Origin of the sequence: Shinella zoogloeoides, from assembly GCF_033705735.1 — a bacterium.
In the GTDB taxonomy this organism is placed as follows: Bacteria; Pseudomonadota; Alphaproteobacteria; order Rhizobiales; family Rhizobiaceae; genus Shinella; species Shinella zoogloeoides_A.
The window spans coordinates 607,072-718,124 of sequence record NZ_CP131131.1 but is presented as its reverse complement, the minus strand read 5'-3'; the positions used below and the strand labels follow the sequence as shown (position 1 = coordinate 718,124).

Sequence of the window (111,053 nt, the reverse complement as noted above, 5' to 3'; positions counted from 1 at the left end):
CTCCACCGCGCAGTAAATCCGTCTTCCAGGCGTATCGAAACGCCGGCCCGCGAGGCCGGCGTCCCCCTCTTATTTTCGAGCAGTTTCCCATGGGTTTCGACTGGCACTATACCGTTGGCCTTCTGGCCGATACCGATTTCTGGCTGGCGTCCTGGACGGTCGTGCAACTGAGTCTGGCGAGCTGGCTCGTCGCCGCCGTCGTCGGCTTCGCTCTCGCTCTTGCCAAGAGATCCCGGTGGAAGGTGCTGGCCCGCGCGACGCAAACCTATATCTGGTTCTTCAGAAGCCTGCCTCTGCTGGTCCTGCTCATCTTCATCTACAGCATGCCGCAGGTCTTCCCCGCGCTCCGGTCGGTCCTGTCGAATGCCTTCACGGCCGGTTTCATCGCCCTCGTCGTCAGCGAGGCGGCCTATATGGCCGAGATCCATCGAGGCGGGCTCATCGCCATACCGAAAGGCCAGGTCGAGGCCGGCCGCGCGCTCGGGCTCTCCTTTTTCGGGATACAGCGCCTGATCGTCATTCCGCAGGCGATCCGCGTCGCTCTTCCCGCCCTTGCGAACGAGCTCGTGACGATCGTGAAGCTGACCTCGCTCGTTTCCGTCATCTCGCTTGCGGAAATCCTGCTTGTCGGCCAGCGGCTCTACACCCAGAACTTCCTGATCCTCGAGACGCTCACGGCCGTCGCCTTCTATTACATCCTTATCGTCACGATCTTCGATCGCAGCATCACCTTTCTCGAGCGATCGGCTGACGTGAACCGGCTGGGACAGAAGGCCCAGCCGCTCTCGGAAGGGGAAGTCGCGGCGAAGATCGCGCGCTTCACCGCCCGGCCGGCCTCCAGGCGCCAGCCGGCGGACGTTCCGGCGCTGGAGGCGAAGGGCGTCCACAAGGCCTTCGGCGACCTGCAGGTTCTCAAGGGCGTCGACCTGACGGTCCAGCCGGGCGAGGTGATCTCTATCATCGGGCGCTCCGGTTCCGGCAAGACCACCTTCATCCGGACCTTGAACGGACTGGAGCACATGGATAGCGGCTCGGTGCGCCTGCATGGCGAACCCTTCATCTCCGCCGGGGCGTCCGCGTCGGGTGCCCACCTGTTCAAGGAGGATTTCCGGCTGATCCGCGATGTCGGCATGGTCTTCCAGAGCTTCAACCTGTTCAACCACCGCACCATCCTCGACAATGTCCTGCTCGCCCCGCTCTACCATGGTCTCGGCACGCGCGCGGACCTTGAGGCAGAAGCCTTCCACTATCTGGCGAAAGTCGGCATGGCCGCGCATGCCCGCAAATATCCTCACCAGCTTTCGGGCGGCCAGCAGCAGCGCGTCGCCATCGCGCGCGCCCTAATGATGTCGCCGAGCATCATCCTGTTCGACGAGCCTACCTCCGCGCTCGACCCGGAGACCGTGGACGAGGTCCTGGGCGTCATCCGTTCCCTGGCAGGCGACGGCGTCACGATGGTGATCGTCACGCACGAGATGAATTTCGCCTTCGATGTGTCCGATCGCATTTTGTTTATGGAGCAGGGCAAGGTGATCTGCGACGATACGCCCGCGAACATCAAGGCGGGCCTGTATCCTCAGCTCAGGACCTTCTTGAAGAACCTGACAAACTGAGATCCGACATGACCGAAACCGCTCCAAACGAACCAGCTTTCATCCGGGTTGCGAATGAAATCCGCAACAGCATTCTTTGCGGACGGATCCTGAGCGGCGCCGCCCTGATCGAGGCCGAGCTGATCGACGTCTATAACGTATCCCGCAACACGCTGCGGGAATCCCTGCAATTGCTCCGCCAGCAGGGGCTGCTGTCGCAGGAGCGCAACAAGAGCGTTCGGGTCAAGCGCCTTTCCGCGGCCGAGCTGAAGGACATCTTCATCGTGCGCCGCGTCGTCGAACTGAGCGCGCTGCGCGGCCGGCAGTCCGTGCCGGCCGACTGGCTGCAACGGCTCGGGGACCTGACGCGTGAAGGCACGGGGGCCATCGAGCGGGCCGACTGGCAGGTCGGGGCAACGACAAGCCTGCGCTTCCATCAGGAGATCGTCGCCCTTCATGGCAGCCCGATCTTCGACCAGATGTTTTCACTCCTCGTCACCCAGTTGCGCCTCGTCTTCGTGACCGGGGCGCAGGAGCGCGCATTCCAGGAACCGTGGCTGATGAGGGAAACCGAAATCCACGGACTTCTGGCCGAGGGCCGATACGAGACCGCCGCCGACCGCCTCGAGATCTATCTCGCCGATGCCGAGGCGATGCTGATGACGCTGATGTAGAATGAGAAACGTGACCGACATGCCGAACGCGCCGACCGACCCTCGTTCCCCGCACGCCAAATTTGCGGCTGCCATCGCGGACTATCAGGCCCGCTCCTGGCAGGGCCAGGCGATTTTTCTTGCGGAACGCTTCGCCGACGCGGGCGACGAGCTGGCCGATTGGGAACGCCTTCGGCGGGAAGGGGCCTCGCTGCCGCCGCTTGCGGGCCTGACGATGACGGCGAAGGCCTGTTTCGACGTCGAGGGGTGGCCCACCAGCTGCGCGTCGAGAGCATTGGCGAGCTCACCGGCGGCAACGCAAACGGCGCCCATGGTCGCCCGACTGCGCACTTGCGGCGCGACCCTTGTCGCGCAGACCAACATGACGGAATTCGCCTATGGCGCCCTTGGCCTGAACTTGGCCTTCGGCACGCCCCGCACGCCGCTCGATGCGACGGGAGAGCGGGTGGCGGGAGGGTCCAGTTCCGGAGGGGCGGTCGCCGTTGCGCGGGGATATTGCGATATCGCGGTATGCTCGGACACCAGCGGCTCTGCCCGTATCCCCGCGGCGTTCTGCGGCGTCGTGGGCTTCAAGCCCAGCCGTGGCCGCTATTCGAGCGACGGCATGAAATGGCTGTCGACGTCCTTCGATGTGCCCGGCCTCATAACCCGCTCGGCGGACCTGTGCCGGATCGTCGATGCGCTCCTCGCGCATGGGGAAATCTCCGAGCCGGAGCCCACGCCGTTTCGCCTGGCCATCCCGGCCTTCTACAGGGAAGCCGCCATCGACGCGGACGTCCGCGACACGTTCACGCGCTGCATGAACGCCCTGGCGGATGAAGGCGTGGAGATCACGGAAATCCCGCTCCCGAGCCTGCAGTCGGCGACGCGGATCACCGTCGAGGGGCGGATCATCGGCTATGAGGCCTACAGGTACCACGAGGCGCTCCTGAAGGCTGCGGAACATCTCTACGACCCGTTGATCGCGACGCGCCTCAGGCAGGGGGCGGAAGCGCCCGAAGGCGAATATCGCCGGGCGCTCGTCGAGCTGGACACATGCCGGAAACAGTTCGACCGGGAAATCGAGGGCTTCGACGCGTTCGTGCTGCCGACGGTGCCGATGATGCCGCCACGCGCCGGCGACCTTGACGAGCAGTCTCGCTATCTCGCGATGAACAGCCGTTCCTTTTCCCTCACCGAATTCGCAAACCGGCTCGACCTGCCGAGCGTCACGCTGCCCGCCGGCGGCCTGCCCATCGGCATGATGCTGACGGGCGCCCGCGGCGCCGACGACAAGCTCCTGGCCATCGCCGGGATGCTTGAACCGGTCCTTGCGAAAACCATCCGAAACCCCCTTTGAAAAAACCAGGAGTTTGAAATGATCGTCGTCACCTCACAGGAAATGGCAGGATCCGCACGGGATGTCTCCGGGCCGGGCTGGCAGAGCAAGCGTATGATCGTGCGCGAGCACGGCATGGGCCACTCGGTGCATGAAACCCGTGTCCTCGAAGGCGCCGAACTGCATCTTCATTACAAGAATCATCTCGAAAGCAACTACTGCATTTCGGGTGAGGGCGAAGTCGAGCATAAGGTGACCGGGGAAGTGTTCCCGATCAAGCCGGGCACGATCTATTCGCTCAACGAAAACGATCCGCACATCCTGCGCGCCACGAAAGGCGACCTGCTGCTCGTCTGCGTCTTCACGCCGCCTCTTTCCGGCAACGAAACGCACAAGGCGGATGGAAGCTACGCAAGCGAATAGAGGAATCCGTCGCTCTAAAGGTCAGATCCTCAAATCACCTTCGAGACACAGCGACGAACCTCGATAAATCCTGCACCACGCTCGCAGGCCCGGCATAGAAAAGGCTATGCCGGGCCTGCGCCGGGAACGAAGGACCGCGATAGTCCAAAGGCGCGCATTTCGGGAAGAGGTAGAAGCCCCCCTCCGACGCACGAACCTCAAGGCCAGGGATCGCGCCAAACCCCTTCGACGCGTTCACCGCGTGCCCGATATTCGACGACGGCCGACGTCACGAAGTCCGGCGGGCCGTTCAGCGCCGCCGCCGCGGCCCGCGATGATCTCCTTGCCCTTGCGTGCGGCCATCCTTGCGGAGGGCAAATATTCAATCAAGGAAGCTCGATTTCAGAGTTCGACAATTGCTCAAACACCCTCGACATACGCGCGGCAATTTGCTCCGCGCGAGCCCTGCTCAAGCGATCGGCTTCTTCGACATTCCTCTCGACGATTGCCGTAATGATAGCGGAGTGGTCATCAAGGACGATGGGCAATTCAGCAGTCCTCGAATTGGGGCGGTGCCAGTGCCATAACCGTTGCTGCTTGGTGAGAAGGCGAGAGAGAAGCCATGAAAAGTGAGGATTTCGGCCAACAGCCGCGATCTTTTCGTGAAACGCGGCATTCGCACCAATCACCTGGGTAGTAGGCGATAGTTCGTCAGCCGAGGCCCGGACCGCCTCTCGACCGAGTCGCGCCTACTGGCAGGAAAGGCTCTTCGGTCGAGAGATCAAAAGGTCCGTGTTCTTGAATGGATACGAGCCGGCGCGCGCTCAAACGGCAAGCACTTGAGATATAATCTTCAAGGCATATCGCTGAATTCCGAACATGCCGGCCGACGTAATGTATTCGATGCCCGCTGCCGGATAATCGCGAGATCGGCCACCCCGACGAGGCCGGCATCGTCGCCAAGGCTTGCAGGTACGACCGGCACCTCCCGAAAGGGGGCCATGGCATCGCGGCGGATGCGCGCACGAATGCCTGGTTCGAGCAGATCGAAAGCGGCCGACACGCCGCCGCCCATGACGATCATCTGCGGGCTGTAGAGATGCAGCAGGCTGGCAAAGCCTGAGCCGAGCCAATCGGCCTCCTCGGCGACGAGGGCGAGGCAGGCGGCATCGCCTGCCCGCGCACCCTCCACCGCGTGGCGGCCCTCAAGCGTCTCGTGCTCGGCCATCCTGCCAAGGTAGGAGGCGGGGTTTCCGCTTGCCGCCGCGCGGACCCGCTTGCCGAAGGCCGTACCGGCGGCAACCGCTTCGAAGCAACCGACACGCCCGCACGAGCAGACGGGCCCTTCCGCAACCAGCGTGAAATGCCCGACATGGCCGCCCATGCCCCGCGCCCCGTGCATCAGCCGGCCGTCGACAACGACACCGCCGCCGATGCCTGTACTGACCGTGACATAGACCATGTGGTCCAGCCCGCGCGCAGCCCCGTATTGCCATTCGCCGAAGGCGGCCGCGATGCCATCGTTCTCGACGATGGCCGGAAGGCCGAAAAGCTCCGACAGGCGGTCGCACAGAGGGAATTGCTCCCAACCGGGAAGGGTCGGAATATGGTCGATAACGCCGCTCACGGTATCGAGCGGCCCCGGGGCGCACATGCCGATCGCACGGACCGGAGCGCTGCCTGCCGCCCGCGACACCTCCGCGACAAGCGCCTTGAATTGCCGCATCACCTCTTCCGGGCCGCTGACATCCGTGCGTGCCGCCGTGCGTGCCAGAACCTTTCCGGCGCGCACCAGCGCGGCGCGAACCTGTGTGCCGCCGAGATCGAGGCCGATGGTGAAATCGTCGTTCATACAAGGCCTCTTGTCGTTCCACCGGTTGCGGACGAGGCCAGCCCCTCCGCCTCGAAGGCGGGCGACCTCGTGACGACGGTCTCGGCCATCAGCCGGTCCTCGGGCAAGGTTTCAATCCAGTCGGAAGACGGCCGCATCTCAGAGCTCCTTGAGGAAAGCCGACAGGGCAGCGCGGAAATCGGCGCGATAGGCGTCGGCATCGTCCGCCTTCGGCGTGATCTCCACCAGCCGCGCGCCCGGGATCATCCCGGCAAGCGACCGGGCATGACCAAGCGGATGAACGAGGTCGCGCCCGTGGCCGATCACGAGCGTCGGCACGGCAATAGCAGAGACCTCCGCCTCGGTGACGTCGGGGCCGTCCATCGAGATTGCCCTGAGCAGCGCTGCGGTGACGTCGATCGGCTCGCGCGTGAAGAAGCCGCGGATCGAGGCAAGATTATCCGGTGCGTCCCGTTCCAGCTCTTTCGCCAGGGGCAAGGCCTCATACTGCCGGCGCGCCTCCTGCGGCGGATAGCGATCGAGAAGTTCACCGGCAATACGGTTCGGCGCCATGTTTTCCGGATTGGCGGCACAAATCCAGGCGGGCCGCGCGATCACGAGCGCCCGAACCCGTTCAGGCCGGTGGACGGCAAGCCGCAGCGCGATCGCCGCTCCCATCGAGATTCCCCCCACCACGGCTCGTCCGGCACCCTGTGCTGCAAGATAGCCGGCAATGTCGTCGGCGAAGGTGGCGATCGAAAAGGCCGCCTTGGGGCCTGCGTCCGAGGCACCGTGGCCGCGGCATTCGACGGTGATGCGCCGGAAGCCGGAAGCCGCGGGAAAGACCTGCCCCGGCTGGGCCTGATCCCCGCACAGGCCATGCTGGAAGACGAAGGGCATGCCCGCGCCCTCCTCGTAGACCGCGAGGTTCGCGCCTTCGACGGGATGGCGGATCGGATTCATGCGTTGCCGCCCTCCGGGGCGATGAGGGGCGCAAGGAAAGCGGCGACACCCGGCGCTTCTGCCGCCGAAAGCCCGTGGGTGATCATGTCGCCGTCGAAGCCTGCCCGCTTCAGCGAGGCCACGTAGCGCGGATAGTCGATGACGCCCCTGCCCGCGGTGGCGAAGGAGCTGTCGGCGTTGCGATCCTTGGCATGCGCGATGGCGATCCGGTCTTTCAGCAGGTCGATGGCCGCGTCGATGATACGGCCGCGCGTTTCGGCGTCCTCGTTCTCGAAGAGATTGGCCGGATCCAGCACGATGCGGATGCGCTCGCTCGCCATCGTTTCGATCAGCCGCCGCGCCTTCGCGGCAGAGTTGATGACATTGGCGAGCTCCGGCTCGACGCCGATGAAGATGTCGTGCCGTTCCGCGATGGCGAGCAGATGGCCGAACTCGGCGATCATGTCCTGCCAGGCCTCGGTCCCCTGATTGTCTGGATGGTCGCGCCACTGATCGGCGGCATCCCGGCTTCCCGTGCAGACGGTCAGAAGGGTCGAACCTGCGGCATGCGCCGCTGCGGCAATCGCCGCAAAGCTGCGCCGGCCGGCCTCTCGCATCGCAATATCCGGGTGGATCATGTTGTAGGTGGCGGAGATCGCCGCGATGGCGACGCCGGTCTGTTCCGATGCTTCACGGATCGCCGCGACGGCAGCGCCCGGGATCACCTCCGGCAAGGCCCCAAGGCCTGAGCAGGCGAAATTGTATTGCACCGACGCGTAGCCGGCCCCGCGCGCGGCGGCGAGCACGACATCCGGCGTCGTGCCTGCGAAGGTCTTGGCGAAGATACCGGCGCGCATCACACGCTCCCATGCGCATCGACGAGCTTGACCGGCGCCTTTGCGCGAACCGACTGCATCACCGCCGCCATGCCGCGCACCGAGGCGATGCCGTCCTCGATGCCCGCGCCGGTCAGCGGCCCGCCATCGAGAATCGTATCCGCAAACCCCTCCAGCTGGCGCCGGTAGAAGTGGCCGTCCGCACCCAGAACGCGGCTGGTCGCCCCGGTCTTTTCGCTGAAGATGTCCACCTCGCTGCTCTTGAACAGCCAGGGATTGTAGGTCTTGCCGAGAATGCTGCCGTACTCGCCGTAGATCTGGAAGCCTTCGTGCCAGTCCATGCGCACGGCAACCGTCAGATCCAGATGGCCCATGGTGCCGTTTTCGAACTCGACGTCGATGAACCAGGAATATGCGCCGAACCGCTGGCGCAGCCGCGCATCGACGGCGAGGATGGGACCGGCAAAATAGCGGGCGGTATCCAGCAAGTGGCTGCCATGGGCGAGCATGAAATACTGCTCGAGATCGGCCTTCGGATTTCGCGACGGCTTCTTCGCGTTGGCGCTACGGATCATGTAGGGCTGCACCGCGTCGGTGACGGCATAGCGATGGGTGGAATCGCAATACCAGGCCTTCAGCGCGAGCATCTCGCCCATTTCCGTATCGATGAAGCTCTTGGCGCTCTGGAGGCCGGCGTCGTAGCGCTTCATATGGCCGACCTGGAAGACCTTGCCGCTCTTCTCGACGACGGGCCGCAGGCCGTCGGCCTCCTCGACGGTCATGCCGAGCGGCTTTTCGCAGAGCACATGCTTGCCGGCCTCGAGCGCACGGGCTGCGGCGGCGACGTGGAAGGCATCCGCCGTCGCGATGATGACCGCATCGACATCCGGGTCGGCCAGCATCGCATCGTAGTCCGAGAAAGCCTTTTTCGGCGCATGGGTCGCGGCCATTCGGGCGCGCAGGTCCTCCGCGACGTCGCAGATGGCGTAAAGCTCGGCATTGCGCGCTTTCACGGCGCTTTCGAAATGGCCGGCCTGCGAGATCGGCCCGCAACCGAGAATTCCGACCTTCAGCAGCGGCTTGCCCTCATTCATTTCATTGTCCTTTCCATGGTGGACGGTGCTTTCAGGACCGGTCCTTATTCTTCAGCTCTTCGATACAGGCATGCTGCGGAAGCGCATGGCGGTCTCCGGCTGCGCCACCTTGCAGACGGCGGGCGGAAGACCGCGGGCGATCAGTTCGATATCGGCGGTGATCGACGCGCCCATGGCGTTCAGCGTCGATTCCATGGCGCCGGCCTGATGAGGCGAAAGGATGATGTTCGGCGTCCCGCGCACCGGATCGTCGGCCGCGACCGGTTCGACGGGAAAGACATCGGTCGCAACCCGGATCCGGCCGGAAGCGGCCGCTGCCAGCATGTCCGGAAAATTGACGACCGCTGCGCGGCTCAGAAGGAGCAGGCACGCCCCCTGTTTCATCGTTTCGAACGCACGCTTGTCGAGGAAACCGGCATTGTCGGACGTCACGCCGGCGAGCACGAAGACGAAATCGCTCTCGGCAAGCGCGGTCTCCAGCGCCACCGGCCGGCAGCCGGCCTGCTCGATCAGGAGGGCCGGCACCCACGGATCGTAGACGTCGATGGTCGAGGTGAACGGTTTCAGCAAGGGCAGCAGCGCGCGGGCAAGATCGCCAAAGCCGATCAGCCCGACCCGGGCACGCATCAAAGGCCGTGCCGTGCGGTTGGCCGCAAATCCGTACTCTTCCTTGCCCTCTCGCATCAGCCGGTCGGCCTCGGTAATGCCGCGGCCGAGGTCGATCGCCATGGCCAGCCCGATTTCAGCGACCGGTTCGGCAAAGACATGGCTCGCCGACAGCACGCGGATGCCATGCTCGAAGCAATGGCGGTAGTCGATATTGGGCAGGAAATTTCCCTCGCTGTTGACGAAGGCCTTGAGGTTTCGGCACCGCGCCAGCCGCTCGGCCGGCATGTCAAAAATGCCCATCGCGATATCGGCGGGCGCAACGTGGCGTTCGAAGTCCTCGTCCGTCAGCGCATCGCCCTCATGGATGACGACGTCGCCAAGCGCACGGAGCCGCGCAAGATGGTCGTCCGTGAAGACATCTTCCACGAGGCGCGGATGTGCCATGATGAAGATACGGAAAGGTGTGGTCATGAACGGTTCCCTTCAGATGTCTGTCCAGCGGCCGTCTTCAGCGCCCGAGCGAAGGGCGGCATCGACGAAACGCAAGCCGCGCACGCCATCGCGAATGCCGGGCAGCAGCAGGGCGTCCGCCGCCGGAGCGCGGCCGTCGCGACGCGCGTCGATCTGGTCGGCCATGTCGAGATAGAGCCGCGCCAGCGCCTCGATGAACCCCTGGGGATGGCCGGGCGGCATCGTTCCCTTGAAAGCCGTTCCGTGCGAGGCCCGGTCGATCACCATGCGCCGGCCGCCGAGCGGCGCGAAGGCCAGTTGGTTCGCCGCCTCGACCGTCCAGCCGAGCGAGCCCTTGTCGCCATGCACATCGATCCTGAGCCCGTTGGTCTCGCCGATCGCCACCTGGCTTGCCCAGAGCAGCCCCTTGGCGCCGCCGTCAAAGCGCAGCTTGGCCGTGACATTGTCATCGACGCGGCGGCCGGTAACGAAGGTATCGACTTCGGCCGAAAGGGCGGTCGCCGAAAGGCCCGTGATGAATTCCGCAAGATGGAAGGCGTGGGTGCCAATGTCGCCGAGACTGCCGGCGCCGCTTCTTGCCGGATCGGTGCGCCATTCGGCCTGCTTGTTGCCGGTCGCCTCGGCGGCGGTGGCCAGCCATTCCTGCGGAAAGACGACGCGGACCACGCGCACCGTGCCGATTTCCCCGGCCGCCACCATGGCGCGCGCCTCGCGCACCATGTCGAAGCCGGCATTGGTGTAGGCGACACCGAAAAGAGAGGCGCTGTCCGCCGCCGCCGTCCGGAGTGCGAGCGCCTCATCCAGCGTGGCGGTCAGCGGCTTGTCGCAGAGAATGTTGACGCCGGCATCGAGGAAGGCGTGGCAGGCGGGCGCATGCAGGTGGTTCGGCGTCACCACGGCGACGAGGTCGATGCCGCCGTCGGTTGCCTCGCGCTTCGCCATCGTCTCGAAATCGTCATAGCAGCGCTCGGGGGCGAGACCGAGATCGTGCCCGCTTTCCCGCGCGCGAACCGGATCGCTCGAAAGGGCGCCCGCGACCATCGAAAAGCGTCCCGTCATCGCGGCGGCGGCACGGTGTGCGGCGCCAAAGAACGCACCATTCCCACCGCCGACCATACCGAGTTTCAGCGTTCTCATGTCCCTGTCCTGTCTGGAATGGGGTGGGCCGACGTTTTCCGCCGGCCCACCCCTCTGGCGACGTGTTACTTGGCGGCCACCTTGCCGCAGGTGGTCAGCGCATCGGCCGGGGTGCAGGTCTCGGTGCCGGTCTGGATGAACGGCTCGAGCTTTTCGCCCTTGGTCAGCTTGTCGAGGGCCATGATCGTCTCGTAGCCCATGTCATAGGGGCGCTGGCCGATATTGTAGTGGCTGAGGCCCTCGGCGAGCAGCGGAAGCTGCGGGCCGAAGTTGTCGCCGAAGACCACGACGAGATCCTTCTTGTCGAGGCGTTCCTTCAGCGGCTCCATCGCCTGCTTGTAGGCCTGCGGCGCATACTGCGCCCAGCCGCCGACGGCGACGAAGGCGGAGAGGTCCGGATGATTGGTCATGACGTCGCGAACCTGCTGGGCGGCGAGCGCGATATCGTCATTGTTGTAGACCGGGCAACCGGCCGGCTCGGTCCAGCCGTTCTGGCCGGTGAGCGCTTCGACCGGCTGGTCCTTCGAGGCACCGGCGAGCGTGTCGCGGATGCCCTGGACACGGGCCTTCAGGTTTTCAGAAGCCGGCGCGCCGGACTGGATGCAGACCGTGCCGCCTTCCTTCTTGTTCTCCAGCACCTTCTTGGCGAGCTCCACGCCGAAGGAATAGTTGTCCGTGCCGATATAGGTGGCGCGCAGCCCTGCGTCTTCGGGCAGCACGTCGGTGTCGAAGGTGACGACCGGGATCCCCTTGTCGTTCGCCATCTTGAGGATGCGCGCCATCGCCTTCGGGTTGCCGGCGGAAATGCCGAGCCCGTCGACGCCGCGGGTGATCATGTCCTGCGCAAGCTGCACCTGCTTGGCTTCGTCATATTCCGTCGGGCCGATATAGGTGCAGGTGACGTCGCCGAGCTTTTTGGCGGCGTCCTTGCAGCCGGCGTCGATCGGCGGGCTGAAGGCGTTGTTGAGCACCTTGAAGACCAGCGCGAATTCCCGGTCCGCGGCATTGGCCGTCGAGGCAAAGGCGCAAAGCGCGATCGCCGCGGACGACAGGGTAAATTTCAGGCTTCCTGACAGCGACATGGTATCTCCTCCTTGGTTCGCTGTTAAAGACGTTTCATTTCACGGCGCGGCGGCACTCCTCCCCCGCGCCCTGACCTTATGCGGGCGCGGCCGTCAGCGGCGCAGCGACCGGATGCGTTCGAGGAGCACCGCGGCGAGGATGAAGCCGCCGACGAACGTGCCCTGCCAGAACGGATTGACGCCGGCGATCAGCAGCGCGTTGCGGATCACCTCGATCAGGATCGAGCCGATCGCGGCACCGAGCGCCGTGCCGAAACCACCGGTCAGGGACGCGCCGCCTATGACCGTCGAGGCGATGGTCTGCAATTCGTAGCCCGTGCCGATGGCGTTCGTGACGGCGCCGAGCCAGCCGACGAGGAAGATCGCGCTGACCGCGGCCATCAGGCCACTGAAGGCATAGGCCGAGACCTTGATGGCATCGACCGAGATGCCCGCGAGACGCGCAGCGCTCTCGTTGCCGCCGATGGCGAAGATGTAGCGGCCCCAGCGCGTCATGGTCAGAAGGCAATGCAGCACGATGACGAAGACCACGAGCGCATAGACGACATTGGGAACGCCGAGCGTGTAGCCGCCGCCGAGCGCCAGGATCGATTCCGTCGCCGTGCCAAACTCGTAAAACACCTGATTGTCGCTGATGACGAGCGCAAGGCTGCGCCCGATCGACAGGGTCGCCAGTGTCACGATAAACGGTGGCAACTTGGCGAACGTGATGACGGCGCCGTTGAGTCCGCCGAAAACGAGGCCGACGGCAAGCGTCCCGGCGATGCCGACCGGCAAGGGCGCGCCGGCATTCAGCAGGACGCCGAGGGTCACGCCGCTGAGCCCGAGGATCGAACCGACGGAAATGTCGATCCCGCCGCTGATCAGCACCGGTGTCATGCCGAGCGCCATCAGGCCGATGAAGCAGGCATTCTGCAGCACGTTCAAGAGGTTGCCGGACGTGGCGAACTTGCCGGAGATCATCGAGACGGCAAGGCCAAGCACGACAATGGCAATCGCGATCCACATTTCCTGCGTGAGCATCAGACGGCGCAGAAGCGATCGGTCATGGCGCTTCAGGAGGTCGATGTTCATGTCGGGGACGTCTTGCTGGGACATGGTTTCCTCCCTTCTCAGGCGGCGTGGATGGCGCCGGTGATGAGGCCGGTGACCTCCTCCGGGCTGGACTGGTTTATCGGCTTGTCGGCGACCTTGCGGCCGCGCCGCATGACCACGACACGATCGCAGACATCGAAGACATCGGGCATGCGGTGACTGATGAGAATGACCGAGAGGCCCTGTTCCTTCATCCGCCGGATCAGCGCCAGCACCTCGGCCACCTGCCGTACGCTGATGGCGGCGGTCGGCTCGTCCATCAGCACCAGCTTGGAGTTGGAAAGGCGCGTGCGAGCGATCGCCACGGCCTGCCGCTGGCCGCCGGACATGCGATCGACAAGATCGGCCGGCCGCGTCTCGGATTTCAGCTCGCGGAAGATTTCGGCGGACCGCGTGTTCATCAGCTTCTTGTCGAGCACCCGGAACGGCCCGACCTGCCGCATCGGCTCGCGGCCGAGGAAGACATTGGCCGCGGCCGTCAGATTGTTGCAGAGCGCGAGATCCTGGTAGACGACCTCGATGCCGTGCCGGCGGGCATCGGCCGGGCCGGAGAAACTGACATCCTGGTCCTCGAAGACGTAGCGGCCGGAGGTCGGCTGGAAGTTTCCGGCGATGGTTTTCACCAGCGTCGACTTGCCCGCGCCGTTGTCGCCCATCAGGCCGAGCACTTCGCCACGGTTGATATCGATCGACACGCCGTCGAGCGCGCGGATGGCGCCAAATTCCATGACAATGTTTTCGAGACTGGCAAGCTTGCTCATCCAACCTCCTCCCTGAGCCTGGATAAATATCTTTCTTAAAGTAAGAAATAGAACGCATTTACCTTTGTCAACGAGGAATGTTTTTGCGCTCCCGCAGGCAATTTGCGTCAGCAAAGCTGACATAATGGACTCAAGGCCCGATTTTCGTGAATTTTTCTCGTGGACGGCAAATCGTGAGCCGCGAATTTGCCCGAAACAAAATGACATTTTTTTATAAAAGTAATAAACGCAATGACTCCAGACATCGCATGCGGAAAGGCGGGGGATTTCGACATGGCAGACCAGACCCTTGCCAAGGAAATCAACGAGCGGCAGATCCTTCGTTTTCTGCGGCTGGGCGGGTCGGCGAGCCGGGCCGATATCGCCCGTCATCTCGAGGTGACACCGGCCTCGGTGACGCGCCTCGTCAACGGTCTCGCTCTGCGCGGACTGGTGCGCGAAGTGCAGCCTGAAGAAAAGACGCCGGGGGCAGCGCGCGATGCCGGGCGGCCGGGCGTGGCACTCGCGCTCAACCCGAGTGCGATCTATTTCCTCGGGGTCGAGATCGGTGTCGGCATTCTGCGCTATGCCCTTATCGACCTGACGGCAAACAGCGTCGCCACTTCCGATGTGCATGTCAGCCGCACGATCACGCCGGAAGAGGTCGTCGACGCGATCGCCGCGCATGTGGCCATGCTGGAGCGCGATCTTCGTTATGCCGGCCGCGTTCAGAGCGTCGGCGTCACGGTACCCGGCGTGGTCAATCTGGAAGGTTTTGTCATCAACCTGCCGATCCTTGGCTGGAAGGAGGTCGATCTCCTGACACCCCTGCAAGCCGCCGTCGGCCGGCCCTGTTTCGTGGAAAACGACGCCGGCGCCGCGGCGTTCGGATCCGTCTACACCATGCCGGAACTCCAGACCGGCTGCTCCGTCTTTCTCGTGATCGGCCGGGGATGCGGCGGGGCGGCGGTGATGAACGGCCGGCTCCTGCGCGGCGCGAGCGGCGCCACCGGCGAGCTCGGCCACATGCGCATCGCCCGCGATGGCGCCGTTTGCAGTTGCGGACACCGCGGTTGCCTTGAAAGCCATGTCGGGCTCGACGCGCTCGCGCGGTCCTATCTGGGGACAGACAGTCTCGAAGAGGCGCAATTCGAGGCGCTTTCGGCGGAAGTGGCCGACCGTTTCAATTCCGGCGATCCCACGGCGATTGCGTCCGTGGCCGATCTTGCGGGATGGCTTTCACTGGCTATCGTCAGCCTTGCCAATATCTTCAATCCCTCGACGGTCTTCCTCGGCGGCGCGCTGGGCCCGGTACTCTCCCTCATCATCGAGGGCCTCCGCCGGGATGTCGCCGCCGGCATCGTTCCGGGTCTGCCGGCGCCGGAGGTTCGCCTGTTCAGTCTCGAACCCTACGAATGCGCCATCGGCGTTGCTGCCATCGCCCATCAGCGCTGCTTTGACAGCTCCCGCGTCGACAAGGATATGGCCGGCTGATCATCCGTCGCTCCCGTCAGGCCATTCCGTCGTTCGGTTTCAACAACGGACGCTCGAGACACGTCAGAAGAACGCAAAAGACGGTTTCACGAGCATGAGCCAGAGAATGCCGATAACCGCGAAGAACGCCGGAAAACCGCACAGAAACCAGATGCGATAGAGACGGAAGTAGGCTGGCGGAAGTACCTCGTTGTTGATCGCGGCAACGTGGGCGAGATTTCTCAGCCTGATTTGAATGGCCACAACCGGCAGCCAGAACAGGCCGGTCAGAACATAGAGAAGAAGCGACAGGGCGATCCAGGCTTCGGTGAGCGACCATCCGATCTCTCGGGCGAGCAAGTATCCCGTGACCGGCTGGAGGACGACGGCTGTGGCGGTGAAAAGCGTATCGGCGACGACGACCGTTCCCGCGACATGGGCGATGAGGGAGGAATTACGGGTCCGATGAGCCATGACCATGAAGAAGGCGATGCCCGCGCCCGTGCCGAACAGAACGGTCGCGCCGACGACATGCAGCAGCCGCAGGATATCCACCCATTCCGGCATCAGCGCTCCTCCAATATCGCGATGGCGACACCCGCAAGGACCATGGAGGGAAGAACCTTCACGAACGGGCCGAGCGGGTCGAGCCAGAGGCCCGGCGTGAGGATCGTTCCACCGGCAAGATAGGCCGCAGAGACGATGAGCATGCCGAGCAGGGCGCGGCGCGTCCACGGTCGATAGAGAACGGTGAGCCCCAGCGCGATATCGACGGCGCACGTGGCGAAGGTCATGAACCAGACGGCAGCGACGGGCATGAACGGCCGCAAGAAAGAGGCCGCGCCTGCGGGGTCGACAAGCGGGATCAGCCCGGACAGCATCCAGAAGATCGACAATACCACCACGATCAGCGGCTTGAGCAGGTAGAGCCGCGCGAACCAAAGGTCCTGCACACCCGCAGGATGGCGCGCGAGGGCCTGCGATGCCTTCATGAAGGTCATGCCGGCCGGCACGGCACCCTGACGCCCCGACGATACGCCGCCAGCCATCACGGCTATCGCGGTCGACCGCATCGCAGACCGCCAGCCGAGCTTGCCCGCCAGATCGGCAAGCGCGCTGACCGGTCCGGCAAGAAAGCCGGGAAGCGCCAGGATGCGGGCCGGCGGAAGCCCCAGCCACGCACGATGCAGCGTCACCAGATCGCGGAAGCTCATGTCTTCCGCTGCCGCGAGATCGTAATCGCCATCGGCGGGGATCATGCCGGTAACGGCTCTGGCGACACAGGTTGCGACGTCCTCCACCGAAACGGTGGCTACGGGACTGTCGGCATAGGCAAGGGGGATCGGTCCCGGCAGCGCGGAGAGCGAACGCAACAGCGCTGTGCCGCCGAATGCATTGCGGCCGATGACGACGGCTGGGCGCAGGATGATATGTGGCACGCCGCTGGAAGCGAGCGCACGGTCGGCCGCGCGCTTGGTGCTGAGGAAGGCCGTCTCGGCGCCGGCATCCATCGTGTTGGCGGAAATCTGAATGACGAGGCGGAGGCCCGCCTGCTTGGCGGCCTCGTATAGCGCCAGCATGGCTCGCTCCTGCGCGGCGGCGAGATCGTCATGGAGGCCGTCCTGCAGGGCCCCGGCGCAATTGACAACGATATCCTGACCCCGGAGGAGCGGCGCCCAATCCGCGGCCCGGCCGAGATCGTTGAGGTCAGCCTTCAACCACCGGATATCGGGATGCTGGTTTCTCGCACGGTCGGGATGCCGGCCAAGCCCTGTGACGGCATGCCCTTCTTCGCGAAGCCTGCCAGCGATGACGGAACCGATAAAGCCCGTGGCTCCCAGTACCAGGACGCTGAAGCGTTGGGACATATACGACTCGTCTTCTTCCGGATGTTCAGTTCAAGGGCCGGTCTCGGCGTGCCACCTTTTCCGAGATTTGACAATTCCCTTGGCAATGACCACGCAGCGGATGGTCGATCCGAGCGGGCGACGACGCCGCAGGCTCTGCCGAATTCAGGGTGCGGTGTCTTGGCGGACGATCCGGCCGGGCTGCTCGCAAAGGATCAGAAGCCGACGGATGGCTTCCAGATGGAGCTTCATGCTCGCATGAGCCTGAACGCTGTCCCCCGCTTCGATCGCCGTGACGACAGCCATGTGCATCGCGCTCTGAGCGGCCGCATATTCGCGTTTGCGGGCCTCCCGGAAAATCGCATCGTGGCGCCGTTGCCATGCGGCGCGACCGCGAACGGAAGCCAGAGACGTCAGCATCGCCGCAAGAAGCGCGTTGCCGCTGGCGCGCGCCACGGCCTTGTGAAAGGCATCGTCGAGCGTCTCGTATTCCCGCCAGTCGCGAGCCGCGCCCGTCGCGGCCGCCAGACGCCGCAGCACGACAAGGTCTTCGGGCGTCGCCGACCGTGCCGCTGCCGCCGCCAGTGCCGGCTCGTAAACAAGCCGCGCCTCCATCAGATCCATACTCGATACGGTATCGATCACCCGATCCAGGGAGCGTTCGACGGTCGCGGGCGCGCCGCCGACAAACGTCCCCTGTCCCTGATGGCGCCAGAGAACGCCATCGCGCTCGAACCGGCGCAGGGCCTTTCGAACCGTCTCCCGGCTACAGCCGAACAGATCCGCAAGGGCGCGCTCCGATGGAAGCCGGTCCTGCGGGCCGAGATTGTGACGTTCCAGCAAGGCGCGCAGCTCCTGCTCAACCTCATGGACGGACTTGCGCTCTGCCATCGTGCCGATCCTTTCCAGACCAATTTGTAGACCATTTCCCAAGATCAATACACGAAATCCAGGACAACAAGTCGAATGAGACACGTCTCGGAAAATTATGGATCGCAAATGCGCATGGACCCCTTCCTCATCCTGATGATCGCTGCGGTGATCGTCGCGACAATTTTCCCGGCAACGGGTCGCTGGGCTGACAATGTCGATCTGCTCGGAACGATCGGCGTCGCCCTGCTTTTCTTCGGCCATGGCGCCGCATTGTCGCACAGGGCGATCCTGACGGGCCTCAAGCAATGGCAGCTCCACGCCTTCATCTTCGCCACGACGTTCCTGGTCTTTCCCCTTATCGTCCAGCCGCTGCGTCTCCTCCCGCAAGGCATATTCCCGCCGGACCTTCTCCTCGGGTTCATCTATGTCGGCGTGCTCCCTTCCGCGATTTCCTCTTCGATTGCCTACACGGCCATGGCGAAGGGCAATGTGCCGGCCGCCGTGTGCAACTCCGCCGGCTCCAACGTATTCGGATTGCTGCTCACGCCGCTCCTCATGACCATCTTCATGCGCTCTTCCGGCGCGATTGACCTGGGCCAGGCGCTGCATGACGTCGTTCTCGAATTGCTCCTGCCCTTTGGTCTCGGACAGCTTTCGCATCGCTGGCTCGGCCCTCTGCTCGCCAGCCGCAAACACTGGCTGGAGAACTACGATCAGTCGGTCATCGTGCTCATCATCTATTCGGCGTTCTCCAAATCCGTGACCGCAGGGCTTTGGCAGGTTCTGCCGGCCGCCGGTTTGTGCCTGGCCGTGGTCCTGTGCACCATCCTGCTCGCCGCGGTGGTCGCCTTCACGACCTGTGGCTCCCGCCTGTTCGGCTTCTCCCGTGAGGACGAGATCGCGGCCGTTTTCTGCGGCTCCAAGAAAAGTCTGGCCTCGGGCCTGCCGCTGGCCCAGGTGCTCTTCGCGGGCACGTCCGGCTTCGGCATGATCGTGCTCCCGATCATGCTTTACAACCAGATCCAGATACTTGTCGGCGCGGTCCTGGCGCGCCGATATGCCGTCCGGCTCACGCAGGCCGATCCTGTCGGGCAGAACGGCGCGGCATGAAACGCAACCCCTCGGACCTCGCCGCATCGGCCGATCGGCTCGCCCCCCTGGAACGCCAGCCCCTGAATATCCAGGTCGCGGCACGGTTGCGCGCCGAAATCCTCGCCGGTCACCGGCTGCCCGGCGAGAAGCTGCCCAACGAACTCGATCTCAGCGACCGCTACGCAGTCTCCCGCGCAACGATACGCGAGGCCATCGGCATGCTGGTCTTTGCCGGACTGGTCGAAAGACGTCACGGCTCGGGGACGTATGTTACGCTGGGACACCTCCCGGCCTGAATTTATCCAAGGCGCGCGTGAAGGTACCTTTGTCGGGGTGCCAGCACCCTTGCCGCGGATGACTGTCCGGCTTTTGAAGTTTAGGTGAAGCGTGCTTATCCTTCCCCAAGCAAGGGGACCAGCCTCACTCAATTTTGGTCAGTGAGAAAATCACGCCTGCATGGCGTGAAGGTGTCGATCAACAGGCCATCTGTCAGCGCCACAACCCCATGCACGAGGTTCGGGGCGACGATGAAGCTGCTTGCGGGGCCGAGCCGCGTGGTGACGCCGTCGACAGTCACGTCGAAATGGCCTTCGGCGACATAGCTCACCTGGGTATGCGGATGCGAATGCAGGGCGCCGATGGCCCCCTCCTCGAAGCGGAATGCGACGAGCATCAGTTCCGGGCGGTGGCTCAGCACGGCGCGGCGGTTGCCGGGAGCGACTTCGGTCCAGACGGTATCTTCGGGTAGCGTATAGGGCTGCATGGGTCCTCTCATCGGGCAAGCCAGCCGCCATCGACGGGCAGGATGGCGCCGTGAACGTAATCGGAGGCCGGGCTTGCGAGGAAAACCGCCGCGCCGGCCATGTCTTCGGGCCGCGCCCAGCGGCCGGCGGGAATTCTCTTCAGGATATCGGCGTTGCGCTCGGCATCGGCACGCAGGGCCGTCGTGTTGTTCGTCTCGACATAGCCGGGGGCGATGGCATTCACATTGATGCCGCGCGCCGCCCATTCGTTTGCCAGAAGCCGGGTGATGCCGGCAAGGCCGCTCTTGGCCGCCGTGTAGGACGGCACCCGGATGCCGCCCTGGAAGGACAGCAGCGAGGCGATATTGACGATCTTCGCCGGCCGCCCCGCCGCTATCGCGGCTCTGGCGAAGGCCTGGCAGAGGAAGAAGACCGATTTCAGGTTGGTATCGAGCACGGCATCCCAATCCTCCTCCGTGAAATCGAGCGAATCCGCGCGGCGGATGATGCCGGCATTGTTGACGAGGATGTCCGGCGTTGCGCCTGCAGCCAGCGCCTCGGAAATGACGGCGGCGGCGCTGCCCGGTCTGGAAAGGTCCACCGTCACGCTCTTGAACTGCCGGCCGGCCGCCTTCACCTCCGCCTCGGTGTCCGTCATGGCGGAGCGCCCGACGCCGACGATATCCGCACCGGCCGCCGCGAGCCCGACGGCGATGGCGCGGCCGATGCCGGTATTGGCCCCGGTGACGATAGCCCAGCGGCCGGAAAGGTCGAAAAGGCTCATCGCAGCGCGTCCATCGGAACCTTGTCCATGTCGGTGAAGCTCATATTGTCGCCAGCCATGGCCCAGATGAAGGCGTAGCGCCCGGTGCCAGCGCCGGAATGGATCGACCAGCCCGGCGACAGCACCGCCTCGTGGTTCTTCAAGACGACATGCCGCGTCTCGCCCGGTTCGCCCATGAAGTGGAAGATGCGCGTCGCCGCCGCCATGCCGAAATAGAGATAGACCTCCATGCGCCGGTCATGCACATGCGCCGGCATGGTATTCCAGACGGAGCCCGGCTCGAACATGGTGAGACCGACGAGAAGCTGGCAGCTCTCGCAGACGTCGGGATGGACATACTGGTTGATGGTGCGATGGTTGGATTCCTCCGCCGAGCCGAGATGCACCTTCCTTGCCATCTCGCGGGTGATGTGCACCGTCGGGCAGGTCCGGTGGGCCGGCGCGCTGAGGATGTAGAACAGCGCGGGCGTCGCCGGATCGTCGCTGGCAAAGCCGAGCGCGCCCTCGCCCATGCCGATATAGATCGCCTCCTGGAAACCGAGCGAATGGTCCCTGCCGCCGACGCTCACCGTGCCGGCGCCGCCGATATTGATGACGGCGGCCTCGCGACGCTCGAGGAAGCTGTCCGTGCCGGTTTCGGCGACATGGCCGATTTCGAGATTCTTGTCGGTCGGGGCCACGCCGCCGACGATCATGCGGTCGAGATGGCTGTAGGTGAGGTTGACCTCGCCGGGCCGGAACAGGCCCTCGATGACGAAGCCGTCACGCAGCCCCTGTGTATTGCGCCTTGCGGCGTCCTCGGGTCCTACGGCCTGGCGTACGGATACGGAAAGTGTCACGGCATCTGCCTTTCAAGATTGGGGATCAGGTGAGCACGACGTAGTCGGTGAGCTGGCTGATCGTCGTGTCGGCCTTGGCGACGTCGAAGACCTTGGTGCCGTGGCTCATGATCACGAAACGGTCGCAGACCTGGTAGGCGTGGTAGATATTGTGCGTCACCAGCACGCTGGAGACGTTCTCCGCCTTCAGCTTCAGCACCTGGTTCAGCAGTGCCTCCGTCTCGCGCACGGAGAGCGCCGAGGTCGGCTCGTCGAGCAGCAGCACGCGCTTCTTGAAATAGACCGCGCGGGCGATGGCGACGGCCTGCTTCTGGCCGCCGGACAGGTTGCCGACCAGCGTATCGGGGGAGTCGATACCGGATATATGCACGGCGTTCTGCAGCACCTCCATGGCGATGGCGCGCATCTCGGCCTGCCGGAGGAAGCCGAAGCGGTCCGTCAGTTCGCGACCCATGAAGATGTTGCGGGTGATGGAGAGGCTGTCGACCAGCGCGGTGTGCTGGTAGATCGTCTCGATGCCGGCATCGGCCGAATCCGACCGGCAGGTGAAGAGCGTCTTCCTGCCGTCCACGCTGAGATAGCCATCCGTCGGCTTGTGAATGCCGGAGATGAGGTTGACCGTTGTCGACTTGCCGGCGCCGTTGTCGCCGAGGAGGCCCACCACCTCCCCCTCGCCTATATGGAAGCTGAGATCGCGCAGCGCCGTCAGCGCGCCGAAGCTTTTCGAAATGTTGTGCAGTTCGAGAAGATGGGACATCACGCAACGCCTCGCCGCTCGATGAGATGGTTGAAGATGGCGGCCAGCACGATCAGCGTCGCGATGAACATGTCGAGATAGAAACCGGGTGCGCGCAGCAGCAGAAGCACGTCGGTGATGGTGTGGATCAGCAGCACGCCGAGGAAGATGCCGACGATCGAGCCACGCCCGCCGCGCAGGGACAGGCCGCCGATGACGCAGGCGGCAATCGCCTGGAGTTCGAGGCCGGCGCCCTGCCCCGGCTGCACGCTCCCGACGCGGGCCGTCGCCAGGATGCCCGCCATCGCCGCCATGCCGCCGGCAATGGCGAAGGCGATCAGCTTGACGCGGCTGGTATTGATGCCGATGGCCTCGGCCGCGCCGCGATTGCCCCCCGTCGCGAAGACATGGTTGCCGAAGCGGTGGCGGTGGAGCAGGAAATGGAAGCCGACGACGAAGAGCACGATCCAGATGAAGGCCGCGTTGATGCCGAGGAGCGTGCCGGAAAACAGGCTGGTGAAGATCGGCTCGGGATCGAAGCGCACCTGCACCGCGCCGTTGTAGAGCAGCACCGCGCCGCGCCAGAACAGGAGGCCGCCGAGCGTCACGATGAAGGACGGCAGACCGAAGCGCAGCGTGATATGGCCGTTCAGAAGCCCGATCATGAGGCCGACGACGATGCCGAGAGGGGCAGCGACGAAGGCGCTGACCCCGGCCCCGACGAGGCTTGCCATCAGGACGGCGGTGAAGGTGTAGACGGAGCCGATGGAAAGGTCGAATTCGCCCGCGATCATCAGCACGCCGGCGCCGAGCGCCAGGCACCCGAGTACGGGGATCGCCTTCATCAGGATCGTCAGGTTCTGCGGCGAGAGATAGCGGAACTCGTTCGGATAGATCAGCGCGCCGGCGATGCAGACGATCTGCAACGCCATGAAGACGAGGAAGATCGCCCCGGCGGGCATCGCCATGATCTGCTTCAGAAGGGATTGTCTTTGCGTGCGCGAACGGGGCGCGGCACTGTCGGCTAGGATGGGTGTCACGGTCTGGCACTCGATCGTTGGGGAACGGGGAACCCGCCGGTTCATGCCGGCAGGTTCCCGCGATATCCGGTTAGCGGTAGCTGCCGATCAGCGGCTTGACCGAGCTGATGCGCGACTTGTCGAGGAAGGCGCCCTGCCCCGTATCGACATCCGTCGGGGTCAGCCCGTACTTCTTGGCAAGCGCGATCTGCGCGATCGGGTAGTAGCCCTGAAGGTAGGGCTGCTGGTCCATGGTCGCGAACATCGCGCCGGACTCCACCGCGTTGACGATCTCGACCGCAAGGTCGAAGCCGCCGAATGGGATATCGACGCCGGCATCCTTGATGGCGCCCGCGCCGACCGTCGAGGTGACCGACCCCGTGCCGAACAGCGCCTTGACGTTCGGATTGGCGATGAGGAACTGGGCGATGATATTCTGTGCTTCGGCTGGATCGAGACCGGCGCGCACCGTCTCGACCTTGATGCCGGCTTCCGTCATCGCCTTCTCGATGCCGCCGCCGCGCGCGACGGCGAAGCTCGCCTCGGGAATTTCGCGCGGGTTGAAGACGACATCGCCGGACTTCAGGCCGAATTCCTTGATCATCCGGTTGCCGAGCTCGTAGCCCGAGGCGAACTCATCCATGCCGACATAGGCCTGGCGGCAATTGCCCTTGGCGCCGTCGAGGTCGTCGTTGTTGAAGCCGATGACGATAATGCCGGCCTTGACGGCCGCGCAGATGCTCTCGTCGAAGGCGTCCGACGAGGAGATCGCGACCGCGATGCCGTCGACGCCGCTCGCCGTCGCGCTCTCGATCAGGTCGTTCTGGCGCACCGGATCGTTGTTGGCATATTGCACGTCGAGATCGACGCCGAACTGGGCGGCTGCGTCTTGCGCACCCTTCACCACGGGATTAAAGAACTGGACACTCGGATCGAGGTAGATGATCATCGTGGCCTTGACGTCCGCGGCAAGCGCCGTGGTCGCCATCATGGTGGCGGCAGCCGCGGCCAGGCCTGCGGCTTTCAACCTGGTCAATCTCATTTGCGTATCCTCCCTTTGGATGTGCAATGCGGGTCCAAAAGACCCAAGTCTCGGCTGGCGGGCTCCGACCAAAGATTTCGCCAGCCGAGATTTTCCTCCGGAACCTTTCCGCGCCTCTACGAAACGCGAAAACGCCCTATCTCTTTGTTTTTTCGCAATTCCGGACGCAAAACCGTTTCACACTTTTGCTGGAATTGCCCCTGCCGAAGCAGCCGGTCATGCGAACCAGGGCGCCGGGCGCCCGAGCGTGACGTGCACGCCCTTGAACTGGGAATATTCGTCGAAGCCGTAGCGGCCGAGCTCGCGGCCGAGGCCGCTCTTCTTGTAGCCGCCGATCGGCAGTTCCGGCGTGCCGTCGATGACGCTGTTGATCCAGCAGCGGCCGGCGCGGATGCGGCGGATGCTCTGCAGGGCGTTTTCGAGATTGGTCGACCAAACGGAGGCCGACAGGCCGAATTCCGTGGCATTCGCCATCGCGACCGCCTCCTCCGCCGTCCTGAAGGTCAGCGTCGAGAGCACCGGCCCGAAGATTTCCTCGCGGGCAATAGACATGTCGGGCGTGACGCCGGCAAAGACCGTCGGCGCATAGTAGAGCCCGGCCTCCCTGCCGACCCTCTCGCCGCCGAGCAGCAGTTCCGCGCCGGCGGCAACGCCCGCCTCGACATAGGAATGCACCTTCTGCGCATGCGCCTCCGAGATCATCGCGCCGATCCTGGTGCGCTCGTTGAGCGGATCGCCGAACGTCACCTTGCGGGAAATGTCGAGCAGGCGCTCCATCAGCGCGTCGCGGATGCTTTCCTCGACCAGCAGGCGGCTGCCGGAAATGCAGCACTGGCCGGCATTGTGATAGACGCCATAGGCGATGCCGTCGGCCGCAGCGTCCAGATCCGCATCGGCAAAGACGATCTGCGGGCCCTTGCCGCCGAGCTCCAGCCCGACGCGCTTGACGCTGCGCGCCGCGATCTCGCCGAGCCTGGTGCCGACGCGCACGGAGCCGGTGAAGGCGACCATGTCGACGCCGGGGTCTTCCGCCAGCACCTGTCCCGCCGGATCGCCATAGCCGGTGACGACGTTGAAGACGCCATCCGGGATGCCGGCTTCCCGGGCCAGCTCCGCCATGCGGATCGAGGTGCCGGAGGTGAATTCCGACGGCTTCAGCACGACCGTGCAGCCGGCGCCGATGGCCCACGGCACGCGCTCGGAGGCGATGATGAAGGGAAAGTTCCAGGGCGTGATGATGCCGACGACGCCGACCGGCTCGCGCAGCACGAGGCCGAGGCGGTCATCGCCGATATTGTTGTGGCTCTGCCCTTCGAGCGCCCGCGCCTGACCGGCCGCATAGGACCAGAGGTCCGCGCAGAAGCCGATCTCGCCGCGCGCCTGGGCGATCGGCTTGCCGACCTCCAGGCTTTCGGCAAGCGCCAGTTCCTCCTGATGCGCAAGGATAAGGTCCGCCACCTTGAACATCAGGCGCGAGCGCTCGGCGCCCGACATGCGCGGCCACGGGCCGGTATCGAAGGCCCGGCGGGCCGCCGCGATCGCGAGGCGCACGTCATCCGCCGAAGCCTCCGGCCAGGTGCCGACGACCACGCCCGCATGGCCGGGGCTCACGCGGTCGATCGTCCTGCCGGATGCCGCATCGACGGACTTGCCATCGACAAGCATCCGGTAGCGGGATTTAATATTCAGCCGCGGGTCACGAGAATCGGGTGCAATGAAATTGGACAGCAATATCGTCTTCCGGCCGGCCAATGGATGCCGGCCCCTCCCTGTTGATCCGGCTGTCAGGCCGCCGGATTTCTGTTGCGCATGAATTGTATGGTACTGTATGGTGGCTTCAAATGGATGTCAACGCATGACGGCGGCAAAAGAGATGAACCTTGAATCCCTCAAGATCGACACCGGCGAAACCGCGGCGGCGCAGGTCGAGCGCGACCTGCGGGAATTGATCATCCGCCTGGAGCTCGCCCCCGGCATGCGGCTTTCCGAACAGGAAATCGCAACCCGCATGGGCGTCTCGCGCCAGCCGGTGCGCGAGGCGCTGATCGCGCTCGGGAAATCGAAGCTGGTGGATATCCGCCCCAACCGGGGCACGGTCGTCGTGCGCATCTCGGCGCGGCAGATGATGGAGGCGCGCTTCGTGCGGGAAGCGCTGGAGACCGCCGTCGCCCGCCGCGCCAGCGAGGCTTTCGACAGCTGGACGCGGCGCAGGATCGACACGATCCTTTCCCGCCAGAAGGCGGCGATGGAGGCGCACGACCACAATGCCTTCCGCCGCGAGGACGAGCAGTTCCACATCGCGATTGCCGAGGGGGCGGGCTGCGGCCTCGCCTGGAGCGCCATATCGGACATCAAGGCGCATATGGACCGGGTCTGCAATCTCCAGCTCCGCCATCCCGATTCCATGACCCGGCTGATCGCCGAGCACGAGGCGATCATCGACGCCATCGACACGCGCAACGCCGACGCGGCGGAGGCCGCCATGCGCAGCCACCTCAACGGCATCCTGGCCGACCTGCCGCAGATCGAGGCCGACAATCCGGACCTGTTCGAATAGGGCGGCTAGCTTTTGCGGGTGGCGCCTGTGGTTTCGCGCACCACCAGCGGCCCATCGACCTTGATGGTCATGGGACGCATCTGCTTGCCGTGGATCGCCATGTCGATGAGGATTTCGGCCGCCTTCTGGCCCATCTCGTAGTTCGGCAGCACCAGCGTCGAGAGCGGCGGGTGGGTGTAGCGGGCAAGTTCCTGGTCGTCGTAGCCCATGACGGAGACGTCGTGCGGCACGCGCAGCCCCTTTTCCTGCGCCGCCTCCATGACGCCGATGGCCATCAGGTCGTTGCCGCAGAAGATCGCCGTCGGGGGATTGTCCAGCGAAAGAAGCTCGAGGCCCGCCTCGTAGCCGCGCAGCGGCAGCCAGTCGCCGTCGCGCACGAGGCTCTCGTCGAAGGCGATGTCGGCGGTGGCGAGCGCCTGCTTGTAGCCCTTGAGGCGATCCATCGCCGCGTCCATCCAGGGTTCGCCGTTGATGAAGCCGATGCGCTTGTGGCCAAGCGACGTCAGATGCGCCGTCGCGGCAAAACCGCCCGCCACCTCGCCCGGCACGATCGCCACATGCTGGCGCGGCTCGCAGTAGCAGTTGAGGAGGACGGTCGGGATGGATTTCAGCGCCTTGGGCACCGAGACCTTGCGCGTGAAGATCGTCGCATAGATGACGCCGGCGATCGACGGGTCGCGCAGAACCGAGCGCAGCACGGCCGCCTCCAGATCCGGATTGGAGCGCGTGGCATGGGCGGAAACGAGCAGCCCTTGCTCGAAGGCATGGTCACGGATGCCGTCGAGGCTGACGACGGGATGGGGGCTGGTGGAGATTTCGTCGACGATGAAGGCTATGGTATCCTTCTCGACGGCGGGCGCGGCGGCGACAGGGCCGCGCGTCGCGGGTAATTTATAACCTATTTTATGAGCAGCCTCGCGCACCTTCTGCTGCGTTTCGGGCGAGATGCGCGAACCCGACATCTCATTGAGCACGAGCGAAACGCTGGACTGCGAAACGCCGGCAATGCGCGCGATATCCGTCATGGTCGGGCGTCCGCTGCCCTGCCTGTCCGAATTGCGCCCGTTTCCTCTTGCCATGCGTCGCTCCCTGCCCTCGACGTGCTTTGCACTGCACGCGGACTTTTTGCAAGTGCTCATAATTTTGGCTCTTGACTGCTCATATTATTAGCGCAAGATTTGCACATGTGAAGCAGGAATCTGCTCACGTCCGGTAGAGGAGTACCGGCCAGAACCTGGGAGGAGAAACCGCTCATGACATTCATGTCCCGTCGCACCTTCATGCTTGCGGCAACAGCCATCGGCGCGCTTGCCGTCGCCGGCGTCGCAATCGCCGAAGTGCCGAAGCTCGCACAGAAGGACACCTACAAGGTGGGCTTCGCGCAGACCGAATCCAACAATCCCTGGCGCATCGCCCAGACGAACAGCATGAAGGCCGAGGCCGAGAAGCTCGGCTACCAGCTCGTCTATACCGACGCCGCCGGCTCGGCCGCCAAGCAGGTCGCCGACGTCAACTCGATGATCGCCCAGGGCGTTGACGTCATCTTCCTCGCCCCGCGCGAGGAAAAGCCGCTGATCCCGGCCGTCATGGCCGCCAAGAAGGCCGGCATCCCGGTCATCCTGCTCGACCGCTCGGTCGATCCCTCGCTCGCCAAGGCCGGCGAGGACTACCTGACCTTCATCGGCTCGAACTTCGTCGAGGAAGGCAAGCGCATCGCCGAATGGCTCGCCAAGAACGCCAATGGCAAGTCGAAGATCATCGAGCTGGAAGGCACGACCGGTTCCTCGCCGGCAAACGACCGAAAGAAGGGCTTCGACGAGGCGATCAAGGCGGTCGGCGGCTTCGAGATCGTCGCCTCGCAGACCGGCGACTTCGCCCGCGACAAGGGCCGCCAGGTGGCCGAGGCGCTGCTTCAGGCGCATCCGGATGCCGACATCATCTACGCTCACAACGACGAGATGGCGATGGGCGCCATCGCGGCGCTGGAAGCGGCCGGCAAGGTGCCGGGCAAGGATGTGCTGGTGCTCTCCATCGACGGCGGCAAGGAAGCCGTGCAGGCGGTGGTCGACGGCAAGATCGCAGCCGTCGTCGAGTGCAACCCACGCTTCGGGCCGAAGGCCTTCGAGACGATGCAGCGCTACGCCAAGGGCGAGGCCATCGACCCGATCCTCGTCAACGATGACAAGTTCTACGACGCGTCCAACGCGGCCGCGGAACTCGACGGCGCCTACTGATCGAAACTCCCAAGCCATATGCGGCCGGGGCGGCACCACCGTCTCGGCCGTTTTCGAGCGATCTTCCGCCGGTTCGGGTGTAGGTTCGTCATGGGTGGGATAGAGGAGGAACCGATGCTTCTGTCCATGCAGGGCATTTCCAAGGCGTTCGCCGGCGTCGCCGCGCTGAAATCCGCCTCGCTCGACGTCGAGCCGGCGGAGGTCATGGCGCTGGTCGGGCAGAACGGCGCGGGAAAATCCACGCTGATCAAGATCCTCACCGGCGTCTATCGCCGCGACGAAGGCAGCGTCACCTTCGATGGCAGGGAGGTCGATTTCTCCATGCCCGCGCAGGCCCAGTCCGCCGGCATCGCGACGATCTACCAGGAAATCAACCTCGCCCCGCAGCGCTCGGTGGCGGAGAATATCTACCTCTCCCGCGAACCCAGGCGCTTCGGCCTGATCGACCACGCCGCCATGCGGCGCGGCGCGGAGGCGGTGCTGAAGACCTTCAATCTTTCCATCGACGTCGACCGTCCCGTCGCGCATTTCGATGCCGCGACCCGGCAGATGGTGGCGATCGCCCGCGCGGTCACGCAGAACGCCCGCCTCGTCATCATGGACGAGCCGACCTCCTCGCTCGACGAGCGGGAGGTCGCGGTGCTCTTCGAGACGATCCGCACGCTGAAGCGCTCCGGCGTCGCTGTCATCTTCATCGGCCACCGGCTGGACGAGCTCTACGCGATCTGCGACCGCGTGACGATCATGCGGGACGGCCAGACGGTGGCGAAAAGCCCGATGGCCGACATGCCCAAGATGGCGCTGGTGCGCCACATGCTCGGCAAGGAGCTCGCCGCCTTCCAGGCTATGGCGCCGGACGGGGACGTGCCCGACCGGCCCGTCCGCCTTTCCGTCGAGCATGCCGGCGCGGGCGTGCGCGTGCGCGACGTGAGCCTCGACGTGCGCGAGGGCGAGATCTCGGGCCTTGCGGGCCTGCTCGGCTCCGGCCGCACGGAGACCGCCCGCCTCGTCTTCGGCGCGGACAGGATGCAGCGTGGCACCATCCGCATGGACGGACGGGAGCGCGCCTATCGCGAGCCGGCGGATGCGATCGCCGATGGCATCGGCCTCGTTTCCGAGGACCGCAAGATCGACGGCATCGTGCCCGACATGAGCATCCGCGAGAACATGACGCTGGCGCTGCTGCCGAAGTTGAGGAAGGCCGGCATCGTCGACCGCGCGCGGCAGAACGAGATCGTCACCCGCTACATCCGGGCGCTCGGCGTCAAATGCGCGTCGCCCGACCAGCCGATCAAGGAACTCTCCGGCGGCAACCAGCAGAAGGTGCTGCTTGCCCGATGGCTGGCCACCGATCCGCGCGTCCTCATCATCGACGAGCCGACCCGCGGCATCGACATCGGCGCGAAGTCGGAAATCCTCAAGCTCCTGCGCAGCCTCGCCGACGAGGGCCTCAGCGTGCTGATGATCTCCTCCGAGCTGGAAGAGCTTCTCGCCGCCGCCGACCGCGTCACCGTGCTCAGCGACGGCACATCGGTCGCGACCCTGCCGCGCAGGGAACTGAGCGAGGCGGCGCTGCTTTCGGCCATGGCCCATCAGGTGGACCCATCAGGTGAAATGACATGACGACGATCGAGACCCCCGCCCCGCAGCCGTCGGGCACGCTCTCTTCGGGCGGCCGGCTGTTTTCGCTGGCGAGCCGCTACGGCACCTTCGTCGCCTTCCTGGCGCTCATCGTCTTCAACATCGCGGTGACGCCGAACTTCCTATCCTGGCAGACGCTGAACGTGAACCTCACGCAGGTCGCCACCATCGTCATCGTCGCCACCGGCATGACGCTGGTCATCGCCACCGGCGGCATCGACCTTTCGGTCGGCTCGCTGATGGCGATATCGGGAGCGCTGGCGCCGATGATCTTCATGGGCCAGTTCTGGCAGGTGGAGAACATGGCCTTCGCCGTGGCGCTCGCCTTCGTCATCCCGGTCGCGGTCGCGGGTCTTTTCGGCCTGTTCAACGGGCTGCTCGTGACGCGTTTCTCGATCCAGCCGATCATCGCGACGCTGGTGCTGTTCATCGCCGGCCGCGGCATCGCGCAGGTCATGACCAACGGCAATCTGCAGGTCTTCAGAAACGAAGGATTCCAATTCATCGCCATGGGCCGCGTCGCCGGCATTCCGGCGCAGGTCGTGCTGATGATCGTCATCGTCGCGCTCGCCTCCGCCATGATCCGCTACACCGTCATCGGCCGCCAGGTCATCGCCGTCGGCGGCAACGAGAAGGCGGCGCGGCTGACGGGCATTCCGGTCAAGCGCGTCAAGCTGCTGGTCTATATGATCAGCGGGGCGCTGGCCGGGCTTGCCGGCCTCGTCGTTGTCGCGCGCAATTCGGCGAGCGACGCCAATCTCGTCGGCCTCGGCATGGAGCTCGACGCCATCGCGGCCGTGGCCGTCGGCGGCACGCTCCTGACGGGCGGGCGGGCCAACATCGTCGGCACCGTCATCGGCGCCTTCGTCATCCAGCTCGTGCGCTACACGCTGCTCGCCAATGGCGTGCCGGATGCCGCCGCCCTCATCGTCAAGGCCGGGCTCATCGTGCTCGCCGTCTTCATCCAGCAGCGCGCCGACAGGCATTGAGGAGACCCATCATGCACGCCCTCCTCCGCCCCTTCGCCATCAAGTCCTCGGGCGATCTCGCCCGAGCCGGCGTCATCCTCGCGCTCGCGGGCCTCATCCTGTTCGGCGCGCTGCGCTACGACAACTTCCTGTCATCGTTCAATATCCTCAGCTTCCTGCGCTACAATTCCATGTTCGCGCTGATCGCGCTCGGCATGGCCTTCGTCATCATCACCGGCGGCATCGATCTTTCGGTCGGCGGCACGGCGGCGATGGCAAGCGTGGTGGCGGCCCTCCTGTCGCCCTATCACTGGGCGGCCGGCCTCCTCGGCGGCATGGCGGCGGGCTTCGCCGTCGGCGCGCTGAACGGCTTCATCATCACGAAGATGCGCATCCAGCCCTTCATCGCCACGCTCGCGACCATGCTGGCGGCCTATGGCACAGGGCTGCTGCTTGCCGACAACCAGTCGGTCTCCGTCTCCTACGACAGCGGCTTCACCACCATCGGCCAGGACGACTTCCTGGGCTTTCCCATCCCCGCCTGGATCGGCATCGCCGCCTATGTCCTCGGCTGGCTGGTGCTGGAGAAGCTGCCGGTCGGCCGCCATATCCTCGCCATCGGCGACGGCGAGGCGACGGCCGGCCTGATGGGCCTCAAGGTCGAGCGCACGCTGGCCGCCGTCTATCTCGCCTCCGGCACGCTCGCCGGCCTTGCAGGCGTCATCCTCGCCGCGCAGTTCGGCGCGGGCCAGCCGACGGAGGGCGTGGGCTGGGAGCTCTTCGCCATCGCCTCCGTCGTTGTGGGCGGCACGCTGCTTACCGGCGGCTCTGGCTCCGTCGGCGCGACGCTCGCCGGCGCCCTGCTCCTCGCCATGGTCTTCAACATCCTCAACTTCGAAAACGGCCTCGGCTGGATCTCGCTTTCCGCCTACTGGCAATCCGTCATCCGCGGCGCCTTCCTCCTCGTCGTCGTCGTGCTGCAGGCAAAGCTGATGGCGCGGCACCGCAGCGCTTGAAGGGTTCTAGCCGAGCGCACCGGCAGCGAGGCGCCGGGGATGACATTGCCACCATTGTCGAAGCTCGTGTTCATCAGGTCTTTCGGAAGCGGTTCGCCCTTGAGGAGCGCGACGGAGATACACGCCGCGGCGCGCGCCTGGATGCGCAGGTCCTTGAAGACCGTGTCGTCCTGCCAGTCCTGCACGATGAAGACACCGGCAGAAATCTGTCTAACACTACGCCTGAGCGAAGGGAGTTCTTTGCGACAGGCGGCAAGTACGGAGAATATCTCCTACGAAAGCGCACGGACGCGCCTGAAGGCTATCTTCAACAAGATGTCTATCTCCCGGCAATCGGAACTCGTCCGATTGCTGTGCAGCTTCCAGTATTTAGATAACATGTGATGTGCGCAGGCTCCGGATTGCAGAAAGCCCTGCCGTACCTGTGATGTCACAGCCTTTCGCTGATCACACGCCAGCTCGGTTCGCGATTTACCAGCGCAACAACCGTCGGCCAAGCAGTGCGCCTGCGACGGTCACGCCGGCGATGGCGATCGTGTACCAGGTGGCGAGAAAGAGTGGGCTGTCGTCAGGGCAATGCCAGGCGTAAATCGCTGCGGCAATTGCGCTTGCGGCAAGGCCGGCAGCGGCACCGGCCGCCATCGGATTTTCGGGTGCGCCTTTTTTCAGCGCCCAGAACAGGCCCGCCAAGGGCGCAAGCGACAGGACCGGCACGAAGAACAGACAGAACAGCGCGTTGCGTCCGACGAGACTCGTCCGCCAAGCATCAACCGGCAGCGTGGTGAGTTCGATGATGACGGCGACAGCGACCATGGCAAAGGGCACGCCGAGCAGGAGAGCGGGGAAACGCGTCTCCGCCCCCGGCCGGCCGATGCGCATGGCAAGCCGGGCCGCAAGGACGGCGAGCACCAAGGTAACGCTGATCTTGAAGAAGACACGCACCGTCTCGAAGACACTCGCCATGTCGTGCCGCAGGCCGATCGTGACGATCAGCAGCACCGCGGAAAAGACAGTGCCCGTCCCGAGCGCAAGTGCAAGCGCCCGGCCGTAGCGCAGGTCGACAGATGCATCTTGCGTCATCAAGGTGATCAGGTCGTCGGTCTTCATATGTCATTCGCTCCGATAAAGGGCCGCCAGCGATTTCAGCGCCCGGTGGAGGGATACGCGCACCGCGACCTCCGTCATCTTCAACCTCTCCGCCGTCTCCCTGACGCTCGCACCTTCCAGGGAAATCGAGCGCACGATATCGCGCTGCGGATCCTTCAGCCGGTTGAGCATGGTCTTCGCATCGAGCCGGTCGGCAGCCTCGTGCGTCTCGTCCTCCGCCTCCAGGAAATCCGCAACATCCTCCAGCGGCACATTGCCGTGTCGACCACGGCGCCGCAGGCTGTCGACCAGCTTGTTGCGCACGATGGTCGTCAACCAGGGGCCGAGCGGTCGGGCGGGGTCCCATGTGCCGCGCTTGAGGTGGATGGCGAGCAGCACCTCCTGCACGACATCCTCCGCCTCGCTCGCCGGTGCGCCGTACTGGTCGCAACGCCGCCGCGCCATGGCGCGCAGATACGGCGTTACCGCCACAAGGAAACGGCTATAGGCCTGCGTCTCGCCCTTCATGGCAAGGCGCAGCCATGCTGCCCATTCCTCTTCGCGCGCCGACTGTTTCACTGCTGCCTACCCTACGCCGGGAGACACGAATTTGTTACCGCGCGTGCAGCGAGAAATGCACGGAACGCCCAAACAGCTGATACAAAAGGATTTTTTCTTAAACGGATCGATCCATCGTCAAGGCTTTCGTGAAAAATCGATAGGCCCCGCTGTAACGAGCCGTCTCCCTCCCTCCGTAGCCGATCCTGCACAGCCAATTGCGGCTGGCCCCAAAACGGAGACAGAGAATGAAGACCACGATCGCCACCCTCGCCCTTGCCGGTTCGCTCGCTTCCGCGCTTGCCGCCATTGCCACGCCCGCCGCCGCCGATGACGCCAAGGAGAAGTGCTACGGCATCGCGATGAAGGGCCAGAACGACTGCGCCGCAGGCCCGGGCACGACCTGCGCCGGCACCTCGAAGATCGACTATCAGAAGAACGCCTTCAAGCTGGTTCCCAAGGGCACCTGCATGTCGATGAAGACCCCCGACGGGCACGGCATGCTGGAACAGGGCCCGGCCCCGGCCTGACGCGAGCCCTGCAGCGGACGGCGCCAGCCCGGCGCCGTCACCTCTCTTCAGAAAGGTCCCGCCATGATCCCTTCCACGCTTCCGCGCCGTGCCGGCGCCGGCTTCAAGCCCGAGCATTTCGCCGATATCCTCGCCGTGCCGCAGCCCATCGGCTTCTTCGAGGTCCATGCGGAAAACTATATGGGCGCGGGCGGCCCGCCGCATGCGCAGCTTGGCAAGCTGCGCGAGGACCATGCCATCTCCATTCACGGCGTCGGCCTTTCCATCGGCTCCATGCAGCCGCTCGACCGTGATCATCTCGCCCGGCTGAAGGCGCTCTGCGACCGCTACCAGCCGGAGAGCTTCTCCGAGCATCTCGCCTGGTCGACCCATGACAGCGTCTTCCTCAACGACCTCCTGCCCCTGCCCTATACGGGGGAAACGCTCGCCCGCGTCGCCGATCACATCGACGAGGTACAGTCGGCGCTGGGCCGGCAAATGCTGCTCGAAAACCCCGCGACCTACCTGCTCTTTACCGAAAGTACGATCGAGGAAACCGCCTTCCTGGCCGAGATCGTCCGGCGCACCGGCTGTGGCCTCCTGCTCGACGTCAACAACGTCTTCGTCGCCGCAACGAACCATAATCTCGATCCCGACGCCTATGTCGCCCGCTTCCCGCTCGAAGCCGTGCGGGAAATCCATCTCAGCGGCCATTCCGAAACGGTGGACGATCTCGGTGCGCCCTTGCTCATAGACAGCCATGACACGCCGGTGAAGGACCCCGTCTGGGCGCTCTACCAGACCGTTCTTCGCCGTATCGGGCCGGTGGCAAGCCTCATCGAATGGGACAATAACGTGCCGGCTTGGCCGGTGCTGCGCGAAGAAGTGGTCTCGGCGCAGCGCATGCTCGACAATGCCGCACGGCAGAGAGCGGCCTGACCATGTCAGAGATCACCCAGAATGCCTTTGCCGCCGGACTTTTCGGAGCAAGCCTGCCGCCCGACGGCCTGGCGGCATGGAACGAAGCCGTGCCGCAGCGCCGCTACGACGTCTATCGCAACAATGTCACGGCAAGCCTCACGGGTGCCCTGGCCTCGCGCTTTCCCGCGGCGGAAAGCATCGTCGGGGCGGATTTCTTCCGGGCCATGGCAGCGGACTTCATAAAAGACCATCCGCCACACTCGCCGGTGCTACTTGCCTATGGCGACGATTTTCCGGACTTCGCAGCCGCTTTCGAGCCTGCGCGGCCGCTGGCCTATCTGCCCGATGTGATGCGTCTCGAAGTGGCGCGCGGACGCGCCTATCACGCGGCCAACGCGCGACCGCTCGATCCGGCGGCGCTGGCGGCGGTCGATCCGGCCCGGCTCGGCAGCCTCGTTCTCGTACCGCACCCCGCGCTGTCCATCCTCTCCTCACCCCATCCCATGGTGACGATCTGGGCGATGAATGCCGGCGAGAGGCCGCTCGGCCCGATAGATCCCTGGCAAGGAGAGCATGCGCTCATCGTTCGCCCGCGCCTTGCCGTCGAAGTTATTCCCCTGCCGCCGGCCGGCGCGCGGTTCTTCCGCCGCCTCGCCGCAGGAGCGAACCTCGCGCAAGCGGCCGCGGCTTTGGACGACAACGGCTTCGATCTCACCGAAGCGCTCGCTGTCCTGCTCTGTTCCGGCGCATTCACGACATTCAAGGAGGACGTTCCATGAAGACCGACACGATGTCTGGCCCTGTAACTTCCGCGCCGCAAGGTCTCGGCGGACAGGTCATTGCTGCACTCGACCGTATCCCGAACGATCTCATCGCACTGGTTGCCCGGCTCTCGATCGCCGCCGTCTTCTGGCAATCCGGCCAGACGAAGGTGAACGGCTGGATGCTCTCCGATAATGCGCTCTATCTCTTCGAGAACGAGTACAAGCTGCCCCTCATCGATCCGTGGCTCGCCGCGCATCTTGCGGCCCTTGCCGAACATGTCTTCCCGGTCCTGCTGGTCATCGGCCTTGCAAGCCGCCTGTCGGCGCTGGCGCTTCTGGGCATGACGCTGGTGATCGAGATCTTCGTCTATCCCGACGCCTGGCCGACGCATGGCACCTGGGCCGTCTGCCTGCTGTTCATCGCCGCTCGGGGCCCGGGGCTGCTGTCGCTGGATGCGATGATTGTTCGCCGGGTCCGACGCCTGGGATGACGGGCGCGGAGTGCTCGTCATCGCCAAACGCAAGGCGACTGCCTGTTTCCTTAGACGCCCGTTCAACGTCCGGCGCAACATCGCGGGGCCGTCCGGCCAACTGTTTTGCGGAGCGTAAACAAGAAGCTGGTACGCAGCCCTGACGCGGCCGCCCCTAAGGTTGCGGTTTTATAACGCCTGCATACCGATCGATGACCGGAACAATCACGGCGCTGGGTGCCTGGTTTCCTGTCGGGTGCGTAGCACGCCGCGTCCGCCACCCGAGCAGCGCGGCCAGTCGCCCCGGAGCGATGTAGGCCGCCCGCACTGTTTTTCATCACAGATTTGCCCTGTCCGGCAATTCATGGAATAAGAACGTATTGATCCCGACCGGAGGAATGTGTCCGAATATGCCTATGGCCAAAAAGCGAAAGGAAACGCCGATGATAGAGATTGGACAGAACGCTATCAAAGCATCGAACGGATCAATCGCTCTCTTTGTCTTTAAAGTATCACTCTTCCAGTGTTTCGCGACATGGATTTTCAATTGGTATCGGCCAGAATCCGCAGATTTTTTCGGATTGTTTCTTTCATCTGCAGGGAAAAAATCATCCCTATTCTGCATCGCGCCGACCTTCACACCTTTCGGGAATATTCGCCCGGAAGGCAAAGACGCCACGCCCGGTGTCGCATTGAAGGCCGCCTGAAGCCCCTTTTTGGCCGGTCGAAGAAGACGCCGAAGCGTTGCGCAGCCGGTACAATTCCTTTCAGCGGCAGGCTCCGCAAGGGGCGCCGCACAGACGTTCAGGAGTGACGATGATTTCAAACTTTGCCGATATCCACCCGATCCTCACGACCGGGATAGCGCTTCTCGCTCTCGGCTTTGCCGCGCTGTTCGCCAATTATGTGGTGAAGGCGCTGCTGGTGCGTACGCTCAACCGCGTGCTTGCCTTCACCGCCTTTGGCCGCGACCCGGAACTACGCCGGCATGGCCTGATCGAGAGGCTTGCCAACGTCATGCCAGCGCTCGTCGTCTCGGCGGGCATCGCGCTCGTGCCCAATCTGCCGGCCTTCGTCGTCGTCGTGGTGCGTAACGTCTCCAGCGCCTTCATGATCCTGACGGTCGCCATGGCCATCAGCGCGGCCCTCAACATCGTCGACACCACCTATCACCGCCGTCCCGACGCGCGGCTGAAGCCGATCAAGGGCTATATCCAGGTCGTCAAGATCGCGGTCTACGTCATCGCCGCGCTCCTGATGATCGCCACGCTGATAGATCGCTCGCCGCTGATTCTGTTGTCCGGCCTCGGCGCGATGGCCGCCGTCCTCATCCTGGTCTTCCAGGACACGCTGCTGTCGCTGGTGGCCGGCATCCAGATATCCTCCACGGACATGGTGCGTGTCGGCGACTGGATCGAGATGCCCGGCCAGAATGCCGACGGCGACATCGTCGAGATCGCCCTTCACACCGTCAAGGTGCAGAACTTCGACAAGACCGTGACCACGATCCCCATCCGCAAGCTCGTGACCGAGCCGGTGAAGAACTGGCGCGGCATGCAGGAAGCGGGCGGCCGGCGCATCAAGCGCGCGCTCCATCTGGACCAGACGAGCATTCGCTTCCTCGACAACGAAGAGGAGGAAAGGCTTTCCAGGCTCGACCGGCTGGAAACCTATCTCAAGCACAAGCAGGAGGAACTGTCCGAATGGAACGGCAGGCTTGGCGAGCGTGCCCGCATTCCCGCCAATACACGCCGCGCCACCAATGTCGGCACCTTCCGCGCCTATGTGGAAGATTATCTGCGCAATCATCCCGGCGTCCATCAGGGCATGTCGATCATGGTGCGTCAGCTCCCGCCCCAGCCCGAAGGCCTGCCGCTGGAAATCTATTGCTTCGCCAACACCACGGCCTGGGCCAGATACGAAGGCACCCAGTCGGACATTTTCGACCACCTGTTCGCGATCCTTCCGGAATTCGGCTTGCGTGTATTCCAGAGCCCAACCGGCAGCGACCTTCAGGTTCTTTCAAGGGTGCCGGCATGAACGAATCTCTTCGAGCAAACCGGGCCGGATTTTCCAATCGCAGGGCCTTCAACGGGACCAGATATGCTCAACCAGCCCCGGCGAGGCGACAAGGGAAGACATTTGCGGAGCAGGAAATTGGCGAGAACGGCATGAAGGGCTGGACAGGGTAGTAGGATTTGCGTGAAATCGGCTGCCCGTCCGGTTCTTCCAACCACGATGCCTGAAGTCGAGAATGCCCACCTTCTACAGAAAATCCAAGCTGCTCCGCCGATCCCGCGTTTTCTGGGGTTCTTTCTCCCTCTGGCGCCCGCGGCTCGTCTTCTGGTGCGGGGCGCTGGCGACCGGGGTGATCAGCGTCGGCTTCGCCAAGCTGGCCGACCTGGCGCAGCATGGGTTCGGCCGCCTGACGACAGCGACGGAATGGAGCTTTCTCCTGCCGCTGCTTCTGACGCCGGCGGGCTTCGCCCTCTCCGCCTATCTTGCGATCCGTTTCTTCCCGAACGCACAGGGGAGCGGCATTCCGCAGGCGATCGCCGCGCGGCATCTCAAAGATGACGAGGATCGCGGCAGGCTGCTCTCGCTGCGTATCGCTTTCGGCAAGATTCTCCTGACCGTGCTCGGCCTCTTCTCCGGCGCCTCCATCGGCCGCGAGGGCCCGACCGTGCAGGTCGGCGCGTCGATCATGTTGGCAGTCGCCCGCTTCGGCGGCATGGCGCAGGCGCGCGGCCTGATCCTCGCGGGTTCGGCCGCCGGCATCGCCGCCGCCTTCAACACGCCGCTCGCCGGCATCGTCTTCGCCATCGAGGAGATGGGCCGCACCTACGAGGCCCGCACCAATGGCATCGTTCTCGCCGCCGTCATCCTCTCAGGCCTCGCCGCGCTCGGTCTTTCCGGCAGCTATCATTATTTCGGCTCCACCTCCGTCGCACCGCTAAGCATGCGGGACTGGGGGCTCGTTCTGGCCTGCGGCATCGGCGGCGGCGCGCTCGGCGCCGCCTTCAGCGGCATGGCGCTGCATTTCGGCCAGCGCATCCGCCGCTGGGCGCAGCCGGCACCGATGAAGCGCATGGTGCTGCTGGCGCTCTGCTGCGGCCTTGCCATCGCCGCCATCGGCGTCATCTCCGGCGGCAAGACCTTCGGTACAGGCTACGAGCAGGCCAAGGGCGCCGTGCAGGGCCAAGCTCTGCCGCTGCTTTTCTTCCTCGAAAAATTCGCAGCCGGCTTCCTCTCCATGCTTTCAGGCATACCCGGCGGCATCTTCGCGCCATCGCTTTCGGTCGGGGCCGGCCTCGGCAGCACGCTTGGCTCGCTCCTCGGCACGAGCATCGCCCTTTCGGCGGTGCTCGGCATGGCGGGATACTTCGCCGGCGTCGTGCAGGCGCCGATGACCGCCTTCGTCATCATCCTCGAAATGACCGGCGACCACGAGGCCGTGATCCCCATCATGGCCGTGGCAATGCTCGGCTACCTGACGTCGCGCATCCTCTCGCGCGAACCGCTCTACCATGGACTGTCGCGCGTCTTCATCGCCGCAGCCATCCGGGCGCGGCGGGCAGCGGAGAAGGGACAGGAAGAAATTCCGCCAAGCGCATGAATGCGCCCCGATGCATGTGGAAAGGCGGAACGGTGTTGAGCCGCGCGCAACATTTTCTATAACGGCTTCGTTTCCCGGATCTGGTAAAACTCCGAGTGGCTCTTCTGGCCGCCGATCGGCCAGACAACATATCGATCGGCACGTTTTCCTGGTGCTCGATCCTGAACCTGCGCCGATCGTGACGCCGGCGACGATGGCCACTGTGGTCGGTATACACGACCTTGCAAAGGGCGTTCTCGTCGGCGTGTTGCTCCCAGACCTGTTCTTCGCCGGCAAGATTGCGAGGCTCTTCCGCGCCCGCTCCACCCTGAACGAGGAGGAGAGCGAACTCCGCCCGATTCCGCAACTGCACGCGCAGCCCTTCCGCGACGTCATTCCAAGGCAGGTCCGGCTTCGGCCGGGCCCTTCCGGTCCGAACGGCATTTTATTGCCGAACCAAGCCGGGATCTGGCAAATTCCTGCCAGATCGATCCTCCATCAGCCCCGGCCAATGGCCGGGACTGTAGCCAGTATCCTCAGAGCACTTTCAGCAAAAGTGCGCAGCGGTTTTACTGGAACTCTAGAACAGTGCCGCCGTGTTTTTCAGCGTTACCCAGATACCCCAGAGCAGCGGAATGCCGACGGCAGCCCAGGCAAGCACCGCCTTGGCATCGAGGCCGCCCGTGCCGATGCCGAACGAACCGCTCGGACCGGCACTTGCCGCCGCGGATTTGGCTTGTAGCGAAGCGACCTCCTCGTCAGACATGAACCACTTGTCGGCGAGCGGGCGTACCAGAAGATTGGCGATGAAACCGAGTGCCAGCATGCCGGCCAGGATATACATCGTTCCGGTATAAAGCGCCGGGCCCGGCTCCACCCCGGCGGAGATCTGCGCCTCGCGGATATAGTTGACGACGACCGGACCTACGATGCCGGCCGTCGCCCAGGCCGTCAGCAGGCGGCCGTGGATGGCTCCCACGAACTGCGTGCCGAATATGTCGGCGAGATAGGCGGGAACGGTAGAGAAACCACCGCCATACATCGACAGGATGATGCCAAGGGCCAGCACGAAGAACGCCTTGCTGCCCATATCCGCCAGCGTCGGCGCCAGGGCATAAAGAACGATACCGAGGATGAAGAAGGTGTAGTAGGTGTTCTTGCGGCCGATCTTGTCGGACAACGAGGCCCAGAAGAAGCGCCCGCCGATGTTGAAGAGCGACAGAAGGCCGGTAAAGCCCGCCGCGATGGCGGCAATGGCCGCCTTCTGGTCCGTGTCGAGCTGGCCGAAGCTGAGTTCCGGCTGGCCGATGAGGCGACCGCCGAAGATTTCCTGCAGCATCGGCGAAGCCATGCCGATCACACCGATACCGGCGGAGACGTTGAGGCAGAGGACGAGCCAGATCAGCCAGAACTGTGCGGTCTTGTGCGCGTCGCGCAGATGGACATTGCGGGCGGTGACCATGGTCGACTTGGCCGCCGGCGGCGTCCAGCCCTCGGGCCGCCAGCCGGCCGGCGGGATGCGGTAGCCGAAGGCGCCCCCCATCATGAAGCAGAAATAAATCGCCGCCATGACGAGGAAGGTCTGCCAGACGCCGGCGGACGTATCGGTCTTGAAGACGTTCATTAGGAGATTGGCAAGCGGCGCGCCGATCATCGCTCCGCCGCCAAAGCCCATGATCGCCATGCCGGTCGCCATGCCGCGCCGGTCCGGGAACCACTTGATCAGCGTGGAGACCGGCGAGATATAGCCGAGCCCGAGGCCGACACCGCCGATGACGCCGGCGCCGAGCCACATCAGCCAGAGCTGGTGCGTCATGACGCCGACGGCTGCGACAGCAATGCCGCCGCACCAGCAGCAGGCCGAGACGAAACCCGCCTTGCGCGGGCCGACGCGCTCCAGCCATCCGCCCCAGATGGCGGCCGAACAGCCAAGGAGCACAAAGAACAGCGTGTAAATCCAGCCGAGATCGGCAACCCGCCAGTTGCAGCTCGTGGTGACGAGCGCGGACAGGAGATTGATATCCGCGCAGGTCCCATCGGCAGCGCCCGGAATCGCCTTGGACAGCGGCAGCCAGAACACGCTGAAGCCATAGGCCATGCCGATGCACAGATGGATGGCGAGCGCAGCCGGCGGAACGAGCCAGCGATTGAAACCGGGCCGGGCGACGATGCGCTCCCGGTCAAGGATGCTGCCGGAATAGCCGCCGGCATAGGTTTCGGTCGATACAGTCATGTTTCTCCTCCGCAACGCATCGTCCCGATGCGCAGATGTCGCGACAGGGAGAGGAACGATTTCCCCCGCACCCGGCAAAACGCCCGCATCCTCCATGCAGACGACAGGCCGGGCCTCCCGCAACGAACCTTGCAAGGCGCATGCCAAAGAGTATGACTTTTCAAATCAGGGATTTAGCGAAGCGCCGACGGAGAAACCGGACAATTTGTCCGGCCGGCAGACAAATTGTCCGCTCATTCCGCCTCCGGCAGCCAGACGATGAAGGTCGCGCCCTCGCCCGGCCGGCTGGCGAGCGAGATGGTTCCGCCCTGCCGCGTCACCAGCGTCTGACTGATGGAAAGGCCGAGGCCCGTGCCCTCCTGCCGCTTGGTGGTGAAGAATGGATCGAACACCCTCGCCGCCACCTCCGGATCCATGCCAACGCCGCTGTCGCTGACGACGATCTCCACGCCGGGCCGCCCCCCGCGCGTGCTGTCGCGCGTCTCGATGCCGAGCCTGCCGCCGTCGGGCATGGCATGAATGGCGTTCACTACCAGATTGACGACGACCTGCTGCAGCTCCGTGCGGTTCATCAGCACCAGCCGCTCCGCCGTATTCTCCAGCCGCACCTCGATTGCCGCCTTGGCGAGCAGATGCTGGACGAGCGGCAGGCAATCGGCGATCACCATATCGGGTGCATGGCGGTCGACGAAACCCGCGAATTCCTCCGGTTTGGCGAATTGCAGGAGTTTGGTGACGATCAAGCTGATGCGCTGGATCTGATCATCGAGAAGCTGGAACTCCACCTTCGCCTGCTCGGCCTGTTCCCCCACCACGGACCGAATGACCTCCAGATTGCCCTGCATGACAGCGATGGGATTGTTGATCTCATGCGCCACGCCAGCCGTGATCTCACCGATGGCGGCAAGCTTTTCCGACATGATGAGCTGCTTGGTGGTCGCCTCGAGTTGCCGGTTGGCAAGCTTGAGTTCACGCGTGCGCTCGTCGACGCGGGCGTTCAGCTCCTCGTTCCAACGCCTCAATTGCCGGTCGCTGCGCTCCAACTGGTCGAGCAGATCATCGAGATGCACGGCAACCCGGCCGATCTCGTCCCGGCTGTCGACTGCGCCGGTACGTGCGCCGAGATTCCCGCTCTCGACCTTGGCGATGGTCGCGTCGACGCGCTCGAGCGGCTCGAAGATACCGCGCGCCCAGCGCAGGAAGATCGGCACGCTCGCCGCCGTGATCGCCAGGAAGGCGAGAACGATGGTGAGTAGCGTCTGGCGCTTCGCAGCGGTGAAAGGCGTTTCCAGAAATCCGACATAGAGCATGCCGACGCGCTTCCCGCGACTGTCGGTGATCGGCTCGTAGGCGGAGATATACCAGTCGTTGACGACGAAGGCGCTATCGAGCCATATACGCCCCTCGCCGAGCACGGCCGAACGCACCGCCGCGGAAACACGCGTGCCTAGCGCGCGGCGGCCTTCGAAGAGGCGTACATTGGTGCTGATGCGCACGTCATCGAGGAACAGCGTCGCCGTTCCCTGGCTGCCCTCCGGCAAACTCGCCTCGCGATAGACGAGATCATTGATCGTATCGATGAAATTGAGGTTCTGGTTGAGCAGCATGCCGCCGACAAGCACGGCCCTGCGTCCCTCGGCGAGGGTCACCGGGCTGGCGCTCTGCACTACCATACCACGCGTCTCCTCCAGCCGTTCCGTCGGCATCGCATTCGGCGTCGGAACGAGCGGCAGGCGCGCGCGGGCGGCAAGGCCCGGGGAAAGCTTTTCGAGATCGGCATTGTCGAAAATGGCGATGCCCGTCGATGGCTTGCCCGAGAGCGCATCGCGGATGACGGGCCAGTCGGTGCGAAGGACGCTGGCGGTCTGCGCCGTCACGGATGTGACGAGCCGTCCCTCCGGATCGATCAGATAGAGAAAATCGAGATCCAGCCGCGACCTCGCCTCATCGAGAAGAGCCGTCAGCCGGGATTTGTCACCGACGACATCCCGGAAACGCACCGAACCGCCGAGCGCAGTGATGTGCTCGCCGGTATTGTCGAGAATATGGGCAAGGTACTGGTGTGCGATGGTGAGGTCACCATTGACCTTGGAGATCAGCGCTGCATCGAACTTCTCGTTCCAGCGATAGACGGTGACGCCAAGCAGCAGCGGCAGGATAACCAGCATAGGCAGCAGCGCGATGGCGAGCAACCTGTAGCGCACGGAGCGCACCGGGCGAATCCCGTGCCCGCGGTCAGCCATCCCAGGCAGCCAGCTTCCGGTCGATGGTCTTGCGGGAGACGCCAAGCTGGCGCGCCGCCTCTTCGCGCTGGCCGTTACAGGCAGCGAGAACCGCAAGGATGTGCCGGCGCTCCACGTCCGCCAGCGACCCGCCCTCGCCAGCGGCAGCAGCTCCAGATCCGAAGCTTTCGGGAAAGCGGCCGAGGATTAAGGCCCGCTCGACGAGGTTGCGCAGTTCGCGCACATTGCCTGGCCAGGCATAGGATGCAAGCGCCCGCCGCGCCGCATTGTCGATTGGCACTACCGGCATGGCGAGCTGCGCGGAAAGCTTCTTCATGAAGAGGGCCGCAAGTTCCACCGCGTCGCCATCCCGTTCCTTCAAAGGCGGCAGATGAATATGCATAACGTTAATGCGGAAGAAGAGATCGGCGCGAAAACGACCAGCCTGCACCTCCTTTTCCAGTTCCGCATTGGTGGCGAAGACGAAGCGCAGATCGACCGGAACCTCACGTTCGGAACCGACCGGCCGCACCCTGCGATCCTCCAGCACGCGCAGCAGCTTGGCTTGCGTGGCGGGCGGCATCTCGCTGATCTCGTCGAGGAGCAGCGTACCGCCCTGCGCATGCTGAAATAGGCCCTCCCGTCCTCGGTCGGCACCAGTGAAGGCGCCCTTCAGGTGACCGAACAGCTCGCTTTCGATCATATCCGCGGGGATCGCGCCGCAATTGACCGGAACGAAGGGTTTGCCCGCCCGATCGGACAATGCGTGCAGCGAACGAGCCGCCACTTCCTTGCCCGTGCCGGACTGGCCTGTCAGCAGCACGGAGGTCGGCAGCGGTGCAACGCGGGCAATCGTTTCGCGCACCCCGGCGATCGCGGCGGATTCGCCGATCAGCCGGTCGCGCAGCAGCATGTGGTCGGACGCCGCCTTCAGTTCGTAGCGCAGCACGTAGTTCTCGCGCTGCAGCCGAATCCGATCAAGACAGCGGGCAACCGCATTGAGCAGTTGGTTCGACCGAAAGGGCTTGAGGATGAAATCGACGGCTCCGGCACGCAGCGCCTGGATCGCGGTTTCGAGATCGGCATAGGCGGTCATCAGGATGGCATCGGCGAAGAAGCCGATCGCCCGCTGCTCGGCAAGCCATTCTACCCCGTTCTTCCTGGGCATGATGTTGTCGAGGATGACGATGTCGAAATGATGCCGATCAAGCTTCTGCGAAGCCTCGTTCGTATCGGCCGCCAGCTCCAGCCGCTTGCAGCGCGGACCGAGCGTGCGCATGAGGAAGTTGCGCATCCCCGGTTCGTCATCGACGACGAGAATGGAGGCTTGCGCCAGCCAGGGGCCGAATTCCGGATCGGCGGACGTGTCGCGCGATGCACGCGCGGCTTCAGTCGGCACCTGCGATCCTCCCGATCGTTTGTCGCCTCGAACGCGGCCACCATAGGAAACCGCCCTCGATAGCACAAGGCGAAGGAGCAAAGCTGAATTCAGGGGTTCACGCTGCAGTATTGCGCCGGGATGTGTCATTGGCCGAAATTGCACGGCGAGCCGGCCATGGCGTGAGTTCCCCAAAGCGGATCACCGCTCGGTCTCACTTCCGCCGGGCGTGGCGGCGGTGAGTGACCCCTCGCCGATGACACTCCCAGGGCCGGCTTCAAGGGCAAAGACCGGTTCTCCACCCGCAACACGACGCCCAAGGTGAGGGGGCAAACCCTGTCCGGCTGCGTGACGGTGACGGTCCGCTAAGCGGGTTCGGGGGCCGGTGGCGCCGACGCGCGGCTCCTCATCGTCTGCTTCCTTTCTCACCCCTTCGTCGGGCGCGGCGCTACAAGGCATGGGCCATGGGCGCCTCGCCGCCCGGGTCCCAGCCCGTTACCGATGATCTTTTCCGACGTGCCGAAGCCCTTCGCCATGTCCACTGTGTGGCAAGGTGCTGGTCGAAGAAACCGGTGATCTTGTCGAGCGGGATCACCTCCACCCTATCATAGAGGTTCACCCGGCTTGCACTCGGGACGATCATGAACGACATCGGCTTCGTGCCCATCCTCTTCATTCCGACGCCTGCAACCGGTCGCTGACGAGCTCAACGTCCATATCCCGGCGGCGCGGTCTCTAGTCGAAGACGTAAGGCAAATCGGCCATGACCTGGGAACTGCGGAAGGACTGAAGCCGGAGGGCGGCTTTTTCCGCCGAGAGCGCAAGATGGCGGATGAGGCGGCTGCGAAGGGCCTCCCCATCCTTGTCACGCAAGGCCTGTACGATCTCCAGATGCTCTTCCATGAAGGGATCGACGCCGTTGCCGTTCTCGAGTGCGAGTTGGATATGTTTGCCCGCCACCAGGATACAGCGGCTGCGCTTCAAGGCTTCGACAATCTCGGGATTGGGGCTGTAGCTGATGCAGTCGATGTGGAGATCGGCCTCCAGTCGGTCGAAGTCGGCGCCGGGAACGGCGGGAAATTCGCGCTGCACACGGTGAAGCCGCACTTCGACCGCGTCGAGCTTGGCAGGGGGTATGTGCTCCATCGCGCCTGTGAGGGCGACCGGTTCGAGAAGGATTCGCAACTGGTAGAGATTCTCGAAACGCACCTCGTCGAGCGGCACGATCCACCAGCGCGACCCGTCGTCCTTCTGCAGGATGCCAACCTCACGGGCATGGGTCAGAAGATCGTGGGCGACAGTGCGGCCGACATCGAGGTGGCGTGCCAGCGCCAGTTCGTTGACGCGCGCCCTGCCGAAGACCGAGCGCAGAATGATCTCGCGCTCGAATTCGTAGTAGAAGGGCTGCCAGGCGAAGATCTTGGCGTTCAAACCATCCTCGTCGTCAAGCATCAACATCTTCGGAGTAATCTTCAGCCTACGCGGCGCCTCGCCCTTGCCGACGAGGAGCCCGCGCCCGTCGAAGCGACTGACGAGGCCCTCCTCTTCCAGCGAGGCGAGCGCACGCTTGACCGGCGAGCGGCTGGAACCGAACATTGCCGCAAGCGGCCCTTCCAACAGCACCGTCCCTTCCGACAGGGCGCTGGCCTCGATGCTTTTGCGGATCTGCGCCGCGATCGTCGCATAGGTGGTCGAGCCCGCCGGAGCGGCGGGCTCGGTCGCGGATGCTATCAGGTTACGGCTCCGATCTGCCATGGCACAAACTCGTTGTCTCCGAATCCGAAATCCTCGCTTAGCGTGTGCTCGCCCGAAGCGACAGTCAGAATCTTCTCGAAGATACGTCGGCCGGCCGCCTCGATGCTATCCGTTCCGTTGACGATGTCACCGCAGTTGATGTCCATGTCGTCACTCATGTGCTCGTACATCTCGGTATTGGTGGCGACCTTGATGCAAGGGGCGGGCTTGAAGCCGGAGACCGAGCCACGGCCGGTGGTGAAGACGATGACGTTGCAGCCGCCCGCCACCTGTCCCGTTACGGCGACGGGGTCGTAGCCGGGCGTATCCATGAAGACGAAACCGGTGCGGTCGATGATCTCGCCATATTCATAGACCGCCTCCAGCGGCATCGAACCGCCCTTGGCAACCGCGCCCAGCGATTTCTCGAGAATGGTTGTCAGCCCGCCAAGCTTGTTGCCATGAGAGGGATTGTTGTTGAGCTCGGCACCGTTACGCTCGGTATAGTGGCGCCACCACCCGATGCGGTCCATCAGCTTCTGCGCCACTTCGGCGCTAACGGCCCGGCGCGTCAGAAGATGTTCGGCGCCATAGATTTCCGGCGTCTCACTGAGGACGGCAGTGCCGCCGTGCTGGACGATGAGGTCAGCCGCATAGCCGAGCGCCGGGTTGGCAGAAATGCCGGAATAGCCATCTGAGCCGCCGCACTGCAGCGCGACCTTGAGGCCGGTGAGCGGCACGGTCGTGCGCTTGGCGGCGTTCACTTCCGATAACATCTCGCGGATGATGTCGCTCGCCACCTCGATGGTCTTGCGCGTGCCGCCGAGGTTCTGGATCGTCATGGTGCGAAGGAGCGGGCCTTCCGTCAGCCCGAATTTCTGGACGATCGGGTCAATCTGGTTCGTTTCGCAGCCGAGGCCGATGAAGAGGATGCCGGCGAAATTGGGGTTGCGCGCATAGCCGGAAAGCACGCGCTGGAGATAGAGGTAGCCCTCCGTCTTCATGTTGATGGCACAGCCCGTGCCGTGCGTCAGCGCGACCACCCCGTCCACGTTATCGTAGCCGTCGAGCCCGCCGCCGCGATTGAAATGGTCGGCAATGGCGCGCGCCACCGTGGCAGAACAGTTCACAGAGGTGACAATGCCGATGAAATTGCGTGTACCGACCTGCCCATCGGGCCGCACATAGCCTTCAAAGCCGCGACGCTCGCCTTCAGGAAGAAGAGGCGTTTCGCGGGCGTCCTCGGCGAAATGATGGGTCGCGTGGCTTTCCTGCATAGCGAGGTTGTGCAGGTGCACATGGTCGCCCGGCGCGATGGTTCCGGTCGAAACGCCAATGATCTGGCCGTATTTCAGGACGGCTTCACCCGGCGCGATGGTGCGTAGCGCGACCTTGTGGCCGCTTGGGATGTCCGTATGCGCGATGACGATTTCCCCACCCTCGGCAATCGCCGTGCCGCTGGGTATCGCCGTACGCGCCACGCCCACATTGTCGGCCGGGTTGAGCCTGATCACCGGGGAGATCGTATCCGTCGTCATGAGAGAAATCCTAAAATGAATATTGCGTGCATAGATCATTCATGGTAGAGGCCGGAAAGTCAACTGCCAGTCGAGGGAAAATTGGCGCGGGGAGGAGGCCCGGACAGATGCCTGTTGCGATCTTGCGATGTCGCCCGATGCCCGCTCGAAATGCGGGGGCTGCACTGCCTTCCGTCGTGAAGTCCGGAATCGCGTGCCGCCATGTATGAATTCGATTTCTCGTTCCTGAACGATTACCTGCCGGACCTCATCAATGGCGTCTGGCTGACCATCGGCATGACGGTCGCCTCGATCCTACCGGGCTTCCTTCTCGGCACCCTCGTCGCCGTCGCGCGCCTTCGCGGCGGGCCGTGGGCGCAGCGCATCGCCACGGTCTATGTCGAGGCCATCCGCAACACGCCGCTGATCATTCAGGTGTTCTGGCTATTCTTCGGCCTTGCCTCGCTGCAGGTCCATGTCGGCCCCTTCGCCGCAGCGGTGATCGCACTCGTCATCAATGTCGGGGCCTATACCGCCGAGATCATGCGCGCTGGCTTCCAGACCATTCCGCGCGGTCAGCTCGAGGCGGCATCCTGTCTTTCGCTGAGCCCGTTCCAGTCCCTCGTCTATGTCGAGGTGCCGCAGGCGGTGGAGCGGGTCTATCCCGCCCTCGTCAGCCAGTTCGTGCTGATGATGCTGGCCACTTCCATCATGTCGCAGATTTCCGCTGAGGAACTGACGGGCGTCGCCTACATGATTCAGTCCTTCACCTTCCGCGGGTTTGAGGTTTACCTCGTCATCGCCGTCTTCTATCTCGGCCTCGCCTCGCTGCTGCGCGTGGTCCTGATGGGCATCGCGGAAGTTTCCTTCCCCCGCCGCCGCCGGCTACGCACGCCCCTCTGAGGTAGAACCATGCTGGGACTCACCATCCAACAGATCGCCTATATCTTCCAAGGCGCCGGCTGGACCATCGTCCTGTCGCTGCTCGGCTTCGTCGGCGGCACGATCCTCGGCCTGCCGCTGGCGCTCGCCCGCTCGGCCAAAGCCAGGTGGCTGCGCATCGTCTCCTCGGGCCTCGTCCAATTCATCCAGGGCGTGCCACTGCCGGTTATCATGTTCGTCGTCTATTTCGGCATCAGTATCGGTGGCTTCGAGGTGCCCGCGCTGGCGGCCGCCGGCCTTGCCATGACGCTCTATTCCGGCGCTTATCTCGGCGAGATCTGGAAGGGCTGCATCCAGGCCGTGCCGAAGACCCAGTGGGAGGCGGCCGAATGTCTGGCGCTGACCAAGCCGCAGCGCTTCATCTATGTCATCCTGCCACAGGCCTTGCGCATCGCTATCCCGCCGACGGTCGGCTTCCTGGTGCAGATCGTCAAGAACACGTCCTACGCGGTCGTCATCAACTTCTTCGACCTCACCTATTCGGCCAAGGTCATCAACAACTCGACCTTCAAGCCCTTCACCGTCTTCACCATCGCCGCGCTGATCTACTTCGCCATCTGCTTCCCGATGTCGGTCATCGCGCGCCGCTTCGAACGAAAGCTTCACCGCAATTGAACCGCCGGGCCCAGACTCCATCATCGGCTCAATCACACGAAGGACAATCCATTATGTCAGGCGTAACCCAACCGATGGTTCGTTTCCATAACCTGCGCAAGAGCTATGGCCAGATCGAGGTGCTGAAGGGCATCGATCTCGAAGTGGCGCCCGGCCAGGTCGTCGCGCTGATCGGACGCTCCGGCTCCGGCAAGAGCACGGCGCTGCGCTGCGTCAACGGACTAGAACGCTTCCAGGCCGGCGAGCTGCAGGTTTGCGGCCATGACCTCGCCGCGGCGAAGGTCGACCTGCGCACGCTGCGCCAGGACGTCGGCATCGTCTTCCAGAGCTACAACCTCTTCCCGCATCTGACGGTCGAGCAGAACGTCACGCTCGCCCCACGCAAGGTCAAGGGCATCGCCCCGGCCGAGGCGCGGGAGCTTGCCAAGGAGGTGCTGGCGCAGGTCGGCTTGTCCGACAAGATCTCGTCCTACCCCGAGGAGCTTTCCGGCGGCCAGCAACAACGCGTGGCCATCGCCCGCTCGCTCGCCATGCATCCGCGCCTGATGCTCTTCGATGAGGTCACCTCGGCACTCGACCCCGAACTGACCGGCGAGGTGCTGAAAGCCATCGAGCGCCTCGCCTCGAACGGCATGACGATGATGCTGGTGACACACGAGATGGCCTTCGCGCGCTCGGTCGCCGACCAGGTGGTCTTCATGCATCAGGGCCGTGTCTGGGAAGCCGGACCCGGTGACATGCTGCTCGATCCGCAAACGGCCGAACTTCGGCAGTTTGTCGGCAACGGGCTTTGAACCATTCAACCCAAGGAGGAGAAACCATGTTGAAACTCAAACTGGCCGCAACGGCCGCAAGCCTCGTGATCGGCCTTGCCTTCGGCGTCACCGCCGCCGGCGCGGCCGATGTGCCCGCCGCCATCAAGGAACGCGGCAAAGTGATCGTCGCCATTGACGTCAGCCACCCGCCCTACGGCATGCTGGATTCAGAGGCGAAGGAAACCGGCTCGGACGTCGAGACAGCCAAGCTGCTCGCCGAAGACATGGGCGTCCCGCTGGAGATCGTCCCGGTTTCCGGTGCCAACCGGGTACCCTCGCTGATCAGCCGCAAGGTAGACATGGTGATCGCCTCGTTCTCGATCACCGCTGAGCGCAAGAAAGTCATTGATTATTCCAAGCCCTACGGCGTCATTCCGGTCGTCGTCTCGGCCTCCAAGGACACAGCCATCAAGGCGCCGGCCGATCTGGCCGGCAAGTCGCTCGCCGTGGCGCGCGGCACTACCGCTGACATCGAGCTGACCCGCATCATCAAGGACAATGGCGTCGATGCCAATATCGTGCGCTACGAGGACGAGGCGACCACGAACACCGCGGTCGCGACCGGCCAGCAGAACATCCTCGCCGCCGCGCTTTCGACGGCGAACGAGGTGGCCGAGCAGAACCCGGCACTCAACCTGGAAGTCAAGCTCGACATGGCCGCCTATCCGATGGCCGTCGGCCTGCGCAAGGGCGACGACGAGTTGAAGGCCTGGGTCGACGAATGGGTTGCCAAAAACCTCGAAAACGGCAAGCTGAACGCGATCTACGAGAAGTATTTCCACCAGTCGCTGCCGAAGACCATTCCGGAAGAATAAGCCGTTTGCCGGCGCGGAAAAACCCGCGCCGGTCCTCCCATGACCGTTTTCAGTACAGGATAGACCATGACCGCCGACGCTATGCCCTATCGCGGATTGTTCCCCGTTGCACCGACGCCTTTCCATGACAATGGCGATATCGACCTGGAGGGTCAGCGCCGCGTGCTCGATTGCATGATCGACCAGGGCGTGGACGGCATCTGCCTGCTTGCCAACTATTCCGAACAATTCCTCTTGACCGACGAGGAGCGCCGCATCCTCACCGAGGACAGTCTTGCCCATGTCGCCGGTCGCGTGCCGGTCATGGTGACGTGCAGCCACTTTTCCACGCGCATCGCCGCCGAGCGTGGCGCCCATGCGCGAAAGCACGGCGCGAGCCTCCTGATGATGATGCCGCCCTATCATGGCGCGGGCGCGCTGCGCGTCGACGAGGAGGCGATCTTCGATCATTTCGCCCGCGTGCAGGACGCCGCCGGCATTCCGATCATGGTGCAGGATGCACCGCTCAGCGGCGTACACCTGTCCGTGCCCTTCCTTGTGCGGCTGGCGCGCGAACTGCCACTGGTGCGCTATTTCAAGATCGAGGTGCCAGGCACCGCTGCCAAGCTGCGCGCACTGATCGCCGCCGGCGGCGCGGTGATCGAGGGGCCGTTCGACGGTGAGGAGGCGATCACGCTGATGGCCGACCTCGATGCTGGTGCGACGGGCGTTATGTCGAGCGCGCTGCTGCCCGATCTCATCCGACCGGTGATTGAGCATCACGTTGCCGGTCGGCGCGATCTCGCCGCCGCCGCGTACCAGCGCATCCTGCCGCTTATCAACTACGAGAACCGCCAGTGCGGTCTTCGTGCCGCCAAGATCGTCATGGCAGAGGGCGGCGTGATCGGCTCGGATGCCGTGCGCCATCCACTGGAGCCGGTCCATCCGGCTATGCGCGAAGGGCTGCTGGAGCTGGCGCGCGAAGTGAACCCGCTCGCGCTCACCTGGGGCAAGTAAGAGATGCCGGGCCGCGACCTCACCGCCATCACCGGCAAGACCCGCGTCCTCGGCATCCTTGCCGATCCGATCGGCCATGTGAAGGCGCCGCCCGGCATCAATGCCATCGCTATCCGGCGCGAGCGGGATGCGGTCATGGTGCCGTTCCAGGTCGCGCCGGAGCACCTCGCGGCCTTCGCCACCTCGCTACGCACGCTGAAGAGCTTCGACGGCGGCATCGTTACGGTGCCGCACAAAGGCGCGATGGCGGATATCTGCGACGAGATCACCCCGCGCGCCCGGATGATGGGCGCGGTCAACGTCATCCGTCGCGAGGATGACGGCCGGCTCGTCGGCGACATGCTGGACGGGGCGGGCTTCGTCGCTGGGCTTGCGTCCGAGGGTATCTCCGTTAAAGGCAGGCGGGTCTATCTCGTCGGCGCCGGCGGGGCGGCGAGCGCCATCGCCTTCGCCATGATCGAGGCGGGCGTTTCCCACCTGACGCTGGCGAACCGCACGTCGGCCAAGGCGCAGGATCTCTGCGACCGAATTCGCGGCCATGCGCCCGACGTCTCCGTCAGCGTCGGCACGGCCGACCCGGCGGGCCATGACATCGTGATTAACGGCACTTCCCTCGGCATGAAGCCCGGTGATCCGCTGCCGCTTGACGGAGCGGGCCTTGCGCCCGGAATGGTCGTCGCCGAGGTCGTCATGGAGCCGGAGATCACCCCCCTGCTGGCCGCCGCCCGCGACGCGGGCTGCCGCATCCATCTCGGCAAGCCGATGCTGGAACAGCAGCTCGAACTGATGGCGAGCTTCTTCAAGCTTTGACGTCCATGTACCGATCCGGTGGTGCGATTCCGATGCGTCAATCGGGTCCACGATCCAATCCTTTGGCTATTGCCACCCGCATGAGAGCCACCCGCCCCGCATCTTCTCGAGGTGGCGTTCTATGTCTTGCGTAGATCATTGCCGTCGCGCGGAAGGTGTCGGTGGCACGAAGCGCGCTTAATAAGAGAGATTTCAAGATGCGTCGCGACATTCTTCTCTGCTGCCGCCAGCGCCACAGCACGATCACCATGTAGCTAGTTTTTCAGCTGCAAACTAAGGCGGCGCGAGGCGGTCATCGACAGACGGAGGAGCTCGCCGAAAGATAGCCCCTCCTCCGTGGCAGACGGCACCTCTCCCTCCCGGTCGCTTTCACACCAAAAACCGTAATCGGTGCAAATCGGCCTAAGTGATCGCCGGGAAGAACAGGTCGGGGCGCGACATGCGCCACAAGACTTTCCTTTCGTTTGGGCGGCAAACCAGCGCCGCAGCCGCTCCGTCGACCGTGCCGCCTCCCCGCCGGCAACCTCATGCAACGCCCCGAAGGCCAGCCCTTCTCCCGGTAAGGCCCGATCGATATCGGGAACCGCGAAGGGCAGCGAGAAGGTGGGGCGCACGACCGCACCTTCAAGCGGACCATGCGCTCGCGAAGCTCGGCAAGCACGGGATCGATGGCATGGCTCGCCACGGCAGAATTGTTACTTCTTCAGGGTTTTCAGCCGCCGTTTAAGCCGATAAGTTCTTTATTTGTTCCGATTGACGAAGCGAGTCAATCGGGCCTCCGACCGAGAAGTCTCACCACAGCTAAAGCGTTGAAACGAAGACAATAGCTGGATCAAGGGAACGTCCGCCGCTAGGAGAGAAATTTACTTAGGCGCTGGGGACACATGGCGGCGGCATATCTGGAAAACTCAACGATCGTCAGAGGGAGGCGGTCGAGCACGGCGTCGAGCTGGCCGACGGTGCGGTCGGCGGGCCGCTGCTGATCATCGCGCCGTTGTCGCTGGTTCGCTCGCTGAGGCACTGAGGGCGAGGGCTATGCCCGAGGATTCCTTGGCTTGGCTGAAGGCAAACTTCTTTTGAACCGAACTTGAGCTGGGCCATTGCCTCCGGCCGCCGGAAGAAGGGCTACGTTCCTCACAGATGAAATCGATGCTCATGAGGTCTTACCTTCGTGATGGCAGACCGATCAGCACTAGGAATTCTCAATCCGAATAGACCAAAGCCAGCAGCCAGGCCGAAAGGACGGGCTGAAGCCGCTTGGTCCATTGCGACGATGCGATCCTGGTTCTGTTCATCGGCGCGCGGCGGACGCATTTCGTCACGGCGCCATGTGGCTCAAGGCCCGCGACACCTTTGCCGCATCGTCGATCTGGCGGAAGCGGAAGACGTCACTTTCACGCTTGAGAACCTCAACCTACCGGTCGACCATCCTGGTGTTCCCTTCGGCCGCGCCGAGGACACGCTTGCCCTCGTCTCCAGCATTGATCATCCGCGCCTGCGGCTCAACCTCGATCTCTACCACGCACAGATCGGTGAGGGGAATCTCATCGAACTCTGCCGCAAATGCCTGCCGTGGATCGGAGAAATCCAGGTGGCCGATGTTCCCGGACGCTGCGAACCGGGAACCGGCGAGGTCAATTGGCCCGGTGTCGCCAAAGCGCTCCACGCCATGGGCTACTCCGGCCCCATCGGCCTTGAAGCCTGGGCGGCGGGTGATTCCGATATCGCTCTCGATGCTTTCCGCACCGCCTTCACCCTTTGAATTCTTCCCAATCAAGGACAATCCCATGCCCAAGACCAGCCCCGTTTCCGTCGGCCTGATCGGCGCCGGTCGCATCGGTTCCTTCCACGGCGAAACTGTTGCGCGTCGCCTTGTCGACGCCGACCTCGTCGCCATCGCAGACCCTGCGCCGGACGCAGCCGCGAAACTCGCTAAAAACCTCGAAGTGGACGCCGCCTACACCGATATTGCCGACCTTCTCGCCCATCCCGGCCTGGAAGCCGTGATCATCGCGACGCCCGCGCGCTTCCACACCAACGTGCTCGTACAGGCAGCCGAAGCCGGCAAGGCGATCTTCTGCGAGAAACCCATGGCTCTTACCCTCGATGAAGCCGACAGGGCCACTGCCGCGGCGAAGGCAGCCGGCGTACCGCTTCAAGTCGGCTTCAATCGCCGCTGGGACCAGGCTTTTGCCGAGGGCCGTACTGCTATCGACGCGGGCAAGATCGGCACGCCACAATTGATCCGCTCGCTGACGCGCGACCCCGGCCCCTTCGGCGCCGATCCGGAGAAGATCCCACTCTGGACGATCTTCTACGAGACCCTGATCCATGACTTCGACACATTGCTCTGGCTGAACCCCGGCGCGCGGCCGGTCGAGGTTTACGCCGCGGCCGATGCTCTGGTTCGCCCGGATTCCCGCGACAAAGGCTTTCTCGACACCGCGGTCGTCACCATTCGCTTCGACAATGGATCGGTCGCCGTCGCAGAAGCCAATTTCTCCGCCCTCTATGGCTATGACATTCGTGGCGAGGTTTTCGGTTCCGCCGGCATGGTGACGATGGGTGACGTCCGCCGCTCCAGCATGACGCTCTTCGACGCCAATGGTGTTTCGAACGACACGTGGCGCCGCGACACCGACCATTTCATTCACGGCTACACGGCCCAGCTCGCCTCTTTCGTCCGATCCGTCCGTGGCGAAGGCGTCGCACACGCGCCCACCGGCGCCGACGCCCGCAATGCCCTGGCAATTGCCTTGGCCTGCATCGATTCGGTCAAAACAAAGTCCGCCGTTTCAATGCTTTCGTAAAAAGGATGCGGCCATGGAACAGCCAAAGGACATGGCCGCGCTAAAGCTGCAGATCACCAATTGCGCCATTCGCCTTCCCGCACAATGCGAGCGCATCGCTCGCATTGTTTTCCAGCGGCCCGAGATCGTCGCATTCGGCACGGCGAGATCCATCGCACAGACCTTTACGGTGTCGCCGTCGACAATCATGCGATTGATACGCGCACTTGGTTTTGCTCGTTTTCGTGACTTTCGAGCGCTGTTTCAGGACCATTTGCGAAGTGCCTCGGCAGCAGGCCAGCGCATGGAAGCATCAACTCTCGATAGGGTAAGAGCGGCCCCTTGAAAGGAGATGAACCGGCGACTACCCATATTTGGCGAACGTTACGTCCGTGCCTAGAAATGGAGCATCGCTCCGGATTGATCGCCTGGGTCGTTTGCCTTCTTCACCCTTCCTTCGAAGCCAGATAGCTCATTGCGATTTCCCACAGCCGGTCTCTGCCAAACATCAGTCCATGACCGCCGTGAACGACATCGACGTCGAGGACTGATAGGCGATTCATGGTAATTTTGTAGGCTTCGATATCGCATCCCGGCAAATCATCGACGAGGCCACCCTCATATATGGCGTCCCCGCTGAAGAACTCCCCCGTCCTCTGGTCGAGCAGACCGATGGAACCGGGAGAATGGCCGGGAAGATGCAGGACCGTGTAGCTGGCATCGCCGATGTCGATGATGTCGTTCTCTGCCAGGGCCTTGGTGAGCGGAGCCGGCGAAATTTTGTAGGCTTCCGGCGTAATGCCGGTGGGTGCTGCTGTGGTCAGGGCTTCCGGCTGCTTGCGAAAATAGTCGGCGAGCGTGTCCGCATCCGGCATGCGTGCGAAGGCCTCGGCTTCGGCGGCGTGGCCCAGCCGCGTCTCAAATTCGTGAAACGAGCCGACATGATCGACATGCACGTGGGTCGCTACAGCCAGCACGGGTTTCCCGGAAGGGATACGGAGCGCGCTCCGGAGATCGGCTATGCCCATGCCGAAATCAATGACGAGGTCGGCATCCCTGCCGACGACGTGGAACATATTGGCCCGGAAAAAACTATGAACATGCGGCTCCCAGACGCGGGTGAGCCGGTCCGAGATCGCGTGCGTTGAAAACCAGTTCGTATTGCTCAACATGGCCTGGCTCAATGCAGCAGCTTGCCGAGGAAGCGCCTTGTGCGCTCATGTGCCGGCGCGGAAAACAGGATGTCGGGCTTGTTGCGCTCGATGATCTGGCCGCCATCCATGAAGACGACTTCACTGGCGACCTCGCGCGCGAAGTTCATCTCGTGGGTGACGCAGATCATCGTCATGCCATCGGCGGCAAGAGAGATCATCGTGTCCAGCACTTCCTTGACCATTTCGGGATCGAGCGCCGAAGTCGGCTCGTCGAACAGCATGATGCTGGGGTTCATGCAAAGGGCGCGCGCGATGGCGACGCGCTGCTGCTGTCCGCCGGAAAGCTGGCCGGGATACTTGTCGGCCTTTTCCGGAATGTGCACGCGTTCAAGGTACTTCATGGCGATCTCGGTCGCCTGCTTTTTCGGCAGCTTGCGCACCCAGCGCTGGGCGACCGTGCAGTTTTCCAGAACCGTCAGGTGCGGGAACAGGTTGAAGTGCTGGAAGACCATGCCGACGTCGCTTCGCACGCGATCGATGCGCTTGAGCTGACTGGTCAGCTCGACCCCGTTGACAGTAATCGAGCCTTCCTGATGCACCTCCAGCCGGTTCATGCAACGGATCAGCGTCGATTTTCCCGAGCCCGACGGACCGCAGATGACAATGCGTTCGCCCTTGTTCACAGTCAGATCAATGTCCTTGAGGACCTGGAAGGCGCCATACCATTTGTTGACGCCGGCAACCTGAATTGCGGTTTGCGTGTTCATATCCAACCCGTGGGTTTGCAGCGATCAGCGATAGCCGCGCGACAGCACATATTCGATGCGGTTCTGGGCGAGCGTCAGCACCGAGACGATGACGAGATAGTAGACAAGGGCCGCGCCGTACCACTCCAGGAAGCGGAAGCTGGTGGCGATCGCAAACTGCGAGACAGTCATCAGTTCCTTGAGCGAGATCACGGTTGCAAGCGACGTGGTCTTCAACAGCGAGATGAACTCGTTCATCAGCGAGGGGACCGCGATGCGAAGCGCCTGCGGCATGGTGATGACGAGGAAGATCTGCCAGCGGTGCATGCCCAGCGCCGCCGCACCCTCTCGCTGCCCATGTCCGACGGCGGCAAAGGCACTTCGCAGGATCTCCGCCAGATAGGCGATCTGGATCAGGGACAGCGCCAGGAAGGCCGCAAAGAACGGCGTGAACCAGCCGGCCCGAAAGATTTCGGAGATCTGCGGCAGGCCGTTCCACACGAACAGCAGCACGAGCAATGCCGGTGCGCCGCGGAACAGCCAGACATAGAGCGTCGCCAGCCAACGGGCGGAGCGGCGCGGCGAGCCTGCCATGGAGCCAAGCCCCATGCCGAGCACGAGGGACACGGCCATGACACAGAGGGAGAGGCCAATCGTCAGGAGCGCCCCCTTGAAAAGGGGGGCGCTGAAGATCGCCTGCAGGAAGAGGTCGAGCTGAAACAACGGAAACCGCCTATCGTCAGTTCACGTCGTGCGAAACGTCGGTCGAGGTTTCCGGCAGGTTCCACTTCTTGAGAAACGCCTTCATCTCGCCGCTCGCCTGCAGGGCCTCGATCGCCTCTTTCAGCATCTGCCGGTCGCCATCGCTTTTGCGCAGGTAGATGCCGTAGTTCTCGCTTTCCTCATAGGTGTAGGGAATGGCCAGCCGGCCCGGTACCTGCAGCATGCGATAGGCAGCGGTCGTGTCTTGCGTGATCGTCGCGGTCGCGCGGCCGACCAGGATCTGCTCGATGACGCCTGATGCGGACGGGTAGGTCTGTGCCTGGATCGGGTCCTTGCCGGCTGCTTCCAGTTCGGCATTAAGATCGGCGACCGTCTTTTCGTAGGTCGTACCGGCTTCGATCGCCATGATCTTGCCGCTGACATCGGCCGGGACTTTCGTCTCCGCGTCGCTCGCCGCGGTGACCAGCACGACGTGAGAGCCGAAATACGGGATGCCGTCGTATTTTTCGAGGCGAGCCGGCGTGATCATGATGCCGCTTGCGACGAGGTCGCAGCGCTTGGAATCGAGCGACGGAAGCAGCCCCTTGAAGTCGCCGACGACATACTCGGCCTTCGCACCCCACCGTTTGGCGATGGCATCCATGACATCGATCTCGAAGCCGACAAGGTCCTTGTCGCCCGGATTTTCATAATATTCCATCGGCGGAAACTCGCCGCTGGTGCAAATCTTCAAGACGCCACCCGATACGAAATCGGGTTTCTGATCGGCGGAGAGAGCGGTACCGGCGCTGGACATGGCGGCAAATATGGTGCCTGCCAGAAGCGACATTTTCATTCCCAGTGTTGCTTTCATCATGGTCGTGTTCCCTTGTTTTTGATGTCTTGCATCGGTGTTTTGTGAAGTCGTATACGAGTGCCTTTCGCAAACAAGCTAAATGTTTTCCTCAAAAAAGCGCAGGAAAACTAAAATGTTTGATCAGCCTACGGCGTTGATAATCTGGCCGTATGTCTCGGTGTCGAATGCGGGGAGGATGAGTGGCTCGACATGACCGTCCCGGCGCGCCGTAAGCACGTATTGCATCATCGCTTCATTGCTCGGCATTTCGAAAACCTGCATGAAATCATAGTTCCCAAGCAGGGCGTAAAAGGCGATCGACCGCCCGCCGAGCGCAGCGACGCGCTCCTCACTGACCTTCCGGCGCCTCGCGCTATCGGTCAGTTCGTCAAGCCCCTTCTGCGTCAGGCGCATCAGCGAAACGTATTTCTGGATCTCACTCATGCCTTCGAATTCCTGAGCTTCGTCAGGCCTTCGAGCACCGCTGCGGTATCGGTCAACGCGCCGAAAATGCCGTTCTCGACGGTGACCATGTGCAGGGCAGCCTCATGGGCATATTGATCGCCGCTGGCGCAGGCGTCCGAGATCGTCAGGCACTGGAAATTCCGGTCGCAGGCTTCGCGCAGCGTCGTGTGAACGCAGACGTCGGTGGTGCAGCCGGAAAACAACAGATGTGTAATGCCCTGTGCGCGCAAGACATGCTCGAAATCGGTATAGGTGAAGGCACTGTTGCAGGTCTTGTCGACGATGATGTCTTCCGGTCGCACATCGAGTTCGGGAACGATCTGGAAACCGGGGCTCGACCGCAGCAACGCCGTCGTACCCTCAAGACCCGACCGCTGCCGGCGCCATTTTTCGTAAGGGGTCATGTCCGCGAGGTCTTCGCGATAACCCTGTCGCGTGTGGATGATCAGGATGCCCGCCTCGCGGCAGGCAGCGATGAGCTGGTTTACCGCGGGAAGGATCGCGCGCAGCGGTGCGGGATCATATCCCTGCTTTGCGAAATAGCCCGTGGTGGAAAGGAAATCCTCCTGCAGGTCGATGACGACAAGCGCCGTTTTGCGGACATCGAGATTGCCGTCATAGGGATAGTCGAATGGTTTTGCCGAGATCATGACCACGCTCCTCTTTGTCGATGGGATAGCACCCCTAATAGTTTGAAAAAATCAATTTAAAATCACCGATACCGTTCTATAATGCTAAACGAACAGTCGGATATCCAGATGAGCCGCCTCCCGCCCTACCTGCAATATCTGCCCGCTTTCGAAGCGACTGCACGCCTCGGCGGCGTGCGCCAGGCGGCGGAGGAACTGAACCTCAGCCCGAGCGCCATTTCGTTGCAGCTCAAGAAGCTGAGCGATGCGACGGGCATCATTCTGTTCCGAAAGTCGGGCCGGAATGTTGCCCTCACCCAGGCGGGCAGGGATTTTTCGCAAACCGTCGCCATATCCCTGGGGCAGCTTGATACGGCGACACGGGCATCGCGAAAAATAACCGCCGGCGACCAGCCCGCAGCGCTATCGGTTTCCGTACCGACCGCGCTCGGGATTGCCTGGCTGACGGCAACCGTCGTCGATTTCGCGCAGTCGCATGGTATTTCCAACCTCACCATCAACGAGGCGATCACCGCTGCGGAGGTGGATTGGGCAGAGAACGATCTGGCTGTTGTCTACGACAATCCACCGTTCACCGGAAAATACTGGCGCTTGCTCAGCGAAGTCCGGCTCTGTGCCGTGTGCTCGCCGACCCTGTTTCCGCGGCTCGACCTGCGCAATCGCGACAGAAAGCTGAGCTCCGTCGCTCTGCTGCATGAAGACGACGGTGGGGAATGGGCAAAATGGTCCGTCGCCGCACGGATCGCCCTTGAGGGCAATACCCGTGTCCGGGTGAACTCGGTGGCGCAGGCGATCGCTTCCGCCGTTCAGGGCCGCGGCGTGGCGCTGGTCTCGGATGTCCTGACGCGAAGCTATCTGAGCGAAGGGCGGCTTATCCAGCCGTTTTCCACCACGATCAATGCGGCGCGGGAATATTACATCGTCTGCCCGGTCGATCGTGCAAACGACCCCGTGCTGCGCGCCCTGGCCGACCGCGTGGTCGAGCAACTACGGCCGGGCCGCGACCAGAATGCCTGATCCGTTGAACATCAAATTGAGGGAAGAGACCGATGGCGCTGCCACCCCTTCATGCACTTCGCGTTTTCGAAAGCGTCGCGCGGCTTGGCAATGTCAGCGCGGCGGCGGCCGAGCTGCATGTGACGCCGGGCGCCATCAGCCAGCAGATCCGCGCGCTCCAGGTGACGCTCGGCGTCGATCTCTTTCAAAAACGCGGCCGGCAACTGGCTTTGACGCCGAGCGGGAGCCAACTCCAGCGCTCCGTGGCCAGCGCCATGGAGGCCATCCACACCGGCGTGCGTCAGCTGTCGGCGCATAAATATGGCGGAGCGCCAAAGCGGGCCCTGACCATCTCCATCCCGCAGGTACACGGCGTTGCCTGGCTTGCCACCAGGCTTTTCACCTTCATGGCTGAAAGCCCGAATTTCCAGCTGAAGGTTTTGACCTCCAGCCATTTCCACGGCGTCGACTGGCGCAGGACCGATGTCGCGATCATCTACGGCATGCCGCCATGGCCGGGCTTCTGGTGGCGCCTGCTGCACGGCATCCACATGACGCCGGTTTGCAGCCCGCAACTCCTGCGCGGGCCGAACGCCATTCGCCAGCCCTCGGACCTCGCCTTTCATCGGTTACTGCATGAGGACGACGGCTCGCAGTGGCGACGCTGGCAAGCCGAAGCAGGCATTCCCTATGCCGGCGAGTCCGACGTGCATTTCGACGATTTCGGCATTGTACTCCAGGCAGCTAGAGATGGCTTTGGCGTAGCGCTTAGCGATGAAGTGGTGTCGGCACGCGATCTCGACGAAGGCCGGCTCGTGCAGCCGCTCCGCCTGATCGTGCCAGCTCTTCACAACTACTATTGCATCTGCCCCGACGCGAAGCGCGAAACCGCCGAGGTCAGTTCCTTCATCGACTGGCTCATCGAGGAAGCGGCCTCGCCGTTGGGGCCGCGGGACGAAACAAAAAATACAGCTAACCAAAGCTCTTGAAAGGGCACGAGCCACCGCCCGACTGATTGGCGTCGAATCACCCGGTTGGCAATGAGTCTGGCCATTCCTGCGCGCCATGCAGGACGCGAAGAATACGTATGTCGTTTCGGTAACGGCATACGCAGGACACGCACCGCATCAGATACCGTAAGCCCCATGCTCTCAAGCACGGCGGAGGCACGATCGCGGACTTCAGAATCAATGCGTGTTTGGACAAGTGCGTTTGCAGCCATAGTTATCTCCACATCCAAGGATAAGGCAATGCAATTGCATGACAAAACCCATAGTGAACCCAAACCATTTCGCGCCGACATGTCCCTATTAAGCTCTTGAAGGGATACGAACCGCTGACTCCATCTTTCATTGAAGCAGGCGGAACAGGGCCATCATTTCGCGAGGTACCCGCCATCGGCATCGAAGCATGCGCCGGTGACGAAGGACGAGGCATCGGATAGCAGGAAGAGAATGACATTGGTGATCTCGTCCGCCTGCCCGACCCGCTGCATCGGATGAAGTGCGGCAGCGGCCCGGCGTTTTTCGTCGTTCAAATGTCCCAGCAGCGGCGTGTCGATAAAGCCCGGCGCGACAGCGTTGATGCGGATGCCTTGTGCTGCATGGTCGAGGGCGGCCGCCTTGGTGAGGCCGATGACGCCATGTTTGGCGGCAGTGTACGCCGGCTGGCCGGCAAAGCCGCGAAACCCCATGATGGAAGAGACATTGACGATGGATCCGCCGCCACGCACCAGCATGGCCGGAATCTGGTGCCGCACCGCATTGAACACGCCGGTCAGGTTGACCGCAATGATCCTATCCCATTGCTCACACGGATAAGATGCGGTCTCGCAGCGCGGCAGGTCGATGCCGGCGGAATTGACGGCGAGATCAAGGCCGCCGAAATTGTCGACACCGCGCTTGATTGCCTCCTTCACACTGGCGATCGCCGTGACGTCAACTTCGACCGCCAGCACGGTCTCCGATGCGAGCGTCTTGGCGAAGGCGTCCAGACGTATCTTATCCCGATCCACGAGAACGAGCTTCGCACCGAGATCGGCTAGTCTGCGGGCAGTCGCAGCGCCGATACCCGAAGCGGTGCCTGAAACGAAGGCAACCTTGCCCAAAAATGCCGCGGGATCGAAAAGGGGAGATGCCATGCGTCTACGCCTGCCGTGACCTACTTGTAAACGCCGACCCAGATGATGATGGTCGGTTCAGTCTTTGAGGGATTGTGGGAGCGGTAGGTCGACGAGCGATTGAAGCGGTAGCTGTCGCCCTCGACGAGCTCGAACTTTTCTTCATCCACCCAGAGCTCCAGACACCCCTTGAGAATGTACCCGTATTCGGCGCCGGACGTCGGCACGTTCTTGGGTTCCGTCTCAAGACCGGGTTCGAAAGTCGACATCATGAATTCGACATCGGAATCGAGCTGCGGCGTCAGGAGTTCGGTTCGTGCACCGCGATGCAGCATGAAGCGGCGTTGCCCGCTGCGGACGACGATATCCTTTTCGCGCTCGGCGTCCGGTTGCTTCTCTTCCAGATCGACAAACCAACTCATCGGCACGCCGAAGATCGTACAGGCTGCGTACAAGTCCTTCAGTGTCGGCTGCGACAGGCCGCGTTCGAGCTGGCTGACATAACCCGTTGAACGGTTCAGCCCCTCGGCAAGCTGCTGGATGGTAATGCGTCGTGAGCGTCGAAGTTCACGCAGCGTCTTGCCTACATGATCGAGCGTCGGGGCTTCGAAAACAGAATTGGACATCGAGCATAACCTGATAAATTCACTTGAATGATGGAATTGATCAAACACTTCATCGAAGTCAACGCCAGCCTTGGATTGCAATCCCCACCGGGCCGGTTGTCCCCATCTACCAGGCCATCTCAGCCAAACGTTCCCGCCGTGGTGCCGCCATCCAACATATAGACCATACCGTTGGCATAACTCGCCTGCGGCGACAGCAGGTGGCCGATCGCATCAGCCACTTCCTCCGGCCGGGCGAAACGGCCGAGCGGCACGCGGCGCTCGTAGAAGGCTCGGTCGTAGCCGCCGCCGCTTTCCTTCAGGAGACCGCCAGCCATCGGCGTGTCGACGAAGCTCGGGCAGACGACGTTGCTGCGCAGGCCTTCGGGGCCATGATCGAGCGCCATGCAACGGATCAGGCCGACCACACCATGCTTTGATGCGCTGTAGGCGGCATAACCACGTGAACCACGCACACCGGAGTCCGAACTGACCGCGACGAAGGCGGACGACGGGTTGTGCAACAGGTGCGGAACCGCATGCCGCGCCAGCAGGAAAGGGCCTGTCAGGTTCACAGCCAGCGTGATCTCCCAGGTCTCGTCGGTTAGCGTCGTGACGTCACCTTTCCGTGCAACGCCGGCTGCGGCGACAACACCGGAGAGAAAGCCGTGTCCTTCGACAGCCCGGCCGACCGCACCCCCGACGTCGCTGTCCGCCGACGCGTCACCCACCACCGCAATGACCGCCGCTCCCTGGCTTTGGCAGGCGCTTGCCACCTCCGCCATCGCCGACGCGTTGCGATCGAACAGGGTGAGCGCGATACCGTCTTTAGCCAGATAAATCGCGGTTGCCCGCCCGATCCCGGAGGCCGCGCCGGAGATCAGGACGGATGTCTGGGCTTTAGGCATGTTTCCTCCATATATGCCCTGTCAGGCGCCGAGATAGGCAGCCTTGAGATCGGGGTCGTTGAGCACATTGTTGGCGCCCCCCTCCACCGAGCAGCGACCGGCATCGATCACATAGGCATAGTCGGCGATTTCCAGGGCCACCGCGGCATTCTGCTCGACAACGATGAGGCTGATGCCGGATTTCGACAGCGTGATAATGATCTCGAAAATCTGGTTGATGATCTTCGGCGCCAGACCGAGCGAAGGCTCATCCAGCATCAGGAGCTCGGGCGTCGCCATCAGCGAGCGGCCGATCGCCAGCATCTGCTGCTGGCCGCCGCTCATCCGGCTCGCCAGCGAATGCCGCCTCTCCCTGAGGATCGGGAACATGTCGTAGACCTGGGTCCTGATCTCGTCGAAGCCGCGCCCACGACCGGGGATGTAGCCGGCCAGCAGGTTCTCCTCGACCGTCAGCCGCTGGAGGATCTGGCGACCCTCCGGGCAATGGGCGAGACCGAGGCGGGTGATCTCTTCAGGCGGCAGGCCCTTGATCGGCAGGCCCTTGAACTCGATCTCACCGGAATAGATCTGTGTCAGGCCGGAAATCGAGCGCAGGGTCGATGTCTTCCCCGCGCCGTTCGCGCCGATGATCGTGACGATCTCGCCGGCGCGGACTTCCAGATCAATGCCGAACAATACCTGCGTTCGCCCGTAGCCCGCCTTGAGCCCGGCGACTTTGAGCAAGCTTGCGGATGTCGTCGAGTTCTTCCGTGGTTCCAAGATAGGCCTCCTGCACTCTTTCGTTCGTGCGCACCAGATCCGGCGTGCCGGAGCAAAGCAGCTCGCCATAGTTCAAGACGTCGATCCGGTCGGAAATGGACATCACCATGTCCATGTCGTGTTCGACGAGGATGATCGCGCGGTCTTCACGTCTCAGGCCGGCGATCATCGCCGCCATGTCCTTCGTTTCGGTATGGTTGAGGCCAGCGGCCGGCTCGTCCAGCAGCACGATCGGCGCCTGTGTGACGAAGGCGCGCGCCAGTTCGAGTATCTTCTGCCGCCCGTACGGCAGGTCGCCGGCCAGAACATCCGCCACATCCGAAAGATGAAATTCGGCGAGGCAGGCGTGGCAGATCTCGAGCCGCTCGGCCTTGCTCAGCCGTTTCGCACCGGTCAGGAAGGTCAACCACGACTGCGGGAAGAAGCAGACCTCGAGATTCTCGAGAACCGTCATGCCGTCGAAGAGGCGAAGGTTCTGGTAGGTGCGCGACACGCCGAGCTGGGCGATGCGGTGCTTCGGCAGCCTGTTAAGGGCCGTCGCGCCCAGCCGGATCGTACCTGATGTCACCGAATAGGAGCCGGCGATCATGTTGACGACGGTGGATTTGCCGGCACCGTTCGGCCCGATGATCGAATAGATTGAACCGACGTCGAAGGACAACGACAGGCTCCGGATCGCGACGAGTGAACCGAAATGCTTGTTTACGTTTTCGAGGGCGAGAGCCATAGGTTCCGGACCTTTCGAATGATGAAGCCGAGGTTGAAGCGGGGCGAGACGAGACCGGCGGGACGAAGAACGATAACGGTCACGAGGACGACGCCATAGATCAGCAGGCGATATTGCGCGGCGAAATGCAGGACTTCCGGCAGCACGATGAGCACCACAGCCCCGGCGATGACGCCGACGATGTTACCAACGCCGCCGATGATGATGATCAGCACGACGAGCAAGGACTCCTGGAAGGTGAAGCTTTCCGGGCTGACGAAGCGTTGGAAGGAGCCGAAGATCACGCCACCGGCACCGCCGATGGCGGCACTCAGCGCAAAGGCCAGCAGCTTCAGCGTCGTGGTGTTGATGCCGAGGCCACGCACCACGTCCTGGTCCTCGCGCAGCGCCCGCCAGGCTTTCCCGAGGATTGAGCGTTCCATGTAGTAGACGCCAGCGCAGACGATGATGGCCAGCATGAGCAGCAGCCAGTAGAAATGCACCGGGCTGGTTAGCGGCAGGCCGAAGAGGCTCGCCCGGTCGAGGCCGGCAATACCTTGCGGACCGTTGGTCAGGTCATCGGCATTGTTGATGGCAATGCGGATGATCTCGCCGAAGGAGAGCGTGACGATGGCGAGATAGTCACCGCGCAGCTTCAGAACCGGAAACCCGAGCAGGATCCCCGCTATGGCGCCGGCCGCGGCTCCTATGAACAGGATGACGATGAACGGCAGGTGGATGTCGAATTGCCCGCTGGCAAGCAGGGCATAGGCATAAGCGCCCACCGCGTAGAAAGCGATGAAGCCGAGATCGAGCAGACCTGCGTAACCGACCACGAGGTTCAGGCCGACAGCCAGGATGATGTAGATCAGGATACTGTCCACGACGCGGACATAGTAGGCTGGAAGGTACGGCACCAGCGCCAACAGAACCACGCAAAGCGCGAGAACCGCAAGAAGACTGAGCCGCCGGGCGATCACCGAATTCCCCATGGGTCAGTAATCCTTCTTTGCAACGGTCGTTTCTTCCGAGACGGTCTCGCCGAGCAGGCCGGCGGGCTTGAACAGAAGAACGAGAATGAGAACGGCGAAGGCGAAGACATCGCGATATTCCGTGCCGATGTAGCCGAAGGAGATAATCGGCAGGAAGGCCGTGCCGAAAGTCTCGATAGCGCCGAGCAGGAAGCCGCCGAGCATTGCGCCCGGAATGGACCCGATGCCGCCGAGAATGGCCGCTGTGAAAGCCTTCAGGCCGATGACGGAGCCCATGGTCGGCTGCATGATGCCATAGTAAGATGCGTACATGATGCCGGCCATGGCCCCGAGCCCGGGGCCGATGAAGAAGACAAGGCTGACAGCGCGGTTGACACGGATGCCGAGCAGGCTCGATGTCGTCCAGCTCTCGGACGCCGCACGGATCCAGATACCGAGGCGCGTGCCGTTGACGAAGAGCGTCAAGCCCACCATCAACAGGACCGCAGCGACGAGGATACCGAACTGTACCGTTGTCACCATACCGCCGAGCGCATCGATCGGTGTGCTTGGCACGATCGCCGGGAAATGCACCGGCTGCGGGCCGACCGTCACACGCACCGCACTCTGCAGCACGATGGACATGCCGAGCGCGCTCAACATCGGCGCAAGGCGGCCATAGGCGCGCAGCGGCCGGTAGGCGAAGCGCTCGATCGCCACGCCGAGCAGGCCGACGATAACGAAACTCGCGATGATCGCGACGGCGGAATCGAGCACCGGCGCCAAACCACCCAGTCCGATAAGCCCACTGAAAATGAACGTGTATATATACGGGCCGAGCATGAAGAACTCGCCATGGGCGAAGTTGATCAGGCGCATCACGCCGTAGACCATCGTGTAGCCAAGGGCTATCAATCCGTAGATAGCACCGATAGCGAGCGCGAAGATCAGCTGTTGGAGAAAGTAGTCGAACAAGGGGATCGCCTCTATGACGACGGGCCGGCACGGACTGCGCCGGCCCCGTTGAACAAATGTCCGGCTGATTACTGCTTGATCAGTTCGAACTTGCCGTCCTTGACGACGTAGAGGTACATCGGCGCGGTGGTGTTTTCACCATTCTCATCGAAAGCGACCGGGCCGAGCAATGTCTCTACCGTCACGCCATGCAACTGCGCGAGAACGCCCGTGCGGTCCAGGCTTTCAGCCTTTTCCACCGCGGCGGCCATCACCTGCGCATTGGCAAAGCCGAGCGAGGCATAGGGACCGGGTGCACGGCCGAAGCGGGCCTGGTGGCGGTCGGAGAAGTCCTTCAGTTCCGGCGAGGAATCGTAGGGCGGAAGCTGGAAGGTCATGAGCGCACCCTCAGCGGACGCTGCACCGACCTGTGTGATGAAATCGACGGTAAAACCGATATCCGGGCCGATGAACTGGGCCTTCAGGCCCTGCTCGCGCATCTGCTTGAGGAACAGGGCAAGCTGCGGCATGCCGGCGCCCATATAGACGACATCAGGGTTTTCCAGCTTGATGGAGGCGATCAGCGCCGAGAAATCGACGTCCTCGGGGTTCGTGCCGAAGGTACCGGAGATTTTGCCGCCGCCGGCCTCGAAATTGTCCTTGAAGACGCCCGCGATGCCCTGGCCGAAGACGGTCTTGTCGTGCACCAGTACGGCATTCTTCAGGCCGAGTTTTTCCGTGACGTATTTCGCAGGCAGCGCGCCCTGCACGAAGTCGTTGGCGACGGGCCGCACGACGGTCTTGAAGCCCATGCGCATCAGTTCCGGATTGGTGGCGGGCACGACCTGCGGCATGCCGCATTCCGAGTAGATATCGAGGGCAGGCATGGTGACGCCGCTGTTCATGTGGCCGATCACGCCGATGACGGCGCTGTCGTCGCAGAACTGCTGGGCAACGAGCGTTCCCTGACGCGGGTCGGCGCGATCATCGAGCGGGCGGAAGACCACCTTGTTGCCCTTGATGCCGCCCTTCTCGTTGAGCTGGTCGAAATAGAGCTGGGCGCCGTCGATCTGCGACTGGCCGAACTCGGCCTGTGCGCCGGACATCGGCGCACTGCCACCCAGCACGATGTCATCCGCCAGCACCGGCATGGCACCGGAGGCGAAGAGGAGTGCTGCGGCAGAAAGAAGTATATGGGTTCTGTTCATTTTGGTTCCCCTTTTGCTCGTTGAGATTCGTCGCACGGAACTCCCGTCCGGGCAACGCACGCATGAAATTATTCGATACATTCTTCACGACAGTGACCAGGCACGCGACTACCTGAAGTTTCCCTTCCCTCCTCATTTCGCGAGATAACCACCGTCAACCGCCAGCACGTGGCCGGTAGTCATTGCCGAGGCCGGTCCGGCCAGAAAAATCATGGCGGAGGCCACCTCGTCCGGTTCGGCCAGGCGCTTCAGTGGCGTCAGGCTGCGGATCTTTTCCATCTGCGATCCGTCGGCCATCAAATGATCGATCAGAGGCGTGCGAACCCAGGTCGGCGCCACCGCGTTGACGCGAATGTCGTGATCGGCCCATTCGACGGCCAGCGTCCGGGTGAGGTTCACTACGCCGGCCTTGGTCGATTGATACGAGAGGTTCGGATGGAGGCCACCACCCGAATAGCTCATGATCGAGGCCGTGTTGATCACCACGCCGGGCATGCCCCGAGCGATCCAGGAGCGGGCAGCCGTCCGCGAGCACAAGAACATGCCCGTCAAATTGACCGAGACGACGCTGTTCCAATCTTCGATCGCAAGCTCGATCGATGGTCGTCGGATCGAGATGCCCGCATTGTTGACCAGAATGTCGAGGCCGCCTGCCTCCTGCTCCGCCGCGGCGAAGACAGCCAGAACATCGGCCTCATCGGTAACGTCGAGGGCGAAGGCTGTCGCCGCACCGCCAGCCTCCTGCACCTCCCGGCAAACGGCTTCCGCCGCCGGCCGATCCCGATCGAGAACCACCACATGCGCCCCGAAAGCAGCGAACATCAGCGCCGCAGCGCGACCGATGCCACCACCGCCACCGGTGATGAAGACCCGCTTTTCATCGAGCCTGAACATCTTTTCGGGCGCATTTGCACACATCATGTGTACGGTTCCCTGTTCAGCTCGTTTTCAGCCGACGATTTTGCCGAAGCCGAGGACGAAGTTGGCGACGATCATTTCCGCACCGACGATCTCGCGGATCTGGAAGTCGGAGAACGGATCGCTGGCGCTGCCACCGATCTTGATCTCGGCCCTGCCGAGGGCATGACGGAGCGTTTCGGACTGACCGAGCGAGTTTTCGATGATCTGCGTCTCGACGGCCGCATTTTCCGGTGACGGAATGATACGGGTCTGGAAACGCGGGTGTAGAGCCGGCTTCTCGAAGGCCGGACCATCAGCCTTGAAGTCGATCTCGATCAACGACGTGCCGCGGCGCGAGAGCTTGGCCGTGACTGCCGTTTCGCTCGCCTTCCACTCGACTTCGCCCATTTTCTTCGGATAACCCCAGACCTCGCGGCCGACCGCCATGGAGTCATCATTGGTGACGATCTCGTACAGCACGTGACCGCCCGGGCGACCCTGGTAGCTGATCGGCACCACGATGCCGCCTTCCGCATAGGACCCGAGCGCGCCGCCGGCCGGCACGTCCATGATGAAGAATTCGATAACGTCGCCCCGGACGTCGAACTGCGCCGGCAAAGCCGCGCGGATCGCCGCCTCGTCAACGCGGCAGAACACGCTGACCTTGCTGAAGGCTTTGTAATCGAACGGCGGCGCCTGATAGAGGGGCGCGCGCTGCGGGAGGGCATAGGCGTTCTGGGACATGGCAGAGGGGTCTTTCCTGTGTGTTCACTTCAGAACGAAATTCACACTAATGAAAAAATGAAGTCAAGATTTCATTTTTATGATTTTCACAAACTCGCCTGTGAAACGAACTTGATCGTCTGGAATGTCTCAAGTGCCTCAGGCCCGCCCTCGGAGCCGTACCCGGAATCCTTCACGCCGTTGAAGGGAACCTCCGCATAGGCAAGGCCGTAATCGTTGATCGAAAGCATGCCCGTTTCGATGTCTTCGGCGAAACGCTGCGCGTGTCTCTGGGACCGCGTGAAGGCATAGGCGGCCAAGCCGAACGGCAACCGGTTCGCCTCGGCAATTGCCGCATCCACCGCCGCGAAACGGTTGACGACCGCGACAGGCCCAAACGGCTCCTCGTTCATGATCGCGGCGTCCTGCGGCACGTCGGCCAGCACCGTCGGCTCGAAGAAGAAGCCGGCATTGCCGATGCGGTTGCCGCCGGTCAGCAGGCGGCCGCCCTTGGCGACCGCGTCGCCGATCAGTCGGTCCATCGCGTCGAGGCGGCGGGCATTCGCCATCGGCCCCATGTCGATACCGTCGGAAAGACCATCTCCCACCTTCACGGCCTTCGCCGCGGTGACGAAGTCTTCGAGGACAGTGTCGAAGACAGGCTCTTCCACCAGCACGCGCGTCGGCGCGATGCAGACCTGGCCCGCATTGTGGAACTTGTGGCCGGCCAGCATCGAAACCGCGGACGAAAGGTCCGCATCGGCGCAGACGATGTACGGCGCATGGCCGCCCAGCTCCATCGTCACCCGCTTCATGTGGGCGCCGGCGACCGCGGTCAGATGTTTGCCGACCGGCGTCGAACCGGTGAAGGACACCTTGCGGATCACCGGATGCGGAATGAGATACTCGGAAATTTCCGAAGGTGTGCCGTAGAGAAGGTTGATCGCGCCATCAGGGAAACCGGCATCGGCAAAGGCGCGAACCATGGCTGCGCAGGAGGCCGGCGCCTCTTCGGCGGCCTTCAGGATGACCGTGCAGCCGGCGGCAAGAGCCGCGCAAATCTTGCGGATCGCCTGGGCGACCGGATAGTTCCAGGGCGTGAACGCAGCGACCACGCCGATCGGCTCCTTCATGACCATCTGCTGCACGCCGGGCGTGCGCGCCGGGATGATGCGGCCGTAGGAGCGGATGGCCTCTTCCGCGAACCAGCGGATGACATCATCGGCGTTGCGCAGTTCCGACCGGGCTTCGGCAAGCGGCTTGCCCTGTTCCATGGTCAGGACGGGCGCGATATCATCGATACGGGCACGCAGATTGTCGGCGGCCGCATGGAGCAGTTTTGCGCGGTCGCGTGCCGTCGTCTTGCGCCACTGTTCGAAGGCTTTGGCAGCGGCTGCGAGCACACGATCCATGTCGCGGGTGGTCGCTTTCGCGACACGGCCGATTTCGCCGCCGGTCGCCGGATTGAGAACCGCGAGCGTTTCACCGTCTGAGCCGTTCGTCCATTCGCCGGCGATGAAGAGTTGGGTATCAGGATACATATTCTGTCTCATTGGATTTCGTCAGTCAGCGGTCGAAGCACACGAGCGTGCGGGCAAGAACGCCTTGCTGCAGCCAGCGGAAGGCCTCATTGATCTGCTCCAGCGGCACGCGCGCACCGACCTGGCGATCCAGGTCGAAACGGCCGGCCCGGTAGAGGCCGAGGATGCGTTCGAAATCACGCTCCGGAACCCCGCCGCCATAGTTGCTGCCGATGATGCGCTTCTGGGTATTCGGCAAAGTCGAGGCCGGGAGCGAGACCATCTCGCCCTTGGCGGCGATACCCACGGAAATCACTGAACCGCCGAGCCGGACGCTGTCATAGGCAAGTGCGATTGCCGCGGGCCGCCCGGTGCAATCGATGATGCTATCGGGTCCGCGGCCGCGGCTCAGCGCCTTCAGTTCCGCGGTGACATCCTGCGTTGCGGAATTCAGAAAGTGCGTTGCGCCGAACGAACGGGCGACCGCTTCCTTTTCCGGATTGATATCGATGGCGACGACCGCTTCGGCCCCAGCGACGGACGCCGCATGGATGGCATTGATGCCCACACCACCGACACCGATGACACCGACAATCTCGCCGGGCTCGACGCGCGCATCGTTCACCACCGCGCCGAAACCCGTCGTTACCGCGCAACCGACGAGAGCTGCGACCTCAAAGGGAATGTCGTGCTCGATCTTGGAGCAGCCTGCTTCCGGCACGACCGCAAGTTCTGCAAAACTCGACACGCAGGTGAAATGATTGACCGGCTTTTGCGCACTGCCGAGCCGGCGGGCACCGTTCCAGAGCGTGTTGCCGCCCGCAGCGTCACCATAGGTGTCGCACATGGTCGGCAGGCGCTTGTGGCAGTAGAAGCATTCGCCGCAGTTGGGCGCCCAGGAGAGAATGACGTGGTCGCCCTTCTTCACCTTCGACACTGCCGAACCGGTGCGCTCGACAATGCCGGCCGCTTCATGGCCAAGGATGACGGGCAGGCTGGGGCGCGACTTGCCCTTTGCGGCGCTGAGATCGCTGTGGCAGACGCCGGTCGCGATGATGCGCACCAGCACCTCTCGATCGCCGGGATTAGCGATCGGCACATCCTCGATGACGAGGTCTTCGTTGAACGTGTAGAGAACGGCGGCCTTCATTCTGACTGTCTCCCCTTGGGGTATTCGATTGTGTGCGTATCGGGACCGGACCTCATCGGCCGGTGCGTTGCTGCCTGTCCCAGCTGCCCTCGACGGATGCGGGCAGTCGGTGCTTCATGATGCGCTGGCTTGGCGTGCGCTCGAACTCCTCGACCACGGTGAGGTAGCGCGGGTTCTGGAACGGCGCCAGACGATGAGCAAGCCAATCGGAGAAAGCCGGATAGTCGATGGCCACCCCTTCCTTGGGCTTGATAAACAGCTTGATCTCCTGTTCGCCGACCTCGGCCTTGACGCCGATCAGCGCGCAGTCTTCAACCATCGGATGACTGCCGGCGACGTGCTCCACCTCGAAGGCCGAAACGTTCTCGCCCTTCACCCGAACGCTGTCCGTCAGCCGGCCGAGGAAAAAGAGGTTGCCGTCCGCATCGATCATGCCAAGGTCGCCGGTGTGGAAACCGTCCGGCCGGAGCGCCTTGGCTGTCGCCTCTTCATTGCGGAAATAGCCGGCGAAGACCGCGCCCGCCTGACGCGGATGGACGACGATCTCGCCATGCACGCCCGCCGCTACGGGCGCACCCTGTTCGTCGAGAATCTCGACGGAAAGCCAAGGCACAGGCGTGCCGACGGAGCCGAGTACGCCGGCCGCGTTGAATGTGGTGATGCTGGAGGATTCCGTCATGCCGTAGCATTCGCGCAGTGGGGTGCCGAAGCGCTCCTCGAAGGCGCGCCAGATATCGCGCGGGCAACCACCGCCCCAGGCGGCGCGAACCTTGTGGTCACGATCGCGCGCACTCTCTGGCTGCTTGAGGAGGATCTGCAACACACCACCGAGATAGTGGATCTGCGTCGCGCCGCAGTCGCGCACCTGATCCCAGAAACGACTGGCGCTGAAGCGCTGCACCATGGACAGTTTGACGTCGCGCAGCAACGGGATCGGGATAAGCTGCGCGCCACCGATGTGATAAAGCGGCTCCCAGACGAAGAAGACATCGCCATCGCGCGCATCCGAGCAGAGCATCGCGCCCTCCGCCGCATAGCGTAACATGCGATGGGTGACGCGCACCCCCTTCGGGCGGCCGGTCGTGCCGGACGTGTAATTCAGCGCAAAGAGGTCATCGGCTGCCGGCAGCGGCTCAGCAAAAACGTGATCGCCGTTGGCAAGCCGGTCGAGCGATTCCGTGTCGCCTGCCTCTGCGATGAGCCGGAACGCCGAGATGTCGGCACCGCATTCCGAGATATTCGGAAAGAGATCACGATCGGCGAAGACGACGCGCGGATCGCAATGTTCCAGAATGTATTTCAACCCGTCGCCACGCAGATGCACATTCACTGGCACCCAGACGGCGCCGCACTTGGCAATGGCGAACAGCACGGCGAGGCTGTCGGGGCTGTTGCGCAGCATCAGCGCCACGCGATCACCCTTCTCGACGCCGAGGCGACGAAGCGCGACCGCGACATTGTCCGATTTGGAATGAAGAGCGGCAAAGGTGATCGGTTCGCCGTCGAACGTCGAATAGATGGCATCGGGCGAAGCGGCGGCCCGAGCCGGCAGGCGAGAAATGAAACCTTGGTCTTCCACACTATAGTCCTGAAAAATCATTGATCTTGAAAAGCGGACTGCAATGCGGTTCAGCCGGACTTCGCCTTTGATTTGGCGGCGAAAAACTGTTCCATCATGCGGTTGGGCTCGCCGTCGCCATAGGCGATGCGCTGGTTGCGCACGCCGGCTGCAAGCGCGTCGCGGAAACGGACCTCGGTGACTTCACGGAAACGCTGCTTGTTGAGCTTCATGGCAAGCCGCGGCTTGGCGGCAAGCTGTTCGCCGAGCGCCAATGATGCTTCCAGCACCTCCACGCGCGGGACGATCCGGTTGATGAGGCCGATGGCGACGCATTCCGCCGCCTCCATCATGCGACCGCTGAGGGTCAGGTCGGTGGTGCGCGCAAGCCCGATCATCTCCATCATGATCCATGGACCAGTCGTGCTCGCGATCCCGGAATTGATCTCCGGCTGCCCCATCTTCACGCCGTCATGGCCGATGCGGAAATCGCCGAGCAAGGTCACCTGGAAAGCCGAGCCTGCAGCCAGGCCGTTCAGCGCCATGATCAACGGCTTGGAGAGGCTGCGGATCCGATCGTAGAGCCGCTCCCATTCGCCGATCCAGAGCTCCGCGCGGTCGGGGTCGAAAGTCTTGGTCTCGTTAAGATCCTGCCCGGCACCAAAGGCGCGTTCGCCTGCCCCGGTCATGATGATCGCACCGACGGCGGCGTCCTCTTCGGCGGATTCCAACGCAGCCATGAGGTCAAGGCGCATGTGGGAATGCCAGGCATTGAGAACCTCAGGGCGATTCAGCGTGATCACGCGGCAAGAGCCGCGCTGCTCTGTCAAAATGAAATTTGTCATTGCGATCCGTCGTATTATATTTCGATACTAAGTATCGTATTTCAATACACGAAATTGTCAATGGGGTTTTCACGACATAAAAAAGCCCTCGCCGGCAGGTCGGCGAAGGCTCGAAAATCGTGCATTGAAGGCGTTAGAAGGTAGAGGAGGCCTGCGAGATCGAGCGCGCGGCTGCCACGACAAGAGGCGCGAATGTCTCTTCCGCCTTTTCCGCCGTGTAGCGCGCGTTGGACACACCGATATTGACCGCTGCAACAGGACGTCCGATCTGGTCAATCACCGCGGCAGCGACCGAGAGATCGCCTGGAAAGAACTCACCCCAAGTCGTAGCATAACCGGCACTACGTGCGGCATCGAGCCGTTCGACCAGCCCATCGACCGTGTGTACCGTCTGCGGCGTGAAGGCCTGCAAGGGCGACCGCTCGATGAGCGAGAGAGCCTCCGCCGCCGGCAGTCGGGAGAGGATCGCCCGACCCGGCGCCGTGCAGAAGGCAGGCATACGCGTGCCAACGACGACATCGGTGTTGAGCATATGGCGGCTCATGAAACGGGCAGCGAAGACGATCTCCGTACCGTCAGGCAGCGTGAGGTTGACCGCCTCCTCCGTCTCGCGGCTGAGATGGAGGAGATAGGGCATCGCCTGGTTGACCAGCGGGTTGGCTGTGATGAAATGGCGCGCCATTTCGAGGCTGCGCAGGCTGAGCTCGAAACGCTTGGTCACCGGGTCCTTTTGCAAATAGCCCAGCTTGTTCAGTGTATGGGTAAAACGTTGCGCGGCGCTCTTGTCGAGGCCGACATTCGCGCCGATCTGCGCCAGACTGAGGGTCCTGTTGGTGCCGTCAAAGGCCTCCAACACCCGAAACGCCTTTTCCACGGATCGCACCATCAGCGGATCGGTATCGTCGGCACTTTTCGGGTCATCAGAGGACAAGCTCGTCACCTTGGCAATCGCTTCGCCGCACCTAGGGGCGGCATGGCAGAACCTGTCTCGTGTAACCCGGCCTCCCGGTATCGGCAAGTCCGCCGGATTTCAGCGGGGCACCTGTCAGATCAGGCGGAGTCCTTGAACAGAAGATCGCGCACGCGGTCGGAATCATGTGCGACGTGCTGGCGCATCAGGCCGCGGGCTCTTTCGCTGTCTGCGCAGAGGATGGCGTTGGCTAGCGGACGATAGTCCACCGCTTCCGGCGCCGGCGACAGGGCGCTCTGATTGCAGAAATACCAGAGCCCGAGGGCGAGATTGAAGTTCTGCGGCAGCATGGCCACGAGGTAGTCACCTTGGCCTGCCGCCACAAACCGCCCTGGCGCTTGCAAGGGAAATCGTCTCCGGCGCCGGTGCCCTGGCAAAGGCCGCCGACATTTCCCCTACAGAATTGCGCCGCTAGGTCATCAGCCCAGGCAGCACCACCCAAGCATCGCTCCGCGTACTTATGGATAACGACACCCTGAAAAGTCCACTCAACCTCGCGGCAATCGCAGCCCACTATCGCGCTGTCGAGATTGCTAGCGAGGCATGACGCTGGCGTGGCTAGGATGACAGCTAACCCGCTTTTGGTATTGAAGGAATACGAACCACCCCTCCTCCCGATTCTTCCATGACTCTCGCCCACGAAATCCGAGCCGGACGCGGACCGGCGCAAGACAAACGTGCAAGCTTTCAAAGCCCATACGGCTAGTCACTTGCCATCTGCTATACCGATCCATGAACCGCTCGAGGCCTATCCTCACAGAGGCTTCGGATGGTTTCCAGCGCTTGGCGCAGACGCTCCATAGTGATGGAGCCGGAAATATTGATTCGGATCGCCTGCTCGATTTCCTTGTTGTCGGCGGCGAAATCGGGCGACGGCAGGATCTTCACACCGCGGCGGCGGCAGCTGGCGGCGAAGTCGAGCGCTCGCCACGGCTGCGGCAAGCGCAGCCACAGGAACATTGAATAGGGCGCCGACTGGTAATCCAAGCCGCTGAAGACTTCCGCGACCATTACTTGACGCTTATTGACTTCTCGCCGGTTGGCCTCGAGCAGCCTGCGAGCAGTGCCGTCCTCGATCCACCGACTCATAATTAGTGCAGAAACAGGCGTCGACATGGATCCGGTCAGGCGAGCGGATTCGGCCGCAATACCGATATGGTCGGCCGGTGCAACGAGGTATCCCAAGCAGAGACTGGGCGCGAGAGCCTTTGAAGCCGTCGTGATATAAAAGGCGCGCTCCGGACACATCGATGAGATTGGCCTCAGTCCGTTTTCTGCAAGCAGCGAATAGACGTCGTCCTCGACGACGATGAAGTCGAAGGTCTGCGCCAGCGAAGCTATCCGGGCCCTTCGCTCTGCGTCAAGCGTCTTCGCGGTGGGATTGTGTAATGTAGGCACGACGAAAAGCGCGGCCATCCGGTGATTTCGGCAAAGCGCTTCAATAGCATCCGGGATAAGGCCCTGCTCGTCGGAATCGACACAAAGCAAAGAGAATTGAAGGGTTGCGGCAAGCGCGCGTAACCCGAAATAGGTCAGTCGATCGGTCATCACCACATCACCGGGCTTGATGAAGGTGGCGAGCGCCGTGAACAGACCATGCTGCGCGCCACTCGTGACGACGACGCGGTCGGGAGTAGTGGCGAAGCCAGCCTCCGCCATCCACTGACATCCCGCCGCGCGCGCCCAGAGCGAACCGTTCAGCGAAGAATAATTCTCCACTTCCTTGAAGCGGGGATCGCTGCCGATGCGGGCGAGTTCAGCAGCATAAGCGAGAATGAAATCCGAAACGGGCGGAGAATTATATGTGAGGTCGGCAAGTTCGGCAGTCCCGGCTGCGGTTTCCGGCGGCGAAAACGACTGTGAAGCAACGATGGTGCCGAGACGTTTTTTGCCCATCACAAGTCCGCGCGCCTGAAGTTCCTGATAAGCGCGCAGGATCGTGGAGACGTTCACGCCGAGTTGGGTGGCGAGATCGCGTTGAGTTGGAAGGGCAGTGCCCGGCGGATAGAGCCCGGAAGCGATCTCAGCTTGTAGACGTGCAGCAATCGCTGAATAGGCCGGCCCTTTGTCTGGCTTTTCTCTCTTCATTGTCTGTCTCGGGCCACGCTTTGGATTTAACGTCAAAGATTTCAAGAAACACAAAAACTACGCATGCTTAGCACCAAAATGGCGATCTCCCGAACAATAGCCTTCCGGTCGATCTGAATCAAGAAACCAATTAAAAATGGTTTTCTCGCGATATTAATATAGACAAAGTAGGCTTTGTATGAATTTATTCTCGTGCTGTATGGTTTTATGGAGGAGCCGCTCTGCGGTTAAAAACCATTTATGTCCGAGGTCTCGCCTAGCAATCCAGCCGTTCCCTTGCAGGGGCGAACCGTCGCAGTCATCGGCGCGGGCATCGTCGGCGCGGCCGCGGCGGTCTTTCTTCAGAACGTCGGCCACAGGGTAACCTTGTGGGATCCGCGAGGCCCGGCGGGCGGCGCATCCTATGGAAATGCCGGCATCGTCGAGGCCTCGAGCTGCCTGCCGATCGCCACGCCCGGCATCCTGCGCGAAATCCCCTCCATGCTCATGGACAGGGACGGGCCGGTCATCATCCGCCCGGGATATTTCCCGAAGGCGCTACCCTGGCTGATGCGGCTGGTGCTCGCCACGCGCTGGTCGAAGATCGAAAGGACGGCGCAGGCATTGCTTTCGCTGAGCCGCAACGCGATCGCAGCTTACGATGCCCTTCTTCGCATCGTTCCTGTTGGCGATGTTATTCACAATGTCGGCAGGCTGACGGTTTATTCCACCGAGGCGGGCTTTGAGGGCGGCGCGGATTCGCGTCGCTTCGCGACGGAGCATGGCATGGCTCTGGATGTGCTCGACCGGTCGGCGATCCACGATCTGGAGCCGCATCTGGCGCCGAAATTTTCAATGGGCGTCCTACAGCCGCATTCGCGCTTCGTCAGCAATCCCAAGCGGCTGGTCGAGGCATGCGTCAATCATCTTTTGGCGCATGGCGGCGAATTGCGCCCGGCCGCCGTCACGCGCATCGAAAGCCGCGACGGCGGCTGCACGATCGTCACCGAAAGCGGCGCGCATTCCTTCGATACCGTCGTGGTCGCCTGCGGCGCCTGGTCAGAGCCGCTGTGCAAAAGCCTCGGCCTATCCGTGCCGCTCGAATCCGAGCGCGGTTATCACCTTCTCCTGCCTCAGCCGAAAAAGACCCTGAGCCGCCCGACACTGTGGGCCGAGCATTACATCAACCTCTGCCCGATGGAGGAAGGCCTGCGCATGACCGTCGGCGTGGAATATGCCGGGCGGGATGCTCCTCCCGATTACGGCCGTGCCCACCGGCTTCTCGTGCATGCACGCACCATGCTGCCCTCGCTTGCAGGCGAGCCGAAAAGCGAATGGCTGGGTCTGCGCCCGTCCCTGCCGGACTCGCTGCCGGTTCTCGGCCCGGCACCGGGGCATCCGAACGTCATCCTCGCCTTCGGGCATAACCATATCGGCCTGACGCTCGGCCCCGCTACCGGTCAGGTCGTCGCCGATCTCGTTTCAGGCCGCAAACCGGCTCTGGATTTGGCGCCCTTCGCGCCGACACGCTCCTACGTCCGATAATTCCGAACAAACCAGCAAAGGGGAACAGCATGAGCGACCATCATAACGACAGAAAATTGCAAAAAGGCATCAGCCGCCGCGCCTTCAACCTTGCCGGTCTTGGCTCCGTGGCGGCGCTCGTCGCTCTGAAGGCCGCGCCCTCCTGGGCCGCGGGCGAAAAGCTTACCTATTACGGCTTCGGCGGCATGACGCAGAAGGCAATGCACGAGGCGGGCCTTGCACCGTTCAGCAAGGCAACCGCCATCGAAGTGGTGGAAGGCACCTTCGGCGACGAAACCGAGGTCATCACCCGCATCAAATCGGGCGGTGCGGGCGATCTGAACGTCTTCGCCAATTCCGGCTTCGAAATGTACAAGCGTTATGTCGATCTCGAAGCCAATTCCGAACTGAACGAAGCCAATATCCCCAATCTGAAGCTTGTCTCGCCGACCCTCATCGAACGGCTGCGCAAGCTGACACCGAACGGCAAGCTCTCAGGCGTTCCCTATAATTACGGCACAACTGGCATTGCTTACAACACCAAGCATGTGTCACCGGAAGAGGCCCGATCGCTCGGCTTCAAGCTGCTGTGGGACAAACGCTTTGAAGGCAAAATGGCGCTCAGCAACAATGCGATGGAGCGCATCTGGGCAGCGGCCGTCCATGCCGGACAGGATACGAACAATATGAGCGACACCGACGCGCTCATGACATCGCTTCGCGAGCAGCGTCCGCTGGTCAAGAAATACTGGGAATCCGGGGCGGAGGTCATGGATCTGCTCGCCAAGGAGGAGGTGATCGTCGCCGATATCTGGTCGACGCGCGCCACGGCGTTGAAGAAGCAGGGCTATCCGATCGAGTATCTGGAACCGGAACAGTGCCTTGCCTGGATGCAGAATCTGTTCGTGCTGAAAGGTTCGCCAATGGAGCCCTGCGAGAAGTTGCTCGATTTCCTGCTGAAGCCGGAAGTCAATTTCGACTATTGCCAGCGCACCAACAACGGCTCCTCGCTCGATCCCAAGCAGACCGAGTTCCCCCAGAAATTGAAGGAACAGGCGGGCTACGATCCGAGCGGCACCTTTGCCGGGTTCAGCATCCCCGATGGCATCTATTGGGCGGAGAATCTCGACCGGTTCGAAACCCAGTGGCGGCGGATCGCCAAGGGCGCCTGAGGCGCCCGGGATCGCCGAAGACACGCGGCGCCCTCGAACGCTGCGTGTCTCTTTCTCATGTCCACAAAGGAGTACTGCCGGATCATGTTGGAATTTCGCTCAGTCACGCTGCGTTACGGCTCCTTCGTTGCCGTTCACGATGTCAACCTGACTGTGGAGACAGGCGGCTTCGTGGCGTTGCTGGGACCATCGGGCTGCGGCAAGACCACCCTGCTGCGCTCCGTCGCCGGTCTTGCCGGGGTAAGCGACGGCGACATCCTCATCAACGGCCGCCCGGTGACCGATGTGCCCGTCCACAAGCGCAATGTCGGCCTCGTCTTCCAGAACTACGCTCTCTTCCCCCACAAGACGGTGTTCGACAACATCGCCTTCGGCCTCAAATATCGCGGCCTGCCGAAAGCTGAGATCGCCGCAAAGGTCAACGAAGCACTGGAGATGGTCCGTCTTCCCGCAACCGCAGTGCGCTATCCATCGCAACTGTCCGGCGGCCAGCAACAGCGCATCGCCATTGCCCGCGCCATCGTCACGAAGCCTGACGTCCTGCTTCTCGACGAACCGCTGTCGGCGCTCGACGCTAACCTGCGCGCCGACATGCGCAGCGAAATCCGCGCGCTGCAGCAGGCAACCGGCATCACCACCGTCTTCGTCACCCACGATCAGGAAGAAGCGCTCGCCATGGCCGATGTGGTTGTTGTCATGAAGGACGGGCGCATCATCCAGACCGGCACGCCGGAGGATATCTACCGCACTCCGAAGTCGCGTTTCGTCGCAGAATTCCTCGGCCACGCCAACGTGCTTGCGGCAACCGTGGCCGAAAGCGACAAGGATTCAACGCTAATCGATGTGGTGGGCATTCGCACCCGCATCCCCGGCCGCGTATCAGCAAGACCGGGCGAAGCAGTCGAAGCCGTCATCCGTTCACCGTATGTCCGTGTCGGCCCGCCGGGCGTGTCCCAGGCCCCCACGGCGCGGGTGGTCGAGCGCACCTTCCTCGGCGACAAGACTACCTACACGCTCGACCTCGAAGGATTGCGCATCACCGCCTCCGCCCCCGACGACAGCCGCCCGCTGCAGGTGGGCGATCTGGCAGAAACGAGCTTCGATCCCGATCGCATCGCCCTTCTCGATGCAGCCGGAAACCATCTGCCCATCGAAGGAAGGGTCTGATATGGCGGCGGCTCCCCTTGAGCGCGGCGACCGGCTGCGCCTTATCCTACTTCTGGCACCAGCCATCATTGTGCTGGTGCTGCTGATCATCGCACCCACCGCAATGATGCTGCGCTACAGCTTCAATACCTATATTGGCGGCGGCCGCGATGCCGCGGGCTTTAACCTCGAAAACTGGGCCATGCTGTTTTCCGATCCCTATTATTATACCGGCCTCTGGAAAACCATACGCATAGCGCTGACGGCCACCATCATCGCCGTCTTCATCGGCTACCCCGTCGCCTATACCATCGCCTTTTCCGCCGCCATGCTGCGGCCCTTCCTGCTGCTGCTGCTGGTCCTGCCCTTCTGGATCAGCTTCATCATCCGCAACCTCGCCTGGATCAATATTCTCGGCGAACGCGGCGCGGTGAACGCCTTCCTGATGTGGGCCGGCATCACCGATGCGCCGCTGACCCTGCTTTACACCGAATTCTCCGTCATCCTCGGCATATTGAGCTTCGTGCTGCCCTATCTCATCCTCAACATCTATGTCAGCATCGATGGCATCGACCGCAACCTGCTGCATGCCGCCAGAACCCTTGGCTGCACCTCATGGCAGGCGTTCCGCGAGATCACCCTGCCGCTGTCACTACCGGGCCTCTGCTCCGGCATTCTCCTGTCGCTGGTACTGGCGGCGGGCACTTATATCACGCCAGCCCTCCTTGGCGGACCCGACGACTATATGTTTGGCAACATTATCGCCGACACCATCAATCACGAACTTAACTGGCCGATGGGCGCCGTGCTGTCGCTCGCCCTGACGCTGCTGCTACTTCTGCTGACCGCCGTCTATAGCCGCTATCTCGGCATCGGTTCGATCACGAAAGGGCTGACGCGATGACTTCCGCCGATGACAGCCCCGGCTGGCTGCTCAAACTCTTCACCGCGCTCGTCTACCTGTTCTTGTTCGGGCCGGTCTTCGTGGTGATCCTGCTTTCCTTCAACACCGCCGAATACGGCTCCTTCCCGATCCAGGGCTTCGGGCTGCACTGGTTCGGCGAACTCTTCGCCAACCAGACGGTGATGCGCGCGTTGAAAACCTCGCTGCTACTTGGCGTGCTGACCGCTCTCATCTGCGGCACCGTCGGCATTCTCGCCGCCCTTGCACTGGTCCGCTACGAGTTTCCCGGCAAGAAGCTCATCAACACGTTCCTGCTCACCCCGCTTCTGGTGCCAGAAACGGTGCTGGCAGTCGGACTTTTGCTGTTCCTGCAATGGTTCAAGCAACCGCGCAGTTTCGGGCTGCTGCTGACGGGCCATATCATGCTGGCACTGCCCTATGTGGTGCTGGTCGTGCATGCACGGCTGATGACCATACAGAAGGCTTATGAGGAAGCCGCCGCCACCCTTGGCGCCAACCGCTTCCAGGTATTCCGCGAAATCACCCTGCCGCTGCTGATGCCGGCCGTCGTCGCCGGACTGTTGTTGTCCTTCACGCTGTCCTTCGACAACGTCACCGCCTCGATCTTCTGGCGTCCGGTCGGCACCGAAACCTTACCTACGCAAATCTACAGCATGCTGCGCGATTCCGTCAGCCCCGAGATCAATGCGCTCGGCACCATCATGGTCGCCATCACCGTCGGGTTACCCCTCATCGGCATCGCGCTATTCCGCATCCTCTCGCAAAGGCGGCTGTAGTCTCAGACAGGAAGGCATTTTCCATGGCACCACGAGTGAACAGGATCGTTACATCTCAATGGACCGGCGAGGCGGCCGATGTCGTCATCATCGGCGGCGGGATCATCGGTTGCAGCACGGCGCTGTTTCTGGCCGAGCGTGGCATTTCGACGGCTCTCCTTGAAAAATCGGAGATCGCCTGCGAGCAATCCAGCCGCAACTGGGGTTGGTGCCGAACGCAGGGGCGCGATATCCGCGAACTACCGCTGATACTCGAAAGCATGCGGCTGTGGCGCGATCTGGAAGCCCGCCTGCCGGGCGCGACCGGCTTTGCCGTCTGCGGCACGCTGAACGTCTTTTCCACTGACCGGCAGATCGACGAGGGCCACGGTTGGCTGGAAAAAGCGCGCGATTACAGTGTCGATTGCCGTATGCTCTCCGCTGCCGAAATTTCCCGCCTCGTCCCCGAACATCGCGGCCGGTGGCGCGAAGCGCTATACGCCCCCTCCGACGGGCGAGCTGAACCCGGCATGGCCGCCCCCGCCATCGCCGCCGCCGCCATGCGGGCAGGAGCGCGCATCCATACCCGCACTGCCGTGGAGGGGATCGAGCTTTCCGGCGGGCGGATATCCGGCGTGCTGCTCGACAGGGGGCGTCGTCTCGCCTGCCAGCGAGTGGTGCTTGCGGGAGGCGCCTGGTCAAGCGCCATGTTGCGCCCCCTCGACATCCGCCTGCCGCAGCTTGCGATCACCGAATCCACATTGCGCACCGAAGCCTTCGATGGCGGTCCTGCTCTTTCCATGAAAGGCGGCGGCTTTTCCATCCGCAAACGGCTCGATGGCGGCTATACGGTCGGCTTCGGCACCACGATGACGGCGGAAATCGTCGCCGACAGTTTTCGCTTCCTGCCGGATTTCCTCGGGCTGATGCGGGAGGAGTGGCGCTCTATCCGGCTCCAGGCAGGCAGACGCACAGCCGGAAGCTTTCTTTCCCCCCAACAGTTCAACCGGCCGCGAACGGATGCCGTCCTGGACCCAGCGCCTGTCCGCCGCGATCTTTCGAAAGCCTGGCACCATCTGGTGGAAACCTTCCCCCATTTCCGTGGCGCAAAGATTGCGGAAGAATGGGCTGGCCTGATCGACGTCACACCCGACGCCGTTCCCGTCATCGCGCCTGTGGAGGCCGCACCAGGTCTGGTGGTGTCCACCGGCTATTCGGGTCATGGCTTCGGGCTGGGTCTGGGCGCCGGCCGCCTGACCGCTGATCTCGTCGCCAACGACAATCCGGTGGTCGATCCCTCCCCCTTCCGCCTGTCGCGCTTCCGCGGCAACCAGTCCTGACCCTAGGAGGAGCAGCCATGTCATCGCTTCGTCCGGACGATCCACGCCTGCTTTCCCTGCCAACGCCTTGCGCGATGATCGACGTCGCCGCGCTGACGCGCAACATCGATACCATGGCGTTCCATGCCCGGCAGGCCGGAATTGCGTTGCGGCCGCATGCAAAAACTCACAAATGCGCCGAGATTGCGCGCCTCCAGCTCGAGGCGGGGGCCGTGGGGATCGCCTGCGCCACAATCGGCGAGGCCGAAGCGCTTGCCGACGCCAGCGTCGGGCCCCTGATGATTACGTCTCCGCTGGCGGGCGATGAAAAGTACGCGCGCGCCGTGCAACTGGGCGAACGGGTGGATCTCACCTTGACCCTCGATCATCAGGATCATCTAGCCCAGATCGAGGCGGTAAAAAGCCGTAATGCCCGCCCCATTTCGGTTGTCGTCGAACTCGATGTCGGGCAGGGCCGCTCCGGGACACAGTCCGTAGCTGCCGCCATTTCGCTTGCAGAACGTGCGGTCTTTTCCCCTGCTGTGGTTTTTTGTGGCATTCAAGGCTTTGCTGGACAGGTGCAGCACATTGCCGATCACGATGCCCGCGAAGCCGGAGCCCGGCAGGTGGCGGATACCTTGAGGCAGACCCTCACCGGGCTGCGCCAGGCCGGGATCACGGCAGACATCGTCACGGGCAGCGGCACCGGAACCTTCGGTTTCGATTGCGCCGGGCCGTTCAACGAGGTGCAGGTCGGTTCCTATGTCTTCATGGACGCGGACTATCGACGCATCACCGACAAGGAGGGCGGCGCCCTGCCCTATGAACAATCACTGTTCATCCTGACAACCGTGGTGTCGGCCAACCGCGAAGGACAGGTGACGGTGGATGCTGGCACGAAGGCTGTTGCCTTCAACGGCCCTATGCCGGATATGATCCTCGGCGCGCCGAACGGTTCCTCCTACCACTTTGCTGGCGATGAACATGGCGTCGTCCGGCTACCACCGGGACGGAAGCCGCCGCGCCTCGGTAGCCGCCTGCTTCTCGCCGCGACGCATTGCGACCCGACCGCCAATCTCTACGGGCATTACATCGCCTTATCCGGCAAGAGCGCGGAGAAATGGCACGTACTCGGGCGCCACTGAACATTCCGGCGATTCCCATCGACGAGTAAGAAAACAGCTATGACTGATTATCCCGCTCTCTTCTTTCCTCGAAGCCCGGATGACCAGCCTCTTGATAGGGCAGCTTCATATTCATCATCCAGATACCGCTCCGCGAAGACGGTCCATGGAACTCGGCGATATCACAGCACGAAAGCCGTGCCGACGGCGAGCAGCATCGAGTTTTCTTTGCGGCCCGTCAGCCTCACCCCATAGGGCATTCCATAGACCGCGCAGACCCAGTAGACCACGAGGCTGCCGATCATGAACATCCGGCTGCGTGCGAAGTTCAGCACGTTCATGATGCCGAAGATGAGCGTGAGGCCGGGCGGAATCAGCGCGCAATTGGTCGATAGGATCGCGCCATTGATGATGAATTGTTCCATGCCGTCTCTCGTCGATTGCGTCGCCGTTTCACCACCGCGCTCCCATCCCAGCTTCGGCCCTAAATGCGCACGCGGACGCCACTCTCTTGGTAGACGCAGCGGCTCTGGGCTTATGCAGATAAGCTGTGACGCTGGCTTCTAAAAAGGCTCGAACCGATAACAGCATAGGACCGCTCACGGCATTGCTCACAGCTTGGTGTGTATTCGTCTTTTAAGGCGGGCAAATCATTTTTTCTGATCAACTAGCGACTGGTTGACCAATTTACTCCTTGATGCTATCCCATGGCAATCGGATGATGCCAGAGGGAGGCAGGGATGGAAGTTCTGAAGGGATTGAGCCGGATCGACGTCACGAGTCCGTCCGAGCAGATCATCCAGCAGCTCCGCGCCCTCATCGCCCAGGGCGTCATCAAGCCCGGTGATCGCCTGCCGGCGGAGCGTGCCCTCGCCGAACAGTTTGGCGTCGGACGCAGCGCCGTGCGCGAGGCGCTTCTCAAGCTGGAGTTCTTCGGCATCCTGCGCACGCGCCCGCAGAGCGGCACGGTGGTCGAGGACAACATGACGTCCTCGGGCATTTCGGGCCTGATCGCCAACATGCTGTCGATTGCCGACCCGGCCCCTGCCGACATGGTCGAGGCACGCAGGATTCTCGAAGTGCAGACGGCGCGTCTGGCTGCGGAACGGGCCGGCAAGGCGGCGATCGCCGCCATCCGCGCGGTGCATGAAACCCATGTAGCCGCGGTTGCCGAAAACCGGCCGTCCATCGAGCCGGACGTGCTCTTCCATCTTGAAGTCGCCAAGGCAACCGGCAACGAGGCGCTGCACTCCATGGTGAGCGTCTTCGCACCCCGTATCATTTCCAGCGCCAAGGAAAGCGGCACCTGCGATGCAGGGCGTGCGACCCAGGCGCTGGAGGAGCATGCGACCATCCTGCGCGCCATCGAACGCGGCGATGCGGACGCGGCAGGCCATGCCATGCATCGGCACCTGATCATGACGGGGACGCGCTACAGCGAACTCGACGCCGGAACCTGATCCGCGCTCCGCGGCAAGGTAATTCAACACCCTGGGAGGGAATAATGAGGACTGCCACTTTCGTTGGCGGCGCGGGCTTCGCGTTGCTTATGAGCCTGTCGGCTCACGCCGTCGAACTCAAGCTCGCGCATGCGCATCAGGACTCGATGGAATCCGAGATCCATACGACGTCCTGGCTGTTCCAGAAGTACGCACAGGACTTCGGAACCAACTTCAACGTGACCATTCACCCCAACAACCAGCTCGGCCAGGAGCGTGAGGTCTATGAGGCCATGCAGCTCGGCTCCGGCGCCGACTGCATCATCTCCGGCACCGCCATCCTGGGCAATTTCGAGAAGAAGGTCGGCGTGCTCGACCTGCCCTTCCTCTGGAAGGACTACGACCATGTCCACCGCGTCCTCGACGGCGAGGTCGGCACGGAACTGCAGACCGCATTGCGCAACAGCGGCTTCGAAGTCGTCGCCTGGCTGGATAGCTGGGGCTATCGCAACGTGGCCACGACCAACAAGGCCATCACGAATGTCGAAGACCTCAAGGGCCTGAAGATCCGCACGATCCCGACGGACACCTACGTCAAGGCGATCAATGCCATGGGCGCCAATGCCACGCCGATGGCATTCGGCGAAATCTACACGGCCATGGAAACGGGCGTGCTCGACGGGCTTGAGCACAATGCCTCCATCATCCTCGCCAACAAGTTCAACGAGGTCGCGCACAACTACGCACTGACGCGCCACCTCTTCGGCCCGCTGGCATTCGTCTGCTCCAGCACCTTCGTCAGCTCTCTGTCGGAAGCCGACAAGGCGACCCTGCAGAAGGCGGCCTGGTTTGCCCGCGACGCACAACGTTCGCTGGCACCGCTGCGCGAAGGCGAAGCCCTGAAGGCCCTGGCCGATGCAGGCGTCAACGTCACGGAGGTCGATACGGCACCGCTCCAGTCGGCCGCCGCAAGCGTGCAGGACGAGCTTGCCACATCCTTCGAAGCCACCGGGCTCCTCGAAAAGATCCGCGCCGCAGCGAAGTGACCCTATCAGCGGCGCCCCTGGCGGGGCGCCGTCCATTCCGGAGACTGCCATGTCCTTTCACATTCACGCGCACGACAACGAGAACCAGCCCATCGTCGTGCCGGGCGGACACCTTTCGCTCATCTACTTCAACCTCGTCAGGCTGAAGGCCGGCGAACGCCACGTCTTCGAGCGTGAAGAGCTGGAAGCGCATATCGTGCCGCTGCACGGCCTCGTCGATGTCCATGTCGGCGGGCATGGCTTCAGCGCCGTCGGCGGAAGACGGAGCATTTGGGACGGCCGGACAGACAGCGTCTACGCCGGCAGCCGCGGCGCGATCACCATCGAGGCGCTCAGCGATTGCGAGGTCGCCATTGCCGGCGCACGCTGCGCAGAGGAGTACCCTCCCTTCCGCGTGACACCCGAAGAGGTGGAAATGGTCGCCGTCGGTTCCAGCGAGACGCATTCGCGGCGCGACATCTACCACCTTCTCGGCCAGAACGGCGAAGGCCGCAGCGGCCGCCTGCTGGTCAGCGAACTCTATTGCGAACAGGGCTGCTGGTCGGGCTACCCGCCCCACAAGCACGATACGGACCGGGATGGCGAAACGGACCACGAGGAGCTCTACCACTACCGTTTCCAGCCAGAGACCGGCTTCGGCGGCCAGTTCCTCTATCGCGAGGGCGAGGCGCGACAGGTCGTGATGACGGGTCACCGCGATACGGTGCTGGTCGCCGGCGGCTATCACCCGACGGTCACCTCGCCGGGCCATGCCGAATATATCTTCACCATTCTCGCCGGCCGGACGAAGCGCGGGCTACTCCAGCATTTCGAGGAGCGGCACGCCCATCTCAAGGACGCCATTCCCGGCATCGGGACGATGCAGGCGAAGTTCCGCTGAAGCGGCACGGGCAGGTCAATCAACAAAGGCGGACGGCGGCGGGACGGGAGTGACCCGGCCGATCTGCCTACCACGTCGCAGGGAGGGGTTGCGATGCATGTCACATCTGATTTCGATACGGTCGAGAAGGAGGCATCCGGCAAGCCGGTCGCGACGCTTCCCGGGCCGCTCGGCACGCTCTTTTCGGCAGTCCATCGGCTGTTCGAGATCGCGGTCGTCATCCTGTTCGCCGCCATGGTCTTCGCCGCACTGTGGCAGGTCTTCAACCGGTTCCTCCTCGGCAGCACGCTGAGCTGGTCGGAAGAGTTCCAGCGCTACAGCCATATCTGGCTGGTGTTCTTCGCGGTGCCCATCGGCTATCGCCGCAACGCCCATATCGGCGTCGATATTCTCCAGAATGCGCTCAGTGCCCGCGGCGCGCTGGTTCTCGGCTGGATCATCGATCTCGCCTGGCTGGTTCTGGGCGTCGCGACCATCTCCGGAACCGCAACGCTGATGGGCGTCGCCTGGCGGCAGACCAGCCCGGGCATGGGCGTGACGATGGACAAGGTCTATCTCGGCCTCCTCATCGGCGGAGCCTATCTCGTCTTCACGGCCGTGGACCGGCTGCTTCAGAAGGTACTGGGAGTATCGGCAGCATGACGCTCATTCTTCTCTTCGGCGGCCTCCTCGTTCTGGTCGGGCTGGGTCTACCCGTGCTGCTGGCCATCGGCCTGACCAGCGCGGCCGGCATCTTCGTCATGCCCGGCGTCAACTTCGCGCTCTTCGCCCAGCGTACCTTCGCCATGCTGGATTCCTTCAGCCTGCTCGCACTGCCCTACTTCATCCTTGCGGGATCGCTGATGTCCAAGGGCGGGCTTTCCGGCGCGCTCGTCACCTTCGCGCAGACGCTTGTCGGGCATCTGCGCGGCAGCCTCGGCCACACCAGCGTCGTCGCCTGCACGGCCATGGCGAACGTCTCCGGCTCCTCTGCGGCCGAGGCAGCATCGATCGGCTCCATCATGATCCCGTCGATGAAGAAGCAAGGCTATCAGCCGGGCCTCGCCGCCAGCATCGTCGCGGTCGCGGCCATCATCGGTCCCATCATTCCTCCTTCGATGACGATGATCGTCTATGGCGCCATGACGGGTGTCTCGATCGGTGGCCTCTTCATGGCGGGCATCGTTCCCGGCCTGCTTCTTGCCGCACTGCTGTCGGGTTTCATCCGGATCCTCGCGATGTTCCCGCAGTATCCGGCCTTGCGTCATCATACGAAGCGCGCCACGTTCCGCGAAATCCTGAACAGCATCCGGGGCGCATGGGTAGCGCTTCTGGCACCGTTCATCATCCTCGGCGGCATTTTTGCCGGCGTCTTCACGGCCACGGAAGCGGGCGTCGCGGCCTGCCTCTACTCGGCCATCGTCAGCATGTTCGTCTATCGCGAGATCCGTCTGCGCGACCTGCCGGGCATCTTCCTGGATGCAGCCGTCACCGTCGCCATGGTCGTCGGCATCATCGCCGTCGCCGGCGCACTCGGCTGGCTTCTGTCCTACGTCAATTTCAACCAGTCGGTTCTCGCCCTGCTGCAATCGATCTCCAGCGACCGCTACGTCGTCCTGCTCAGCCTGCTCGGCATCATCCTCATCCTGACGATGTTCCTGGAAAGCCTTGCGGTGCTGATCGTCTTCGTTCCGGTCGCCGCCTATGTCGGGCAGGCCTTCGGCTTCGACCCGCTGCATCTCGGCATTCTGATGATCGTCACCACGCAGCTCGGCGCCGTCACGCCACCCGTCGCCGTGCTGCTCTTCATTACCAGCGCGATCGCCGAGGCGCGGTTTGTCGATGTGGTCAAGCACGCCCTGCCCTTCATCGGCGTACTCATCGTGTACCTTCTGATCCTCGCCTTCGTGCCGCAGATCAGCACCACGGTGCCACACCTCCTGGGACATTAACCCCGCACTCCCCCTCCTCGCCTGTCGACGACCGGCGAGGACTTGCCTGAACTCCATGGAAGGAAGCCCATGAGTACTCAACTGTTCGATCTGACGGGCAAGCGCGCGCTCGTCACCGGCTCCTCGCAGGGCATCGGCCTTGCGCTTGCAAGGGGGCTCGCCGCCGCAGGTGCGGAAATCGTCCTCAACGGCCGCGACGCGGCCAAGCTCGCCGCTACGGCGCGGGACCTTGGCGCCGGGCACACGCTCGCCTTCGACGCGACGGATCACGCGGCCGTGCGCGAGGCCATCGATGCGTTCGAGGCAAAGGTCGGGGCCATCGACATCCTCGTCAACAATGCCGGCATGCAGCACCGCACCCCGCTGGAAGATTTTCCGGAAGACGCCTTCGAGCGCCTCCTGAAGACCAACATCTCGACGGTCTTCAATGTCGGCCAGGCCGTCGCCCGCCATATGATCGGCCGCGGCGGCGGCAAGATCATCAACATCGCCAGCGTCCAGACCGCGCTCGCCCGTCCGGGCATTGCGCCCTATACCGCGACCAAGGGCGCCGTCGGCAACCTCACGAAGGGCATGGCCACGGACTGGGCGAAATACGGCCTGCAATGCAACGCCATCGCGCCGGGCTATTTCGATACGCCGCTGAATGCCGCGCTGGTCGCCGATCCGGCGTTTTCCGAGTGGTTGGAGAAGCGCACGCCCGCCGGTCGCTGGGGAAGAGTGGAGGAGCTTGTCGGCGCCTGCGTCTTCCTTGCCTCTGATGCATCCTCCTTCGTCAACGGGCACGTGCTCTATGTCGACGGCGGCATCACGGCGTCGCTTTGACATGGGCATCTCTCCCGACCAGCAGCGCCTCGTGCTGATGGGGGTCGCCGGCTGCGGCAAGACGACAGTCGGCACGGCTCTCGCCATGCGCATCGACGCCACCTATCTCGACGGCGACGACCTGCATCCGCCGGCAAACATCGCGAAAATGAGCCGTGGCGAACCGCTGACGGACGACGACCGCTGGCCCTGGCTGACCCTCGTCGGCCAGAGGCTCGCCGAACCGGACGGAGCCCTGATCCTCGGCTGCTCGGCGCTGAAGCGCAGTTACCGCGACCACATCCGCCGCGAGGCCGGCGCACCGGTCACCTTCGTCCACCTGTCCGGCAGTAGGGACCTGATTGGCGCGCGCATGGCCACCAGGGCCGGGCACTTCATGCCGACGAGCCTTATCGACAGCCAATTCGCCGCACTCGAGCTGCCAGAGAACGATGAGAAAGCCATAATTGTCGATATCGATGCACCGCTAAGAAGCGTTGTCGAGCAGATTGCTGCCGCGATCAGACGAGACTGAACGACCTGCCGTGGCCCAATCGGACCGGTTCAATGCCGTGCAGCCCGCCGCTCTGCTACGGACCTGCTGGAAATACGCCAGCGCTGCGGACGCGCCGTGCTCGCAAGCTCGCGCCTCGAAAAAGCAGCAACAAGGCCGGCCACCGTCCTGCAACGTTCGATGCTTGCTGCTACGTCCGAGGCAGAGGTGAGGGCAGTCTTCGGATACGCCCTTCCGCAAACATCATCAACGATCTGAAAACGCTTAGTAATCCAGAGCTTCAGAAGCTCGAAATAAGCGCTGGCTGGGGCGCCAGGATTCCCAGCCAAGGATTCCGCCCTATTTCAAGCCATTGAGAAGATTATTAAATCCTTATCACCTAATACTCCCTGTACGACAGTCTTGTACTACAATCCAATACGACAGTCCGGTGGAATTTTATGGCTGCTATGCGAAATTATCGCCGCCTTATGGTTACGCCCCTACAGTGACAGTCAATCCATCGGTCCCACCAGATGGACCTTTCGGGGGCGGCTAGACGGCTACCTGAACGCTCACAGCGACAGCAGGGTCGTGATAATCTGTCCAGCGGATTTTCCCGGGAAACTAATCAGGCTTGGCGCGTCTTAAACTTGAGACCTTGCTTTAAAAGCCTCCTCTACGGCAAGCGACCGGAGGATTACGTACACCATCAAGACGCACGACCTTGAAAATCAAGCCAAGCTCGCGTACATCTTGAACAAGTACCTTGCACAAGGGAGATGGAGATGCCCCAAGCTGCCGTGGATGACAACAAGCGCATGAATCTGCGCGTCTCGCCGGAAACGAAGGCCAAGCTCGTACGCGCGGCCGCATTGCGCAACACCGACCTGACCAACTTCGTGACCCAGACCGCCTTGCGGGAGGCCGAAGCCGTGATCGAGGCGGCCGAGGTCGTTCGGCTCTCGTCACGCGATCATGCGCGCGTGCTTGAGCTGATGGAAAATCCGCCTAAGCCCAACGCAAAATTGCGCTCGGCAATCGCGGCGTTGCCCGACACCCTATGACACTGCCCACATGGAGAGAAGAAGCCATCGCGAAGTCGCATGATCGTCAGTCTTTCGACTGCGGCGATCCGGCGATGAACGAGTTTTTCCGGCGCTACGCGCGTCAAAGCCACGAACAAAATGCTTCAAAGACTTTCTGCGCAATCGACGTCGCCACGCCCAATCGCGTGCTCGGCTTCTACACCGTTGCCCCCTCCGCCATAGCCCATGAGCTAGTGCCGGCGTCGATGACGAAAGGATTGGCCCAGCACGAGGTTTCCGGTTTCAAGCTGGCACGCATTGCGACCGACGTGAAGGTAGCCGGCCACGGCTTGGGTGGCCAACTCCTCGCGGCCGTTGCGTTGCGCTGCCTGCGGGTCGCCACCGAGGCTGGCGGCGCGTTGCTGATCATCGACGCAAAGGGGGTGCGGGCGGCCAAATGGTATGCCAGCTACGGGGCCGAGCCGCTCAAAAACAGTCCCCTCACGCTGGTCATGCCGCTCGCAACCTTCGCCGCCGACCTCAAGGCCAAAGGCCTTCTCTGACGGAGGCGGCCATTTGACTATAGTCATCTATTCGCGCGGCGCTAGCGGTGCATGACCGCAGAACTTTCTGAATATCCCGAATAGCAGTAGGTCGATACATTGAGTACCAATATGGGCCGGTTGTGCACTTCAGCTTGCGCACGCTAGATATCCGATTTGGGGCCGTGAGCTGATAGTCCGCTTGTGGAGAACGAGGTCGAGAAAGCAGACTTCAACAGTGTGTTCGGAACACATAGGTGCAGTTCGAATCTCCTCCGATGAGATGCGGGATAGTGGTGAGCACTATGTCTATTTCAGGCAAGATGGAGTTTCCCTCGTCGGGAAAAATTGCGAGATCGACAAGTTCCGCGCCATCAACCTCCGGACATGTGGCGGCTCCATTCAGGGTGGAGCCTGCTGTTGCAAGACCACCGATAAACGTACCGTGAGATACACCGCCGAGTGTGACCTCGGCGGCGCAATATCCCGACGTCTGGCCCTATCGCATCGTCGGCATGACGAAATCCGCGCCTGAACGGATGCCAGTCGGCCAGCGGGTCGTGATGGTCTTGAGCTTGGTGTACAAGCGTACGCCTTCAAGGCCGTGCATATGATGGTCGCCGAAGGAAGCATGGGGACGGTCTAGGGCGCATCATCGACTTCCTGCGCGTTCAGGGAGGGCTATGAATTCCGGACGGCGCACGATGCACTGAACAAACTCACCGCAGCGGGACCACGCAGCCGTTTTATCGAAGTCTTCGGCATTGATCGCGAATATCCAAGAAGCGTTGCCGAATTGAGGTGCAGCGGCGAACGATGGCACCACACCTCTTTGCTAGGCGGCTCGTTGTGCACTATCCCATCCGTCCGGGCGGCCGAACTGGAACCGGGCGAGAAGACCATCGAGTGTCGCGCTTTCCTGCGCCAGAGCGGCACCAGCGGCATTCATCTCCTCAACCATTGCAGCATTCTGCTGCGTGACCTGGTCCATGTGATTTACCGCGGTGTTGATTTGCAGAAGACCAGCGGACTGTTCCTGCGCTGCCGTCGCGATTGCCTCCATGTGCCGCGTAACCGACTGGACAAGTTCAGCGATCTCGTCGAGCCCCGCGCCGGTATCGCTGACCAAACGCACGCCCTCGCCCACGGCGGCTTCGGAGTTGCCGATCAGTTCCTTGATTTCCCTCGCAGCCTTGGCGGACCGCTGGGCAAGCTCACGAACCTCCTGCGCGACGACGGCAAAGCCCTTGCCCGCCTCCCCCGCGCGTGCCGCTTCCACCCCGGCATTCAGCGCGAGAAGATTAGTCTGGAAGGCGATCTCGTCGATGACGCCTATGATCTGGCCGATCTGCCGTGCAGCGTGATCGATCCGTTCCATCGCAAGAACAGCACTCTCTACGACGGTGCCTGCCTGCCCGGCCCTGCTCTCCGCATGTCGTACGATGTCGCGGGCTTCGTCTGCGCGTTTCGAGGTCGCTGCCACATTGGCGGTAATCTCTTCCAGCGCCGCAGCGGTTTCCTCCAGCGACGCGGCCTGCTGCTCGGTGCGGCGGGAAAGATCGTCGGACGCCGACGACACCTCACGCGAGCCGCCCGTGACGGTCGAAACCGAGACACCAACACTTTCCAGGGTTTCACGCAATTGTCGGACAGATGCGTTGAAGTCCTGCCGAAGTGCTTCGAAATGCGTGTCGAGCGGTTGCTGCAACTCACACATCATGTCACCAGCCGCAAGGCGCTGCATGCTGGCGGCGAATATCGAGGTTGCACGGACGAGACGAGCCTCGGCTTCGGCTTCCGCGGCCTGCTGCATCTCGGTGCGCTCGCGCTCGACCTGTGCGCGCCGCTCTGTCTCTGCCGCTTCCAGCTCTCGATTACGCACGGCAGCCTCGTGGAAAACCTCTACGGCCTGCTCCATGTCACCGATTTCATCCTTGCGGCCGGTCGTGACCGGATCAAAGTCGAGATCGCCGGAAGCCAGTCGATCCATGGCTCCGACCATGCGCCCGATCGGACGTACGACCGTCATCGCCATTAATCCGGAAAGGCCCATCACCATAAGGCCGACAACGATGCAAACGAGGACGAGAGTGAGGAAACTGCGATAGGCCGCCCCGGCAGTCGCAAGCGCGAGATCGCCGATATCCTTGAGATTTTCAGTCTCTATTACCTTCAGCGCATCGATACGCTCCGTTGCGGCAGCAAACCATAGCGGACTCTCCAAACCTTCGAGCATCGCATCCACGCCTCCGGCAACGATACGCGCGCGAAAATCCTCCATCGTTTGCGACACATCAGTCAGCATATGCTCGTAGCGGGCACGGTGACTATCATCCTGCACGGAGAGCGCCGATGTGATCAACGCATCCTGCTGACCGGCAAGCCCCGCGAATAAGCCAAACCGTACCGGATCAACCCGACCGGAAACGATGAAGCCGTTGCCGAGGGCACGTTCCTGACCGGCCGCCTCCTTGGCCTGCATCAGATGGACATAGCCGAGCATGCGTTGCGCAATCCCCGCATCAGAAGCGAGCCTGGACAGGCGATTTGTCAGCACAATGATATCATCAATGGTGGCCGTATAGGTTGCAAAGGCATCCGGCCCCCCCGCCGTCAGCGCATCGACGGACGGGCGCAGGTCGGCGATCGCGGCCAGCTTTTCCTCCAGACCGCGCCGTACCGAAGAGAGATCGGCGTCGACCGCCGCATCGAGATTATTCATGCTTTGCGCGAATCCGGTCATCGCGGCGTCGGAGGCGTTGCGCGCCACACGAAGCTCTGCACTGCCGGTGGCTCCCTTCGATCCAAGAAACCCGGTCGTCAAACCTCGCTCGACCTGCAGGCTATGAACGACACCGCCGATCTTCACCATTTCCTGGCTGACCGTGACGATATCGCCCATGTTCCGATAGGTTTCGAGACGCTCGGAACTCTGGGCATAGGCAAGATAAGCGGCCGCCAACATCGGAACCGCGACGGCTGCCCAAAGACGCTTGCTAACGGAAATATCGACCAATCGCATAAAAGACACTCCTGAATGCAGGCATCATGCCTTTCATGAAAGCGGCACATTCGCTCTGCCCGATAAACATATTGAAAATTAAATTTCTATGAAAATCGAATATAAACCGTATGCCAAATAGCACATACGATAAATAATACATTCATCAGAATGAGATCTTGAAATTTGACGAACGTCAAAATGATTTTTTTATTTACGAATATCAATTTCGACATGAAAATATATATTCCTCCTACGCCGAATTGAGAAATAGGAAAAATCGAGCGACCGTTGATCTCAATACGTTTTCCCATCGAAAGCCTCGAACACTCGGTGCAAACTCCACCAAACGTCGCTGTGCAGCAGTGGGCGCCTTAAGGGAAAAGGCCTCTTGCCTAGGGTCGGACCATCGTGAAGATTGCTCATCCACAACTTTACATAAGGCGCTAGGGGAACGTGCGATGAGTGGACAGACAGATGCGATTCTGGCCCTTTGCCGCAAGCTGCCGCCCACCTGTACGGCGATCGTGCATCCAGTGAAGGCCAACGTGATTGCGGCCGGTTTCGAGGCGATGCGGGAAGGCCTGATCGCGCCGGTGCTCATTGGGCCTGCGGCGCGGATAGCCGAGGCGGCCAGAGAGGCCGGGATTGATATAGCAGGGTGGGAGATCGTCAACACTGAGCATAGCCATGCGGCCGCGGCCAAGGCGGCGGAACTGGCCGCGGGTGGCAATGTGAGCGCCATCATGAAGGGCTCGCTGCACACGGACGAACTTCTGGGCGAGATCGTGAAGGCCGGCGCCGGGCTGCGCACGGAGCGGCGCATCTCCCATTGTTACCTCATGAGCATCGCTTCCTATCCGAAGCCGTTCATGATTACCGACGCCGCCGTTAATATCCTGCCCGATCTTCCAGTGAAGGCCGATATCATCCAGAACGCCGTTGATCTCTGGTGCGTGGTGTTTGGCGAGGCGCGACCACCGAAGGTCGCCATTCTCGCGGCGGTGGAAACAGTCAATCCCAAGATGCAAGCGACCCTGGACGCAGCCGCGCTCTGCAAGATGGCGGACCGCCGGCAGATAACCGGCTGCCTGATCGACGGTCCCCTTGCCTTCGACAATGCGATCAGCCCGCAGGCGGCGCGGGAGAAAGGCATCGTGTCGGCTGTCGCCGGCGATGCCGACATCCTTCTCGTTCCCGATATCGAAGCCGGCAACATGCTGGCAAAGCAGCTCACGTTCCTCGGCGGGGCGGAGGCGGCCGGTATCGTGCTGGGCGCCCGTGTTCCCATCGTCCTGACGAGCCGGGCCGACGACCAGCGCACACGCCTATTGTCCTCCGCCCTTGCCTGCCTGCTCGCGGATGCCCGCGCCAAAGGCCGCATCAAATGATGAATGTATTGCTCGTTCTCAATACGGGGTCCTCGAGCCTGAAATTCGAGATCTTCGGATACGATGCGCTCGACAAGCTTGCCAAGGGCAAGGTCACCGGCATAGGCACCGAGGCAAGACTGAGCGCGACAATTACGGCGGGCGACGTTCATATCGACAGGGCGCTTGCCGCCAACGACCACGAGACCGCCATGGGCGCGGTGATCGATCTCATCGACCGGTACGACGATGCCTGGCGCATGGTGGCGACGGTACACCGAATCGTGCATGGCGGCGCCGATTTCGTCGCGCCCGTCATCGTCACGCCCCAAATCCTGCGGCGGCTTGCGGCGCTAGCGCCGCTCGCGCCATTGCACCAGCCCTACAACCTTGCGGGCATCGCAGCTTCGGACCGCCTCTCGGACGCCCCGGATATCGCTTGTTTCGATACCGCCTTTCATGCCGGCCATGCGCCGCTTTTCCAGGCTTTTGCGGTCGATGCCTCGCTACGGGCCCAAGGCATCCGCCGTTATGGCTTCCATGGGCTGTCCTACGAGTGGATTTCCCGTGTGCTTGCAAGCGAACATCCCGATCTCGCACGCGGCCGGGTCGTGGTGGGGCATCTCGGCAACGGCGCGAGCCTGTGCGCCCTCAGGGACGGCATCAGCGTCGACACGACGATGGGCATGACCGCGCTCGACGGTCTACCGATGGGAAGCCGCACCGGCGCAATCGATCCCGGCGCAGTTACCTACATGCTGCGTCAGCTCGGCATGAGCGCTGACGAGGTAGAACACGCACTTTACGAACGATCCGGCCTGAAGGGTCTGTCCGGCCTCAGCAACGACGTGAAGACCTTGCTCGAAAGCACGGATTCAAGAGCCGGCTTCGCCCTCGACTATTTTGCCCTGAAGGTAGCGCAGTTCACGGCGATGATGGCTGTGTCCATGGGTGGACTCGACGCCTTCGTCTTTACCGGGGGGGTCGGGGAAAACGCGGGGCCGGTTCGGGATGCGATCCTCGTCCGGCTGAAGTTCCTACCGCCGTTCCAGACCTTGATCATCCCGACGAATGAGGAGCGCATGCTTGCGATCCACGGCAAGGCGCTGCTGGAAGCGGGACGGCGCGGCTGACCGGTCTCGCCCTCTGCCGGCTGAACGTCAGGCGCCTTGAAGCGCTTCCATGATCCGGTCTTCGATGGCGAGGCGCTGTTTGCGGCGCATCATCTCATGACCCTGCCCGACCGGAGCGACATTCATCACCGCGAGATGAATGTTGTCGTTCACCGCGTCGTAGTCCCCCAGTAGGTCAGCAAAAGCCGGATCGGCGACCTTCAGGACACGGATTCAATCCGCCTGGCCACGAAATTCTTCGCCAAAGTGTGGAGTGTGTTCGACATATCTGCCTCCGTAACAATCATCATGGCAGAATTCGGAGGACTTTGTTTCAGGCGTTGATTTCGGTCAACGGCACGAAGGCCTAAAAATCGATTGGCGATGCGCCACGCGATATTTTGACCGAGGTCAATATGTGCTTCGCGATCGGCATTATGCTCTTCGACACTTGCCTTGAACGGAGGAATGCACACATGGCTTATCGATCCATTCTGGTCAATCTCGATATCGACCAGCCCGCTGAGCCGATCATGCGCGCCGCAATCGATCTGGCGTCCCGCTCGGGTGCACGGCTCATCGGGCTTTGCGCCACCGAAACGCCCAAGAAGCACGCGGAGGAGATTCGCGCCGCGTTCCTTCATCTGGCGGCAAACCGGATCGAGGCCGAATGGCGCGGGGAAGCGACGACGCCGACCGAGGCGGTCGTGACCGCCGCCCGCATCGCCGATCTCGTTCTGATGGCGGCCGGAAACCGGGCGGACCCGGCAACCGTCGTGCTGCGCGCAGGACGTCCCCTGCTGGTGATCCGAAGCGGCCAGCACGCGCTTCCGGCAAGAAAGATCGTCGTCGGCTGGAAAGACACCCGTGAAGCCCGCCGCGCAATCGCGGATGCGCTTCCCCTGCTCTCCGTCGCCTATGATGTTGCCGTCGTGTCTGTTTCCCCGGAGCCCACACCAGCCGAGATACAGAGTCTCACCGAGATCGTCACCTATCTCGCCCAGCATAATGTGAAAGCGAGGCCGCAGATGATCAAAAGCGCCGACGAAACAATCGGCTTCCTACAAGTCATCGACGCGAGCGATGCAGATATCATCGTCACCGGTGCCTATGGCCATAGCCGCCTGCGGGAATGGGCTTTCGGCGGCATCACGCGGCTGCTTCTCGATGAGAATACCCGCAATCGCTTCCTGTCCTGCTGACCATTGGGCGCGGCCGGCGCTTACACCGGCCCATCGGCGGGCGATGCGGCCGAAGTGGGCGCCGCCATCGGCCGCTCCCCTGAAGGACGGGAGAATCTGCTCGCGTCCACAGGCCACCGGATCGGGTCCGACAACAGGCGCAGGCCGTTGAGGACCACGAGCACGGTCCCGCCTTCATGTCCAACCACTGCTAGTGGCAACGGCAGATCGAAGAATAATCCGCCCGTCACCAGCACCAGCATGGCACCGATCGCGACGACAAGGTTCTGCCGGATGACCGCCGCGGTCCGGCGCGCCAGCCGGTGCGCATCGGCCAATTTCTTCATGTCTTCCGACAGCAGAGCCACATCGGCCGCCTGAAGGGCGACCTCCGAGCCGGCTGCCCCCATGGCGATGCCGACATCGGCGCGGGCAAGAGCGGCCGCGTCGTTGACGCCGTCGCCGACGAAGGCCACGGTGCCGCCGCCCGCCAGTTCCCCCACATGGAGCACTTTGTCCTGCGGTAGCATTTCGGCATGAATCTCATCGGGAGCGAGGCCGAGCCCCGCGCCGATCCGCAACGCCACCGACCGACGGTCACCGGTCATCATGACGATGCGGCGCACGCCGTCGGCGCGCAGGGCCGCAAGCGCCGGGGCAGAGCTTGCCCGCGCCTCGTCCGCCACGCTGACGGCGCCGAGGATGTTTTCTCCACGCCCCAGATAGACGACGGTTTCGGCACTGTCGGTGAGTTCCTGAAGCTGAATACGGTCGACAGAAGCCCCCATGTCTCGGACGAGATGGAGGTTTCCAGCCCAGAGCACGCCAAGCGCATCCGTGCCGACGATTCCGGCGCTCGGGCGAGCGCTGACATCCGCGACACGCGCCGGCTCTATATCCCGCGCGGCCGCCTCCCGGCGGATCGCCGCGGCGACGTGATGCTCGGAATGGGCTTCGAGCCCGGCCAGCAGCGACAGGAAGCCGCGTTCGTCCCCGTCCAACGCGACGATCCGCGTCACGGCCGCCCGGCCGTTGGTGAGCGTGCCTGTCTTGTCGAAGGCGAAGACATCAACGGCGGCCAGCGTTTCAAGCGCGCCGCCGCCCTTGAACAACACGCCGCCCCGCGCGGCCGCCGAGAGTGCCGATAGGATCGCCGCGGGCACCGATATGACGATCGCGCAGGGGCTGGCCGCGACCAGCAGGGTCGCAGCGCGATAGAGCGCCGGCTCCCAATCGCGCCCGATCCCATAGAAAACAGCGAAGGCGAGAGCTGCACCCAGAAGGACGGCGACAGTATAGCGCTGCCCGAACCAGGCGCTGAAACGCTCGGATGGAGCCTTGGCCTCCTGGGCCTCCGTGACCAGCCGGATCATGCGGGCGATCGTGCTGTCACCGATCGTTCTTGCGACCGCGACCTCCAGAATGCCGTCCAGATTGACCGTGGCCTCGAACACCTGCTGGCCCGCCTCCTTGGAGACCGGCATGGATTCGCCGGTGATATTGGCTTCATCGATGCCGCCGCGCCCCCGCAGGATGACGCCATCGGCCGGCACGCGAGCGCCGGGCCGCAGGATCACCACATCCCCAACAGCCAGCTCCGCCGCGGGAACTTCCAGGACAGAGCCATCGGCCTGCCTGCGGAACGCCGTTTCGGGGCGCAACGCCATCAGCGCCTCGACGGCGCGGCGCGCACGTCCGAGCGCCTGATGCTCGAGCGTCGTCGATACGCTGAACAGCGTCAGCAGCACGGCGCCTTCGAACGGCGCGCCGACAACTGCGGCCGCGACTGCCGCGACCACCATCAAGAGATCGATGTCCAGGACATGCTCTCGCCACAGGGCCAAAAGCGCGCTCCCCGTGGCCGGCACCCCACCAGCGACATAGACGAGCGCCAGCCCGGGCCAGCGCAGAACGGCAAGCCCCTCGACCGGCGGCCAGGTTCCGGCCGCGGCGAGGATCATGCCCAGCACCGTCAGCAGCGACATCATCGTCGGCGTATCGAACGACAGACGTTTCATGATCAGATCGCCCGGCCGATGAGGGTGCCAATGGCCGCCGTCGACGCCATGGCGACCGCGCCCCAGAAAACGACCCGGACAGTCGGCCGCCAGATGCCAGCACCGCCGGCACGCGCGCCGATCGCGCCGAGGACGGCAAGCCCGATGAGACAGGCAACGGACACAGCCCAGACGGCCGTTCCCGACGGCGTCAGCAGGGCGACCGCCAGCGGCAGGGCCGCGCCCGTCGCGAATGTCGCCGCCGACGTCAGCGCCGCCTGGACAGGCCGCGCCATTACGTGGCTCGACAGGCCAAGTTCGTCCCGTGCATGAGCTTCGAAGGCGTCCTTCGCCATCATTTGTTCGGCGACCTGGCGGGCAAGATCCGGCGCGACACCGCGCTGCTCGTAGATTGCGGCGAGTTCTGCCAGCTCCGCCTCCGGCTGGGTGGCCAGCTCGTGACGCTCACGCGCCATGTCGGCCTGTTCCGTATCGGCCTGGGAGCTGACGGAGACATATTCCCCTGCCGCCATCGACATCGCACCAGCCACCAACCCGGCGACACCAGCGACGAGGATTTCCTGCGATGCCGCGGTCGCCGCCGCGACACCGACGATGAGGCTCGACGTCGAGATCAGCCCGTCATTGGCACCCAGCACCGCCGCGCGGAGCCAGCCGATACGTTCGATGAGGTGGCTTTCCTTGTGGACGGCGCGCATGGCATCTCCGATTTCAGCAGATCGACTGTGGTTGCATGATGACGTCAGGCTATTTATTTAGAACTATTCTAAATGGTGCCATATAGACAACCGCACATCAACCTTCGCGGCGCTTTCTTCCCGTCACCATGGCACGCACGAGGTTTTCCCGGTGCTCGACGCTGGCTAGAACAACGCCAGCGATATGCAGGGCGACCAGCCCGATGGTCGAATAGACAAGGACCTTGTGGACATCCTCCACCCAGCCGACCCCCCAATAGGCATCCGTGGTCATCATATAACCGGTGGTCACGATGCCGGACACCGCAGTGAGCAGCAGGACGACCATAGCGCCACCCGCCGGATTGTGGCCGAGATACCGTTTGGCGCGGAAGGCGAGGCTGTCACGGAGGAACGCTAGAATCGTCGTGGGGGCGTAGAGGAAGTTGGCGAAGCGTGCGTGATGTGGCCCCAGCAGCCCCCAGGCAAGGCGCAAGGCGATCAGCCCGGCGATAGCATAGCCGGAAAGGATATGAGCCTTCTTCCATTCGTCGCCGGTAACGAAGGAAAAAACGAAGAGGCAGACCAGCGACCAGTGAAAGACCCGCACGAGCGGGTCCCACACCTTGACGCTTTCCCCCGCCCCACTGGTTCGGGAGAGCGGCGCCATCATTCCGCTCCTTCCGAGCCGACGGGCTCGCCGGTCTGCGGATTGAAGATTGTCTCGACCTTGGCGCCCTTGGCGTCGATCGCATAGACTTCGTAGCAGCCGTTCTCGACCTTTATCCGCCGGACGTCGAAGCCCATCGCCTTGGCCTTGTCCTTCATGGCGTCCTCGGTCATCCACTTGTCCTTCGGCACGTTGCAACCCTTGCCTTCATCTTCGGCGCGGGCCGCACCGGCGGCGAACAAGCCCAGAAGGGCGGTTGCGAGAAGGAATGTCTTCATGGAATTTCTCCTTGTGGCCGGCCGGAGCACCCTGCCCCGACGCTGGACGCACCATAGGCAACCGTGGCTGAGCGATGGCTGACGGGAAATGTCAGCAAAATTTCAGCCTCGGCGTGCTACGCTTCGATCATGCGTATCCTCCTCATGTCCATCGCCGCCCTTTCCCTTGCCGGGCTCCTGTCGGCCGGCGTGGCCGCCCATGCGGACGATGACGGCGACGACACGGACGGGCACACCCTCGACGCTGCCCAGGAGGCGGTCTCGAGGGGCACAATCAAACCCTTCGCCGAATTGCGCGAGATCGTGCGCCAGCGATTCAAGGGCGATATCGTGCGCGTGGAGCCGCGCCGGAAACACGGGCGCTTCCTCTATAAATTCAAAGTCCTGTCGCCCGAGGGACAGCTCGTCGAAATCGAGATGGACGCAGCGAGCGGCACGATCCTCGAAGTCGAGAACGAATGATGCGCATACTGCTCGTCGAAGACGACCGGCTGATCGCCCGCGATCTCATCGCCCATCTGGAGCGGGCGGGTTATGTCGTGGACCATGCCCGCGACGGCGAAGACGGTTGGTATCGCGGTGAGAGCGAGGATTTCGCCGCCGTCATTCTCGATCTCGGCCTGCCTTCCATGGACGGCATGACTATCCTGAAGCGCTGGCGCAAGGACGGGCGCCGCTTCCCCGTCCTCATCCTAACGGCGCGCGGCAACTGGGAAGAGCGCGTGGAAGGCATCGACGCCGGGGCGGACGACTACCTCGCCAAGCCCTTCCAGATCGCGGAAGTCCTCGCCCGCCTGCGCGCTATCCTGCGCCGCTATGCTGGCGAGCCGAGCCCGGTGCTCAGTGCCGGCGACCTGCATCTCGATCCGCGCAGCAAATCCGTGACGCTCCGGGACCGTCCGATCGACCTGACGCCGCTCGAATATCGCTGCCTGCACCATCTGTTCCAGAACCGCGAGCGCTATGTCAGCCAGCAGGAACTAACCGAGCAGCTCTATGCCCAAGATTTCGACCGCGACAGCAACTCGGTGGAGGTGCTGATCGGCCGGCTGCGGCGTAAGCTGGGAAAGGCCTTCATCGAGACGCGCCGCGGCTACGGCTACCGGATCGCCGCCGCATGAGATGGCCCGCCTCCATTCGCAGCCGCCTCCTGCTGATTTCCGCGTTGACGGTGAGCCTCGCGCTGACGCTGACCGTCACCTTGCTGGTCTCGCTCTTCTCGAGCAACATCAGCAATCGCATCGACGCGGAGCTGACCAGCCATATCAACACGCTGGCCGGCGCGCTGTCCTTTGCCGCCGACGGCACGCTCCAGCGCCCGGAAAGTCCGCTCGACCAGCGCTTCGCCACGCCCTATGGCGGGCTCTACTGGCAGATCGTCGACGATGCGCGGGGGCAGACCATCCGTTCGCTCTCGCTGTTCGACACGGCCCTCGCCTTGCCTGCGGACCAGCACGCCGAGGGCGCGGTCCATCGCTACCTGCTGCCCGGCCCAGCCGGAAGTTCGCTGATCGTCCTCGAACGGCTCGTGCGGGTCGCCGCACCAGAGGGGACACGCGCGCTGCGCATCGCGGCCGCCATCGACGCGCGCACGCTGGAGGAGGCCAGGACCGCTTTCATCCGCGACATCTTGCCGGCCGTCGCCGGGCTCGGCGCCTTCCTCGTCGTCGCGTCGATCCTGCAGCTCACCCTCGGGCTGCGGCCGCTGGCGGCGCTGAACGAAGGGATCGTGCGCATCCGCGAGCGGCGTGCCAGCCAGTTGACCGGCCCCTATCCTAGCGAATTCCAGAGCACCGTGGCGGCAGTCAATGCGCTTCTGGATACGCAGGAAGCGATGATGGGCAAGGCGAGGAAGCGCGCGGCCGACCTCGCCCACGGCCTGCGCACGCCGCTGACTGTGCTCTCGAACGACGCCGTGACCCTGCGCGACAAGGGAAATACCGCCATGGCGGACGAACTGGAGCATCTGGCATCCGTCATGCGCAACCACGTGGAACGCGAGCTGGCGCTCGCCCGCATCACCGCCAGCGCGCAACTGCGCCGCTCGGATGCCGACGTCGCCATGATCGTCGGCGAGCTCGTGCGCATCCTCAAGCGCTCCCCATCCGGCGAGCGGCTGCGGTTCGAGATCGACGGCCCAAGCACCGAGACCGTGGCCATGGACCCAGCCGACTTTCGCGAGCTCATCGGCAACCTGCTCGAAAATGCCGTCAAATGGGCAAAGGCCGAGATCCACGTCCGCTGGTGGCGCGATGAAACCAGCTTGCATCTCACAATCTCGGACGATGGCCCAGGCGTGCCGGAGCAGGAACTCGACAATCTCACCCGCCGAGGCTGGCGTCTCGACACGGCATCACCCGGCTCGGGTTTCGGTCTCTCCATCGTCCGCGAAATCGTCGATGCCTATCGCATAGGCTTTGCGTTGCGGAACCGGGAAACCGACAACGGGCTGCAAGCTGATCTTCAGTTTAACCACGCATAGTCCAAACACGATGACGGTCTCGCTCTCACCTGTGCTCGAACCGTATGGTGCTCTTGCGCATCAGCCCCTTTAACTCCTGTGGCGGACTAGTACGCTTGGTCTAGATTCGCTGCCTGACCAGCATCTGCCAGACCCTGCGCCGCGAACAACAAGAGTGCAGCTCCTGTTGCAGGGATCCTCAGCAGCCAAGCAGTCGCACCGCCAAAAACTCGACGGCAACTTGCCTTCGCCTGAACATATCATTCCGGTTTTAGGACGGCTTAGCCCCGAGCGACCGACACTTCTCGGATACATAAATGGGTCTCTGACCCCATCGACTTTCGAGCGTTGGCGTTGCATCTTGCCCCGCAGGAATGAGGCGTGGGCTCGTTCCCTCACCGCATCCATAGCAATGTAAAATCGAAATGCTCATCCAAGAAGGTGACAAGAGGACACCAGCAACCGACCTGATGCTGGCCTCAATTCTGGCGTTCGTCGCAGGCGGCGTGAACAGTGCTGGTTACTTTGGCTACCGCTACTTCTCGGCCAACATGACCGGCAATGTCTCGATGGCCTCCGATCTCTTTGCGGTCTCGCAATCCGACTTGGCGCTCGGTTTCCTGACAATCGTAGCGATGTTCATCTTTGGCGCTTTCATTGCCTCGATTCTTATCGAGTTTGGCAAACGACAGCAGCGCAGCAACATCTACGCCCTTACATTGATTATCGAGGCCGCTTTTCTTATCTTTGTGGGGCTTGTCATCAGCCTGAGCACGCGGCCACCACATGGCGTGCTAGTAGTAGGCCTGTTAAGCTTAACCATGGGATTACAAAATGCGGCGTCAACCCGGATTTCCGGTAGTCGTGTGCGAACAACCCACGTCTCGGGCATCGCTACCGACATCGGCGTTGGCATCGCCATGCTCTTAGGAGGCAACTCGAGCACTGAGAAGCTAGCAATTGTACTGCGCTTGAAGCTCCACTTCGCCACGATTGTCTTCTTCGCACTCGGTGGCGTACTTGGAGTCCTGGGGTGCCAGCACCTGGGAGGATTGTCCTTCTGTGCTTTGGCAATGCCTCTAATATTGCTGAGCCTCAGATATCTCCGATAATGTCTAGTATCGTTCGCAAGGGCCTTCACTTCAACTTCGATGGTCACTCATCGCGTT

Annotated in this window: 113 protein-coding genes, 4 pseudogenes and 1 other annotated feature (2 of these 118 only partly in view); of the genes and pseudogenes, 55 read left to right on the top strand and 62 right to left on the bottom strand. The window is 63.0% G+C overall.

Annotation, left to right across the window (positions count from 1 at the left end):
• From ShzoTeo12_RS21130 to ShzoTeo12_RS21110, 5 genes are all read left to right on the top strand, one after another.
• Positions 1-16, top strand: the end of a protein-coding gene (locus ShzoTeo12_RS21130) for an ABC transporter substrate-binding protein (protein ID WP_318914055.1). 845 nt of this gene lie to the left of the window's left edge; only the last 16 of its 861 coding nucleotides appear in the window; its start codon lies off the left edge, out of view; it ends in the stop codon at positions 14-16.
• Positions 17-89: 73 nt separating this feature from the next.
• Positions 90-1,613 carry an amino acid ABC transporter permease/ATP-binding protein gene (locus ShzoTeo12_RS21125; protein WP_119254866.1) on the top strand — a complete coding sequence of 508 codons (1,524 nt, stop codon included), beginning with the start codon at positions 90-92 and terminating at the stop codon, positions 1,611-1,613.
• Positions 1,614-1,621: 8 nt separating this feature from the next.
• Positions 1,622-2,266 (top strand): GntR family transcriptional regulator, encoded by a 645-nt coding sequence (locus tag ShzoTeo12_RS21120; RefSeq protein ID WP_119254865.1) that lies wholly within the window; start codon positions 1,622-1,624, stop codon positions 2,264-2,266.
• Positions 2,267-2,285: 19 nt separating this feature from the next.
• Positions 2,286-3,605: an amidase gene (locus ShzoTeo12_RS21115; RefSeq protein ID WP_318914338.1), complete on the top strand. Its 1,320-nt coding sequence runs from the start codon at positions 2,286-2,288 to the stop codon at positions 3,603-3,605.
• Positions 3,606-3,623: 18 nt separating this feature from the next.
• The gene (locus tag ShzoTeo12_RS21110) at positions 3,624-4,007 is read left to right on the top strand and encodes an ectoine synthase (RefSeq protein ID WP_318914053.1); all 384 of its coding nucleotides are present in this window, start codon (positions 3,624-3,626) and stop codon (positions 4,005-4,007) included.
• A 365-nt stretch (positions 4,008-4,372) separates the two neighbouring features.
• Here the strand turns inward: ShzoTeo12_RS21110 and ShzoTeo12_RS28295 are convergent, their stop codons facing one another.
• The 10 genes from ShzoTeo12_RS28295 to ShzoTeo12_RS21065 all read right to left on the bottom strand — a co-directional run bounded on the left by ShzoTeo12_RS28295 (position 4,373) and on the right by ShzoTeo12_RS21065 (position 13,844).
• Complete coding sequence (locus ShzoTeo12_RS28295; RefSeq protein ID WP_413251190.1) at positions 4,373-4,675, bottom strand: FCD domain-containing protein; 303 nt, start codon at positions 4,673-4,675, stop codon at positions 4,373-4,375.
• A 164-nt stretch (positions 4,676-4,839) separates the two neighbouring features.
• Positions 4,840-5,838, bottom strand: coding sequence for an ROK family protein (locus tag ShzoTeo12_RS21105; protein WP_318914051.1), 999 nt, complete (start codon positions 5,836-5,838; stop codon positions 4,840-4,842).
• A gap of 138 nt (positions 5,839-5,976) precedes the next feature.
• Positions 5,977-6,780: an alpha/beta fold hydrolase gene (locus ShzoTeo12_RS21100; RefSeq protein WP_318914049.1), complete on the bottom strand. Its 804-nt coding sequence runs from the start codon at positions 6,778-6,780 to the stop codon at positions 5,977-5,979.
• Positions 6,777-7,616, bottom strand: a complete 840-nt coding sequence (locus ShzoTeo12_RS21095) for a sugar phosphate isomerase/epimerase (protein ID WP_318914047.1) — start codon at positions 7,614-7,616, stop codon at positions 6,777-6,779. Before ShzoTeo12_RS21095 ends, ShzoTeo12_RS21100 begins: the two co-directional genes overlap by 4 nt.
• Positions 7,616-8,689 (bottom strand): Gfo/Idh/MocA family oxidoreductase, encoded by a 1,074-nt coding sequence (locus ShzoTeo12_RS21090; protein ID WP_318914045.1) that lies wholly within the window; start codon positions 8,687-8,689, stop codon positions 7,616-7,618. Before ShzoTeo12_RS21090 ends, ShzoTeo12_RS21095 begins: the two co-directional genes overlap by 1 nt.
• Before the next feature lie 51 nt (positions 8,690-8,740).
• Entirely contained in the window at positions 8,741-9,769 is a 1,029-nt protein-coding gene (locus ShzoTeo12_RS21085; protein WP_318914043.1) for a hydroxyacid dehydrogenase, read from the bottom strand.
• A 12-nt stretch (positions 9,770-9,781) separates the two neighbouring features.
• Positions 9,782-10,906 (bottom strand): Gfo/Idh/MocA family oxidoreductase, encoded by a 1,125-nt coding sequence (locus ShzoTeo12_RS21080; protein ID WP_318914041.1) that lies wholly within the window; start codon positions 10,904-10,906, stop codon positions 9,782-9,784.
• Between the two features lie 65 nt (positions 10,907-10,971).
• On the bottom strand, positions 10,972-11,988 hold the full coding sequence (locus ShzoTeo12_RS21075) for a sugar-binding protein (RefSeq protein ID WP_318914040.1): 1,017 nt from the start codon (positions 11,986-11,988) through the stop codon (positions 10,972-10,974).
• Positions 11,989-12,081: 93 nt separating this feature from the next.
• Positions 12,082-13,062, bottom strand: a complete 981-nt coding sequence (locus ShzoTeo12_RS21070) for an ABC transporter permease (RefSeq protein ID WP_119254976.1) — start codon at positions 13,060-13,062, stop codon at positions 12,082-12,084.
• 38 nt (positions 13,063-13,100) lie between these two features.
• Positions 13,101-13,844 (bottom strand): ATP-binding cassette domain-containing protein, encoded by a 744-nt coding sequence (locus ShzoTeo12_RS21065; RefSeq protein ID WP_313192360.1) that lies wholly within the window; start codon positions 13,842-13,844, stop codon positions 13,101-13,103.
• Positions 13,845-14,117: 273 nt separating this feature from the next.
• On the opposite strand from ShzoTeo12_RS21065, the gene ShzoTeo12_RS21060 reads away from it, so the two are divergent.
• Positions 14,118-15,317 carry an ROK family transcriptional regulator gene (locus ShzoTeo12_RS21060; RefSeq protein WP_318914038.1) on the top strand — a complete coding sequence of 400 codons (1,200 nt, stop codon included), beginning with the start codon at positions 14,118-14,120 and terminating at the stop codon, positions 15,315-15,317.
• A 63-nt stretch (positions 15,318-15,380) separates the two neighbouring features.
• Here ShzoTeo12_RS21060 and ShzoTeo12_RS21055 read toward each other — a convergent pair whose 3' ends face one another.
• The 3 genes from ShzoTeo12_RS21055 to ShzoTeo12_RS21045 form a co-directional block, all read right to left on the bottom strand.
• A complete protein-coding gene (locus ShzoTeo12_RS21055) occupies positions 15,381-15,863 on the bottom strand; it encodes a DUF2269 family protein (protein ID WP_413251189.1) in 483 nt (160 codons plus the stop codon).
• On the bottom strand, positions 15,863-17,164 hold the full coding sequence (locus ShzoTeo12_RS21050; protein WP_318914036.1) for an SDR family oxidoreductase: 1,302 nt from the start codon (positions 17,162-17,164) through the stop codon (positions 15,863-15,865). The genes ShzoTeo12_RS21055 and ShzoTeo12_RS21050 overlap by 1 nt, the downstream gene beginning before the upstream one ends.
• A 144-nt stretch (positions 17,165-17,308) precedes the next feature.
• Positions 17,309-18,034: a FadR/GntR family transcriptional regulator gene (locus ShzoTeo12_RS21045; RefSeq protein ID WP_318914035.1), complete on the bottom strand. Its 726-nt coding sequence runs from the start codon at positions 18,032-18,034 to the stop codon at positions 17,309-17,311.
• Between the two features lie 108 nt (positions 18,035-18,142).
• On the opposite strand from ShzoTeo12_RS21045, the gene ShzoTeo12_RS21040 reads away from it, so the two are divergent.
• Together ShzoTeo12_RS21040 and ShzoTeo12_RS21035 are read left to right on the top strand one after the other, a co-directional pair.
• Positions 18,143-19,126 (top strand): bile acid:sodium symporter family protein, encoded by a 984-nt coding sequence (locus ShzoTeo12_RS21040; protein ID WP_318914033.1) that lies wholly within the window; start codon positions 18,143-18,145, stop codon positions 19,124-19,126.
• A complete protein-coding gene (locus ShzoTeo12_RS21035; protein WP_413251188.1) occupies positions 19,123-19,404 on the top strand; it encodes a GntR family transcriptional regulator in 282 nt (93 codons plus the stop codon). Before ShzoTeo12_RS21040 ends, ShzoTeo12_RS21035 begins: the two co-directional genes overlap by 4 nt.
• A 128-nt stretch (positions 19,405-19,532) precedes the next feature.
• Here ShzoTeo12_RS21035 and ShzoTeo12_RS21030 read toward each other — a convergent pair whose 3' ends face one another.
• The 7 genes from ShzoTeo12_RS21030 to ShzoTeo12_RS21000 all read right to left on the bottom strand — a co-directional run bounded on the left by ShzoTeo12_RS21030 (position 19,533) and on the right by ShzoTeo12_RS21000 (position 26,002).
• On the bottom strand, positions 19,533-19,871 hold the full coding sequence (locus ShzoTeo12_RS21030; RefSeq protein ID WP_318914031.1) for a cupin domain-containing protein: 339 nt from the start codon (positions 19,869-19,871) through the stop codon (positions 19,533-19,535).
• 8 nt (positions 19,872-19,879) lie between these two features.
• Positions 19,880-20,635, bottom strand: coding sequence for a 2-dehydro-3-deoxy-D-gluconate 5-dehydrogenase KduD (gene kduD / locus ShzoTeo12_RS21025; RefSeq protein WP_318914029.1), 756 nt, complete (start codon positions 20,633-20,635; stop codon positions 19,880-19,882).
• On the bottom strand, positions 20,632-21,474 hold the full coding sequence (gene kduI / locus ShzoTeo12_RS21020; protein ID WP_318914028.1) for a 5-dehydro-4-deoxy-D-glucuronate isomerase: 843 nt from the start codon (positions 21,472-21,474) through the stop codon (positions 20,632-20,634). Before kduI ends, kduD begins: the two co-directional genes overlap by 4 nt.
• A 25-nt stretch (positions 21,475-21,499) precedes the next feature.
• Entirely contained in the window at positions 21,500-22,231 is a 732-nt protein-coding gene (locus tag ShzoTeo12_RS21015) for an ATP-binding cassette domain-containing protein (protein WP_313196414.1), read from the bottom strand.
• On the bottom strand, positions 22,231-23,250 hold the full coding sequence (locus ShzoTeo12_RS21010) for an ABC transporter permease (protein ID WP_318914025.1): 1,020 nt from the start codon (positions 23,248-23,250) through the stop codon (positions 22,231-22,233). Before ShzoTeo12_RS21010 ends, ShzoTeo12_RS21015 begins: the two co-directional genes overlap by 1 nt.
• 70 nt (positions 23,251-23,320) lie before the next feature.
• Positions 23,321-24,271 (bottom strand): substrate-binding domain-containing protein, encoded by a 951-nt coding sequence (locus ShzoTeo12_RS21005; RefSeq protein WP_318914024.1) that lies wholly within the window; start codon positions 24,269-24,271, stop codon positions 23,321-23,323.
• Between the two features lie 216 nt (positions 24,272-24,487).
• A complete protein-coding gene (locus ShzoTeo12_RS21000; RefSeq protein WP_318914022.1) occupies positions 24,488-26,002 on the bottom strand; it encodes an aldehyde dehydrogenase family protein in 1,515 nt (504 codons plus the stop codon).
• Between the two features lie 124 nt (positions 26,003-26,126).
• Here ShzoTeo12_RS21000 and ShzoTeo12_RS20995 point away from each other — a divergent pair, with 124 nt between their 5' ends.
• Complete coding sequence (locus ShzoTeo12_RS20995) at positions 26,127-26,828, top strand: GntR family transcriptional regulator (protein WP_318914021.1); 702 nt, start codon at positions 26,127-26,129, stop codon at positions 26,826-26,828.
• Between the two features lie 5 nt (positions 26,829-26,833).
• Here the strand turns inward: ShzoTeo12_RS20995 and ShzoTeo12_RS20990 are convergent, their stop codons facing one another.
• Positions 26,834-27,907, bottom strand: coding sequence for a LacI family DNA-binding transcriptional regulator (locus tag ShzoTeo12_RS20990; RefSeq protein WP_318914020.1), 1,074 nt, complete (start codon positions 27,905-27,907; stop codon positions 26,834-26,836).
• A gap of 174 nt (positions 27,908-28,081) precedes the next feature.
• On the opposite strand from ShzoTeo12_RS20990, the gene ShzoTeo12_RS20985 reads away from it, so the two are divergent.
• From ShzoTeo12_RS20985 to ShzoTeo12_RS20970, 4 genes are all read left to right on the top strand, one after another.
• Entirely contained in the window at positions 28,082-29,062 is a 981-nt protein-coding gene (locus tag ShzoTeo12_RS20985) for an ABC transporter substrate-binding protein (RefSeq protein ID WP_318914019.1), read from the top strand.
• A gap of 114 nt (positions 29,063-29,176) precedes the next feature.
• Positions 29,177-30,685, top strand: coding sequence for a sugar ABC transporter ATP-binding protein (locus ShzoTeo12_RS20980; protein ID WP_318914017.1), 1,509 nt, complete (start codon positions 29,177-29,179; stop codon positions 30,683-30,685).
• Positions 30,682-31,692, top strand: coding sequence for an ABC transporter permease (locus ShzoTeo12_RS20975; protein WP_313196408.1), 1,011 nt, complete (start codon positions 30,682-30,684; stop codon positions 31,690-31,692). Before ShzoTeo12_RS20980 ends, ShzoTeo12_RS20975 begins: the two co-directional genes overlap by 4 nt.
• Positions 31,693-31,703: 11 nt before the next feature.
• Positions 31,704-32,687: an ABC transporter permease gene (locus ShzoTeo12_RS20970; RefSeq protein WP_119254836.1), complete on the top strand. Its 984-nt coding sequence runs from the start codon at positions 31,704-31,706 to the stop codon at positions 32,685-32,687.
• A gap of 471 nt (positions 32,688-33,158) precedes the next feature.
• Here ShzoTeo12_RS20970 and ShzoTeo12_RS20965 read toward each other — a convergent pair whose 3' ends face one another.
• The gene (locus ShzoTeo12_RS20965) at positions 33,159-33,794 is read right to left on the bottom strand and encodes an NrsF family protein (protein ID WP_318914014.1); all 636 of its coding nucleotides are present in this window, start codon (positions 33,792-33,794) and stop codon (positions 33,159-33,161) included.
• 3 nt (positions 33,795-33,797) lie between these two features.
• Complete coding sequence (locus ShzoTeo12_RS20960; RefSeq protein ID WP_318914013.1) at positions 33,798-34,352, bottom strand: sigma-70 family RNA polymerase sigma factor; 555 nt, start codon at positions 34,350-34,352, stop codon at positions 33,798-33,800.
• Positions 34,353-34,579: 227 nt separating this feature from the next.
• Here ShzoTeo12_RS20960 and ShzoTeo12_RS20955 point away from each other — a divergent pair, with 227 nt between their 5' ends.
• From ShzoTeo12_RS20955 to ShzoTeo12_RS20920, 8 genes and pseudogenes are all read left to right on the top strand, one after another.
• Entirely contained in the window at positions 34,580-34,861 is a 282-nt protein-coding gene (locus tag ShzoTeo12_RS20955) for a DUF2282 domain-containing protein (RefSeq protein ID WP_119254832.1), read from the top strand.
• 63 nt (positions 34,862-34,924) lie between these two features.
• The gene (locus ShzoTeo12_RS20950; RefSeq protein WP_318914010.1) at positions 34,925-35,779 is read left to right on the top strand and encodes a DUF692 domain-containing protein; all 855 of its coding nucleotides are present in this window, start codon (positions 34,925-34,927) and stop codon (positions 35,777-35,779) included.
• 2 nt (positions 35,780-35,781) lie between these two features.
• A complete protein-coding gene (locus ShzoTeo12_RS20945) occupies positions 35,782-36,540 on the top strand; it encodes a DNA-binding domain-containing protein (RefSeq protein ID WP_318914009.1) in 759 nt (252 codons plus the stop codon).
• Positions 36,541-36,551: 11 nt separating this feature from the next.
• Entirely contained in the window at positions 36,552-37,016 is a 465-nt protein-coding gene (locus ShzoTeo12_RS20940) for a DoxX family protein (RefSeq protein ID WP_318914336.1), read from the top strand.
• A gap of 422 nt (positions 37,017-37,438) precedes the next feature.
• The gene (locus ShzoTeo12_RS20935; protein WP_318914007.1) at positions 37,439-37,702 is read left to right on the top strand and encodes a hypothetical protein; all 264 of its coding nucleotides are present in this window, start codon (positions 37,439-37,441) and stop codon (positions 37,700-37,702) included.
• Positions 37,703-37,811: 109 nt separating this feature from the next.
• Positions 37,812-39,035, top strand: a complete 1,224-nt coding sequence (locus ShzoTeo12_RS20930) for a mechanosensitive ion channel family protein (protein WP_318914005.1) — start codon at positions 37,812-37,814, stop codon at positions 39,033-39,035.
• A gap of 214 nt (positions 39,036-39,249) precedes the next feature.
• Positions 39,250-40,611 carry a chloride channel protein gene (locus ShzoTeo12_RS20925; protein WP_318914004.1) on the top strand — a complete coding sequence of 454 codons (1,362 nt, stop codon included), beginning with the start codon at positions 39,250-39,252 and terminating at the stop codon, positions 40,609-40,611.
• A 73-nt stretch (positions 40,612-40,684) separates the two neighbouring features.
• Positions 40,685-40,740: a sequence feature (sul1 is cis-regulatory element that is thought to sense ions involved in sulfur or methionine metabolism; They are found in Alphaproteobacteria), on the top strand.
• Positions 40,740-40,939 (top strand): annotated as a pseudogene (locus ShzoTeo12_RS20920) (sodium-independent anion transporter); the annotation flags it as partial. (Overlaps the previous feature by 1 nt.)
• A 231-nt stretch (positions 40,940-41,170) precedes the next feature.
• On the opposite strand, the gene ShzoTeo12_RS20915 reads toward ShzoTeo12_RS20920, so the two are convergent.
• From ShzoTeo12_RS20915 to ShzoTeo12_RS20890, 6 genes are all read right to left on the bottom strand, one after another.
• Entirely contained in the window at positions 41,171-42,823 is a 1,653-nt protein-coding gene (locus ShzoTeo12_RS20915; protein WP_318914003.1) for an OFA family MFS transporter, read from the bottom strand.
• 233 nt (positions 42,824-43,056) lie between these two features.
• Positions 43,057-45,066, bottom strand: a complete 2,010-nt coding sequence (locus ShzoTeo12_RS20910; RefSeq protein WP_318914002.1) for a cache domain-containing protein — start codon at positions 45,064-45,066, stop codon at positions 43,057-43,059.
• Positions 45,059-46,444 (bottom strand): sigma-54 dependent transcriptional regulator, encoded by a 1,386-nt coding sequence (locus tag ShzoTeo12_RS20905; protein WP_318914001.1) that lies wholly within the window; start codon positions 46,442-46,444, stop codon positions 45,059-45,061. The genes ShzoTeo12_RS20910 and ShzoTeo12_RS20905 overlap by 8 nt, the downstream gene beginning before the upstream one ends.
• A gap of 427 nt (positions 46,445-46,871) precedes the next feature.
• Positions 46,872-47,090, bottom strand: a complete 219-nt coding sequence (locus tag ShzoTeo12_RS20900; RefSeq protein WP_318914000.1) for a hypothetical protein — start codon at positions 47,088-47,090, stop codon at positions 46,872-46,874.
• A gap of 68 nt (positions 47,091-47,158) precedes the next feature.
• Positions 47,159-48,178 (bottom strand): GntR family transcriptional regulator, encoded by a 1,020-nt coding sequence (locus tag ShzoTeo12_RS20895; protein ID WP_318913998.1) that lies wholly within the window; start codon positions 48,176-48,178, stop codon positions 47,159-47,161.
• Entirely contained in the window at positions 48,154-49,695 is a 1,542-nt protein-coding gene (locus ShzoTeo12_RS20890) for an altronate dehydratase family protein (RefSeq protein WP_318913997.1), read from the bottom strand. The genes ShzoTeo12_RS20895 and ShzoTeo12_RS20890 overlap by 25 nt, the downstream gene beginning before the upstream one ends.
• A 201-nt stretch (positions 49,696-49,896) precedes the next feature.
• On the opposite strand from ShzoTeo12_RS20890, the gene ShzoTeo12_RS20885 reads away from it, so the two are divergent.
• From ShzoTeo12_RS20885 to ShzoTeo12_RS20845, 9 genes and pseudogenes are all read left to right on the top strand, one after another.
• Entirely contained in the window at positions 49,897-50,577 is a 681-nt protein-coding gene (locus ShzoTeo12_RS20885) for an amino acid ABC transporter permease (RefSeq protein WP_318913995.1), read from the top strand.
• A 9-nt stretch (positions 50,578-50,586) separates the two neighbouring features.
• Positions 50,587-51,231, top strand: a complete 645-nt coding sequence (locus ShzoTeo12_RS20880; protein ID WP_119254820.1) for an amino acid ABC transporter permease — start codon at positions 50,587-50,589, stop codon at positions 51,229-51,231.
• A 74-nt stretch (positions 51,232-51,305) separates the two neighbouring features.
• Positions 51,306-52,025 (top strand): amino acid ABC transporter ATP-binding protein, encoded by a 720-nt coding sequence (locus ShzoTeo12_RS20875; RefSeq protein WP_318913993.1) that lies wholly within the window; start codon positions 51,306-51,308, stop codon positions 52,023-52,025.
• Between the two features lie 26 nt (positions 52,026-52,051).
• Positions 52,052-52,861 carry a transporter substrate-binding domain-containing protein gene (locus ShzoTeo12_RS20870; protein ID WP_318913991.1) on the top strand — a complete coding sequence of 270 codons (810 nt, stop codon included), beginning with the start codon at positions 52,052-52,054 and terminating at the stop codon, positions 52,859-52,861.
• A gap of 66 nt (positions 52,862-52,927) precedes the next feature.
• Positions 52,928-53,857: a dihydrodipicolinate synthase family protein gene (locus ShzoTeo12_RS20865; protein ID WP_318913990.1), complete on the top strand. Its 930-nt coding sequence runs from the start codon at positions 52,928-52,930 to the stop codon at positions 53,855-53,857.
• Positions 53,858-53,860: 3 nt separating this feature from the next.
• Positions 53,861-54,667, top strand: coding sequence for a shikimate dehydrogenase (locus ShzoTeo12_RS20860; protein ID WP_318913988.1), 807 nt, complete (start codon positions 53,861-53,863; stop codon positions 54,665-54,667).
• Positions 54,668-55,989: 1,322 nt separating this feature from the next.
• Positions 55,990-56,429 (top strand): annotated as a pseudogene (locus ShzoTeo12_RS20855) (TIM barrel protein); the annotation flags it as partial.
• 25 nt (positions 56,430-56,454) lie between these two features.
• Positions 56,455-57,477: a Gfo/Idh/MocA family oxidoreductase gene (locus tag ShzoTeo12_RS20850; protein ID WP_318913986.1), complete on the top strand. Its 1,023-nt coding sequence runs from the start codon at positions 56,455-56,457 to the stop codon at positions 57,475-57,477.
• Between the two features lie 13 nt (positions 57,478-57,490).
• Positions 57,491-57,802 carry a MurR/RpiR family transcriptional regulator gene (locus tag ShzoTeo12_RS20845; RefSeq protein ID WP_318913985.1) on the top strand — a complete coding sequence of 104 codons (312 nt, stop codon included), beginning with the start codon at positions 57,491-57,493 and terminating at the stop codon, positions 57,800-57,802.
• A 100-nt stretch (positions 57,803-57,902) separates the two neighbouring features.
• Here ShzoTeo12_RS20845 and ShzoTeo12_RS20840 read toward each other — a convergent pair whose 3' ends face one another.
• The 6 genes from ShzoTeo12_RS20840 to ShzoTeo12_RS20815 form a co-directional block, all read right to left on the bottom strand.
• On the bottom strand, positions 57,903-58,628 hold the full coding sequence (locus ShzoTeo12_RS20840) for an MBL fold metallo-hydrolase (protein ID WP_318913984.1): 726 nt from the start codon (positions 58,626-58,628) through the stop codon (positions 57,903-57,905).
• Positions 58,629-58,636: 8 nt separating this feature from the next.
• A complete protein-coding gene (locus ShzoTeo12_RS20835) occupies positions 58,637-59,377 on the bottom strand; it encodes an amino acid ABC transporter ATP-binding protein (protein WP_318913983.1) in 741 nt (246 codons plus the stop codon).
• Positions 59,378-59,401: 24 nt separating this feature from the next.
• Positions 59,402-60,079 (bottom strand): amino acid ABC transporter permease, encoded by a 678-nt coding sequence (locus tag ShzoTeo12_RS20830; protein ID WP_318913982.1) that lies wholly within the window; start codon positions 60,077-60,079, stop codon positions 59,402-59,404.
• A 16-nt stretch (positions 60,080-60,095) separates the two neighbouring features.
• Entirely contained in the window at positions 60,096-60,908 is an 813-nt protein-coding gene (locus ShzoTeo12_RS20825; RefSeq protein ID WP_318913981.1) for a transporter substrate-binding domain-containing protein, read from the bottom strand.
• A 147-nt stretch (positions 60,909-61,055) separates the two neighbouring features.
• A complete protein-coding gene (locus ShzoTeo12_RS20820; RefSeq protein ID WP_318913979.1) occupies positions 61,056-61,358 on the bottom strand; it encodes a GYD domain-containing protein in 303 nt (100 codons plus the stop codon).
• Positions 61,355-62,029: an isochorismatase family cysteine hydrolase gene (locus ShzoTeo12_RS20815; protein WP_318913978.1), complete on the bottom strand. Its 675-nt coding sequence runs from the start codon at positions 62,027-62,029 to the stop codon at positions 61,355-61,357. The genes ShzoTeo12_RS20820 and ShzoTeo12_RS20815 overlap by 4 nt, the downstream gene beginning before the upstream one ends.
• Before the next feature lie 108 nt (positions 62,030-62,137).
• On the opposite strand from ShzoTeo12_RS20815, the gene ShzoTeo12_RS20810 reads away from it, so the two are divergent.
• Positions 62,138-63,046, top strand: a complete 909-nt coding sequence (locus ShzoTeo12_RS20810) for a LysR substrate-binding domain-containing protein (protein ID WP_245424713.1) — start codon at positions 62,138-62,140, stop codon at positions 63,044-63,046.
• Between the two features lie 32 nt (positions 63,047-63,078).
• Positions 63,079-64,014, top strand: coding sequence for a LysR substrate-binding domain-containing protein (locus tag ShzoTeo12_RS20805; protein ID WP_318913976.1), 936 nt, complete (start codon positions 63,079-63,081; stop codon positions 64,012-64,014).
• Positions 64,015-64,136: 122 nt separating this feature from the next.
• Here ShzoTeo12_RS20805 and ShzoTeo12_RS20800 read toward each other — a convergent pair.
• From ShzoTeo12_RS20800 to ShzoTeo12_RS20715, 18 genes and pseudogenes are all read right to left on the bottom strand, one after another.
• Positions 64,137-64,247 (bottom strand): annotated as a pseudogene (locus tag ShzoTeo12_RS20800) (type II toxin-antitoxin system RelB/DinJ family antitoxin); the annotation flags it as partial.
• Positions 64,248-64,400: 153 nt separating this feature from the next.
• Positions 64,401-65,165, bottom strand: coding sequence for an SDR family NAD(P)-dependent oxidoreductase (locus tag ShzoTeo12_RS20795; RefSeq protein WP_318913975.1), 765 nt, complete (start codon positions 65,163-65,165; stop codon positions 64,401-64,403).
• A 20-nt stretch (positions 65,166-65,185) separates the two neighbouring features.
• Positions 65,186-65,770 (bottom strand): XRE family transcriptional regulator, encoded by a 585-nt coding sequence (locus ShzoTeo12_RS20790; protein ID WP_318913973.1) that lies wholly within the window; start codon positions 65,768-65,770, stop codon positions 65,186-65,188.
• A gap of 119 nt (positions 65,771-65,889) precedes the next feature.
• Entirely contained in the window at positions 65,890-66,657 is a 768-nt protein-coding gene (locus ShzoTeo12_RS20785) for an SDR family oxidoreductase (RefSeq protein ID WP_318913972.1), read from the bottom strand.
• Between the two features lie 21 nt (positions 66,658-66,678).
• Entirely contained in the window at positions 66,679-67,332 is a 654-nt protein-coding gene (locus ShzoTeo12_RS20780; RefSeq protein ID WP_413251187.1) for an ABC transporter ATP-binding protein, read from the bottom strand.
• Positions 67,319-68,077, bottom strand: a complete 759-nt coding sequence (locus ShzoTeo12_RS20775) for an ABC transporter ATP-binding protein (RefSeq protein ID WP_318913969.1) — start codon at positions 68,075-68,077, stop codon at positions 67,319-67,321. The genes ShzoTeo12_RS20780 and ShzoTeo12_RS20775 overlap by 14 nt, the downstream gene beginning before the upstream one ends.
• Before the next feature lie 41 nt (positions 68,078-68,118).
• Positions 68,119-69,114: an ABC transporter permease subunit gene (locus tag ShzoTeo12_RS20770; RefSeq protein WP_318913967.1), complete on the bottom strand. Its 996-nt coding sequence runs from the start codon at positions 69,112-69,114 to the stop codon at positions 68,119-68,121.
• Between the two features lie 3 nt (positions 69,115-69,117).
• A complete protein-coding gene (locus ShzoTeo12_RS20765) occupies positions 69,118-70,068 on the bottom strand; it encodes a branched-chain amino acid ABC transporter permease (RefSeq protein WP_119254801.1) in 951 nt (316 codons plus the stop codon).
• A gap of 68 nt (positions 70,069-70,136) precedes the next feature.
• Positions 70,137-71,255 (bottom strand): branched-chain amino acid ABC transporter substrate-binding protein, encoded by a 1,119-nt coding sequence (locus tag ShzoTeo12_RS20760; RefSeq protein WP_162911199.1) that lies wholly within the window; start codon positions 71,253-71,255, stop codon positions 70,137-70,139.
• 132 nt (positions 71,256-71,387) lie between these two features.
• A complete protein-coding gene (locus tag ShzoTeo12_RS20755; RefSeq protein WP_318913966.1) occupies positions 71,388-72,176 on the bottom strand; it encodes an SDR family NAD(P)-dependent oxidoreductase in 789 nt (262 codons plus the stop codon).
• A 27-nt stretch (positions 72,177-72,203) separates the two neighbouring features.
• Positions 72,204-72,899 (bottom strand): acetoacetate decarboxylase family protein, encoded by a 696-nt coding sequence (locus ShzoTeo12_RS20750; RefSeq protein WP_318913965.1) that lies wholly within the window; start codon positions 72,897-72,899, stop codon positions 72,204-72,206.
• Between the two features lie 86 nt (positions 72,900-72,985).
• Positions 72,986-74,419: an NAD-dependent succinate-semialdehyde dehydrogenase gene (locus tag ShzoTeo12_RS20745; protein WP_318913963.1), complete on the bottom strand. Its 1,434-nt coding sequence runs from the start codon at positions 74,417-74,419 to the stop codon at positions 72,986-72,988.
• Positions 74,420-74,444: 25 nt separating this feature from the next.
• Complete coding sequence (locus tag ShzoTeo12_RS20740; RefSeq protein ID WP_318913962.1) at positions 74,445-75,548, bottom strand: Zn-dependent alcohol dehydrogenase; 1,104 nt, start codon at positions 75,546-75,548, stop codon at positions 74,445-74,447.
• A gap of 52 nt (positions 75,549-75,600) precedes the next feature.
• Complete coding sequence (locus ShzoTeo12_RS20735) at positions 75,601-77,148, bottom strand: AMP-binding protein (protein WP_318913961.1); 1,548 nt, start codon at positions 77,146-77,148, stop codon at positions 75,601-75,603.
• A 29-nt stretch (positions 77,149-77,177) separates the two neighbouring features.
• A complete protein-coding gene (locus ShzoTeo12_RS20730; protein ID WP_119254971.1) occupies positions 77,178-77,951 on the bottom strand; it encodes an enoyl-CoA hydratase/isomerase family protein in 774 nt (257 codons plus the stop codon).
• Positions 77,952-78,084: 133 nt separating this feature from the next.
• Positions 78,085-78,891: an IclR family transcriptional regulator gene (locus tag ShzoTeo12_RS20725; RefSeq protein ID WP_413251186.1), complete on the bottom strand. Its 807-nt coding sequence runs from the start codon at positions 78,889-78,891 to the stop codon at positions 78,085-78,087.
• A 110-nt stretch (positions 78,892-79,001) separates the two neighbouring features.
• Positions 79,002-79,217, bottom strand: a complete 216-nt coding sequence (locus tag ShzoTeo12_RS20720; protein ID WP_162911198.1) for a hypothetical protein — start codon at positions 79,215-79,217, stop codon at positions 79,002-79,004.
• A 424-nt stretch (positions 79,218-79,641) separates the two neighbouring features.
• Positions 79,642-81,009 carry a PLP-dependent aminotransferase family protein gene (locus ShzoTeo12_RS20715; RefSeq protein WP_318913957.1) on the bottom strand — a complete coding sequence of 456 codons (1,368 nt, stop codon included), beginning with the start codon at positions 81,007-81,009 and terminating at the stop codon, positions 79,642-79,644.
• Positions 81,010-81,285: 276 nt separating this feature from the next.
• On the opposite strand from ShzoTeo12_RS20715, the gene ShzoTeo12_RS20710 reads away from it, so the two are divergent.
• The 7 genes from ShzoTeo12_RS20710 to ShzoTeo12_RS20680 all read left to right on the top strand — a co-directional run bounded on the left by ShzoTeo12_RS20710 (position 81,286) and on the right by ShzoTeo12_RS20680 (position 88,974).
• A complete protein-coding gene (locus ShzoTeo12_RS20710) occupies positions 81,286-82,533 on the top strand; it encodes an FAD-dependent oxidoreductase (RefSeq protein ID WP_318913956.1) in 1,248 nt (415 codons plus the stop codon).
• A gap of 29 nt (positions 82,534-82,562) precedes the next feature.
• Positions 82,563-83,684 (top strand): extracellular solute-binding protein, encoded by a 1,122-nt coding sequence (locus tag ShzoTeo12_RS20705; RefSeq protein WP_318913955.1) that lies wholly within the window; start codon positions 82,563-82,565, stop codon positions 83,682-83,684.
• An 84-nt stretch (positions 83,685-83,768) separates the two neighbouring features.
• On the top strand, positions 83,769-84,851 hold the full coding sequence (locus ShzoTeo12_RS20700) for an ABC transporter ATP-binding protein (RefSeq protein ID WP_318913954.1): 1,083 nt from the start codon (positions 83,769-83,771) through the stop codon (positions 84,849-84,851).
• Between the two features lies 1 nt (position 84,852).
• On the top strand, positions 84,853-85,734 hold the full coding sequence (locus ShzoTeo12_RS20695) for an ABC transporter permease (protein ID WP_119254788.1): 882 nt from the start codon (positions 84,853-84,855) through the stop codon (positions 85,732-85,734).
• A complete protein-coding gene (locus ShzoTeo12_RS20690; RefSeq protein WP_119254787.1) occupies positions 85,731-86,531 on the top strand; it encodes an ABC transporter permease in 801 nt (266 codons plus the stop codon). The genes ShzoTeo12_RS20695 and ShzoTeo12_RS20690 overlap by 4 nt, the downstream gene beginning before the upstream one ends.
• A 23-nt stretch (positions 86,532-86,554) precedes the next feature.
• Complete coding sequence (locus ShzoTeo12_RS20685; RefSeq protein ID WP_119254786.1) at positions 86,555-87,850, top strand: NAD(P)/FAD-dependent oxidoreductase; 1,296 nt, start codon at positions 86,555-86,557, stop codon at positions 87,848-87,850.
• 17 nt (positions 87,851-87,867) lie between these two features.
• Entirely contained in the window at positions 87,868-88,974 is a 1,107-nt protein-coding gene (locus ShzoTeo12_RS20680) for a DSD1 family PLP-dependent enzyme (RefSeq protein ID WP_318913951.1), read from the top strand.
• A gap of 161 nt (positions 88,975-89,135) precedes the next feature.
• Here the strand turns inward: ShzoTeo12_RS20680 and ShzoTeo12_RS20675 are convergent, their stop codons facing one another.
• Positions 89,136-89,378, bottom strand: coding sequence for a hypothetical protein (locus ShzoTeo12_RS20675; protein ID WP_318913949.1), 243 nt, complete (start codon positions 89,376-89,378; stop codon positions 89,136-89,138).
• 315 nt (positions 89,379-89,693) lie between these two features.
• Here ShzoTeo12_RS20675 and ShzoTeo12_RS20670 point away from each other — a divergent pair, with 315 nt between their 5' ends.
• The 9 genes from ShzoTeo12_RS20670 to ShzoTeo12_RS20630 all read left to right on the top strand — a co-directional run bounded on the left by ShzoTeo12_RS20670 (position 89,694) and on the right by ShzoTeo12_RS20630 (position 97,137).
• Positions 89,694-90,413, top strand: a complete 720-nt coding sequence (locus tag ShzoTeo12_RS20670; RefSeq protein ID WP_318913947.1) for a FadR/GntR family transcriptional regulator — start codon at positions 89,694-89,696, stop codon at positions 90,411-90,413.
• Positions 90,414-90,457: 44 nt separating this feature from the next.
• Positions 90,458-91,438 carry a TRAP transporter substrate-binding protein gene (locus ShzoTeo12_RS20665; protein ID WP_318913946.1) on the top strand — a complete coding sequence of 327 codons (981 nt, stop codon included), beginning with the start codon at positions 90,458-90,460 and terminating at the stop codon, positions 91,436-91,438.
• 49 nt (positions 91,439-91,487) lie between these two features.
• The gene (locus tag ShzoTeo12_RS20660) at positions 91,488-92,318 is read left to right on the top strand and encodes a 5-deoxy-glucuronate isomerase (RefSeq protein WP_318913944.1); all 831 of its coding nucleotides are present in this window, start codon (positions 91,488-91,490) and stop codon (positions 92,316-92,318) included.
• 93 nt (positions 92,319-92,411) lie between these two features.
• Positions 92,412-92,960, top strand: coding sequence for a TRAP transporter small permease (locus tag ShzoTeo12_RS20655; RefSeq protein WP_318913942.1), 549 nt, complete (start codon positions 92,412-92,414; stop codon positions 92,958-92,960).
• On the top strand, positions 92,957-94,249 hold the full coding sequence (locus tag ShzoTeo12_RS20650) for a TRAP transporter large permease (RefSeq protein WP_318913940.1): 1,293 nt from the start codon (positions 92,957-92,959) through the stop codon (positions 94,247-94,249). Before ShzoTeo12_RS20655 ends, ShzoTeo12_RS20650 begins: the two co-directional genes overlap by 4 nt.
• A gap of 69 nt (positions 94,250-94,318) precedes the next feature.
• Positions 94,319-95,074 (top strand): SDR family oxidoreductase, encoded by a 756-nt coding sequence (locus tag ShzoTeo12_RS20645; RefSeq protein WP_318913938.1) that lies wholly within the window; start codon positions 94,319-94,321, stop codon positions 95,072-95,074.
• Position 95,075: 1 nt separating this feature from the next.
• Positions 95,076-95,588, top strand: a complete 513-nt coding sequence (locus ShzoTeo12_RS20640) for a gluconokinase, GntK/IdnK-type (protein ID WP_318913936.1) — start codon at positions 95,076-95,078, stop codon at positions 95,586-95,588.
• Positions 95,589-96,334: 746 nt separating this feature from the next.
• Positions 96,335-96,613 carry a DUF1778 domain-containing protein gene (locus ShzoTeo12_RS20635; RefSeq protein ID WP_245424709.1) on the top strand — a complete coding sequence of 93 codons (279 nt, stop codon included), beginning with the start codon at positions 96,335-96,337 and terminating at the stop codon, positions 96,611-96,613.
• Entirely contained in the window at positions 96,610-97,137 is a 528-nt protein-coding gene (locus tag ShzoTeo12_RS20630; protein ID WP_318913933.1) for a GNAT family N-acetyltransferase, read from the top strand. Before ShzoTeo12_RS20635 ends, ShzoTeo12_RS20630 begins: the two co-directional genes overlap by 4 nt.
• A gap of 478 nt (positions 97,138-97,615) precedes the next feature.
• Here ShzoTeo12_RS20630 and ShzoTeo12_RS20625 read toward each other — a convergent pair.
• Positions 97,616-97,741 (bottom strand): annotated as a pseudogene (locus ShzoTeo12_RS20625) (methylmalonate-semialdehyde dehydrogenase (CoA acylating)); the annotation flags it as partial.
• Between the two features lie 210 nt (positions 97,742-97,951).
• The gene (locus ShzoTeo12_RS20620; protein WP_119254775.1) at positions 97,952-100,138 is read right to left on the bottom strand and encodes a methyl-accepting chemotaxis protein; all 2,187 of its coding nucleotides are present in this window, start codon (positions 100,136-100,138) and stop codon (positions 97,952-97,954) included.
• 440 nt (positions 100,139-100,578) lie between these two features.
• On the opposite strand from ShzoTeo12_RS20620, the gene ShzoTeo12_RS20615 reads away from it, so the two are divergent.
• Both ShzoTeo12_RS20615 and ShzoTeo12_RS20610 read left to right on the top strand, forming a co-directional pair.
• The gene (locus ShzoTeo12_RS20615) at positions 100,579-101,508 is read left to right on the top strand and encodes a bifunctional enoyl-CoA hydratase/phosphate acetyltransferase (RefSeq protein WP_119254774.1); all 930 of its coding nucleotides are present in this window, start codon (positions 100,579-100,581) and stop codon (positions 101,506-101,508) included.
• Positions 101,505-102,620: an acetate/propionate family kinase gene (locus ShzoTeo12_RS20610; RefSeq protein ID WP_119254773.1), complete on the top strand. Its 1,116-nt coding sequence runs from the start codon at positions 101,505-101,507 to the stop codon at positions 102,618-102,620. The genes ShzoTeo12_RS20615 and ShzoTeo12_RS20610 overlap by 4 nt, the downstream gene beginning before the upstream one ends.
• Positions 102,621-102,647: 27 nt before the next feature.
• On the opposite strand, the gene ShzoTeo12_RS20605 is transcribed toward ShzoTeo12_RS20610, so the two are convergent.
• Positions 102,648-102,773: a hypothetical protein gene (locus ShzoTeo12_RS20605; RefSeq protein ID WP_281048087.1), complete on the bottom strand. Its 126-nt coding sequence runs from the start codon at positions 102,771-102,773 to the stop codon at positions 102,648-102,650.
• A 227-nt stretch (positions 102,774-103,000) separates the two neighbouring features.
• Between ShzoTeo12_RS20605 and ShzoTeo12_RS20600 the strand changes: the two genes are divergently transcribed.
• Entirely contained in the window at positions 103,001-103,801 is an 801-nt protein-coding gene (locus tag ShzoTeo12_RS20600; protein WP_245424708.1) for a universal stress protein, read from the top strand.
• A 20-nt stretch (positions 103,802-103,821) separates the two neighbouring features.
• On the opposite strand, the gene ShzoTeo12_RS20595 is transcribed toward ShzoTeo12_RS20600, so the two are convergent.
• The 4 genes from ShzoTeo12_RS20595 to ShzoTeo12_RS20580 all read right to left on the bottom strand — a co-directional run bounded on the left by ShzoTeo12_RS20595 (position 103,822) and on the right by ShzoTeo12_RS20580 (position 107,423).
• The gene (locus ShzoTeo12_RS20595) at positions 103,822-105,798 is read right to left on the bottom strand and encodes a heavy metal translocating P-type ATPase (RefSeq protein ID WP_119254770.1); all 1,977 of its coding nucleotides are present in this window, start codon (positions 105,796-105,798) and stop codon (positions 103,822-103,824) included.
• Positions 105,799-105,800: 2 nt separating this feature from the next.
• Positions 105,801-106,496: a VIT family protein gene (locus ShzoTeo12_RS20590; RefSeq protein ID WP_119254769.1), complete on the bottom strand. Its 696-nt coding sequence runs from the start codon at positions 106,494-106,496 to the stop codon at positions 105,801-105,803.
• A 97-nt stretch (positions 106,497-106,593) separates the two neighbouring features.
• Positions 106,594-107,148: a cytochrome b/b6 domain-containing protein gene (locus ShzoTeo12_RS20585; RefSeq protein WP_413251185.1), complete on the bottom strand. Its 555-nt coding sequence runs from the start codon at positions 107,146-107,148 to the stop codon at positions 106,594-106,596.
• The gene (locus ShzoTeo12_RS20580) at positions 107,145-107,423 is read right to left on the bottom strand and encodes a PepSY domain-containing protein (RefSeq protein ID WP_119254768.1); all 279 of its coding nucleotides are present in this window, start codon (positions 107,421-107,423) and stop codon (positions 107,145-107,147) included. The genes ShzoTeo12_RS20585 and ShzoTeo12_RS20580 overlap by 4 nt, the downstream gene beginning before the upstream one ends.
• Positions 107,424-107,552: 129 nt before the next feature.
• On the opposite strand from ShzoTeo12_RS20580, the gene ShzoTeo12_RS20575 reads away from it, so the two are divergent.
• The 4 genes from ShzoTeo12_RS20575 to ShzoTeo12_RS20560 all read left to right on the top strand — a co-directional run bounded on the left by ShzoTeo12_RS20575 (position 107,553) and on the right by ShzoTeo12_RS20560 (position 110,996).
• Complete coding sequence (locus ShzoTeo12_RS20575; protein ID WP_119254767.1) at positions 107,553-107,885, top strand: PepSY domain-containing protein; 333 nt, start codon at positions 107,553-107,555, stop codon at positions 107,883-107,885.
• On the top strand, positions 107,885-108,544 hold the full coding sequence (locus ShzoTeo12_RS20570; RefSeq protein ID WP_119254968.1) for a response regulator transcription factor: 660 nt from the start codon (positions 107,885-107,887) through the stop codon (positions 108,542-108,544). Before ShzoTeo12_RS20575 ends, ShzoTeo12_RS20570 begins: the two co-directional genes overlap by 1 nt.
• Positions 108,541-109,905 (top strand): sensor histidine kinase, encoded by a 1,365-nt coding sequence (locus ShzoTeo12_RS20565; RefSeq protein WP_119254766.1) that lies wholly within the window; start codon positions 108,541-108,543, stop codon positions 109,903-109,905. The genes ShzoTeo12_RS20570 and ShzoTeo12_RS20565 overlap by 4 nt, the downstream gene beginning before the upstream one ends.
• Positions 109,906-110,309: 404 nt before the next feature.
• Complete coding sequence (locus ShzoTeo12_RS20560; protein ID WP_119254765.1) at positions 110,310-110,996, top strand: YoaK family protein; 687 nt, start codon at positions 110,310-110,312, stop codon at positions 110,994-110,996.
• Positions 110,997-111,039: 43 nt separating this feature from the next.
• Here ShzoTeo12_RS20560 and ShzoTeo12_RS20555 read toward each other — a convergent pair whose 3' ends face one another.
• Positions 111,040-111,053 carry the 3' end of a benzoate/H(+) symporter BenE family transporter gene (locus ShzoTeo12_RS20555; protein ID WP_318914335.1) on the bottom strand. Its footprint extends 1,231 nt past the window's final position, so only the last 14 of its 1,245 coding nucleotides appear in the window; the start codon falls outside the window, past its right edge; its stop codon occupies positions 111,040-111,042.

Excerpts from the sequence above, each read along its gene's own strand:
- ShzoTeo12_RS21055 (WP_413251189.1), bottom strand. The coding sequence starts at position 15,863 with ATGCCGGAATGGGTGGATATCCTGCGGCTGCTGCATGTCGTCGGCGCG.
- ShzoTeo12_RS20675 (WP_318913949.1), bottom strand. The coding sequence starts at position 89,378 with ATGGAACAATTCATCATCAATGGCGCGATCCTATCGACCAATTGCGCG.
- ShzoTeo12_RS20820 (WP_318913979.1), bottom strand. The coding sequence starts at position 61,358 with ATGAGTGAGATCCAGAAATACGTTTCGCTGATGCGCCTGACGCAGAAG.
- ShzoTeo12_RS20805 (WP_318913976.1), top strand. The coding sequence starts at position 63,079 with ATGGCGCTGCCACCCCTTCATGCACTTCGCGTTTTCGAAAGCGTCGCG.
- ShzoTeo12_RS21115 (WP_318914338.1), top strand. The coding sequence starts at position 2,286 with ATGCCGAACGCGCCGACCGACCCTCGTTCCCCGCACGCCAAATTTGCG.
- ShzoTeo12_RS20745 (WP_318913963.1), bottom strand. The coding sequence starts at position 74,419 with ATGTATCCTGATACCCAACTCTTCATCGCCGGCGAATGGACGAACGGC.
- ShzoTeo12_RS21105 (WP_318914051.1), bottom strand. The coding sequence starts at position 5,838 with ATGAACGACGATTTCACCATCGGCCTCGATCTCGGCGGCACACAGGTT.
- ShzoTeo12_RS21095 (WP_318914047.1), bottom strand. The coding sequence starts at position 7,616 with ATGCGCGCCGGTATCTTCGCCAAGACCTTCGCAGGCACGACGCCGGAT.
- ShzoTeo12_RS20910 (WP_318914002.1), bottom strand. The coding sequence starts at position 45,066 with ATGGCTGACCGCGGGCACGGGATTCGCCCGGTGCGCTCCGTGCGCTAC.
- ShzoTeo12_RS20945 (WP_318914009.1), top strand. The coding sequence starts at position 35,782 with ATGTCAGAGATCACCCAGAATGCCTTTGCCGCCGGACTTTTCGGAGCA.
- ShzoTeo12_RS20580 (WP_119254768.1), bottom strand. The coding sequence starts at position 107,423 with ATGAAGACATTCCTTCTCGCAACCGCCCTTCTGGGCTTGTTCGCCGCC.
- ShzoTeo12_RS20915 (WP_318914003.1), bottom strand. The coding sequence starts at position 42,823 with ATGACTGTATCGACCGAAACCTATGCCGGCGGCTATTCCGGCAGCATC.
- ShzoTeo12_RS20660 (WP_318913944.1), top strand. The coding sequence starts at position 91,488 with ATGTCCTTTCACATTCACGCGCACGACAACGAGAACCAGCCCATCGTC.
- ShzoTeo12_RS20860 (WP_318913988.1), top strand. The coding sequence starts at position 53,861 with ATGCCGGGCCGCGACCTCACCGCCATCACCGGCAAGACCCGCGTCCTC.
- ShzoTeo12_RS20760 (WP_162911199.1), bottom strand. The coding sequence starts at position 71,255 with ATGAACAGAACCCATATACTTCTTTCTGCCGCAGCACTCCTCTTCGCC.
- ShzoTeo12_RS20690 (WP_119254787.1), top strand. The coding sequence starts at position 85,731 with ATGACTTCCGCCGATGACAGCCCCGGCTGGCTGCTCAAACTCTTCACC.
- ShzoTeo12_RS20790 (WP_318913973.1), bottom strand. The coding sequence starts at position 65,770 with ATGTCCAATTCTGTTTTCGAAGCCCCGACGCTCGATCATGTAGGCAAG.
- ShzoTeo12_RS20715 (WP_318913957.1), bottom strand. The coding sequence starts at position 81,009 with ATGAAGAGAGAAAAGCCAGACAAAGGGCCGGCCTATTCAGCGATTGCT.
- ShzoTeo12_RS20865 (WP_318913990.1), top strand. The coding sequence starts at position 52,928 with ATGACCGCCGACGCTATGCCCTATCGCGGATTGTTCCCCGTTGCACCG.
- ShzoTeo12_RS20590 (WP_119254769.1), bottom strand. The coding sequence starts at position 106,496 with ATGCGCGCCGTCCACAAGGAAAGCCACCTCATCGAACGTATCGGCTGG.
- ShzoTeo12_RS20560 (WP_119254765.1), top strand. The coding sequence starts at position 110,310 with ATGCTCATCCAAGAAGGTGACAAGAGGACACCAGCAACCGACCTGATG.
- ShzoTeo12_RS20785 (WP_318913972.1), bottom strand. The coding sequence starts at position 66,657 with ATGCCTAAAGCCCAGACATCCGTCCTGATCTCCGGCGCGGCCTCCGGG.
- ShzoTeo12_RS21120 (WP_119254865.1), top strand. The coding sequence starts at position 1,622 with ATGACCGAAACCGCTCCAAACGAACCAGCTTTCATCCGGGTTGCGAAT.
- ShzoTeo12_RS20645 (WP_318913938.1), top strand. The coding sequence starts at position 94,319 with ATGAGTACTCAACTGTTCGATCTGACGGGCAAGCGCGCGCTCGTCACC.
- ShzoTeo12_RS20840 (WP_318913984.1), bottom strand. The coding sequence starts at position 58,628 with ATGTTGAGCAATACGAACTGGTTTTCAACGCACGCGATCTCGGACCGG.
- ShzoTeo12_RS20875 (WP_318913993.1), top strand. The coding sequence starts at position 51,306 with ATGGTTCGTTTCCATAACCTGCGCAAGAGCTATGGCCAGATCGAGGTG.
- ShzoTeo12_RS20825 (WP_318913981.1), bottom strand. The coding sequence starts at position 60,908 with ATGTCGCTTCTGGCAGGCACCATATTTGCCGCCATGTCCAGCGCCGGT.
- ShzoTeo12_RS20640 (WP_318913936.1), top strand. The coding sequence starts at position 95,076 with ATGGGCATCTCTCCCGACCAGCAGCGCCTCGTGCTGATGGGGGTCGCC.
- ShzoTeo12_RS20670 (WP_318913947.1), top strand. The coding sequence starts at position 89,694 with ATGGAAGTTCTGAAGGGATTGAGCCGGATCGACGTCACGAGTCCGTCC.
- ShzoTeo12_RS20740 (WP_318913962.1), bottom strand. The coding sequence starts at position 75,548 with ATGAAGGCCGCCGTTCTCTACACGTTCAACGAAGACCTCGTCATCGAG.
- ShzoTeo12_RS20930 (WP_318914005.1), top strand. The coding sequence starts at position 37,812 with ATGATTTCAAACTTTGCCGATATCCACCCGATCCTCACGACCGGGATA.
- ShzoTeo12_RS20735 (WP_318913961.1), bottom strand. The coding sequence starts at position 77,148 with ATGATTTTTCAGGACTATAGTGTGGAAGACCAAGGTTTCATTTCTCGC.
- ShzoTeo12_RS21030 (WP_318914031.1), bottom strand. The coding sequence starts at position 19,871 with ATGCAGCCCTATACGCTACCCGAAGATACCGTCTGGACCGAAGTCGCT.
- ShzoTeo12_RS20575 (WP_119254767.1), top strand. The coding sequence starts at position 107,553 with ATGCGTATCCTCCTCATGTCCATCGCCGCCCTTTCCCTTGCCGGGCTC.
- ShzoTeo12_RS21060 (WP_318914038.1), top strand. The coding sequence starts at position 14,118 with ATGGCAGACCAGACCCTTGCCAAGGAAATCAACGAGCGGCAGATCCTT.
- ShzoTeo12_RS20585 (WP_413251185.1), bottom strand. The coding sequence starts at position 107,148 with ATGATGGCGCCGCTCTCCCGAACCAGTGGGGCGGGGGAAAGCGTCAAG.
- ShzoTeo12_RS20565 (WP_119254766.1), top strand. The coding sequence starts at position 108,541 with ATGAGATGGCCCGCCTCCATTCGCAGCCGCCTCCTGCTGATTTCCGCG.
- ShzoTeo12_RS20950 (WP_318914010.1), top strand. The coding sequence starts at position 34,925 with ATGATCCCTTCCACGCTTCCGCGCCGTGCCGGCGCCGGCTTCAAGCCC.
- ShzoTeo12_RS20810 (WP_245424713.1), top strand. The coding sequence starts at position 62,138 with ATGAGCCGCCTCCCGCCCTACCTGCAATATCTGCCCGCTTTCGAAGCG.
- ShzoTeo12_RS20835 (WP_318913983.1), bottom strand. The coding sequence starts at position 59,377 with ATGAACACGCAAACCGCAATTCAGGTTGCCGGCGTCAACAAATGGTAT.
- ShzoTeo12_RS20815 (WP_318913978.1), bottom strand. The coding sequence starts at position 62,029 with ATGATCTCGGCAAAACCATTCGACTATCCCTATGACGGCAATCTCGAT.
- ShzoTeo12_RS20695 (WP_119254788.1), top strand. The coding sequence starts at position 84,853 with ATGGCGGCGGCTCCCCTTGAGCGCGGCGACCGGCTGCGCCTTATCCTA.
- ShzoTeo12_RS20995 (WP_318914021.1), top strand. The coding sequence starts at position 26,127 with ATGACGGCGGCAAAAGAGATGAACCTTGAATCCCTCAAGATCGACACC.
- ShzoTeo12_RS20620 (WP_119254775.1), bottom strand. The coding sequence starts at position 100,138 with ATGCGATTGGTCGATATTTCCGTTAGCAAGCGTCTTTGGGCAGCCGTC.
- ShzoTeo12_RS20635 (WP_245424709.1), top strand. The coding sequence starts at position 96,335 with ATGCCCCAAGCTGCCGTGGATGACAACAAGCGCATGAATCTGCGCGTC.
- ShzoTeo12_RS21045 (WP_318914035.1), bottom strand. The coding sequence starts at position 18,034 with ATGGCAGAGCGCAAGTCCGTCCATGAGGTTGAGCAGGAGCTGCGCGCC.
- ShzoTeo12_RS20700 (WP_318913954.1), top strand. The coding sequence starts at position 83,769 with ATGTTGGAATTTCGCTCAGTCACGCTGCGTTACGGCTCCTTCGTTGCC.
- ShzoTeo12_RS20965 (WP_318914014.1), bottom strand. The coding sequence starts at position 33,794 with ATGAAGACCGACGACCTGATCACCTTGATGACGCAAGATGCATCTGTC.
- ShzoTeo12_RS20795 (WP_318913975.1), bottom strand. The coding sequence starts at position 65,165 with ATGGCATCTCCCCTTTTCGATCCCGCGGCATTTTTGGGCAAGGTTGCC.
- ShzoTeo12_RS21090 (WP_318914045.1), bottom strand. The coding sequence starts at position 8,689 with ATGAATGAGGGCAAGCCGCTGCTGAAGGTCGGAATTCTCGGTTGCGGG.
- ShzoTeo12_RS20570 (WP_119254968.1), top strand. The coding sequence starts at position 107,885 with ATGCGCATACTGCTCGTCGAAGACGACCGGCTGATCGCCCGCGATCTC.
- ShzoTeo12_RS21100 (WP_318914049.1), bottom strand. The coding sequence starts at position 6,780 with ATGAATCCGATCCGCCATCCCGTCGAAGGCGCGAACCTCGCGGTCTAC.
- ShzoTeo12_RS21110 (WP_318914053.1), top strand. The coding sequence starts at position 3,624 with ATGATCGTCGTCACCTCACAGGAAATGGCAGGATCCGCACGGGATGTC.
- ShzoTeo12_RS20940 (WP_318914336.1), top strand. The coding sequence starts at position 36,552 with ATGTCTGGCCCTGTAACTTCCGCGCCGCAAGGTCTCGGCGGACAGGTC.
- ShzoTeo12_RS20975 (WP_313196408.1), top strand. The coding sequence starts at position 30,682 with ATGACGACGATCGAGACCCCCGCCCCGCAGCCGTCGGGCACGCTCTCT.
- ShzoTeo12_RS20755 (WP_318913966.1), bottom strand. The coding sequence starts at position 72,176 with ATGATGTGTGCAAATGCGCCCGAAAAGATGTTCAGGCTCGATGAAAAG.
- ShzoTeo12_RS20985 (WP_318914019.1), top strand. The coding sequence starts at position 28,082 with ATGACATTCATGTCCCGTCGCACCTTCATGCTTGCGGCAACAGCCATC.
- ShzoTeo12_RS20610 (WP_119254773.1), top strand. The coding sequence starts at position 101,505 with ATGATGAATGTATTGCTCGTTCTCAATACGGGGTCCTCGAGCCTGAAA.
- ShzoTeo12_RS20730 (WP_119254971.1), bottom strand. The coding sequence starts at position 77,951 with ATGACAAATTTCATTTTGACAGAGCAGCGCGGCTCTTGCCGCGTGATC.
- ShzoTeo12_RS20665 (WP_318913946.1), top strand. The coding sequence starts at position 90,458 with ATGAGGACTGCCACTTTCGTTGGCGGCGCGGGCTTCGCGTTGCTTATG.
- ShzoTeo12_RS20880 (WP_119254820.1), top strand. The coding sequence starts at position 50,587 with ATGCTGGGACTCACCATCCAACAGATCGCCTATATCTTCCAAGGCGCC.
- ShzoTeo12_RS20970 (WP_119254836.1), top strand. The coding sequence starts at position 31,704 with ATGCACGCCCTCCTCCGCCCCTTCGCCATCAAGTCCTCGGGCGATCTC.
- ShzoTeo12_RS20630 (WP_318913933.1), top strand. The coding sequence starts at position 96,610 with ATGACACTGCCCACATGGAGAGAAGAAGCCATCGCGAAGTCGCATGAT.
- ShzoTeo12_RS20680 (WP_318913951.1), top strand. The coding sequence starts at position 87,868 with ATGTCATCGCTTCGTCCGGACGATCCACGCCTGCTTTCCCTGCCAACG.
- ShzoTeo12_RS20925 (WP_318914004.1), top strand. The coding sequence starts at position 39,250 with ATGCCCACCTTCTACAGAAAATCCAAGCTGCTCCGCCGATCCCGCGTT.
- ShzoTeo12_RS20895 (WP_318913998.1), bottom strand. The coding sequence starts at position 48,178 with ATGGCAGATCGGAGCCGTAACCTGATAGCATCCGCGACCGAGCCCGCC.
- ShzoTeo12_RS21040 (WP_318914033.1), top strand. The coding sequence starts at position 18,143 with ATGCGCATGGACCCCTTCCTCATCCTGATGATCGCTGCGGTGATCGTC.
- ShzoTeo12_RS21065 (WP_313192360.1), bottom strand. The coding sequence starts at position 13,844 with ATGAGCAAGCTTGCCAGTCTCGAAAACATTGTCATGGAATTTGGCGCC.
- ShzoTeo12_RS20750 (WP_318913965.1), bottom strand. The coding sequence starts at position 72,899 with ATGTCCCAGAACGCCTATGCCCTCCCGCAGCGCGCGCCCCTCTATCAG.
- ShzoTeo12_RS20955 (WP_119254832.1), top strand. The coding sequence starts at position 34,580 with ATGAAGACCACGATCGCCACCCTCGCCCTTGCCGGTTCGCTCGCTTCC.
- ShzoTeo12_RS20685 (WP_119254786.1), top strand. The coding sequence starts at position 86,555 with ATGGCACCACGAGTGAACAGGATCGTTACATCTCAATGGACCGGCGAG.
- ShzoTeo12_RS20705 (WP_318913955.1), top strand. The coding sequence starts at position 82,563 with ATGAGCGACCATCATAACGACAGAAAATTGCAAAAAGGCATCAGCCGC.
- ShzoTeo12_RS20890 (WP_318913997.1), bottom strand. The coding sequence starts at position 49,695 with ATGACGACGGATACGATCTCCCCGGTGATCAGGCTCAACCCGGCCGAC.
- ShzoTeo12_RS20870 (WP_318913991.1), top strand. The coding sequence starts at position 52,052 with ATGTTGAAACTCAAACTGGCCGCAACGGCCGCAAGCCTCGTGATCGGC.
- ShzoTeo12_RS20650 (WP_318913940.1), top strand. The coding sequence starts at position 92,957 with ATGACGCTCATTCTTCTCTTCGGCGGCCTCCTCGTTCTGGTCGGGCTG.
- ShzoTeo12_RS21075 (WP_318914040.1), bottom strand. The coding sequence starts at position 11,988 with ATGTCGCTGTCAGGAAGCCTGAAATTTACCCTGTCGTCCGCGGCGATC.
- ShzoTeo12_RS21005 (WP_318914024.1), bottom strand. The coding sequence starts at position 24,271 with ATGAGATTGACCAGGTTGAAAGCCGCAGGCCTGGCCGCGGCTGCCGCC.
- ShzoTeo12_RS21080 (WP_318914041.1), bottom strand. The coding sequence starts at position 10,906 with ATGAGAACGCTGAAACTCGGTATGGTCGGCGGTGGGAATGGTGCGTTC.
- ShzoTeo12_RS21070 (WP_119254976.1), bottom strand. The coding sequence starts at position 13,062 with ATGAACATCGACCTCCTGAAGCGCCATGACCGATCGCTTCTGCGCCGT.
- kduD (WP_318914029.1), bottom strand. The coding sequence starts at position 20,635 with ATGAGCCTTTTCGACCTTTCCGGCCGCTGGGCTATCGTCACCGGGGCC.
- ShzoTeo12_RS20900 (WP_318914000.1), bottom strand. The coding sequence starts at position 47,090 with ATGGGCACGAAGCCGATGTCGTTCATGATCGTCCCGAGTGCAAGCCGG.
- ShzoTeo12_RS20615 (WP_119254774.1), top strand. The coding sequence starts at position 100,579 with ATGAGTGGACAGACAGATGCGATTCTGGCCCTTTGCCGCAAGCTGCCG.
- ShzoTeo12_RS20655 (WP_318913942.1), top strand. The coding sequence starts at position 92,412 with ATGCATGTCACATCTGATTTCGATACGGTCGAGAAGGAGGCATCCGGC.
- ShzoTeo12_RS21035 (WP_413251188.1), top strand. The coding sequence starts at position 19,123 with ATGAAACGCAACCCCTCGGACCTCGCCGCATCGGCCGATCGGCTCGCC.
- ShzoTeo12_RS21125 (WP_119254866.1), top strand. The coding sequence starts at position 90 with ATGGGTTTCGACTGGCACTATACCGTTGGCCTTCTGGCCGATACCGAT.
- ShzoTeo12_RS21050 (WP_318914036.1), bottom strand. The coding sequence starts at position 17,164 with ATGTCCCAACGCTTCAGCGTCCTGGTACTGGGAGCCACGGGCTTTATC.
- ShzoTeo12_RS20770 (WP_318913967.1), bottom strand. The coding sequence starts at position 69,114 with ATGGGGAATTCGGTGATCGCCCGGCGGCTCAGTCTTCTTGCGGTTCTC.
- ShzoTeo12_RS20885 (WP_318913995.1), top strand. The coding sequence starts at position 49,897 with ATGTATGAATTCGATTTCTCGTTCCTGAACGATTACCTGCCGGACCTC.
- ShzoTeo12_RS20935 (WP_318914007.1), top strand. The coding sequence starts at position 37,439 with ATGATAGAGATTGGACAGAACGCTATCAAAGCATCGAACGGATCAATC.
- ShzoTeo12_RS20990 (WP_318914020.1), bottom strand. The coding sequence starts at position 27,907 with ATGGCAAGAGGAAACGGGCGCAATTCGGACAGGCAGGGCAGCGGACGC.
- ShzoTeo12_RS20595 (WP_119254770.1), bottom strand. The coding sequence starts at position 105,798 with ATGAAACGTCTGTCGTTCGATACGCCGACGATGATGTCGCTGCTGACG.
- ShzoTeo12_RS20845 (WP_318913985.1), top strand. The coding sequence starts at position 57,491 with ATGGAACAGCCAAAGGACATGGCCGCGCTAAAGCTGCAGATCACCAAT.
- ShzoTeo12_RS21015 (WP_313196414.1), bottom strand. The coding sequence starts at position 22,231 with ATGTCCCATCTTCTCGAACTGCACAACATTTCGAAAAGCTTCGGCGCG.
- ShzoTeo12_RS20850 (WP_318913986.1), top strand. The coding sequence starts at position 56,455 with ATGCCCAAGACCAGCCCCGTTTCCGTCGGCCTGATCGGCGCCGGTCGC.
- ShzoTeo12_RS20980 (WP_318914017.1), top strand. The coding sequence starts at position 29,177 with ATGCTTCTGTCCATGCAGGGCATTTCCAAGGCGTTCGCCGGCGTCGCC.
- ShzoTeo12_RS21085 (WP_318914043.1), bottom strand. The coding sequence starts at position 9,769 with ATGACCACACCTTTCCGTATCTTCATCATGGCACATCCGCGCCTCGTG.